General features: G+C 63.9%; 110 protein-coding genes and 3 tRNA genes (2 of these 113 cut by a window edge). 56 read left to right on the top strand and 57 right to left on the bottom strand.

The window, feature by feature from the left end:
• The 7 genes from AB7008_RS43440 to AB7008_RS43410 form a co-directional block, all read left to right on the top strand.
• Positions 1 to 433, top strand: partial view of an outer membrane protein gene (locus AB7008_RS43440; RefSeq protein ID WP_028158025.1) — the 3' end only. It extends 455 nt beyond the left edge of the window; 433 of the gene's 888 nt are visible here — the last part of the coding sequence; its start codon lies off the left edge, out of view; it ends in the stop codon at positions 431 to 433.
• A gap of 75 nt (positions 434 to 508) precedes the next feature.
• Positions 509 to 1,099 carry a glutathione S-transferase family protein gene (locus AB7008_RS43435; protein ID WP_028151832.1) on the top strand — a complete coding sequence of 197 codons (591 nt, stop codon included), beginning with the start codon at positions 509 to 511 and terminating at the stop codon, positions 1,097 to 1,099.
• A 29-nt stretch (positions 1,100 to 1,128) separates the two neighbouring features.
• Entirely contained in the window at positions 1,129 to 1,593 is a 465-nt protein-coding gene (locus AB7008_RS43430; RefSeq protein WP_248880040.1) for a GNAT family N-acetyltransferase, read from the top strand.
• 173 nt (positions 1,594 to 1,766) lie between these two features.
• Positions 1,767 to 1,958, top strand: a complete 192-nt coding sequence (locus AB7008_RS43425; RefSeq protein WP_014492058.1) for a hypothetical protein — start codon at positions 1,767 to 1,769, stop codon at positions 1,956 to 1,958.
• A 79-nt stretch (positions 1,959 to 2,037) separates the two neighbouring features.
• Positions 2,038 to 3,210, top strand: a complete 1,173-nt coding sequence (locus AB7008_RS43420) for a phosphoserine transaminase (protein WP_028151805.1) — start codon at positions 2,038 to 2,040, stop codon at positions 3,208 to 3,210.
• Between the two features lie 221 nt (positions 3,211 to 3,431).
• Entirely contained in the window at positions 3,432 to 5,021 is a 1,590-nt protein-coding gene (gene serA, locus AB7008_RS43415; protein ID WP_028158028.1) for a phosphoglycerate dehydrogenase, read from the top strand.
• 204 nt (positions 5,022 to 5,225) lie between these two features.
• A complete protein-coding gene (locus AB7008_RS43410; RefSeq protein ID WP_028158029.1) occupies positions 5,226 to 6,398 on the top strand; it encodes an acetyl-CoA C-acyltransferase in 1,173 nt (390 codons plus the stop codon).
• Between the two features lie 191 nt (positions 6,399 to 6,589).
• Here the strand turns inward: AB7008_RS43410 and AB7008_RS43405 are convergent, their stop codons facing one another.
• On the bottom strand, positions 6,590 to 10,027 hold the full coding sequence (locus AB7008_RS43405; protein ID WP_441260857.1) for a PAS domain-containing protein: 3,438 nt from the start codon (positions 10,025 to 10,027) through the stop codon (positions 6,590 to 6,592).
• A 737-nt stretch (positions 10,028 to 10,764) separates the two neighbouring features.
• On the opposite strand from AB7008_RS43405, the gene AB7008_RS43400 reads away from it, so the two are divergent.
• The 6 genes from AB7008_RS43400 to AB7008_RS43375 all read left to right on the top strand — a co-directional run bounded on the left by AB7008_RS43400 (position 10,765) and on the right by AB7008_RS43375 (position 15,799).
• On the top strand, positions 10,765 to 11,199 hold the full coding sequence (locus tag AB7008_RS43400) for a phasin (protein ID WP_014492066.1): 435 nt from the start codon (positions 10,765 to 10,767) through the stop codon (positions 11,197 to 11,199).
• A 191-nt stretch (positions 11,200 to 11,390) separates the two neighbouring features.
• A tRNA-His gene (locus tag AB7008_RS43395) sits at positions 11,391 to 11,467 on the top strand.
• Between the two features lie 247 nt (positions 11,468 to 11,714).
• A complete protein-coding gene (locus AB7008_RS43390) occupies positions 11,715 to 13,256 on the top strand; it encodes a hypothetical protein (RefSeq protein WP_304491505.1) in 1,542 nt (513 codons plus the stop codon).
• Between the two features lie 37 nt (positions 13,257 to 13,293).
• A complete protein-coding gene (locus tag AB7008_RS43385; RefSeq protein ID WP_304491504.1) occupies positions 13,294 to 13,992 on the top strand; it encodes a hypothetical protein in 699 nt (232 codons plus the stop codon).
• Positions 13,993 to 14,365: 373 nt separating this feature from the next.
• A complete protein-coding gene (locus tag AB7008_RS43380; protein ID WP_441260856.1) occupies positions 14,366 to 14,932 on the top strand; it encodes a DUF4126 domain-containing protein in 567 nt (188 codons plus the stop codon).
• A 270-nt stretch (positions 14,933 to 15,202) separates the two neighbouring features.
• A complete protein-coding gene (locus AB7008_RS43375) occupies positions 15,203 to 15,799 on the top strand; it encodes a DUF502 domain-containing protein (RefSeq protein ID WP_441260855.1) in 597 nt (198 codons plus the stop codon).
• A gap of 19 nt (positions 15,800 to 15,818) precedes the next feature.
• Here the strand turns inward: AB7008_RS43375 and AB7008_RS43370 are convergent, their stop codons facing one another.
• The gene (locus AB7008_RS43370; protein WP_441260854.1) at positions 15,819 to 16,763 is read right to left on the bottom strand and encodes an AEC family transporter; all 945 of its coding nucleotides are present in this window, start codon (positions 16,761 to 16,763) and stop codon (positions 15,819 to 15,821) included.
• A 575-nt stretch (positions 16,764 to 17,338) separates the two neighbouring features.
• On the opposite strand from AB7008_RS43370, the gene AB7008_RS43365 reads away from it, so the two are divergent.
• Positions 17,339 to 17,659 (top strand): hypothetical protein, encoded by a 321-nt coding sequence (locus tag AB7008_RS43365; RefSeq protein WP_052435510.1) that lies wholly within the window; start codon positions 17,339 to 17,341, stop codon positions 17,657 to 17,659.
• A gap of 436 nt (positions 17,660 to 18,095) precedes the next feature.
• The gene (locus AB7008_RS43360; protein WP_014492079.1) at positions 18,096 to 18,773 is read left to right on the top strand and encodes a ParA family protein; all 678 of its coding nucleotides are present in this window, start codon (positions 18,096 to 18,098) and stop codon (positions 18,771 to 18,773) included.
• 75 nt (positions 18,774 to 18,848) lie between these two features.
• Here the strand turns inward: AB7008_RS43360 and AB7008_RS43355 are convergent, their stop codons facing one another.
• The 5 genes from AB7008_RS43355 to trxB all read right to left on the bottom strand — a co-directional run bounded on the left by AB7008_RS43355 (position 18,849) and on the right by trxB (position 22,890).
• Complete coding sequence (locus tag AB7008_RS43355) at positions 18,849 to 18,995, bottom strand: hypothetical protein (protein WP_166103352.1); 147 nt, start codon at positions 18,993 to 18,995, stop codon at positions 18,849 to 18,851.
• A gap of 342 nt (positions 18,996 to 19,337) precedes the next feature.
• A complete protein-coding gene (locus AB7008_RS43350; protein ID WP_160300607.1) occupies positions 19,338 to 19,508 on the bottom strand; it encodes a hypothetical protein in 171 nt (56 codons plus the stop codon).
• Between the two features lie 114 nt (positions 19,509 to 19,622).
• Positions 19,623 to 20,531, bottom strand: coding sequence for a 4-hydroxy-tetrahydrodipicolinate synthase family protein (locus tag AB7008_RS43345; RefSeq protein ID WP_441260853.1), 909 nt, complete (start codon positions 20,529 to 20,531; stop codon positions 19,623 to 19,625).
• 464 nt (positions 20,532 to 20,995) lie between these two features.
• Complete coding sequence (locus tag AB7008_RS43340) at positions 20,996 to 21,919, bottom strand: LysR family transcriptional regulator (RefSeq protein ID WP_027534296.1); 924 nt, start codon at positions 21,917 to 21,919, stop codon at positions 20,996 to 20,998.
• Between the two features lie 5 nt (positions 21,920 to 21,924).
• A complete protein-coding gene (gene trxB / locus AB7008_RS43335) occupies positions 21,925 to 22,890 on the bottom strand; it encodes a thioredoxin-disulfide reductase (RefSeq protein ID WP_441260852.1) in 966 nt (321 codons plus the stop codon).
• A 265-nt stretch (positions 22,891 to 23,155) separates the two neighbouring features.
• Between trxB and AB7008_RS43330 the strand changes: the two genes are divergently transcribed.
• Positions 23,156 to 23,635, top strand: a complete 480-nt coding sequence (locus AB7008_RS43330; RefSeq protein ID WP_028150670.1) for an Lrp/AsnC family transcriptional regulator — start codon at positions 23,156 to 23,158, stop codon at positions 23,633 to 23,635.
• 89 nt (positions 23,636 to 23,724) lie between these two features.
• On the opposite strand, the gene greA is transcribed toward AB7008_RS43330, so the two are convergent.
• The 3 genes from greA to AB7008_RS43315 all read right to left on the bottom strand — a co-directional run bounded on the left by greA (position 23,725) and on the right by AB7008_RS43315 (position 29,187).
• Positions 23,725 to 24,198 carry a transcription elongation factor GreA gene (gene greA / locus AB7008_RS43325; protein ID WP_007596674.1) on the bottom strand — a complete coding sequence of 158 codons (474 nt, stop codon included), beginning with the start codon at positions 24,196 to 24,198 and terminating at the stop codon, positions 23,725 to 23,727.
• A gap of 210 nt (positions 24,199 to 24,408) precedes the next feature.
• Positions 24,409 to 27,873 (bottom strand): carbamoyl-phosphate synthase large subunit, encoded by a 3,465-nt coding sequence (gene carB / locus AB7008_RS43320; protein ID WP_028159417.1) that lies wholly within the window; start codon positions 27,871 to 27,873, stop codon positions 24,409 to 24,411.
• 144 nt (positions 27,874 to 28,017) lie between these two features.
• Positions 28,018 to 29,187 (bottom strand): MFS transporter, encoded by a 1,170-nt coding sequence (locus AB7008_RS43315; protein WP_304491500.1) that lies wholly within the window; start codon positions 29,185 to 29,187, stop codon positions 28,018 to 28,020.
• Positions 29,188 to 29,299: 112 nt separating this feature from the next.
• Between AB7008_RS43315 and AB7008_RS43310 the strand changes: the two genes are divergently transcribed.
• Positions 29,300 to 29,671 carry an ArsR/SmtB family transcription factor gene (locus tag AB7008_RS43310; protein WP_028159419.1) on the top strand — a complete coding sequence of 124 codons (372 nt, stop codon included), beginning with the start codon at positions 29,300 to 29,302 and terminating at the stop codon, positions 29,669 to 29,671.
• 135 nt (positions 29,672 to 29,806) lie between these two features.
• Here the strand turns inward: AB7008_RS43310 and AB7008_RS43305 are convergent.
• Both AB7008_RS43305 and AB7008_RS43300 read right to left on the bottom strand, forming a co-directional pair.
• A tRNA-OTHER gene (locus AB7008_RS43305) sits at positions 29,807 to 29,882 on the bottom strand.
• Between the two features lie 54 nt (positions 29,883 to 29,936).
• Positions 29,937 to 30,638 (bottom strand): class I SAM-dependent methyltransferase, encoded by a 702-nt coding sequence (locus AB7008_RS43300; RefSeq protein ID WP_028159420.1) that lies wholly within the window; start codon positions 30,636 to 30,638, stop codon positions 29,937 to 29,939.
• Positions 30,639 to 30,753: 115 nt separating this feature from the next.
• Here AB7008_RS43300 and AB7008_RS43295 point away from each other — a divergent pair, with 115 nt between their 5' ends.
• Complete coding sequence (locus tag AB7008_RS43295) at positions 30,754 to 31,278, top strand: Dps family protein (protein ID WP_014492089.1); 525 nt, start codon at positions 30,754 to 30,756, stop codon at positions 31,276 to 31,278.
• Between the two features lie 116 nt (positions 31,279 to 31,394).
• On the opposite strand, the gene AB7008_RS43290 is transcribed toward AB7008_RS43295, so the two are convergent.
• Both AB7008_RS43290 and carA read right to left on the bottom strand, forming a co-directional pair.
• Positions 31,395 to 31,916, bottom strand: coding sequence for a cupin domain-containing protein (locus tag AB7008_RS43290; protein WP_441260851.1), 522 nt, complete (start codon positions 31,914 to 31,916; stop codon positions 31,395 to 31,397).
• A gap of 155 nt (positions 31,917 to 32,071) precedes the next feature.
• Positions 32,072 to 33,262, bottom strand: coding sequence for a glutamine-hydrolyzing carbamoyl-phosphate synthase small subunit (carA, locus tag AB7008_RS43285; protein ID WP_014492091.1), 1,191 nt, complete (start codon positions 33,260 to 33,262; stop codon positions 32,072 to 32,074).
• Between the two features lie 146 nt (positions 33,263 to 33,408).
• Between carA and AB7008_RS43280 the strand changes: the two genes are divergently transcribed.
• From AB7008_RS43280 to AB7008_RS43250, 7 genes are all read left to right on the top strand, one after another.
• Positions 33,409 to 34,137 carry an alpha/beta fold hydrolase gene (locus AB7008_RS43280; RefSeq protein WP_441260850.1) on the top strand — a complete coding sequence of 243 codons (729 nt, stop codon included), beginning with the start codon at positions 33,409 to 33,411 and terminating at the stop codon, positions 34,135 to 34,137.
• A gap of 33 nt (positions 34,138 to 34,170) precedes the next feature.
• Positions 34,171 to 34,626: a GatB/YqeY domain-containing protein gene (locus tag AB7008_RS43275; RefSeq protein WP_028150679.1), complete on the top strand. Its 456-nt coding sequence runs from the start codon at positions 34,171 to 34,173 to the stop codon at positions 34,624 to 34,626.
• A 227-nt stretch (positions 34,627 to 34,853) separates the two neighbouring features.
• Complete coding sequence (locus tag AB7008_RS43270; RefSeq protein WP_441260849.1) at positions 34,854 to 35,996, top strand: epoxide hydrolase family protein; 1,143 nt, start codon at positions 34,854 to 34,856, stop codon at positions 35,994 to 35,996.
• Between the two features lie 124 nt (positions 35,997 to 36,120).
• Positions 36,121 to 37,731, top strand: a complete 1,611-nt coding sequence (locus tag AB7008_RS43265) for an acyl-CoA synthetase (RefSeq protein ID WP_441260848.1) — start codon at positions 36,121 to 36,123, stop codon at positions 37,729 to 37,731.
• A gap of 13 nt (positions 37,732 to 37,744) precedes the next feature.
• Positions 37,745 to 38,212: a MarR family winged helix-turn-helix transcriptional regulator gene (locus AB7008_RS43260; RefSeq protein ID WP_028159428.1), complete on the top strand. Its 468-nt coding sequence runs from the start codon at positions 37,745 to 37,747 to the stop codon at positions 38,210 to 38,212.
• Between the two features lie 80 nt (positions 38,213 to 38,292).
• Positions 38,293 to 38,661, top strand: a complete 369-nt coding sequence (locus tag AB7008_RS43255) for a YybH family protein (RefSeq protein WP_051664828.1) — start codon at positions 38,293 to 38,295, stop codon at positions 38,659 to 38,661.
• 2 nt (positions 38,662 to 38,663) lie between these two features.
• Positions 38,664 to 39,107 (top strand): hypothetical protein, encoded by a 444-nt coding sequence (locus tag AB7008_RS43250; protein WP_028159430.1) that lies wholly within the window; start codon positions 38,664 to 38,666, stop codon positions 39,105 to 39,107.
• 2 nt (positions 39,108 to 39,109) lie between these two features.
• Here the strand turns inward: AB7008_RS43250 and AB7008_RS43245 are convergent, their stop codons facing one another.
• A complete protein-coding gene (locus tag AB7008_RS43245) occupies positions 39,110 to 41,341 on the bottom strand; it encodes an ATP-binding protein (RefSeq protein WP_304491493.1) in 2,232 nt (743 codons plus the stop codon).
• Positions 41,342 to 41,641: 300 nt separating this feature from the next.
• Between AB7008_RS43245 and AB7008_RS43240 the strand changes: the two genes are divergently transcribed.
• A complete protein-coding gene (locus AB7008_RS43240) occupies positions 41,642 to 42,412 on the top strand; it encodes a DUF2189 domain-containing protein (protein WP_028159432.1) in 771 nt (256 codons plus the stop codon).
• A 150-nt stretch (positions 42,413 to 42,562) separates the two neighbouring features.
• Here the strand turns inward: AB7008_RS43240 and AB7008_RS43235 are convergent, their stop codons facing one another.
• From AB7008_RS43235 to AB7008_RS43225, 3 genes are read right to left on the bottom strand one after another with little or no spacing between them, the layout of a single operon-like run.
• Positions 42,563 to 43,075 carry an SRPBCC family protein gene (locus AB7008_RS43235; RefSeq protein ID WP_304491492.1) on the bottom strand — a complete coding sequence of 171 codons (513 nt, stop codon included), beginning with the start codon at positions 43,073 to 43,075 and terminating at the stop codon, positions 42,563 to 42,565.
• Complete coding sequence (locus AB7008_RS43230; protein WP_304491491.1) at positions 43,072 to 43,542, bottom strand: SRPBCC family protein; 471 nt, start codon at positions 43,540 to 43,542, stop codon at positions 43,072 to 43,074. Before AB7008_RS43230 ends, AB7008_RS43235 begins: the two co-directional genes overlap by 4 nt.
• Entirely contained in the window at positions 43,535 to 43,849 is a 315-nt protein-coding gene (locus tag AB7008_RS43225; protein WP_008544842.1) for an ArsR/SmtB family transcription factor, read from the bottom strand. Before AB7008_RS43225 ends, AB7008_RS43230 begins: the two co-directional genes overlap by 8 nt.
• Before the next feature lie 116 nt (positions 43,850 to 43,965).
• On the opposite strand from AB7008_RS43225, the gene AB7008_RS43220 reads away from it, so the two are divergent.
• From AB7008_RS43220 to AB7008_RS43205, 4 genes are all read left to right on the top strand, one after another.
• Positions 43,966 to 45,414, top strand: a complete 1,449-nt coding sequence (locus AB7008_RS43220) for an LVIVD repeat-containing protein (protein WP_441260847.1) — start codon at positions 43,966 to 43,968, stop codon at positions 45,412 to 45,414.
• A gap of 2 nt (positions 45,415 to 45,416) precedes the next feature.
• Positions 45,417 to 45,959 carry a hypothetical protein gene (locus tag AB7008_RS43215; protein WP_304491488.1) on the top strand — a complete coding sequence of 181 codons (543 nt, stop codon included), beginning with the start codon at positions 45,417 to 45,419 and terminating at the stop codon, positions 45,957 to 45,959.
• A 45-nt stretch (positions 45,960 to 46,004) separates the two neighbouring features.
• The gene (locus tag AB7008_RS43210; RefSeq protein WP_248880017.1) at positions 46,005 to 46,625 is read left to right on the top strand and encodes a LysE family translocator; all 621 of its coding nucleotides are present in this window, start codon (positions 46,005 to 46,007) and stop codon (positions 46,623 to 46,625) included.
• 84 nt (positions 46,626 to 46,709) lie between these two features.
• Positions 46,710 to 47,693: a DUF3592 domain-containing protein gene (locus AB7008_RS43205; RefSeq protein WP_304491487.1), complete on the top strand. Its 984-nt coding sequence runs from the start codon at positions 46,710 to 46,712 to the stop codon at positions 47,691 to 47,693.
• Here the strand turns inward: AB7008_RS43205 and AB7008_RS43200 are convergent.
• Positions 47,690 to 48,496, bottom strand: coding sequence for an N-formylglutamate amidohydrolase (locus AB7008_RS43200; RefSeq protein ID WP_304491486.1), 807 nt, complete (start codon positions 48,494 to 48,496; stop codon positions 47,690 to 47,692). The two genes, AB7008_RS43205 and AB7008_RS43200, sit on opposite strands and share 4 nt — an antisense overlap.
• Positions 48,497 to 48,701: 205 nt before the next feature.
• Here AB7008_RS43200 and AB7008_RS43195 point away from each other — a divergent pair, with 205 nt between their 5' ends.
• On the top strand, positions 48,702 to 49,100 hold the full coding sequence (locus AB7008_RS43195; RefSeq protein ID WP_248880014.1) for a gamma-glutamylcyclotransferase family protein: 399 nt from the start codon (positions 48,702 to 48,704) through the stop codon (positions 49,098 to 49,100).
• Here AB7008_RS43195 and AB7008_RS43190 read toward each other — a convergent pair.
• Positions 49,097 to 49,660: a chlorite dismutase family protein gene (locus tag AB7008_RS43190; RefSeq protein WP_304491485.1), complete on the bottom strand. Its 564-nt coding sequence runs from the start codon at positions 49,658 to 49,660 to the stop codon at positions 49,097 to 49,099. The genes AB7008_RS43195 and AB7008_RS43190 overlap by 4 nt on opposite strands.
• A gap of 251 nt (positions 49,661 to 49,911) precedes the next feature.
• On the opposite strand from AB7008_RS43190, the gene dnaG reads away from it, so the two are divergent.
• Positions 49,912 to 51,930, top strand: coding sequence for a DNA primase (gene dnaG / locus AB7008_RS43185; RefSeq protein WP_441260846.1), 2,019 nt, complete (start codon positions 49,912 to 49,914; stop codon positions 51,928 to 51,930).
• Between the two features lie 379 nt (positions 51,931 to 52,309).
• Positions 52,310 to 54,469 carry an RNA polymerase sigma factor RpoD gene (gene rpoD, locus AB7008_RS43180; protein ID WP_028159443.1) on the top strand — a complete coding sequence of 720 codons (2,160 nt, stop codon included), beginning with the start codon at positions 52,310 to 52,312 and terminating at the stop codon, positions 54,467 to 54,469.
• Positions 54,470 to 54,581: 112 nt separating this feature from the next.
• Here the strand turns inward: rpoD and AB7008_RS43175 are convergent, their stop codons facing one another.
• Both AB7008_RS43175 and AB7008_RS43170 read right to left on the bottom strand, forming a co-directional pair.
• Positions 54,582 to 54,818, bottom strand: a complete 237-nt coding sequence (locus tag AB7008_RS43175; RefSeq protein WP_014492112.1) for a hypothetical protein — start codon at positions 54,816 to 54,818, stop codon at positions 54,582 to 54,584.
• Between the two features lie 619 nt (positions 54,819 to 55,437).
• Positions 55,438 to 56,370 (bottom strand): OmpA family protein, encoded by a 933-nt coding sequence (locus AB7008_RS43170; RefSeq protein WP_441260845.1) that lies wholly within the window; start codon positions 56,368 to 56,370, stop codon positions 55,438 to 55,440.
• Positions 56,371 to 56,524: 154 nt separating this feature from the next.
• Between AB7008_RS43170 and AB7008_RS43165 the strand changes: the two genes are divergently transcribed.
• The gene (locus tag AB7008_RS43165; protein ID WP_441260844.1) at positions 56,525 to 57,331 is read left to right on the top strand and encodes a lytic murein transglycosylase; all 807 of its coding nucleotides are present in this window, start codon (positions 56,525 to 56,527) and stop codon (positions 57,329 to 57,331) included.
• A gap of 42 nt (positions 57,332 to 57,373) precedes the next feature.
• Here the strand turns inward: AB7008_RS43165 and AB7008_RS43160 are convergent, their stop codons facing one another.
• Positions 57,374 to 58,204, bottom strand: a complete 831-nt coding sequence (locus AB7008_RS43160; RefSeq protein ID WP_441260843.1) for an SDR family NAD(P)-dependent oxidoreductase — start codon at positions 58,202 to 58,204, stop codon at positions 57,374 to 57,376.
• 120 nt (positions 58,205 to 58,324) lie between these two features.
• Between AB7008_RS43160 and AB7008_RS43155 the strand changes: the two genes are divergently transcribed.
• The 4 genes from AB7008_RS43155 to AB7008_RS43140 all read left to right on the top strand — a co-directional run bounded on the left by AB7008_RS43155 (position 58,325) and on the right by AB7008_RS43140 (position 61,882).
• Positions 58,325 to 58,699, top strand: a complete 375-nt coding sequence (locus AB7008_RS43155) for a response regulator (protein ID WP_441260842.1) — start codon at positions 58,325 to 58,327, stop codon at positions 58,697 to 58,699.
• 55 nt (positions 58,700 to 58,754) lie between these two features.
• Positions 58,755 to 59,366 (top strand): LysE family translocator, encoded by a 612-nt coding sequence (locus tag AB7008_RS43150; RefSeq protein ID WP_441260841.1) that lies wholly within the window; start codon positions 58,755 to 58,757, stop codon positions 59,364 to 59,366.
• 643 nt (positions 59,367 to 60,009) lie between these two features.
• A complete protein-coding gene (locus tag AB7008_RS43145) occupies positions 60,010 to 61,221 on the top strand; it encodes a GGDEF domain-containing protein (RefSeq protein WP_441260840.1) in 1,212 nt (403 codons plus the stop codon).
• A 34-nt stretch (positions 61,222 to 61,255) separates the two neighbouring features.
• Positions 61,256 to 61,882 (top strand): peptidoglycan recognition protein family protein, encoded by a 627-nt coding sequence (locus tag AB7008_RS43140; RefSeq protein ID WP_441260839.1) that lies wholly within the window; start codon positions 61,256 to 61,258, stop codon positions 61,880 to 61,882.
• Between the two features lie 7 nt (positions 61,883 to 61,889).
• On the opposite strand, the gene AB7008_RS43135 is transcribed toward AB7008_RS43140, so the two are convergent.
• The 3 genes from AB7008_RS43135 to AB7008_RS43125 all read right to left on the bottom strand — a co-directional run bounded on the left by AB7008_RS43135 (position 61,890) and on the right by AB7008_RS43125 (position 64,772).
• Complete coding sequence (locus tag AB7008_RS43135; RefSeq protein ID WP_028159452.1) at positions 61,890 to 62,231, bottom strand: hypothetical protein; 342 nt, start codon at positions 62,229 to 62,231, stop codon at positions 61,890 to 61,892.
• Positions 62,232 to 62,648: 417 nt separating this feature from the next.
• Complete coding sequence (gene rpoH, locus AB7008_RS43130) at positions 62,649 to 63,548, bottom strand: RNA polymerase sigma factor RpoH (protein WP_014492123.1); 900 nt, start codon at positions 63,546 to 63,548, stop codon at positions 62,649 to 62,651.
• A gap of 216 nt (positions 63,549 to 63,764) precedes the next feature.
• Entirely contained in the window at positions 63,765 to 64,772 is a 1,008-nt protein-coding gene (locus AB7008_RS43125; RefSeq protein ID WP_028159454.1) for an RluA family pseudouridine synthase, read from the bottom strand.
• On the opposite strand from AB7008_RS43125, the gene AB7008_RS43120 reads away from it, so the two are divergent.
• The 3 genes from AB7008_RS43120 (at position 64,771) to AB7008_RS43110 (ending at position 66,018) form a co-directional block, all read left to right on the top strand.
• Positions 64,771 to 65,115, top strand: coding sequence for a hypothetical protein (locus AB7008_RS43120; protein WP_063985478.1), 345 nt, complete (start codon positions 64,771 to 64,773; stop codon positions 65,113 to 65,115). The two genes, AB7008_RS43125 and AB7008_RS43120, sit on opposite strands and share 2 nt — an antisense overlap.
• A gap of 98 nt (positions 65,116 to 65,213) precedes the next feature.
• Positions 65,214 to 65,804, top strand: coding sequence for a DUF2846 domain-containing protein (locus AB7008_RS43115; RefSeq protein ID WP_441260838.1), 591 nt, complete (start codon positions 65,214 to 65,216; stop codon positions 65,802 to 65,804).
• A gap of 139 nt (positions 65,805 to 65,943) precedes the next feature.
• Positions 65,944 to 66,018, top strand: a tRNA-Glu gene (locus AB7008_RS43110).
• Between the two features lie 9 nt (positions 66,019 to 66,027).
• Here the strand turns inward: AB7008_RS43110 and AB7008_RS43105 are convergent.
• The 4 genes from AB7008_RS43105 to AB7008_RS43090 all read right to left on the bottom strand — a co-directional run bounded on the left by AB7008_RS43105 (position 66,028) and on the right by AB7008_RS43090 (position 68,310).
• A complete protein-coding gene (locus tag AB7008_RS43105) occupies positions 66,028 to 67,107 on the bottom strand; it encodes a tyrosine-type recombinase/integrase (protein ID WP_441260837.1) in 1,080 nt (359 codons plus the stop codon).
• 253 nt (positions 67,108 to 67,360) lie between these two features.
• Positions 67,361 to 67,639, bottom strand: a complete 279-nt coding sequence (locus tag AB7008_RS43100; RefSeq protein ID WP_441260836.1) for a hypothetical protein — start codon at positions 67,637 to 67,639, stop codon at positions 67,361 to 67,363.
• Positions 67,639 to 67,812, bottom strand: coding sequence for an Arc family DNA-binding protein (locus AB7008_RS43095; protein ID WP_212451944.1), 174 nt, complete (start codon positions 67,810 to 67,812; stop codon positions 67,639 to 67,641). The genes AB7008_RS43100 and AB7008_RS43095 overlap by 1 nt, the downstream gene beginning before the upstream one ends.
• A gap of 255 nt (positions 67,813 to 68,067) precedes the next feature.
• On the bottom strand, positions 68,068 to 68,310 hold the full coding sequence (locus tag AB7008_RS43090) for a hypothetical protein (protein WP_441260835.1): 243 nt from the start codon (positions 68,308 to 68,310) through the stop codon (positions 68,068 to 68,070).
• Between the two features lie 300 nt (positions 68,311 to 68,610).
• On the opposite strand from AB7008_RS43090, the gene AB7008_RS43085 reads away from it, so the two are divergent.
• Positions 68,611 to 69,492: a ComEC/Rec2 family competence protein gene (locus AB7008_RS43085; protein ID WP_441260834.1), complete on the top strand. Its 882-nt coding sequence runs from the start codon at positions 68,611 to 68,613 to the stop codon at positions 69,490 to 69,492.
• Entirely contained in the window at positions 69,489 to 70,136 is a 648-nt protein-coding gene (locus tag AB7008_RS43080) for a hypothetical protein (RefSeq protein WP_212451938.1), read from the top strand. The genes AB7008_RS43085 and AB7008_RS43080 overlap by 4 nt, the downstream gene beginning before the upstream one ends.
• 377 nt (positions 70,137 to 70,513) lie before the next feature.
• Here AB7008_RS43080 and AB7008_RS43075 read toward each other — a convergent pair whose 3' ends face one another.
• The 16 genes from AB7008_RS43075 to AB7008_RS43000 all read right to left on the bottom strand — a co-directional run bounded on the left by AB7008_RS43075 (position 70,514) and on the right by AB7008_RS43000 (position 82,412).
• A complete protein-coding gene (locus AB7008_RS43075) occupies positions 70,514 to 71,269 on the bottom strand; it encodes a hypothetical protein (RefSeq protein WP_441260833.1) in 756 nt (251 codons plus the stop codon).
• A gap of 569 nt (positions 71,270 to 71,838) precedes the next feature.
• Complete coding sequence (locus tag AB7008_RS43070) at positions 71,839 to 72,201, bottom strand: hypothetical protein (RefSeq protein ID WP_441260832.1); 363 nt, start codon at positions 72,199 to 72,201, stop codon at positions 71,839 to 71,841.
• Between the two features lie 20 nt (positions 72,202 to 72,221).
• On the bottom strand, positions 72,222 to 72,662 hold the full coding sequence (locus AB7008_RS43065) for a hypothetical protein (protein ID WP_441260831.1): 441 nt from the start codon (positions 72,660 to 72,662) through the stop codon (positions 72,222 to 72,224).
• Between the two features lie 2 nt (positions 72,663 to 72,664).
• The gene (locus AB7008_RS43060; protein WP_441260830.1) at positions 72,665 to 73,309 is read right to left on the bottom strand and encodes a hypothetical protein; all 645 of its coding nucleotides are present in this window, start codon (positions 73,307 to 73,309) and stop codon (positions 72,665 to 72,667) included.
• 10 nt (positions 73,310 to 73,319) lie between these two features.
• A complete protein-coding gene (locus AB7008_RS43055; protein ID WP_441260829.1) occupies positions 73,320 to 73,673 on the bottom strand; it encodes a hypothetical protein in 354 nt (117 codons plus the stop codon).
• Positions 73,670 to 75,190 carry a hypothetical protein gene (locus AB7008_RS43050; RefSeq protein WP_441260828.1) on the bottom strand — a complete coding sequence of 507 codons (1,521 nt, stop codon included), beginning with the start codon at positions 75,188 to 75,190 and terminating at the stop codon, positions 73,670 to 73,672. Before AB7008_RS43050 ends, AB7008_RS43055 begins: the two co-directional genes overlap by 4 nt.
• A complete protein-coding gene (locus AB7008_RS43045; RefSeq protein ID WP_212504665.1) occupies positions 75,187 to 75,501 on the bottom strand; it encodes a hypothetical protein in 315 nt (104 codons plus the stop codon). The genes AB7008_RS43050 and AB7008_RS43045 overlap by 4 nt, the downstream gene beginning before the upstream one ends.
• Complete coding sequence (locus AB7008_RS43040) at positions 75,498 to 75,872, bottom strand: hypothetical protein (protein ID WP_441260827.1); 375 nt, start codon at positions 75,870 to 75,872, stop codon at positions 75,498 to 75,500. The genes AB7008_RS43045 and AB7008_RS43040 overlap by 4 nt, the downstream gene beginning before the upstream one ends.
• Before the next feature lie 331 nt (positions 75,873 to 76,203).
• Positions 76,204 to 76,662, bottom strand: a complete 459-nt coding sequence (locus AB7008_RS43035; protein ID WP_441260826.1) for a hypothetical protein — start codon at positions 76,660 to 76,662, stop codon at positions 76,204 to 76,206.
• 42 nt (positions 76,663 to 76,704) lie between these two features.
• Positions 76,705 to 77,166, bottom strand: a complete 462-nt coding sequence (locus AB7008_RS43030; RefSeq protein WP_441260825.1) for a hypothetical protein — start codon at positions 77,164 to 77,166, stop codon at positions 76,705 to 76,707.
• Between the two features lie 889 nt (positions 77,167 to 78,055).
• The gene (locus AB7008_RS43025) at positions 78,056 to 78,370 is read right to left on the bottom strand and encodes a hypothetical protein (protein WP_441260824.1); all 315 of its coding nucleotides are present in this window, start codon (positions 78,368 to 78,370) and stop codon (positions 78,056 to 78,058) included.
• A 70-nt stretch (positions 78,371 to 78,440) separates the two neighbouring features.
• Positions 78,441 to 78,683 (bottom strand): DUF2934 domain-containing protein, encoded by a 243-nt coding sequence (locus tag AB7008_RS43020; protein ID WP_441260823.1) that lies wholly within the window; start codon positions 78,681 to 78,683, stop codon positions 78,441 to 78,443.
• A gap of 128 nt (positions 78,684 to 78,811) precedes the next feature.
• On the bottom strand, positions 78,812 to 79,432 hold the full coding sequence (locus AB7008_RS43015) for a recombinase family protein (protein WP_441260822.1): 621 nt from the start codon (positions 79,430 to 79,432) through the stop codon (positions 78,812 to 78,814).
• Positions 79,433 to 79,804: 372 nt separating this feature from the next.
• Complete coding sequence (locus tag AB7008_RS43010) at positions 79,805 to 80,785, bottom strand: hypothetical protein (protein ID WP_441260821.1); 981 nt, start codon at positions 80,783 to 80,785, stop codon at positions 79,805 to 79,807.
• Between the two features lie 15 nt (positions 80,786 to 80,800).
• Positions 80,801 to 81,493 (bottom strand): hypothetical protein, encoded by a 693-nt coding sequence (locus tag AB7008_RS43005; RefSeq protein WP_441260820.1) that lies wholly within the window; start codon positions 81,491 to 81,493, stop codon positions 80,801 to 80,803.
• Positions 81,486 to 82,412 (bottom strand): helix-turn-helix transcriptional regulator, encoded by a 927-nt coding sequence (locus tag AB7008_RS43000; RefSeq protein ID WP_441260819.1) that lies wholly within the window; start codon positions 82,410 to 82,412, stop codon positions 81,486 to 81,488. The genes AB7008_RS43005 and AB7008_RS43000 overlap by 8 nt, the downstream gene beginning before the upstream one ends.
• A 496-nt stretch (positions 82,413 to 82,908) precedes the next feature.
• On the opposite strand from AB7008_RS43000, the gene AB7008_RS42995 reads away from it, so the two are divergent.
• The gene (locus AB7008_RS42995; protein WP_441260818.1) at positions 82,909 to 83,442 is read left to right on the top strand and encodes a 2'-5' RNA ligase family protein; all 534 of its coding nucleotides are present in this window, start codon (positions 82,909 to 82,911) and stop codon (positions 83,440 to 83,442) included.
• A gap of 131 nt (positions 83,443 to 83,573) precedes the next feature.
• Here the strand turns inward: AB7008_RS42995 and AB7008_RS42990 are convergent, their stop codons facing one another.
• Positions 83,574 to 84,578 carry a tetratricopeptide repeat protein gene (locus AB7008_RS42990; RefSeq protein ID WP_441260817.1) on the bottom strand — a complete coding sequence of 335 codons (1,005 nt, stop codon included), beginning with the start codon at positions 84,576 to 84,578 and terminating at the stop codon, positions 83,574 to 83,576.
• A 275-nt stretch (positions 84,579 to 84,853) separates the two neighbouring features.
• Here AB7008_RS42990 and AB7008_RS42985 point away from each other — a divergent pair, with 275 nt between their 5' ends.
• On the top strand, positions 84,854 to 86,344 hold the full coding sequence (locus AB7008_RS42985; RefSeq protein WP_028159458.1) for an amidohydrolase family protein: 1,491 nt from the start codon (positions 84,854 to 84,856) through the stop codon (positions 86,342 to 86,344).
• Positions 86,345 to 86,347: 3 nt separating this feature from the next.
• A complete protein-coding gene (locus AB7008_RS42980) occupies positions 86,348 to 87,277 on the top strand; it encodes a CobW family GTP-binding protein (RefSeq protein WP_441260816.1) in 930 nt (309 codons plus the stop codon).
• A gap of 48 nt (positions 87,278 to 87,325) precedes the next feature.
• On the opposite strand, the gene AB7008_RS42975 is transcribed toward AB7008_RS42980, so the two are convergent.
• The gene (locus tag AB7008_RS42975) at positions 87,326 to 87,721 is read right to left on the bottom strand and encodes a GFA family protein (protein ID WP_441260815.1); all 396 of its coding nucleotides are present in this window, start codon (positions 87,719 to 87,721) and stop codon (positions 87,326 to 87,328) included.
• 121 nt (positions 87,722 to 87,842) lie between these two features.
• Positions 87,843 to 88,220, bottom strand: a complete 378-nt coding sequence (locus AB7008_RS42970) for a tautomerase family protein (protein ID WP_441260814.1) — start codon at positions 88,218 to 88,220, stop codon at positions 87,843 to 87,845.
• Between the two features lie 170 nt (positions 88,221 to 88,390).
• Here AB7008_RS42970 and AB7008_RS42965 point away from each other — a divergent pair, with 170 nt between their 5' ends.
• Positions 88,391 to 88,990 (top strand): TetR/AcrR family transcriptional regulator, encoded by a 600-nt coding sequence (locus tag AB7008_RS42965; protein ID WP_441260813.1) that lies wholly within the window; start codon positions 88,391 to 88,393, stop codon positions 88,988 to 88,990.
• A gap of 141 nt (positions 88,991 to 89,131) precedes the next feature.
• Here the strand turns inward: AB7008_RS42965 and AB7008_RS42960 are convergent, their stop codons facing one another.
• Positions 89,132 to 89,605, bottom strand: a complete 474-nt coding sequence (locus tag AB7008_RS42960; protein WP_441260812.1) for a hypothetical protein — start codon at positions 89,603 to 89,605, stop codon at positions 89,132 to 89,134.
• Between the two features lie 11 nt (positions 89,606 to 89,616).
• Entirely contained in the window at positions 89,617 to 90,117 is a 501-nt protein-coding gene (locus tag AB7008_RS42955; RefSeq protein ID WP_248879997.1) for a hypothetical protein, read from the bottom strand.
• A 299-nt stretch (positions 90,118 to 90,416) separates the two neighbouring features.
• Here AB7008_RS42955 and AB7008_RS42950 point away from each other — a divergent pair, with 299 nt between their 5' ends.
• The 3 genes from AB7008_RS42950 to AB7008_RS42940 all read left to right on the top strand — a co-directional run bounded on the left by AB7008_RS42950 (position 90,417) and on the right by AB7008_RS42940 (position 97,686).
• Positions 90,417 to 92,099 carry a methyl-accepting chemotaxis protein gene (locus AB7008_RS42950; RefSeq protein WP_441260811.1) on the top strand — a complete coding sequence of 561 codons (1,683 nt, stop codon included), beginning with the start codon at positions 90,417 to 90,419 and terminating at the stop codon, positions 92,097 to 92,099.
• A 192-nt stretch (positions 92,100 to 92,291) separates the two neighbouring features.
• On the top strand, positions 92,292 to 95,594 hold the full coding sequence (locus AB7008_RS42945) for a carboxyl transferase domain-containing protein (RefSeq protein ID WP_441260810.1): 3,303 nt from the start codon (positions 92,292 to 92,294) through the stop codon (positions 95,592 to 95,594).
• A gap of 235 nt (positions 95,595 to 95,829) precedes the next feature.
• Positions 95,830 to 97,686 carry a sigma-54-dependent Fis family transcriptional regulator gene (locus AB7008_RS42940; protein ID WP_441260809.1) on the top strand — a complete coding sequence of 619 codons (1,857 nt, stop codon included), beginning with the start codon at positions 95,830 to 95,832 and terminating at the stop codon, positions 97,684 to 97,686.
• Between the two features lie 247 nt (positions 97,687 to 97,933).
• Here the strand turns inward: AB7008_RS42940 and AB7008_RS42935 are convergent, their stop codons facing one another.
• Entirely contained in the window at positions 97,934 to 98,488 is a 555-nt protein-coding gene (locus AB7008_RS42935; protein WP_441260808.1) for a flavin reductase family protein, read from the bottom strand.
• 57 nt (positions 98,489 to 98,545) lie between these two features.
• Positions 98,546 to 99,643, bottom strand: a complete 1,098-nt coding sequence (locus tag AB7008_RS42930) for an LLM class flavin-dependent oxidoreductase (protein WP_028151542.1) — start codon at positions 99,641 to 99,643, stop codon at positions 98,546 to 98,548.
• Positions 99,644 to 99,883: 240 nt separating this feature from the next.
• On the opposite strand from AB7008_RS42930, the gene AB7008_RS42925 reads away from it, so the two are divergent.
• From AB7008_RS42925 to poxB, 3 genes are read left to right on the top strand one after another with little or no spacing between them, the layout of a single operon-like run.
• Positions 99,884 to 100,798 carry a 2-dehydro-3-deoxygalactonokinase gene (locus AB7008_RS42925; RefSeq protein ID WP_441260807.1) on the top strand — a complete coding sequence of 305 codons (915 nt, stop codon included), beginning with the start codon at positions 99,884 to 99,886 and terminating at the stop codon, positions 100,796 to 100,798.
• Positions 100,799 to 100,811: 13 nt separating this feature from the next.
• On the top strand, positions 100,812 to 101,465 hold the full coding sequence (locus AB7008_RS42920; protein ID WP_441260806.1) for a 2-dehydro-3-deoxy-6-phosphogalactonate aldolase: 654 nt from the start codon (positions 100,812 to 100,814) through the stop codon (positions 101,463 to 101,465).
• A 58-nt stretch (positions 101,466 to 101,523) separates the two neighbouring features.
• Positions 101,524 to 103,260 carry a ubiquinone-dependent pyruvate dehydrogenase gene (gene poxB, locus AB7008_RS42915; RefSeq protein ID WP_441260805.1) on the top strand — a complete coding sequence of 579 codons (1,737 nt, stop codon included), beginning with the start codon at positions 101,524 to 101,526 and terminating at the stop codon, positions 103,258 to 103,260.
• Here poxB and AB7008_RS42910 read toward each other — a convergent pair.
• Together AB7008_RS42910 and AB7008_RS42905 are read right to left on the bottom strand one after the other, a co-directional pair.
• Positions 103,257 to 103,622, bottom strand: a complete 366-nt coding sequence (locus AB7008_RS42910; protein ID WP_028159473.1) for a hypothetical protein — start codon at positions 103,620 to 103,622, stop codon at positions 103,257 to 103,259. The two genes, poxB and AB7008_RS42910, sit on opposite strands and share 4 nt — an antisense overlap.
• 68 nt (positions 103,623 to 103,690) lie before the next feature.
• Positions 103,691 to 104,599 carry a PaaI family thioesterase gene (locus AB7008_RS42905; protein ID WP_304491462.1) on the bottom strand — a complete coding sequence of 303 codons (909 nt, stop codon included), beginning with the start codon at positions 104,597 to 104,599 and terminating at the stop codon, positions 103,691 to 103,693.
• A 161-nt stretch (positions 104,600 to 104,760) separates the two neighbouring features.
• On the opposite strand from AB7008_RS42905, the gene AB7008_RS42900 reads away from it, so the two are divergent.
• Both AB7008_RS42900 and AB7008_RS42895 read left to right on the top strand, forming a co-directional pair.
• Positions 104,761 to 105,078 (top strand): hypothetical protein, encoded by a 318-nt coding sequence (locus tag AB7008_RS42900; RefSeq protein WP_264621510.1) that lies wholly within the window; start codon positions 104,761 to 104,763, stop codon positions 105,076 to 105,078.
• Positions 105,079 to 105,262: 184 nt separating this feature from the next.
• Positions 105,263 to 106,477 (top strand): LON peptidase substrate-binding domain-containing protein, encoded by a 1,215-nt coding sequence (locus AB7008_RS42895; protein WP_304491461.1) that lies wholly within the window; start codon positions 105,263 to 105,265, stop codon positions 106,475 to 106,477.
• Positions 106,478 to 106,492: 15 nt separating this feature from the next.
• On the opposite strand, the gene AB7008_RS42890 is transcribed toward AB7008_RS42895, so the two are convergent.
• Complete coding sequence (locus tag AB7008_RS42890) at positions 106,493 to 107,962, bottom strand: amidase (RefSeq protein ID WP_041953928.1); 1,470 nt, start codon at positions 107,960 to 107,962, stop codon at positions 106,493 to 106,495.
• Between the two features lie 111 nt (positions 107,963 to 108,073).
• Positions 108,074 to 109,192, bottom strand: a complete 1,119-nt coding sequence (locus AB7008_RS42885) for a ring-opening amidohydrolase (RefSeq protein ID WP_304491460.1) — start codon at positions 109,190 to 109,192, stop codon at positions 108,074 to 108,076.
• A 340-nt stretch (positions 109,193 to 109,532) separates the two neighbouring features.
• Between AB7008_RS42885 and AB7008_RS42880 the strand changes: the two genes are divergently transcribed.
• A protein-coding gene (locus tag AB7008_RS42880; protein WP_441260804.1) for a Tex family protein crosses the window boundary here: on the top strand, positions 109,533 to 111,297 show its 5' portion. 572 nt of this gene lie beyond the right edge of the window; only the first 1,765 of its 2,337 coding nucleotides appear in the window; the start codon lies at positions 109,533 to 109,535; its stop codon lies beyond the right edge, outside the window.

Below are 111,297 nucleotides of genomic sequence, written 5' to 3'. Positions count from 1 at the left end.
CTATCTCACGACATTGACCGGCACCGCCGCGGCGACGGTCAAGGACATGGTCACGCTCCGCGGGCGCGTGGGTTGGGACGGTGGCGATTTCATGCCTTACGCGTTCGCCGGCGCGGCCGTCGGCCGCATGGACGTCTCCCGCACCGTGTCGAGCGATGTGAAGCTGCGTCAGGATGCGACCGTGCAGGACGCATTCGGTAACGTCATCACCATCATCGGAACACCGCAGCCGGTTCCGGCGCAGTCGCAGACGCAGACCCAGCACAGGACCAACAATTTCGTGGTCGGCTGGGTCGCCGGTCTCGGACTGGAATACTGCCTGTGGGAAGGATTGTTCGCACGGGTGGAATATGAATACGTGAAGTTCTCTCCCGTCATGAACACGTCGGTGACGCTGAACAATGCGCGCGTCGGGCTCGGTTACAAGTTCTGACGCTGCTTCGCCGCGCCACGGTTGACAGGTTCCCTCCGTCCTGATGCTCTGTCGCTCCAAAACGGGGCGACGGCGATGAAGATCTACGGCGACACGAATTCCGGCAATTGTCTCAAGGTGAAGTGGGTCTGCGACAAGCTCGCGCTGCCTTACCAATGGATCGAGATCGACACCCGCAAGGGCGAGACGCGCACGCCGCAATTCCTGAAGATGAACGGCGCCGGCCAGGTGCCCACCGTCGCGTTCGACGACGGCCGCACGCTGGCACAGTCCAATGCCATCATCCGCTATCTCGCCCGCGACAGCGCGCTCGTTCCGCGCGATGCCTTCACTGCGGCCAAGATGGACGAATGGCTGTTCTGGGAGCAGTACAGTCACGAGCCCTATATCGCGGTGTGCCGCTTCCAGCTGGTGTATCTCGGCAAGGACGCATCCGAGCTCGACCCTGACAAGGTCAAGCGCGGCTATGCGGCACTCGACCGCATGGAGCAGCATCTTGCGGCAAGCCGCTTCTTCGCCGGCGAGGAAGTTTCGCTCGCCGACGTCTCGCTGCTCGCCTATACCCGCCTCGCGCATGAAGGTGGCTTCGATCTCGGCCGCCATGCTGCCATCCGCCGCTGGATCGGCGAGGCCGAAGCCTGGCTCGGCCTTCCACCGGCGCGCTGAGAGCCACGCTGATTCTTGGAGTTTCCCGCATGAACGAGAAATCCGTCTCCATCCGTCCCGCGTGCCGCGAGGACGTTGCGGCGATCGTCGCCATGCTTGCCGACGATCATCTCGGGCGCGCCCGCGAGCGCGTGGAGGATCCCTTGCCTGAGACCTATTACCAGGCGTTCGAGCGGGTCGCGCGCGATCAAAATCTCACGCTCGTGGTGGCAGAGAGCGAGGGCAGGGTGGTCGGCTGCCTGCAACTCGCGATCTTGCCGGGCATCAGCACGCAAGGCGGCATCCGCGGTCTGCTCGAAGATGTCCGCGTTGCTTCCGATTGTCGCAGCCGCGGCATCGGCGAGCAGCTGGTGCAATGGGCGGTCGCGGAAGCGAAAGCGCGCGGCTGCAATCTGGTCGAACTGCTGACGCATCAGACGCGAACAGATGCGCAGCGCTTCTACAAGCGGCTCGGCTTCGCTGCGAGTCACGTCGGCATGACTGTCCGCTTTTGATGCAGCTCGCCGCGAGCGTTGCGCGATCAGCTAATTCGGATCGCGCATTCGTTCATATTAAGAGCCGGTAAACTACCCAGCCGTCGTTCACGTTGAGCCGGGAACGAACGGTGCTACGGCAGCGTCAGACACCGGGCTCGGTCGGTTCGGGGATTTCGATGACAAGCTATTCCATGATCAAGGTCGGCAACGACTACGTTGTGCAGGCCAATGACAAATGCATTTTGAAAGTCGGCAGCCGCCGTCGTGCCGCGCAATTGATCAGCGATGCCACGGACTTGCTGAACGCGCTTGCCGTGGTCGAATCCCCCAAGATTGCGCCGGAAGCGCCTTCACTCCAGCGTGAGACGCCGGAACTTCCTTGACGACTCTTCCCGTTTCCCGTATCAGCCGCGGCGGGACACCTCCCCCCAACGGGAGGCTTACTATCTGGAAGGGTAGATCATGACTGTAGCGAAGCCCGCTTCGCGGCCGAACGTGCCGCATTTCTCCTCCGGCCCCTGCGCCAAGCGCCCCGGCTGGAACGCCCAAAATCTCAAGGACGCAGCGCTCGGCCGTTCGCATCGTGCGAAGGTCGGCAAGACCAAGCTCAAGCTCGCGATCGATCTGACGCGCGAAGTGCTTGAAGTGCCCGCCGATTATCGCATCGGCATCGTGCCGGCGTCGGACACCGGCGCGGTCGAGATGGCGCTGTGGTCGCTGCTCGGTGCGCGGCCCGTCACCACGCTCGCCTGGGAATCCTTCGGCGAGGGCTGGGTCAGCGACATCGTCAAGGAATTGAAGCTCAAGGACGTCACCAAGCTCAACGCTGCCTACGGTGAAATCCCCGATCTCTCGAAGGTCGATCCCAACAGCGACGTCGTCTTCACCTGGAACGGCACCACGTCAGGCGTACGCGTGCCGAACGCCGACTGGATCAGCGCGACTCGCGAAGGCCTGACCATCTGCGACGCGACGTCTGCCGCGTTCGCGCAGCCGCTCGACTGGGCCAAGCTCGACGTCGTCACCTTCTCCTGGCAGAAGGCGCTCGGCGGTGAAGCCGCGCACGGCATGCTGATCCTGTCGCCCCGCGCGGTGGAGCGGCTCGAGACCTACAAGCCGGCCTGGCCGCTGCCGAAGATCTTCCGCATGACCAAGGGCGGCAAGATCAACGAAGGCATCTTCGTCGGCGAGACCATCAACACGCCGTCGATGCTGTGCGTCGAGGATTATCTCGATGCGCTGAACTGGGCCAAGTCGATCGGCGGCCTGAAGGCGCTGATCGCGCGCGCCGACGCCAACACCAAGGTGCTGGCCGACTGGAAGGCGAAGACGCCCTGGATCGACTTCCTGGCCAAGGACGCCGCGATCCGCTCCAACACCTCGGTGTGCCTGAAGTTCACCGATCCCGCGATCACCTCGCTCTCCGAGGACGCGCAGGCCGACTTCTCCAAGAAGCTGGTCGCGCTGGTCGAGAAGGAAGGCGCGGGCTACGACTTCGCCTACTACCGCGATGCGCCGGCCGGCCTGCGCATCTGGTGCGGCGCCACCGTCGAGGCGAAGGACGTCGAGCTGCTCACACAGTGGATCGACTGGGCCTTCGCCGAGACCAAGGCGCAGCTCGCCAAGGCGGCGTAGGTTTTCGTTCTTCGCCTCTCCCCGTTCTTACGGGGAGAGGCCGGGTCGCGCAGCGATCCGGGTGAGGGGCTCTCTCCACGAGCACTTCGCCTGTGGCTGCCCCTCACCCCAACCCTCTCCCCGTAAGAACGGGGAGAGGGAGAGCAAAAAGCTTCTGAGTCACTCACGCATTTCCGGCCTTCGGGCCGATCCTCCCTTAGGGACGGTGAAGGACAAATCCCATGACCAAACCCAAAGTTCTCATTTCCGACGCGCTCTCGCCCGCTGCCGTGCAGATCTTCAAAGACCGCGGCGTCGAGGTCGACTTCCAGCCCAACCTCGGCAAGGACAAGGACAAGCTCGCCGAGATCATCGGCAATTACGACGGTCTTGCGATCCGCTCCGCGACCAAGGCGACCGCAAAAATCCTCGAGAAGGCGACCAACCTCAAGGTGATCGGCCGCGCCGGCATCGGCGTCGACAATGTCGAGATTCCCGCCGCCACGGCCAAGGGCATCATCGTGATGAACACGCCGTTCGGCAATTCGATCACGACCGCCGAGCATGCCATCACGCTGATGCTGGCGCTCGCCCGCGAGATCCCGCAGGCCGACGCTTCGACCCAGGCCGGCAAGTGGGAGAAGAACCGCTTCATGGGCGTCGAGATCACCGGCAAGGTGCTCGGCGTCGTCGGCTGCGGCAACATCGGCTCGATCGTCGCCGACCGCGCGCTCGGCCTCCGCATGAAGGTCGTCGCCTTCGATCCGTTCCTGTCGCCGGAGCGCGCCAAGGACATCGGTGTCGAGAAGGTCGAGCTCGACGATCTCCTGAAGCGCGCCGATTTCATCACGCTGCACACCCCGCTCACCGAGAAGACCAAGAACATCATCGACGCATCCGCGATCGCCAAGATGAAGAAGGGCGTGCGCCTGATCAACTGCGCCCGCGGCGGCCTCGTCGACGAGCAGGCGGTGGTCGATGCGCTGAATTCCAAGCACATTGCAGGCGCAGCCTTCGACGTCTTCGTCGAGGAGCCGGCGAACGCGAACGTGCTGTTCGGCCATCCCAACGTGATCTGCACGCCGCATCTCGGCGCCTCCACCACGGAAGCGCAGGAGAACGTCGCGCTCCAGGTCGCCGAGCAGATGTCGGATTACCTGCTCACCGGTGCGATCTCGAACGCCGTCAACTTCCCCTCGATCACGGCGGAAGAGGCGCCGAAGCTGAAGCCGTTCATCTCGCTTGCCGAGAAGCTCGGCTCGTTCGCCGGCCAGCTCACCGAGAGCGGCATCCTCAAGGTGCAGATCACCTATGAGGGCCACGTCGCCGAGATGAAGATCAAGGCGATCACCTCGGCCGTGCTGTCGGGCCTGCTGCGGCCGATGCTGGGCGAGGTCAACGTGGTGTCCGCCCCCGTCGTCGCCAAGGAGCGCGGCATGGTGGTGGACGAGATCGTGCGCGCCGCCCAGAGCGACTATGAGAGCCTGATTACCGTCACGGTGGCGACGGAGCGCCAGGAGCGCTCGGTCTCCGGCACCGTCTATCATGACGGCAAGCCGCGCCTCGTCGACGTCAAGGGCATCCGCGTCGACGCGGAGTTCGGCAAGTCGATGATCTACGTGACCAACGAGGACAAGCCGGGCTTCATCGGCAAGTTCGCGAGCCTCTTGGGTGACGCCAAGATCAACATCGCGACCTTCCATCTCGGCCGCGTCGCGCCCGGCGCCGATGCCATCGCGCTGATCGAGGTCGACGGCGTCGTGCCGCCGGAACTGCTTGCCAAGGTGCAGGCCCTGCCGCAGGTCAGGCAGGTCAAGGCACTGACGTTCTGAGGCGCTCGCGCGCCACGGAATGACGGCCATCATATATTCCGACCTGCGGAACAATCACGCCGCCCTCCCGAGAGGGCGGCGTTTTTGTTGATGCTGCGACCCGCTTTATTTCTCCCAAGCCAGTCGAACTTTGTGTACCAATGGCGCCCAAGAACGCCGCGTACCAACGCCTCCGTTCAAAATCGTTCGAAAAGGGAGAAGACAATGCGTGAAGCCGTCATCGTTTCCTATGCACGCACGGGCCTCGCCAAGTCCGGCCGCGGCGGGTTCAACATCACGCCGCCGATGTCGCTCGCGGCCCACGCCATCCAGCACGCTGTGAGCCGCGCCGGCGTCGAGAAGGACTATGTCGAGGACTGCTATCTCGGCAATTGCGCCCATGGCGCGCCGAACATCGGCCGTCAGGCCGCGCTGCTCGCGGGCCTGCCGACGACCACGGCCGGCGTCTCCGTGAACCGCTTCTGCTCCTCGGGCCTGCAGACCATCGCGATGGCCGCCAACTCGATCCGCTCCGACGGCGCCGACTGCATCGTTGCCGGCGGCGTCGAGAGCATCTCGATCCCGGGCGGCGGCTCGCCGAAGGAATCGATCGATCCTGAGCTGCTCAAGGTCGCGCCCGATATCTTCATGGCGATGATCGACACCGCCGACATCGTCGCCGAGCGCTACAAGCTCAGCCGCGAATACCAGGACGAGTTCTCGCTGGAATCGCAGCGCCGCATGGCGGCGGCCCAGCAGGCGAACAAGTTCAAGGACGAGATCGTCCCGATGAAGACCAGGATGAAGGTCGTCGACAAGGCGACCAAGGCCGAGAGCATCGTCGACTACGTCGTCGATCGCGACGAGTGCAATCGCCCTGAAACCACGCTGGAAGGATTGGCAAAACTCGAGCCGGTGAAGGGCCCCGGTAAGTTCGTCACCGCCGGCAATGCCAGCCAGCTCTCGGACGGTGCCGCCGCGGTGGTGCTGATGGAAGCCAAGGATGCCGAGAAGCGCGGCCTCAAGCCGCTCGGCCGGTTCGTCGCCTGGGCGACGGCCGGCTGCGAGCCCGACGAGATGGGCATCGGCCCGGTGTTCGCGATCCCGAAGCTGCTGAAGCGCACCGGCCTGAAGATCGACGACATCGATATCTGGGAGCTCAACGAGGCCTTCGCCAGCCAGTGCCTCTACTCGCGCGACAAGCTCGGCATCGATCCCGCCAAGTACAACGTCAATGGCGGCTCGATCGCGATCGGTCATCCCTTCGGCATGACCGGCGCGCGTCTCACCGGCCACATCCTCCAGGAAGGTGCGCGCCGCAAGGCCAAGTGGGGCGTCGTGACCATGTGCATCGGCGGCGGCCAGGGTGGCGCCGGCCTGTTCGAGATCTACAGCTGAGATAAGGCACGATGAATACGAAAGGGCACGGCGTTAGCCGTGCCCTTTTTATTTGTGCGCTTTACGAAAGCCTCCGCAACGTCAGGGTCGGGCTTGTCCCGACCATCCACGCCTGGCTACCTGGCACGAAGAACGTGGATGCCCGGGACAGGCCCGGGCATGACGGCCTCAGCTGTTAGCGCGCCGTGCCCTCACGCCTTCACCACCACCGGTGCGAACACCACCTCGATCAGCGTGCCGGAATTGCCCGCGCTCTTGATGTTGAACCGGGCGCGGTTGGCTTCGACCAGGGCCTTGGTCAATGACAGGCTCAGCGCCGAACTGTCCGCGGCATCGCCGGGCGGTGGCGTGCGGAACGGCTCCATCGCGGCGGCGACCTCGCGCTCGCTCAGGCCGTGGCCGGTGTCGCGGATGCGCAGGGCAATCTCGCCGCGGTCGGTGAGCGCGGTGGAGACGATGACCTGGCCGCCGGCGCTGGCGAGCCTGATCGAGTTCGAGATCAGGTTCATGGTGATCTGCCGCATCGCGCGCGCGTCCACGCTCACCTGCGGCAACGCATGCCCGAGCGAGGTGCGGATGATGATGCGCTCGCGATTGGCCTGCGGCTGCATCACCGTGACGCAGGCTTCGACGAGATCGTTGAGGTTGAGGTTGGCGAAACTGAGATCGAGCTTGCCGGTCTCGATCCGCGACAGCTCCAGCAGATCGTCGATGATGGTGATGACGCGCTCGCCGGAGGCGCGGATGTCCTTCATGTATTCGCCGTAGCGCTCGTTGCCGAGCGTGCCGAAGCGTTCGGAGATCATCACCTCGGCGAAGCCGATGATGGCGTTGAGCGGCGTGCGGATCTCGTGGCTGATCCGCGCCAGCATGTCGGCCTTGGCATTCGCCGCGCCGTCGGCGAGACGGCGGGCGTTCTTGAGCTCGCTCTCGCCCTTCTTGCTCTGCGAGAGGTCGCGGAACACGGCGAAGAAGTTCGGGCCGTCGGGCCTGGTGCGGCCCATGATCATGGCGAGCGGAATGACGCCGCCCTTCTTCTCGCGTCCCAGCACCTCGCGGCCGTGGTCGAGCAGGCTCGCGATGTCCTGGCTCTTGAGGCTTTCGAGATAGTCGGCCACGATTTGCTGGCTCTCCGGCGCGAACAGCGTCACCAGGTTCCGCTGCATCAGCGCCTCGCCGTCATAGCCGAACAGCGCTTCGGCGCTGCGATTGCAGGCGTGGATGTTGCCTTCGGCATCGAACATGACGATGCCCTCGGCGGTGGTGTCGAGGATCGCGGCGAGATCCTCGGCGTCGGCATCGCCGGCCTCGGGCTCGGGCGCATAGGGGAAGGATTCCGCGACGACGGGTTCGACGACGACAGGCGGCGCGACGGCAGGCGCAGCAATGACGGGCGCCGCTTGCGGCAGCGCGCAGATCAGCGCATGCGCGCTCGCGCCGTCCCAGTCGATCGTGTGCAGATGCGCTTCGGTGGTCGGAAGCGGCTCTTGGCCGTTGGCGAGCGTCGCGCTGATCGTCACCGGCGTGCCGGCTTGCGACGTGCTGCTGGCCGACGACACGCCCGGTTCGACATAGAGCGCATCGAGCCCGCCGGCATCCTCCAACGCGCCCAGGCTGGAATGGCCCATGCGCGCGAGGAAGGCGGGGTTGGCGTAGAGCAGCCGGTCGAGCCGGTAGATCAAAATGCCCGTCGGCAGCAAATCGAGCAGCGCGCGGTCGCGCACGCTGTGGCCCTGCGCGGGCGGCGCGGGTTCGGTCAGCCATTCGGCCGGCGCGTGCGGCGCCTCGGGCTCCGGCATCGGAGGCTCGGGCGCACTCTCTGCGGCCGGCGGTTCGGACGTGCCGGCTGCGATCGTTTCGCGTTCGCGTTCGAGGCGCTCGGACAATTGCCGGGCGAGCTCGTTGAACGCGCTGTTCTCGACCGGAGAGAGCGTCGGCGATCTCTGATCACTGGGTGATCTGACATCGCCGGGCGGGCGGAACGGCACGACATTGGGAGGCGTTTCCACTGGCGTTTCCGGATCGGTTGGGTGTGAATTCGCGTTGGCTACGGGTTCGGGCAGTTCGGGTTCAGGTGTCGGCTCGGGCTCAGGCTCGGGTACGGGCGGCTCGCTCGGCGGAGGCGGCGCCTCCGCCACGGGCTCCGGCTCGGGATCGGCGACGTCGGCGGAGAGGCCGTGCTGTGCGCGCGGCACAGCGAACAGCTCAAAGCGCCGGAGCGCATCGAGCCGGTTCAGTCCGTCGAGATCGCGGCAGACGCCAAAGCCCCTGAAGCCCGCGAAATTGCGCTCGCGGTCGTAGACGGGCAGGCCTGCGAGTTCGACCGGCAGATGCTCGCCGCCATCGGCCGGCCAGTTCACGGTGATCCCGGCCCAGGTGTCGTGGCTTGCAAGCGCCTGCGCGACGCGGCCATCAGGGTCGAGCGCAAACTCGTCGGCGATCTCGCGCCAGGGGCGGCCGAAGCCGGCGGCGGTGTGCGCGCCGATCAGGTGGATGAACTCGTCCGAGCCGAGCACAAAGCGCCCCTCCTTATCCACCTGCCACAGGAAGCGCAGCGGATGTTGACGCGGTGCGGACGGCTCCGCTGATTGCGGTTCGACCATGTGCGAGGTGATCGGCGCGGCCTGCGGCGACACAATGGCCTCTCGCGGGTTTTCAACCGGAGTTTTGGGCGCGGCGTCGCCGATCGTTTCCTGGACAGGCGCTTCGGCCGCCTCCGGGATCGTTACGACCATCGCGTCGCTCGCGGCGTGCGCGTCCGCGATCGTCTCTGATGGCGGGAGGGCCTCTGTCGCAGCCGGCGTTTCGACCGGCTCGGCGAAGGCGTCGAACAGCGCGATTCCGGATGCAGCCTCGCTCGGCCGCGCAGGCTGCGCGTAATCAGGCGCTGCGGCCGGAGGGACCGGCGGAGCGTCGGGCGCGGGTTGAGCGGCTTGTTCGCGCGCGATGGTCTCGTCGACAGCGGGCGCCGCCTGCCGGGCGGCCGGCTCGATCAGCGCGACCAGGCCGACATCGGCGCCGACGCCGACCCGTTGCAGCACCATCTGGCCGATGCCGATCGGCGTCTCGGCGCGGCCTTTCGCCAGCGCATCGCTGCGGGCCTGGTCGAGGCCGGCATCGCCGAGATCGCGAAAGCCGAGCAGGGAGCGGGCGGCTTCGCTGGCGCCGACGAACAGGCCGTCGGGCGCGAACGCCGCCATCGGCACCCTGGCGCCCTCGACGAGACGATGCAGGCGCTCGACCAGCGGCATGGCGCGCTGCGTCGGATCCATCGCGGTGACGAGCACGCCGGAGCTTCCGTCGGCGAAGTCGAGGCGGGCGCAGGCACAGGTCATCAGCATGCCCAGGCGGGCGCCAAAGCCCTGCAGCCGCTCCAGCCTGATCGCCCCGTTCGGCGTCAGCCGGCGCGCGAGCCGGGCGACCTGGCGGCGATGGCTGTCCGCCGGGCCGAAGGTCCTGTCCGCGAGCGCTGTGGTATGGGCCGCGCCGAACAGTTTTGCGCCGACCGGGTTGGCCCAGAGCACGCGCGTGCCGTCGATCGACCAGAGCCAGGCGGGCAGCGGGGAGGTCGCGTGCACGGCCAGCCGGGGATCGCCCACGCCTCGCAACTGGAAATCCGAACTCGTCATCCGACCGGCTTCAAGTCTCGCTTGGTAGCATCAGGGTGCAAGGCTGCCGGAATGACAGCCTTAAGAAAGGGTTACTATCGCGCGCAGGCGCGGGCAGGTCCACGGCTCCGGTCTACACGGCCAAGCCTAAAGCCGCGATAACCTTAATGTAGCCGCCCCCGCAAGCCGCAGCCCGGCGGCATCCGCAGGATTCGCAGGCCAGCCGCGCGGCGATCGATGCGGCCAGGCCGAAGCAGGGAGATCTGGCCGAAAGAGCAGGCTGGCGCGGCATCACAGATGCCCATCCTCCCCTGGAGGGGGAGGATCGGTTCGCATGGAGCGAAGCGGCATGCGAGCCGAGGTGGGGTGACGGTCTCTCCGCAGATGCGGTGCCCGGGTGGAAAGATCACCCGCCCCGCTCGTGCTTCGCGCGATCGACCCCCGAGCGAGCTCCGCTCGTGTCGACCCCTCCATGGGAGGGCAAGAAAGCCGCCCAGCAGGCACCCAATTACCTCAACCCTGAGTTCCCCGGATCAGGAACCTCACCTTCACCGAGATTAATTTTCGCGGCGCAGCCCGGATCACGTTTGCGTTGCACAATGTTGACATCTTAGGCAGCAATAGTGATCGCGCTGGGTGAGCCAACTCATTCGTTCCGCGTTTCCAGTCTTCGTTCCCGCTGAATTTGAGGCCTAGGTTGGGGCCGGCGGGCGCGCCAGAAGGCTCACTCCGTTTTTTCATTAGCGTGAGGGACAACCATGACAGCTGCGACTGATCCGTTTTCTGCCTCGATCATTCCGTTCGAGGTCCCCGAGCAGATGCGTGCGTTCGCCGAAAAGGGCGTGTCGCAGGCCCGCGAGAGCTACGCCAAGTTCAAGGATGCGGCCGAGACCCACAACGGCACCGTCGAGGCCGTGTTCACCTGCGCCAACAAGGGCGCGAGCGAGTACACCGCCAAGCTGGTGGAGTTCATGAAGGCCAACACCAGCGCCCAGCTGGACTTCGCCCAGCAGCTGTTCGGCCTCAAGTCGCCGGCGGAAGCGCTGGAGCTGTGGACCGGCCACACCCGCACCCAGCTTGAGACCTTCCAGTCCCAGGCCAAGGAGCTGGTCGAACTCGCGCAGCGCGTCGCCGCCGAGACCGCCGAGCCGATCAAGGCCTCTGCCTCGAAGTTCTACAAGCCCGCCGCCTGATTGGCCGGCTGGTCTAAATTAAGAAACCCGGGCCTAGAGCCCGGGTTTTGCTTTGGAAATAACCTCGTCCGAAGCGCGATTCTCGGGTTTTGCGGCCTTGCCAAAAACGCCCGTTGCACCTAGTTTCCGCCCCGTCCAGCCCCCCTCGGTGACCGGCCTGTTAAAGGCGCCCCCGGGCGGCTCGCAAGGATGCAGTTGTAGCTCAGTTGGTTAGAGCGCCTGTCTGTGGAACAGGAGGTCGGTGGTTCGAGCCCACCCAACTGTACCAATATAGTCCCTTGGCCGGCTCTACATCGTAACTCAGTGTGGTTCTCGGCCGCGCCCAGTAGGTCGATTTGGCCTCTGGCTCCTTTCGCTACCTTTCCTTGCCAACCAGCCACCCATCAACCAGTATTGCGGTCCTCCTCAATCGAGAGGAAAAAGGCGATCATTCCAAGGTGGCACGACATTCGGCCGCTCTGAATTTGTTCTCTATGGCCTCAAGCCCCTCGATATCGAAGTAGGGCTTCGTATTGATGCAAGTTTACTTTAGCCACAGCTACCGCGACGTTGCGGTCAACGGGTACTTCATCGACAAGTTCGCGAGCGAGGATATTCCGTTACGAGCGGACCAAAAGACTGACATCTGGTGCGTCGCGAAACTTGAACGTTACCTCTCCGAGATGAGGGGCTTCATCTCGGTCATTCCCTGTCGTCCCACCGACGCGGACCTAGGTGGTTACTCACCTTACATCGGTAGGGAGTTGGACCTCGCCCGTCGCGCGCGCGTCCCTCGCCTGCTCTTCGTCGATGAACGGGTCCTTCGTCACCATCAACTCGAATTTCCTGAGGATGCCGTTTCATTCAAGGCTGATGAGCCGGCGGAGGCTGCAGGCCAACATGATGAGGCTATAAGAGCATTTAGGCTTGCGCTTGAAACCACAGTGCGACCTGAGCGGCAATTATCCAAAGAAGCAATTGTCGTGGCGGCGGGCACTGGGACGCTGAGGGACGCGGCTCGAGACGTAGTTGAGATACTCCGGCGACATAATTTCCGCGTTACGCCGTTGATCGGCAAGTTCAATGATCGAGGTCTTGATGACATCCGCCTTCTCGAAGCGATCTGGCGTTCGGAGCTTTGCATATTCCTACTTGGCGAGAGGTTATCCGACACTCACTTGGCGCTGGCACTTGCGCACGCCCATTGCATACCTTCGATTCGCTTGCAGCACTCTCCAACCGCGGATCAATGTGCACCGACCATTTCCGGTACGATTCACTGGCGGGATCGCGGAGAGATGCTGGTAGAGCTTGAGCGTCAGGTATCTAGCTATCGCGAGGGGCTCGTGCGGCCTGTCGAGATCGCCCAAGGATTAGGCGCAACCGATGCCGCTCGTGCCATTGGAACGATGCGCTGGCGCCATCGTCCTGAAAACCTCTGGGATGTCGACGACGGTGGGGCGATCTTGTCACATGTCCGTCCGGATCTAGCCTTCATCCAAGACGAGGTAAACCGCGCTCGCCGTGCATATGGAGCCTCATTTGCCAATGCGCGTGGGCGTGAGGCGATGATGCAAATCTGCCGGCACATATACGATGGAATCCGTCGCCACCGGTTTGGATTTGAACTCGAGCCAAAAGGTCCAGAACCCAGCGTTCAGATCGTGCGAAGTCCTTTGCAGATCGAGACTCACCGCACAGCAAACTGCTTAGACTTGGCATGCCTTTTCGCGAGTTTAATCGAGGCTGCTGGCCAAGCGCCAATCATCGTCATCGTGGACGGTGACGGCTTTGCGCATGCTTTGGTTGGGGCGCGTGGCTTCAGCGAGCCCGCATGGCGCAACTCCCAACTCGGGGATCTCCGCCGTGCGTTGAGCCTTGGAGATGCGTTGTTCTTTGAGCCGACAGGTGCAGTCGAGGCGGACGCTCCTGTGGCAGACGAACTTGAACAAGATCGTTGCGACAAGCTTCTCGACTTTGCAACGGCAAGGCTGGCGGCGGAGCGGACGATTAAGAGAGACGATATCCGCGTTCGGCACGTTGTGGACATTCTGTATCTTAGGCAACGGCAGAGTTAGAAAAATGGCGAGCCCCGTAAGGACGTACCAAACTGAAATGCATACGAATCTCGGGTTCTTCGCGACTTGGTTGCCGGGGGATCCGATTGATATCGGCGATGTAGGCACCATGGTCGACGGACGTTTCCGGCGGCTCTCGTCACTGGCCGAGATCGACGTGGTTTGCGAAGCAAGTGATCCAGGTCCTGCACAAAGCGTGCAATATACCTCGGCAAGAGGCACGAAGGTGGAAACCAAGGCGGCGGCAGACTTGGTAGGCGTTGCCAATGCCGAGGTCGCGATTAATTTCTCGACCGAAGGTGCATTCGTATTTCATGCAAGCGGTTTGCGAGCACGCCAACTCAAGAACTTGCCGGTCATAGAGAGGGGCGTTCTCAAGGCCTACGAGAAGGGCAAGTGGCAAAAGGATTGGTTCATCATAGACGCGGTTCAAGAATCAAGCTGCACCACGATCATTGTCTCTCAAGATACGGCGGCGAGCCTTGTGCTTACAGCGAAGCTTGCGGGGGGCTTAGCCGCGCTTTCTCTGGCTGATCCAAAGCTGGGCCTGCGCGTCTCCGCAAGCAGCGGCAAGTTACTGCACGTTGTCGGCGGGCGATCTCTCAAACCACTCTATTCTTGTCTGAGAGTTCAGAGTCGTCTTTTTGGACCCGCTTCGCTCAAGCCGGTCCTGGGAGGAACAGATCATTCGTCAGGATTTGAACGTGCGAGTCTAGGTGATCTCGTCGAACACTGAAGGTTAGCGTTCCGCTCATCCTTGTCGAAGGCTGGTGACCCCATGTCCTGTAGCAATGATATTTCGCGTCGCAGCAGAGGACTCCGGTCGAACGCAACGCCACCGCCGGCATCGCCAGCAGCTTGAGCGCGCCCATCACTGCGACGGGCCCTCGTCTTTGATCTCGAACCGGAAGAAACGCGCGGAGTGATCGGCTGCGTCAACATTTCTGGCTTGGTTTGCTCATCCTCCGCGATGTAGCCTGATTGCGCATTGCGATCTGCGTCGATGGCCGTTCTCATCCCAATGACCGCGGCCGCATCGCGTCTAGCCTTCTCGAGGAAATCCGAGCGCAACAATCGTTGGGGATCTCATGTCGAACTCCGATCTCGCGTTGTCGATTGCGCTCGGTGTCGGTCTTGCGGCCGCGACGGGCTTCCGGGTGTTCCTGCCGATGCTGGTTGCCAGCGTGGCCGCTTACTCGGGTTCGCTTCCTCTGGGCGACGGTTTCGCGTGGCTTGGAACACCTGCTGCAATGCTGATGCTCGGCGTGGCGGCGCTCCTGGAGATTGGTGCGTATTTCATTCCCGGCGTGGACAATTTGCTCGATGTCATCGCCGCGCCCGTCGCGGTGATCGCCGGAGCCATCGTCTCGGCGGCGACCATGGCAGACCTTCCGCCGATGATGAAATGGACGGCCGCCATCGTCGCGGGCGGCGGCGCAGCCGGCATCGTGCATGGCGTCACCGCGGCCCTGCGGGCCAAATCGACGGTCCTGACGGCTGGCCTCGGCAACTCGACCGTTGCGACCGCCGAACTGGGCGGTGCGCTCCTCGTATCGCTTCTTGCCCTGGCCGCGCCGGTTGCCGCCTTCGTGCTCGTCGCTCTGATGCTCTGGCTGGCGATACGTCTGATCCTGCGCTTGCGGAGGTCAGCTCCTCGCACGGATCAACCGGGATGACCGCGTGACCGCTCGGGCGGCTACCTCGCCCCAGCCACGATCACCACCACCACCGGCAACGTCACCGCCGCCAGCAGCGTCCCCAGCGCCACCGCGCCGCCGGTCGCTCGGCAATTCGTCGCCAAAAGGCCGCGATAGAGCGCATAGTCGCCTTTACCGAAGAACGTGCGTGCCCGGCCATTGCCGCGCTGCGTGATTTGTTGTCCCGCACACCTTCGGCACTCAATTCAATGGACTGTCACCGTCATTCTGAATTGTGGAGATTTGCCCATGAAGGAGTTCATCAAGACCACCATCCTTGGTGGGATAGTCTTCTTGCTGCCGGCGGCTTTGATCGTGGCTGTTTTGAGTCACGCCATGCGAATTGCCGTCAAGGTGGCCCAGCCGATTTCTCATGAGTTCGAGCTCGACAAGATCGGGAAAGTCGCCGGGATCGGCATCGTCACGCTTGTGGCAGTCTTGCTCCTGATCGTCGTTTCCTTCGGCGCCGGTGTCGTGGCACGAACCAGGGTGGGAAAGCGGATAAGCGGATGGTTCGAAAAATCCCTGCTGGGCGGCATGCCTCAGTACCAGATGGTCAAGAGCATGGCCGAGGGCTTGACTCAAATCGAGAGCGCGCAGCTAAAACCTGTTCTTGTCAGTGTTGACGATGGCGCCTGGCAACTCGGATATTCGCTGGAGCAGCTCGATGCAGGAAATCTTGCCGTTTTCATGCCGCAAGCGCCCACACCGATGTCCGGTAACGTGATGTATTACCCGGCAGATCGGGTTCGTCCGCTGGACATCACGATGCTGCAGGCAACCTCACTTGTGAAACATATTGGTGTCGGTTCCGGCGAGGTCCTCCGTGGCGTGAAGCTGGCGTGAAAGTCCGACATGGACCGCACTACCTCACCCCCGCCACGATCACCACCACCACCGGCAACGTCACCGCCGCCAGCAGCGTCCCCAGCGCCACCGCACCCGACACCGGGTTCACCAGCCGCTGATACTGCGCCGCGAAGATGTAGGCGTTGGCGCCGGTCGGCATTGCCGCGAACAGCACGATGACGCCGGCTGCGACCGGAGGCAGACCGAGCAGCTTGGCCAGCACGAACGCGGCCGCCGGCATCGCCAGCAGCTTGAGCGCGCTCATCGCGGCGACGCTCAGCATCTCGCCTTTAACCTCGAACCGAAACAGATTGATGCCGAGCGCAATCAGCGCCGCCGGCGAGCCCGCCTGCGCGAGCAGCTCGATCGTTCTGTCGACCACGGGGTTGAGGCCGAGTCCCGTAAAACGCCAGACCACGCCAAAGCCGATCGCCAGCATCAGCGGGTTGCGCGCGAGATCCGCGAGCACGGGGCGGATGACCGACAGGACCGAGCCTGTCCGCTTGCGGCTGACCAGCTCCATCTGCAGGATGCCGCAGAGCCAGAGCAGCGGCGTGTTCACCGACAGGATCAGCGACATCGGGCCCGCGGCCTCGTTGCCGAGCGCCGAGAGCACGAGCGGAATGCCGAGCATCACGATGTTGCCGTAGACCGAGCCGATCGCGAACACGACGCCGTCCTCGCGGTCCTCGCGCCGTTCGCGCAAGCATGCCGAGATCGCCAGCGCCGCGATCCAGGTGACGGCGAGCGCGCCGTAATAGGCGCCCCACATCCGGTAGGGGCTGACATCGGGGAATTCCGACACGACGATGGTGCGGAACAGCAGGGCAGGGATCGCGATGCTGAAGGCGAATTCGGAGATGCCCTTGTGCGCGGTCTCGGAGACGAAGCGAAACAGCACCGACGCATAGCCGGCCGCGATCAGGGCAAACACCGGCGCGACGATCAACACGGTGGCCATGCAGTCCTCACCTCAAGGGGGAAGCTGACCACCCCACGCTTTTTTCGATGATGGCATTATGCCCCTGTTTTGCCCGACGTGTCAAAGCGACTTCGAAAAATCCGTAGAGGTGGGTTTTACGAGGGATATCAAGACCCGGCCTACTGTGCATGGGGTTGTTTTCGCATTTTTTGTTGGAAGGGGCGGTAGGAGGCTCGGGTTGAGGGCCGGTCTGGCCAGTATCGACAAAGGGGAGAGCGGTGTAGCGCGGAGCCCTTCCCCGACCCACAACTGTCATTCCCCCGCGACCCGGCTACGCCAAGGCTTCGCCGGGGTTGAGGTTCAGGGGCGCCGGAGCTTTAGCGTAGGCGGCAAGCGGGGATCCAGTACGCCGCGGCCTCTCGTGGAACGTTTGGCGTCTCTGGAATACTGGGCCGCCCGGTCAAGCCGGGCGACGACACCTGAGAGTGTAGCCGGCAGCCGGGCCCCCCGCCTGTTGCCGAGACCGCACACGTCTGAGCTTTCGCTTCAGGCCTCGTTGCCAACGAACGGCCGTTCACCCACTATTCCCTCCAACTCGACATTTGGGGGGATCGATGCCCGCGTTCCGTTTCAAAAAATCCTTGGCTGCTGCGATCTCGGGCATTGCGCTCGCCGTCCTGGTCCATCCCGGTGCCGGCTTCGCCTACACGCAGGAGGAGCAGCAGGCCTGCTCGCCGGACGCGATGCGGCTGTGCGGCGAGTTCGTTCCGAACGTCGATGCCATCACCGCCTGCATGATCCAGAAGAAGGCGCAGCTCTCGCCGCAGTGCAAAGTGTTCTTCCGCCAGGGACCCGAGCCCGGCGAGGCCCGCGCCAAGAAGAGCACCAAGCCTTCGCAGAAGACGGCCAAAAAGAAGAAATCCAGCGAAAGCTGAGCGCGGGACCCCGCGTTCTTTCTTTGAAGCTCGTCATGTCAGGTCAACAGCGCGAAGCGCCGTTGCCTCGGCGCGCCCCCTGCATGTGCGTTGCCGGCATCAGCTGCGCGCCAGCCTCCGGACTCCTTTTGTTCGCCTCGCAGTGCGGACGCCTGCGATAATTACCTGCGCGTTCGACGGAAAAGAGTCGCGAGAGGGTTTGCGCGGGGAGGTTGCATTCCGTTTTTTCCCGCGTTGCTGCCGAAAGGGCGCGGGATTGCCGGCGTGAAGGGCGTTTCGTTGCCATTGGTATCCCGGTCGCGCGAAGCAGTGTGACTCAAAAGCCAACACGTCTTGTTATTTCGTGGCTCTGACGCCACTGCCGATAAATTTTTCTTTCCCGAATCAGCGCGGTGATTCATTTTCGTGGCCTGGGGTCAATCTGGAGGCGAAGGGTATGAACGTTATTGTTTTTGCATCGCGTAAAGGCGGCTCGGGCAAGAGTACCCTCGCCGCACATCTTGCCGCACAGATCAAGGCGAGCAAGCAGGTGATGCTCGTGGACGCGGATCCGCAGGGCTCGCTCACGCTGTGGCACAAGCTGCGCGGCACCAACGAGCCGCCGATCAAGCCTGCCGTGAACTCGGTCAGCGGCATCGTCTCCGCTGCCAAGCGCGACGGGTATGAATGGGTGTTGATCGACACGCCGCCGAACCTCTCGGCCGTCGTCGACGACGCGATCAAGAACGCGACCATGGTGGTCATTCCCGCGCGTCCCGGCGTGTTCGACGTCAACGCGGTGCAGGAAACCATCCAGATGTGCCGCGCGGCGCGCAAGCCCTACGCGGTCGTGCTCAACGGTGCCCCGGCGCGCCGTGACGAGTCCGAAAGCCCGATCGTCACCATCGCCCGCGAGGCGCTGGCGAAATTCCGCGCGCCGGTGTGGGGCGGCCAGATCACCAACCGTTCGGATTTGCTGATGGCGCTCAGCCACGGCGAAGGCGCGCGCGAGTATCAGGCCGAGAGCCGCGCGGCCCAGGAAATCGCAAGGCTGTGGGCGGCGATCGAGCGTTCAGTGAAGGCTATTCGCGGCACGGCGTCGGCATCCGGCGCAATGCACAAGCAGGCGGCATAATTTTCATTAATCATTCCCCGGACGGAAAGCGCGCGGAAGTCCGCGCGTTTTGCGTTTTGGCCCGGTGGAGATGCGTTACGCCACCATCAGCATGTAGAACACGATGACCGGCGACAGCGTCAGGATCACCGACCAGATGCCGGCGGCCCAGAGAATGTCCTCGGTGGTAAAGCTCTGCTGTCCGGCGTCGTAATGCGACGCCACTTCATTCCGGATATTCACAAAACGCCCCCGCGATTTCTTCGCTTATGGGCGCCAGTGATAGCCGCGATGTTTTAAGAATCCGGATCGCAATTTCGGGCGCATTCGAACACAGGTGCTACCACGGATTAACCATGCCGGCGCGGTGCGCGCATTCGCGCGGGGTTAATTACGGGGCACGTTCTTACCCTCCCCTGGAGGGGGAGGGTCGCTACGCATTGCGCGAAGCGAAATGCGTAGCGGGACGGGGTGACGGTCCCTCCGCATCGAACGGTGCCCGAGTGGAGAGATCACCCCACCCCGCTCGCGCTTCGCGCGATCGACCCTCCCCCTCCAGGGGAGGGTGAAGGACTCGCGCCGCCGCTAAACCCAGCCGCTGTATTTCCTTCTGATCTCGTCGATGTAGTCCGCACGCGATTTCACCTCATCCGCGGTCAATCCAATGTCGCGCCGCAGCCAGTCGGATAACTCGCTCGCATATGAAACGCGTTCCCATGCCGTCTTCAGCGCATCGCGCCACTGACGAATGTCCATAGGTCGATCTCTTTTCCGGATTGAGATGGTGCCGAGCGGACACGACGCTGCCTTCCCTCTCCCGCACGGGGAGAAGGGGGGGCAGCATGCGTGTGAGGAGAGGAAGCGGAAGCGCTACGCGGCGACTTTCATCCGCCGCTCGATTTCGCGGTCGAGCGCGGCGGCGAGCTCGCTGCTCACTTCGACCATCGGCAGGCGCACTTCGGGGCTGTCGATCAGGCCGCACCGCCACAGCCAGTACTTCGCCGGCGCCGGGCTCGGTTCGGCGAACAACAGGCGCGTCAGCTCGGCGACCTCGTGCCAGCGCGCCTGCGCCGTGTCGTGGTTGCCTCGCTTCATCTCGGCATGCACGGCCGCAAACGTAGCGGTCTCGACATGGGCGGACAGCACGATGCCGCCGTCGGCGCCGTCGGTGAGCGCCTCAAAATAGTTCGCGTCCTCGCCGGTGAGCACGCGAAAGCCCTTCGGCCTGTCGCGCAGGAGCGCGATGGATTGCTCGCGGTTCGCGCCGCAATCCTTCAGGCCGACGATGTTCCGATGCTCGGCAAGACGCAGCAGCGTCTGGTTGGTGATGTTGACCGAGGTGCGATAGGGGATGTTGTAGAGCGCGATCGGCCACGCCGCGTGATCGGCAAGGGCTTCGAAATGAGCCAGCAGCCCGCGCTGCGAGGGCCGCACATAATAGGGGCTCGCGATCAGATAACCGTCGATCGGCCAGTCCGCGGTCTCGTCGAGGTGTTCCTTCAGCCGCGAAGTGTCCGCGCCTGACAGTCCGAGGCAGATCGGCAGCGTGCGGCGCCCCGCCGCCATCTCGTCGCGCACGATGGCAACGAGGCGTTCGAGTTCGGCCGCGCGCAGCGTCATGCCCTCGCCGGAGGTCGCCCCCAGGATGAAGCCGTCGACGGCCTGTCCGCTGTAATGTCGCGTCAGCCGCCGCAACGACCTCTCGTCGAGAGCGCCGTCGCGAAACGGCGTCACCAGCGGCAGCCAGAGTCCGTGCAAATGATCTTGTAGACCGGTCATGTTCCATCTCCTTCTCGGGAAAAAAACCTGAGACGGAGGGCACATGAAAAAACCCCGTCCAGGTGGCGGGGTTTCGGGATTTGCTTGCGATGACGAAGCCGTGTTAGCGCGCGCAAAAATCCGAGGTCCCCGGATGGGGGCCTTTTTTCGAGGCGACTGCCTTAAACGAGATTGCGCACGACTTCGTGATCATTCGCAAATGATGCGGGGTGTGCGTGGAACTGTCAATACACGCGGAGCGCGATACCCGAATAGGACAGAAAAAAAGCCGGGCTCTGGTGAGCCCGGCTTAAGGCATTGGCCACGTGAGGCCGACACAATCACCTTCCAAGAGGGATTACTGAACTCCCGCGCCACTGGAGGAGGGGGACAAATGCGCAACGCGAAGGCTCAGCGTGCAAGCAGTATGAGCTTGGCGAGCGCCATGCAGCAACAGCCGAGGCCGCATGTCAGACATGCGGAAATCAGGAAGGCCAGCGCTGCGCCTTGCTCACCACGAAGTCGCGGAACACCTGCACGCGCGCGACCGTCTTCAACTCCTCGGGATAGACAAAATAAGTGTCGAGCTGAATCGAATCCGATTCTCCGAACAGTTGCACCAGGCGGCTCTGTTCCTCGATCAGATAGTCCGGCAGCGCCGCGATGCCGAGGCCCTGCTGGCAGGCGCGGACGAGGCCGAGGATGTTGTTCACTCTGAAATAGGCCTCGCGCGGACCAGAGCCGTTGCGGCCGGCTTCGACCAGCCAGTTGCGGTTCTGAAGATGCGGCGCGAAGTTGCCGTCGGAGAGCGTGATGATGCGGTGGGAGTCGAGCTCCTCGAGCGTGCGCGGCGTGCCGAAGCGCTTGATGTAATCCGGCGAGCAGTAGGCGTGGAAGCCCATCGCGAACAGCTTGCGCTGGATGAGATCCGGCTGCGTCGGTTTGCGGGTGCGGATCGCGACGTCCGCCTCGCGCATCGACAGGTCGAGCTCCTCGTCGGTGACGATCAGCGAGATCCGGATCTCCGGATAGAGCGCGGTGAATTCGCCGAGCCGCGGGATCAGCCAGTTGATGCCGACGCCGGGCGTGGTGGTGATCTTGAGATCGCCGCTCGGCCGCTCGCGGCTGTCGGTCAGTTTGGCGCGCGCCGCCTGCAGCTGCATGAACACGTCATGCGCGGTGCGGAAGAGCAGGTCGCCCTGCTCGGTGAGGATCAGGCCGCGGGCGTGGCGGTGGAACAGCGAGACCGAGAGCTCCTGCTCCAGCGCCGAGACCTGGCGTGACACCGCCGATTGCGACAGGCCGAGCTGCTCGCCCGCATGCGTGAAGCTGCCCGCTTCCGCCGCCGCGTGAAACACCTTCAGCTTGTCCCAATCCATATCCGTAAATCCGTCGCGTGTTCGAGGCATGATCTTTATTCCGCTGCAGCGCGCTCGCTGGCGCGCAGGGCCAGGAAACGTTCGGCTTCGAGAGCCGCCATGCAGCCGAGGCCGGCGGCCGTCACGGCCTGGCGATAGGTCTCGTCGGCGACGTCGCCGGCGGCGAACAGGCCGGGCACCGATGTGGCGGTCGAGTTCGGGGCGACCTCGACATAGCCCGACCGTTTCAGCTTGACCTGGTCCTTCACGAGCTCGGTCGCCGGCGCATGGCCGATGGCGATGAACACGCCGTCGGTCTTCACGTTCGTGAGCGCGCCGGTCTTGACGTTCTTCAGTCGCACATGGGTGACCTTGTTCGGGTTCTCGGTGCCGCAGATCTCGTCGACAGCCGAGTCCCAGACCACCTTGATCTTCGGGTGCTTGAACAGACGCTCCTGCAGGATGCGTTCGGCGCGGAAGTGATCGCGACGATGCACGATGGTGACCTGCGAGGCATGGTTGGTGAGATACAGGGCTTCCTCGACCGCGGTATTGCCGCCGCCGACCACCACGACTTCCTTGTTGCGGTAGAAGAAGCCGTCGCAGGTGGCGCAGGCCGACACGCCGCCGCCCTGGAATTTCGTTTCCGACGGCAGCCCGAGCCAGCGCGCTTGCGCGCCGGTGGCGAGGATGACGGTGTCGGCGAGATAGACGTCGCCGCTGTCGCAGGTGAGGCGGAACGGCCGCTGCGTCGTCTCCAGCTTAGTGACCAGGTCGGAGACGATCTTGGTGCCGACATGGAGCGCCTGCTTCTCCATCTGCTCCATCAGCCAGGGGCCCTGGATCACGTCGGCGAAGCCCGGATAGTTCTCGACGTCGGTGGTGATGGTGAGTTGGCCGCCCGCCTGGATTCCCTGGATCAGGATCGGCTCGAGCATTGCGCGCGCGGCGTAGATCGCCGCCGTGTAGCCGGCGGGGCCGGAGCCAATAATGACGACCTTTGCATGAACAGTGGCAGACATTTTGACGGACGCCTTTCACGGGGGATCTGCAGCGCGGGTGCGGAACGTGCCGGGAGGCCTCGCGGAAGCGCTGAAATATCAGAGCTAATCTAAGCCTTCTGGTGAGCTATGCAAGAATTGCATTCCCTGTCGGCGGATTTTTCCAACAGGGAACAAAAGTCGATTGCGCTGCACGCGCAATAAAATTGCGCAATTGCTGCGGACTGGCTATGAGGATTGCGTCAAATCCACCAATACAGCCGCAAAGGCCAGGAGTTCCAATCACGTGTCGCGGAACCTAGACGAGATCGACCTGAAAATTCTCACCGAGGTCCAGGCCGACGGTCGAATCACGAATGTCGAGCTGGCCAAGCGCGTCGGCATCTCGCCGCCGCCTTGCCTCCGCCGCGTCCGCGCGCTGGAGGAGGAGGGGTATATCCACGGCTATCGTGGCCTGCTCGATGCCCGCAAGCTCGGCTTCGACGTCACTGTGTTCGCCGCGGTGCACTTGTCCAGTCAGGCCGAGGCGGATTTACGCGCCTTCGAGGAGTTCGTCCGTGCCGAACCCCTGGTGCGGGAATGCTGGATGCTGTCGGGCGAGGTCGATTTCATCCTGAAATGCGTCGCGCCCGACATGGCCACCTTCCAGGATTTCGTGACGCACCTCACCGCCGCACCCCATGTGCGTAACGTGCGGACGTCGCTGGTGCTGCACAATTCGAAATACGAGGCGGCCGTGCCGCTTGATGTGAAGGGAAGAAGGTAACTTGCGCAAGCACTCGGCATTACCCCGAAACAAAAAGGCCGCGCAGGGCGCGGCCTTTTCGAAACATCATCACGCCTAGCGGCAAATCCTTACCGCCACTCCACCTTGGTGATCTCATACGCCTTGGCGCCGCCGGGGGCGTTGACCTCGACGGTCGAACCCTTCTTCTTGCCGATCAGCGCGCGCGCGAGCGGTGAGGTGATGGAGATGCGGCCCTTCTTGGCGTCGGCCTCGACCTCGCCGACGATCTGCCACACCGTCTTCTTCTCGGTATCCTCGTCGACCAGCGTCACGGTGGCGCCGAACTTGATGGTGTCGCCGGACAGCTTGGAAATATCGATGATGTCGGCGCGCGCGAGCTTGTCCTCGAGCTCGGCGATGCGGCCCTCATTGTGAGATTGCTCTTCCTTCGCGGCATGATATTCCGCGTTCTCCGACAGGTCGCCGTGTGAGCGCGCTTCCGCGATATGCTCGATGATGCGCGGACGGTCCTCGGACTGGCGCTTCTTCAATTCTTCCCCGAGCGCGGCAAAGCCGCCCGCTGTCATCGGAACCTTTTCCATCTCTTCTCTCGTCCTTCGATCGCGCGCCCACGAAAACAGAGGGCGCGGCAACCTTGATTCGTCAGTATGTCCGGGGGGCTGAACACGCCGCCGCCGAAGCGTTATGTGGGTCTGGCGCCGGAACAGAACAACCACAATGCCCGGACAGTTCCTCCGGCCATTGTGGCTTCATTGCCAATTACTTACCGGCAGCCTAGCCGCCACTCGCGATCAGGTGTCCGAAAAGTAGCTCTGCAGGGTCCGAACCTCAAGGTCCCCGCCCAGATAGGCGCGGATGCCCTGCGCGGCCGCCACGGCCCCGGAAAGAGTGGTGTAATACGGCACTTTATGCAAGAGGGCCGCGCGCCGCAGCGAGCGGCTGTCGGCGAGCGCCTGCGGGCCTTCGGTGGTGTTGAGGACGAGCTGGACGTCGCCATTGGTGATGGCATCGACGATGTGCGGCCGTCCCTCAAGCACCTTGTTGACCCTCTCGGTCGGGATGCCCTGATCGGTCAGGAAGCGCGCCGTGCCCGATGTCGCCAGCACCTTGAAGCCGAGCGAATGCAATTCGCGAACGGCCTCGGCGATGCGCGTCTTGTCGCTCTCGCGAACCGAGACGAACACCGTGCCCTTGCGCGGCACCCGCGTGCCGCCGCCGAGCTGACTCTTGGCAAATGCCACCGCGAAGGAGCTGTCGATGCCCATGACCTCGCCGGTCGAGCGCATTTCGGGGCCGAGCACCGTGTCGACGCCGGGGAAGCGGGCGAACGGAAACACCGATTCCTTCACGCCGACATGCTTGAAGTCCGCCTTCTTCAGCTTGAAGTCGGCGAGCTTCTCGCCGGCCATGATGCGCGCCGCGATCTTGGCGACCGGCGTGCCGACCACCTTGGCGACGAAGGGCACCGTGCGCGAGGCGCGCGGGTTGACTTCGAGCACGTAGATCTCGCCGTCCTTGATTGCGTATTGCACATTCATCAGGCCGACGACGTCGAGGCCGAGCGCCAGCTCACGCGTCTGCCGCTCCAGCTCCTCGATCATCTCCGGCTCGAGCGAGTGCGGCGGCAGCGAGCAGGCGCTGTCGCCGGAATGGATGCCGGCTTCCTCGATGTGCTCCATGATGCCGACGATGAAGGTGTCCTTGCCGTCGCAGAGGCAGTCGACGTCGATCTCGGTGGCGTCGGACAGATAGCGGTCGAACAGCAGCGGGTTCTTGCCGAGCACGGTGTTGATCTGCCCGGTCTTGTCGTTCGGGTAGCGTGCCTTGACGTCGGCCGGCACCAGCTCCGGCAGCGTGCCGAGCAGATAGTCGCTGAGCTGGTTCTCCTCGCGAATGATCTGCATCGCGCGGCCGCCGAGCACGTAGGACGGGCGCACCACCAGCGGCAGGCCGAGATCGGTTGCGACCAGGCGCGCCTGCTCGACCGAATAGGCGATGCCGTTCTTCGGCTGCTTCAGCCGGAGCTTGTCGAGCACGCGCTTGAAGCGGTCGCGGTCTTCGGCAAGGTCGATGGCGTCGGGCGAGGTGCCGAGGATCGGCACTTCGGCAGCTTCCAGCGCGCGCGCCAGCTTCAGCGGGGTCTGGCCGCCGAACTGCACGATCACGCCGTGCAGCGTGCCGTTGGTGCGCTCCTTCGCGATGATCTCCAGCACGTCCTCGGCGGTGAGCGGCTCGAAATAGAGCCGGTCGGCGGTGTCGTAGTCGGTCGACACTGTCTCGGGATTGCAGTTGACCATGATGGATTCGTAGCCGGCGTCATGCAGTGCGAAGCAGGCGTGACAGCAGCAATAGTCGAACTCGATGCCCTGGCCGATCCGATTGGGCCCGCCGCCGAGAATGATGACCTTCTTCTTGTCCGACGGCGAGCTCTCGTCGGCGGGCGCGCCCGCAAACAGCGCCTCATAGGTCGAATACATGTAGGCGGTCGGCGACGCGAACTCGGCCGCGCAGGTGTCGATGCGCTTGTAGACAGGGCGGACACCGAGCGCGTGGCGCTTCGCCGTCACGTCAGCTTCCGTCGTCTCGGCGAGCACGGCGAGCCGCGCATCGGAGAAGCCCATGGCCTTGAGCGTGCGCATGCCGAAGGCGTTGCCCGGCAGGCCGTTCTTCCGGACCTTCTCCTCCATGTCGACGATGCCGCGCATCTCGCTGAGGAACCACGGATCGATCTTGCAGGAGTTGAAGATGTCCTCGTTCGACCAGCCGAGCCGCATCGCCTGGGCGACCTGGAGCAGCCGGTTCGGCGTCGGCGTGCCGAGCGCGGCGCGGATCGCGTTCTTGTCGTCGTGCTGGCCTAGCCCCTCGATCTCGATCTCGTCGAGCCCGGTCAGGCCGGTCTCGAGTCCGCGCAGCGCCTTCTGCAGGCTCTCCTGGAAGGTACGGCCGATCGCCATGACTTCGCCGACCGACTTCATCGACGTGGTCAGCGTGGTCGATGCGCCCGGGAATTTCTCGAAGGCGAAGCGCGGAATCTTGGTGACGACGTAGTCGATGGTCGGCTCGAACGAGGCCGGCGTCGCGCCGCCGGTGATGTCGTTGGCGATCTCGTCCAGCGTGTAGCCGACCGCGAGCTTGGCTGCGACCTTGGCGATCGGGAAGCCGGTGGCCTTGGAGGCCAGTGCGGACGACCGCGACACGCGCGGGTTCATCTCGATCACGACCATGCGGCCGTCCTGGGGATTGACGCCGAACTGCACGTTGGAGCCGCCGGTCTCGACGCCGATCTCGCGCAGCACCGCCAGCGAGGCGTCGCGCATGATCTGGTATTCCTTGTCGGTCAGCGTCAGCGCCGGCGCGACCGTGATGGAGTCGCCCGTGTGCACGCCCATCGGATCGAGGTTCTCGATCGAGCAGACGATGATGCAATTGTCTTTCTTGTCGCGCACGACCTCCATCTCGTACTCTTTCCAGCCGAGCACGGATTCTTCGATCAGCACTTCGTTGGTCGGAGACGCATCGAGGCCGCGCTCGATGATGTCGAGGAATTCTTCCTTGTTGTAGGCAATGCCGCCGCCGGTGCCGCCCATCGTGAAGGAGGGGCGGATGATTGCGGGCAGGCCGATCTCGGACAGTGCCATCAACGCCTGGCCGAGCGCATGTTCCTGGTAGCGCTTGCGGCGGTCGCTTTCGCCGAGCACCCATTGCCGTTCGTGTTCCTCAAGGGCGGCACCCGACAGCTTCTCGCGTTCGGCCCGGTGCTTGTCGCGGAAGGACTTCTTCAACTCGGACGCGTTGGCGAGCCGCGACTTTGGCGTCTCAAGCCCGATCTTGGTCATGGCCTCGCGGAACAGCTGACGGTCTTCCGCCTTGTCGATCGCGTCCGCGGTCGCGCCGATCATCTCGACGTCGAACTTTTCCAGCGTGCCCTGCCGGCGCAGCGACAGCGCGCAGTTCAGCGCGGTCTGTCCGCCCATGGTCGGCAGCAGCGCGAAGCCGCCGGGAATGACGTGACGTTCCTTCTCGATGATCTTGGCGACGATCTCGGGCGTGATCGGCTCGATATAGGTCGCGTCGGCCAATTCCGGGTCGGTCATGATGGTGGCCGGGTTGGAATTGACGAGGACGATGCGATAGCCCTCTTCCTTCAACGTCTTCACCGCTTGCGTGCCCGAATAGTCGAACTCGCAGGCCTGGCCGATCACGATGGGACCGGCGCCGATGATCAGGATGGTGGTGATGTCTGTACGTTTGGGCATCAACTCTCGCCGAAGTGGAATTTGGGCACAAAAAAAGGGCGCGCTTGCCGCGCGTCCCCTTGAGCCGAGAGCGCGGGGTCTCCCCTCGCGCGCGGGTGGGTCTTAGACCAGTTTTCGGGGCGGCGAAACCCCGAAAAACGCCCATCAACCGGCAATTTTGACGGGTTTTGGCCGCGCCTGCCAGCCACGGGCGAGATGCACCAGCAGCGAGGCCGCAACGCTCGATCCGCCGATCCAGCCAAGGTCGGTCGGCGAGAGGGTGGCCAGCACCGCGCCACCCAGGGCCCCGCCGATGGCGAAGCCGAGATACATGGCGGAGGCGTTGAGCGAGAGTGCGATCATCGAGGCCTGCGGCTCGATCCGGATGATGCTGGCGACCTGAGCCGGATAGAACGCCCAGCCCGAGATGCCCCAGAGGAAGATCGCGCCGAGCACCGCATAATGCGCCTGTCCGGGCATCAGCTTCAGGACCAGCGAATGCAGGATCAGGGCGCTCGCCATGCCGGCGAGCCCGAGGCCTGCGGTGGCGAGCGTCCCGAGCCGGTCGGCCAGGACGCCGCCCAACATGTTCCCGACGGCGGCGGCGCCGCCGAACACCAGCAGCGCGAGGCTGATCTGCGCGGCGTCGAAGCCGAGGCCGCGCAGCGGGACCGCGAAATAGGTGAACACGGTGAAGCCGCCGAGCGCCCATAGGATCGTGATCAGAAGCGCGATCACGACATTGCTGTGACGCGCCACCGCCAGCCGTTCGCTGAGCGAAGCGGTGCTGCGCGGCAGGCCGCGGGGCAGGCCAAGCAGCAGGCCGGCAAGCGCAACCGCGCCGATCAGGGCCACCATGGCAAAGGTCGCGCGCCAGCCGAGCAGGCTGCCGACGAGATTGCCGAGCGGGACGCCGATCACGGTCGCAACCGTGAGGCCCGAGGTGACCAGCGCCACCGCGCGGCCGCGCCGTTCGGGCCTGGCGACGGCCACCGATACGGCGAGCGCCGTCGGCATGCACAGTCCGGAGCCCAGCGCCATCAGCATGCGGGAGGCCAGCAGCAGGGCGTAGCTGGAAGCCACCGTCGCGACGAGATTTCCGGCGATGAAGGTCGATAGCGCCAGGGCCAGCACGGTGCGGCGGTCGATATTGTTCAGCGTCACCGCCAGGATCGGCGAACCCACCGCGTAGGTGAGGGCGTAGGCGGTGACCAATTGGCCGGCGGCCGGGACGGAAATCGAAAGATCGGCGGCGATCGACGGCAAAAGCCCTGCGATGACAAAGCCTTCGGTGCCAATCGCGAAGGCCGCGAGAGCCAGCCAGAACACGCTCATTGGATGATATCCCTATGTTCAACGTTTATTGAACTATTGAATGCGATGGCTGGGATGTCAATTGGTTCAAGAACTATTGAACATCGCGGCCAGTTTGCTATGATTCCGGACCATGAGCCGCACACCCCTTCATCCCACCCGCGAGCAGATCGAGCTGCCGATGGTTCTGGATTGCCTCAGCGATCCGATCCGGTTGGCCATCGTCTATCAGCTTGCCCAGCAGGAAGGTGTCAGCAGCGAGCTCTGCTGTGGCGACTTCAGCGGGCTTTCCGGCAAATCCAACCTCGCCTACCATTTCGCCAAGCTGCGCGAATGCGGCCTGATGCAGACGCGCGTGGCGGGCACCAACCGCTTCATGCGGCTCCGCCGCGAGGATCTGGACGCGCGCTTTCCCGGGCTGCTCGATGCTGTCCTCAGCTCCGCAGCCAAGGATGCCGACCGGCTACAGCTGCTGCCAGAGTGCGAAACGGTCGAAGTGGATTGAATTTGAGAGGGTTGCGCGCGGACGGCTGAGATGCCGTCCGTCTTCGCTTTCGCTTCGCTACAGCTACGCCGGACACGCTACGCCCCTTCGGGCCTTGTGTGACTGCGCCACGTGTAGCCCCGCAGGGGCGAAGCGTGGAGACCCGGCCTGGATTTGAACCAGGATGAAGAGCGTTGCACCGCCCTCGCGTAGACGCTTCCGCCACCGGGCCACGACGATCTTTACCTATCGGCGTGTGACAAGCCACCGCGGGCAGTCATTATGCTTAACGGACCAGCGGCGGCCGCGCGATGAAGGTCATGCGCCAGCGATTATGGCCGACATTGGTGTGGGCGCGCTGGACAGCGAAGCCGGCTGCGGTCAGCTTGGCGACGATCTCGTCCTCGCCATAGCGCTGAAGCCCGATGCGCGTGCGCAGATGACGGTAATCTGACAGCGCGGTGCTGATCAGCCCGATCAGCGCGTCCTTCAGGAAGCCGTGACGCAGGCCGAAGCTGAGCAGCGCCATCACATCCCTGAACATGCCGACATTGGGCTGCAGGATATCTCCGAGCACGAGCTTGCCGGACGGGGTCAGCAATCGCCGGATGTTGACAAGCGCGGCATCGAGCTCGTCCGGCGTCATGTATTGCGCGACCGAGTTCATCACCGCGAGGTCGATCGACTGGTCCTGCATTTTGCGGACGTCGTCGAGTGAGCGGACGCGGATCTTGGTGTTCGGGGCAAATCGCGCGATCAGCCGGCCACGCACGCCGGGGGCGGGCTCGGCGAGAATCAGCTTGCCGCAGGCCGCGGCCACCTGGCTCGCCGACAGCGCCTCGCCGCAGGCATAGTCGAGCACGGTCGCCTCGGGCGATGAGATGTAGCCGATGATGTCCCGCGCGATGATCTGGAAGTGCAAGTCGCGATGCAGCTTGCTGACATAGATCGTATGCGTGGAGTCGTAGTAATCGATCCAATCGTCCATGGTATTTCGTAGGTCCCGGCCAAACGGTTCCTGTCAAGGAACCGGCGCTGCCCGCCTTGCGTTAGGGGTGCGACGGCGCGCCGTCAATGTCCGCGTCCTAACAGGAAGGTTTCCCGTGAGCAAAGCCCCCACCAAGGTCTCGCCCGATCTCGATACCCCCACCGATCTGTCGCCCGATGGGGTCAAGAAGGTCTCTGAGGCGCTCAACGTGCTTCTGGCCGATGCGTTCGCGCTCTATCTGAAGACCAAGAATTTCCACTGGCACATCAGCGGCCGGCATTTCCGCGACTATCATCTGCTGCTCGACGAGCAGTCCGACCAGATCTTCGCCACCACCGACCAGCTCGCCGAACGCGTCCGCAAGATCGGCGGTACCACGCTGAAGTCGATCGGCCAGGTCGCCAAGCTCCAGACCATCAAGGACAACAACGAGGACTACGTCCCGCCACGCGAGATGCTGCGCGAGCTGATGCAGGACAACAAGCACGTCACAGCCGCGATGCGTAAGGCGCACGAGGTCTGCGACGACGCCGGCGATGTCGCCAGCGCCAGCATCCTCGAAAACTTCATCGACGAGACCGAGCGCCGGACGTGGTTCCTGTTCGAGGCCACCCGCCAGGAAGGCGGCAACGAGGCGTAAGGGTACACTGCCGTAGGGTGGGCAAAGGCGCGCAAGCGCCGTGCCCACCATCTATCCTTGCGGCTAATATTGGTGGCACGCTTCGCTTTGCCCACCCTACGGCGCGGCGCTTGCGGCTACCGCCACAGCCTCATCAACGCTCCGTCCTTACCCGTCACGGGATCGGCCGGCGGCAGCGAGACTTTCGGAATCGTCTGCAGCGCCCTGGCGTGGTTCTCTGCCGTTGCCCGCGCGATCTCCATCCTGCTGCCGGGCGGATAGGCGCCGATGATGCAGAAATCACTGCTCGCGCTGATGCACTGATGCCCCGTGCCGGCCGGCAGGATCGCGACGTCGCCCGCCCTGATCTCCAGCTCCTGGCCATGATCGCCGCCGAAGCGCACGCGGGCACTTCCACGCGCGACGCCGAGCACCTCATGCACCGTCGCGTGATAGTGCAGATAGTCGTAGACGCCGTTGCGCCACGTGCCGCCCCAGCCATTCGCTTCGAACAGGTTTTCGACGGTCTCCTCGGGACGCCTGGAATCGAGCTTCACCGCACCCTGATAGACCAGGAAGGGAAGGATGTTGTTCGGCACGAGCCCGTCATCTTCGAACACGATGGCGCGTGGCTCGGCATTTTCGCGGACAACGGACATGGCAGGGCTCCTGCGTCAGCGTAGCAGGAATCAACGAGGGGCGTGAGACGACGTTCCTCGCGTCCAGGCGAACCGCAGCGTCGAGCCCGGAATGACAAGAGCCCGGGTCAAGGCCCGGGCTCGATGTCGTCAAGGCAATTGCAGGAGAGCCGGCGTTACGCGCTCTTCTTCTGCCGCATCAGGTCCGCGAAGCGCTGGAACAGATAGTGCGAGTCGCGCGGGCCGGGCGAGGCCTCGGGGTGGTACTGCACCGAGAACACCGGCTTGCCGTCGAGCTGGATGCCGCAATTGGATCCGTCGAACAGCGAGATGTGGGTCTGCGTCGCGCCCTTCGGCAGCGTCGCCTCGTCCACCGCAAAACCATGGTTCATCGAGGTGATCTCGACCTTGCCGGTGGTCTCGTCCTTCACGGGATGATTGGCGCCGTGATGGCCCTGATGCATCTTCTTGGTCTTGGCGCCGACCGCGAGGCCGAGCATCTGGTGGCCGAGGCAGATGCCGAAGGTCGGCGTGCCCGACTTGATCACGTCCCGGATCACCGGCACCGCGTATTTGCCGGTCGCGGCCGGATCGCCGGGGCCGTTGGACAGGAACACGCCGTCGGGCTTCATCGCCAGAATGTCTTCCGATGAGGTCGTCGCCGGCACCACCGTCACCTTGCAGCCGACGCCGGCGAGCAGGCGCAGGATGTTGCGCTTGATGCCGTAGTCGATGGCGACGACGTTGAACTCGGGCTTGTCCTGGCGGCCAAAGCCCTTGTCCCACAGCCAGGGCGTCTCGTCCCAGGTGAAGCGCTGGCCCGAGGTGACCATCGGCACGAGGTCCATGCCCTCGAGGCCCGGCCATTCGCGCGCTTCTTCCTTCAGGCCATGCAGGTCGAACTCGCCGTTCCTGGCGTGCGCGATCACCGCATTGGGCATGCCCTTGCTGCGGATCAGCGCGGTCAGTGCGCGGGTGTCGATGCCGGAGAGGCCGATGATGCCGCGCGCCTTGAGCCAGGCGTCGAGGTGCTTGGTGGCGCGGTAGTTCGAGGGATCGGTGATCGCGGTGCGCAGGATCACGCCGCGCGCGCCGGGCGTCGCGGCCATGTTCACCGTCTCGATGTCTTCCTCGTTGGTACCGACATTGCCGATATGCGGGAAGGTGAAGGTGATGAGCTGGCCGGCATAGGAGGGATCGGTGAGGATCTCTTCATAGCCGGTCATCGCGGTGTTGAAGCAGACCTCACCGACGGCATGGCCTTCGGCGCCGAGACCGAAGCCTTCGAGCACCGTGCCATCGGCGAGCACGAGGAGCGCGGTCGGTTTATGGTCCGGCCAGGCGGTATCGTTGTCATGTTGTGTCATGAGCCCGGTTCATAGTCCGGGCCGGCGCCGCCGTCAAAGCGGACGAGCGTCGATTCACATGCGTTTTTGCATATTTGACAGGTCCCCTCGGGCACTTAAGCTTGGCAGGATAATTTCCGCCAATTTCCCGGGCTCGCGAGGCAATAATGGACCAGACCACCCCGCTTCTGCTGGTTCCGGGGTTGGCCTCCTCGGCCCGGATTTACGCCCCGGTGGTCCCGGCACTCTGGCGGTTCGGCCCGGTGATGATTGCCAACCATATCCGCGACGACAGCATGGCAGCGATTGCCCGGCGCGTGCTGAGCGAGGCCCCGCCGCGCTTCGCGCTCGCCGGCCACTCCATGGGCGGCTATATCGCGCTCGAGATCATGCGCCAGGCGCCCGAGCGGGTTTTGAAGCTCGCGCTGATCAACACCCAGGCCCGGCCCGATACACCAGAAGCGACCGCGCGCCGTCGCGGCTTGATGGAACGGGCGAGGCGCGGCGAGCTGAGCGTGGCGCGCGAGGAGACGTTTCCCGAGCTGGTGCATCCCTCGCGCCGCGACGATGCCGGCATTCGAAAGCTCGTGCACGAGCAGGGCGAGGACGTCGGCGTCGAGGGCTATCTGCGACAGCAGACCGCGATCATCGCGCGGGTGGATTCACGGCCGACGCTGGCGACGATCAAATGCCCGACCCTGGTGCTGACAGGCGATCAGGACAACACGATTCCGAACGCGTTCTCGAGGGAGATGGCGGAGGGCATAGCGGGCGCTAGGCTGGTGATCCTCGAGCGTTGCGGGCACCTGCCGCAGCCGGAGCAGCCCGAGGCGACGACGCGGGCGCTGGTCGAATGGCTGGGCGCCCCGGTTGTCTCAGGGCCGCGAACGGCCTAGATCAGGCGTCGGATATTCGAAGGGATCACGATCATGCTGCGCGACGACATCAACAACGCGGTCAAGGAGGCCATGAAGGCCAAGGACGAGCGCAAGCTGTCCACCCTGCGCATGGTCAACTCGACCATCAAGAACGCCGACATCGAGGCGCGCGGCAACGGCAAGCCGCCTCTGTCGGACGCCGACCTGCTCGGCGTCTTTCAGAAGATGATCAAGCAGCGGCAGGAGTCGGTCGAGCTCTACGACAAGGGCGGCCGTGCCGAGCTCGCGGCACAGGAGCGCGAGGAGATCGCGGTGATCTCGGCCTATCTGCCGAAGCAGATGTCGGACGATGAGGTGAAGAAGGCGATCGCGGATGCGATCGCCGAGACCGGCGCTGCCGGCATGAAGGACATGGGCAAGGTGATCGCGGTGTTGCGCGCGAAGTACGCCGGCCAGATGGATTTCGGCAAGGCCAGTGGCCTCGTGAAGGCCGCGCTGACGGGCTGAGCTCTTACCCTCCCCTGGCGGGGGAGGGTCGATCGCGCGAAGCGCGAGCGGGGTGGGGTGATCTCTCCACTCGGGCACTGCTTGTGTGGAGAGACTGTCACCCCATCTCGGTTCGCATGTCGCTTTGCTCCATGCAAACCGATCCTCCCCCTCCAGGGGAGGATGGGCACCTTTGTTGCCGCGTTCATTCGATCTAGTCTCTGGACACAAACAATCGGAGGCAACCGATGACCGGCGCCATCAAACCGTTTCGCATCGCCATCAGCGACGACATTCTCACCGACCTCAAATCGCGCCTCGCCCGGACGCGCTGGCCGGAGGCGGAGCTGGTCGACGACTGGAGCCAGGGCGCGCCGCTGAAATGGATCCAGGAGATATGCGCCTACTGGGCCAACAGCTATGACTGGCGCGCCCGCGAGGCAAAGCTCAACCGCTTCGAGCAATTCACCACCGAGATCGGCGGGCTCGACATCCACTTCCTGCATGCGCGCTCGAAGGAGCCGTCGGCGCTACCACTGATCGTCACCCATGGCTGGCCAGGGTCGATTGTCGAATTCCAGAAGGTGATCGCGCCGCTGGTCGATCCTGCCGCGCATGGCGGTAACCCCGCGGATGCCTTTCACGTGGTGTGTCCATCGCTGCCGGGATTTGGCTTCTCCGCCAAGCCAAGGACCACCGGCTGGGGCGTCGACCGCATCGCCGCGACCTGGGCGAAGCTGATGGATCGGCTCGGCTATGCGCGTTACGGCGCGCAGGGCGGCGACTGGGGCTCGGCGGTGACGACATCGCTGGGCGCGCAGGACGCCGAGCATTGCGCCGGCATCCACATCACGCTCGCCTTCAACGCGGCGCCGAAGGTCGAGGGCGAGCCGACGGCAGAAGAGAAGCGCGCGCTCGCCGGCCTCAAGCATTATGTCGATCTCGATTCCGGCTATTCCAAACAGCAATCGACGCGGCCGCAGACGCTCGGCTATGGCCTGACGGATTCGCCGAGCGGGCAGGCGGCCTGGATTCTGGAAAAATTCTGGGCCTGGACCGATTGCGACGGCCATCCCGAAAACATTTTTGACAAGGACGAGCTGCTCGACAACGTCATGCTCTATTGGGTAACGGAGACGGCGACCTCCTCGGCACGGCTCTACTGGGAGAGTTTTGGCAAGCGCCGCACCACGCCCAAGGTCAACGTGCCGACCGGCGTCGCCGTGTTCCCGAAGGAGATCATCACGCCGGTCAGGCGCTGGATGGAGCCGAACTTTCCTAACATCACGCACTGGAGCGAGATGGAGAAGGGCGGGCATTTCGCCGCATTCGAGCAGCCGGAGCTGTATGTTGGTGACGTCAGGAAATTCTTCCAGACGGTGCGCCGTTAGGGGATGGCTCCGCATCGTCATGCCCGGGCTTGTCCCCGGCACTCACGCGCTTAAACTCAGGTCCAATCAAGAACGTGGATGGCCGGGACAAGCCCGGCCATGACGACGCTGCCGGGAAACGACCATGCTCACCGAAGCCGCAACCTACGACGAGCTCTATCGCAACTTCCGCTGGGACGTCCCGGCACGCTTCAACATGGCGGAGGCGTGTTGCGACCGCCATGCCGACGGCACGGGCCGCCTCGCGCTGCTCTATGTCGACGAGAACGGCGCAACCACGCGCACCTCCTTCGACGAGGTCGCGGAGATGTCGCGCCGCTTCGCCAATGTGCTGAAGGCCGACGGGCTCGTGCGCGGCGACCGCGTCGCGGTGTTCCTGTCGCAGTCGCTGGAGCTGCCGATCGCGCATATGGCCGCGTTCCGATCCGGGCTGATCTCGATCCCGCTGTTCGCGCTGTTCGGCGAGGACGCCCTGGAATTCCGCCTGTCGAATTCGCAAGCAAGAGCCATCATCACTGATGAAGCGGGCTGGGAGAAGCTCACGAAGGTCCGCGATCGGCTGCCCTATCTGCAGGACATCTATGTCACGAGCGGCGCGGTCCATGCCGGGGCAAAACCCTTCTGGTCGGCGATCGAAACCGCGTCCGAGGACTTTGCGACCGTCGACACCTCCGCCGATGACCCCGCCCTGATCATCTACACGTCTGGCACGACGGGCAATCCGAAGGGCGCGCTGCATGCGCATCGCGTCGTGCTCGGCCATTTGCCGAATGTCGAGATGTGCCACAACTTCCTGCCGCGCCCCGGCGACCTGATGTGGACGCCGGCGGACTGGGCGTGGATCGGCGGCCTCGTCAACGGCTTGTTCGCGTTCTGGTATCACGGCATCCCCCTGGTCGGTCACCGCGCGCGAAAGTTCGAGCCGCAGGCGGCGATGGAGATGATGGCCGACCTTGGTGTCCGCAACGTCTTCCTGCCGCCGACGGCGCTGAAGCTGATGCGGCAGGCCGGCGTGAAGCACTCCGGCGTCAAGCTGCGCAGCATTTTCACCGGCGGTGAATCGCTCGGCGGCGAGCTGCTCGGCTGGGTGCGCGAGACGTTCGGCATCGACGCGCATGAGGTGTTCGGCCAGACCGAATGCAACCTCGTGATCGGCAGCAATTCCAACCTGTTTCCGATCCGCCCGGGTTCGATGGGCAAGGCGACGCCGGGCTTCGACGTCCGCATCGTCAACGACAAGGGCGAGGAGCTGCCCACGGGGCAGCGCGGCATCATCGGCGTGCGTCAGCCATGCCCGTGCACGATGCTCGAATACTGGCGCAATCCGGACGCGACGGCGAAGAAATATGCCGGCGAATTCCTCCTCACCGGCGATCTCGGCATCCGGGATGAGGACGGCTATTTCTGGTATGTCAGCCGCGAGGACGACGTCATCACCACCGCCGGCTATCGCGTCGGCCCGTCCGAGATCGAGCACACGCTGATGAAGCATCCGTCGGTGGCGATGGCGGCGGTGGTCGGCATCCCCGATCCGATCCGCACCGAATCGATCAAGGCCTGGATCGTGCTGCGTCCCGGCTTCGCGGCAACCGACACGCTCGCGCGCGAGATCCAGGAGTTCGTGAAGGTGCAACTCGCCGCGCACGAATATCCGCGTTTCGTCGCGTTCGCGGAGACACTGCCGATGACGGCGACGGGCAAGGTGCTGCGGCGCGAGCTGCGGGCGCGGGGGTAGGCTCTTTCAGACAATGGCAAAGACGTCTCAAGCTGCGGGGCTTCACCGCGCCTCACTTCCGAAGCTGCACGATCTCGATGCGGCGCTGGAGCTCATGTATTACGGCTGGCGCGGGATGACGCTGGAGGCCGACGAATATCTTGCTAAGCAGGGCCTGTCGCGTCCACACCACCGCATCCTCTACGTGGTGGCGCGCCGGCCCGATATCGCGATCGGCTCGCTGATCGAGATCCTCGGCATCTCCAAGCAGGCCCTGAACCGGCCGCTCAATTTGCTGCTGGAGCGCAAGCTGCTGACGTCGAAGCGGGCGCCCGAGCAGCATCGCTCCAAGCTGCTGCGCCTGACGGAGGCCGGGCGACGCATCGAGCAAAAGGCATCGGACCACGAGCGCAAGGTCCTGCGCGAAGCGTTCGATCGCGCCGGGGCGTCGGGTGCGGCGGCATGGATGGCCGTCATGGGGGCGATCGCCGACAACAACTAACGATTCCTGAAGTCAACATGGTTGACATGAGGCGCGAGCTTTGCCACTTTCCCGGCAACGAGCCAGGGGAGGGCTCTGCCATGAGCGGACGGACAATGGATCGCGCAGCCGCCGAGCGCTTCGTCGCGGCATGGTGTGCGAGCTGGTGCCGGGTCGATATCGACGCGGTCGTCGCGCATTTCGCCGACGACGCGCAGATGCGCAGCCCTCTGGCTCTGTCGCTGACCGGTTCTCCGGTCGTCACCGGCGCCGAGAACATCCGCGCCTATTGGCGCGAGGCCTATGGCCACATCGAAAGCGCCGACCTGAAGATCCTGCGCTGGAGCTGGGACGAGGCGATCGCGCGCCTGACGGTGTGGTGGCAGCTCGGCGACACGCGCGCCAGCGAGTTCATGGATTTCGACGATGCGGGCCGTGTGGTGCGCAGCGAAGCCTTCTACGGAAAATGATCATGCACCTTTCGGATTTCGTCCTGCTCCTCAACACGCTCTGGTTCGGCGGCGCCTTCATCCAGTTCAGCGTCGCCCAGGGCAACACCCTGAAGATACTCCTGCCGCGCGAAGAGCGCAGCAATCCGATCGCGCCGACGCTTGCCGCCAGCGTGGCGTTCCTGGGCGGGATGAATCTGCCGATCGGGCTTTTGTCGTTCTATCTTCTGGCCGCTCGTCCGGCTTTCTTCCAGCCGATCGAGGCGCAGCTCGCGCTGTTCCTGTTCTTTGCAGCCTGCCACTTCAGCCAGTTCGCCTATAACCTTCCGGTCCTGATGCGCGGAGGGCGCGTCGGGGTGGCCTACTGGCCCGTGCTGAAAGGTCCGATGCTCAGGATCTTCGTCATCGACGCGGCTCTGTTCGTAGCCAATCTCGGCGTAGCGCTCCGGCTGGCGTTCTCCTCCTGATTTCAGCGCGGCGGCGCCGACAGGGCGGACCGCAGCATCGCGGCAAGATCCTTCCGCCGGAACGGTTTTGTCAGGATGCGGGCGTCGGCGACCCCGTCGGGCATCTTGACGGGATTTTGGGTGTAGCCGGAGGTGAAGAGCACCTTGAGCCCGGGCCGCAAGCCGGTCGCTTGCCTGGCGAGCTCCGGCCCGAACATGCCGCCGGGCATCACGACGTCGGTGAGCAGCAGGTCGATGTCGCCGGGGCGGCGCAACAATTCGAGTGCCGCCGGACCGTTCGACGCCGCGATGACGCGATAGCCCAGCGTCTTCAGCTCGCTCTCGACATAGGCCCGAACCATGTCGTCGTCCTCGACGACAAGAATGGTCTCGCTTCCGTCGGGGGCGACGATCCGTTCCGCGGGGGACGGCTGCTCGTTTGGTGGCGTCGCAAGGCGGGGAAAGAACAGCTTGACGACGCTGCCTTGCCCCGGTTCGGACTGCATCTGCACGACCCCGCCGGATTGCCGCACAAAGCCGTAGACCATGCTCAGGCCGAGGCCGGTGCCCTTGCCGACCTCCTTGGTGGTGAAGAACGGCTCGAACGCCCGGCTCGCCACCTCGGCAGTCATGCCGCTGCCGGTGTCGGTCACGGCCACCATGACGTAGTCGCCCGGCCGCGGCTCGCCGTTGACGTCAAGGTCGGATTCACCGAGCGAGGTGTTGCGCGCCTCGATCGTCAGCTTGCCGCCGAGCGGCATGACGTCGCGCGCGTTGAGCACGAGATTGAGCAGCGCCGTCGTCAGCTGGCCGGGATCGACGCTGGTCAGCCACAGATCCGGTTCGAGCGCGAAGGTGCATTCGATGTGCTCGCCCAGGGGTCGGCGCAGCAGCTGCTCCATTTCGTGAATCTTCACGGCGATATCGATGTCTCGCGGCCTCAGGGGCTGCTTGCGCGCGAAGGCGAGCAGGCTTCGCGTCAGGTCGGAGCCGCGCTCGGCGGCGGTCGCGATGTCGTTGGCGATCCGGTGCAATTCCTTGTTGCCGGCCAGCCTGTCGGCAAGATGCTCGGAGTTGCCGAGAATGACGGTCAAGAGATTGTTGAAATCGTGCGCCACGCCGCCGGTGAGCTGGCCCATGGCTTCCATCTTCTGGGATTGGCTGAGCTTGTGGCTGAGGTCGGCAATGGCGGCGCGTTGCTGCTCGAGCGACTCGGCGGTGCCGTTGAGCAGGGTCATCAATCCGCCCAGCTCGCCGCCCGGGTGGGGAGGCGGAATTCGCGCGCTGAGATCTCCGAGCCCAAGTTTCTTCGCCATGGTGGCGAGACGTCCGACCTGACGCCCGACGCTCACGGTTGCAAGGATCCAGACGGCCGCGAGCAGCAGCAGCGAGGCCACCGCGAGGATCGCCACATCCTCGTAGAGCCGGCGATTAGCCGCCGCGACAAGTCCATCCTCGGACCGTCCGACCATGATGTAGAGGCCGGCATCGCGGGTCGAAGGTGAGCGCGCGGCGACAGCCCAGACATGCGTCCGGCCGTCGCGATCGGTCACCTCCTGATACGCTTTTCGGTCGGGCGTTGCGGCGAAGCGGAGCAGGTCGGATCCCGCGATCGACGTGCCGACCGGCTCGGTCCAGCCTCCGCGGGAGGGGGCGACCAGAACCGTTCCCTTGCTGTCCAGGAGCAGGATCTCCTTCTGGCCCAGCAGCCGCTTGTCGTGAAACTCAGCGAATTTGCGCAGGTTGAAGGAGGCGAGCAGGACCAGCTTCAGGGCGCCCGTCTCCGATCGCACCGGATAGGCGATCTGGAGCACCGATAGGCCGGTCAGCCGGCCGAATACCGGCTCGAGCGCGATGCCGCGCGACGCCAGGGCCTGTTTGAAATAGGCGCGATCCCGGAGGTCGAGGGTGCGGTTGGTCCGCAGCGAATCGCAAAACAGGCTGCCGTCGGGATCGATGGTCAATATCCCGGTGAACTGTGGGTATTCCTCGCGCACTTCCGACAGGAACGCCGAGCACGCCGCCTTGTCGCGCGTGTCGAGATCGCGCGCGCGGGCGAGACCATAGTGAAGCTGGGCGGTGCCCTGGATCTTCTCGTCCAGGTCGCTTGCAATGTCGTCGGCTGTCGCGGTCAGATTGGCCAGGGCTGCGTTGATTTCGCTGCTGCGATTTTGCACGAAACGTAAGCCGACGAGGATGGCCGGCACCAGCATGGCCGCAATGACGAGTATCAGTAGCCGGGTACGCAAGCTCATCGGTCGGGCAGTCCAATTTGGTCGTCGCGCGTGCTGGTTCGAAGATGCAATCTGCGGCACCACCCTCCGCCCAGTCCATAGGCATCGCGCCGAAAAGGCCCTCGCGCGGAAAATTTCGGCCGCGCACGTCACGGATGAGTCCCCGGAAAGTTTGCCCGCGAGGCTCTGTCGGGCGGGTGTCGGGCCTCCCGGGATACCGTCATCCCGCAATCAACGCGCGCGTGCGCGCAGGTCGCGAGGGCGCTAATATAGGGATTGCGCGCGACGGAGATCGTGCCGGTGACGAGGAGAGGGAGCCGCATGTCGATTTCGGGCAAAGTCGATCCGGTGGTGCGTCCCGTGGCGGCGACCGACATCGCCGAGGCGCTGGTCGAGGGTTTGCGCGATTTTCAGGCGCTGCCGCTCTACGGGCTCTGCTTCGGCGCGCTCTACGCAGGCGGCGGCATCGCAATCATGCTCTGTCTCACCGCCTTCGGCATGGTCTATCTCGTCTATCCCCTTGCGGCCGGCTTTGCATTGATCGGGCCGTTCGTGGCGATCGGCCTCTACGAGGTCAGCCGCCGCCGCGAGCGCGGCGAGCCGGTCTCCTTCGGCGCCATCTGGTCGGCGATACGCGCGCGCAGCGAGATCGGCTGGATGGCCTTCGTCACGCTGTTCGTGTTCGTGATCTGGATGTACCAGGTGCGGCTGCTTATCGCGCTGCTGCTCGGCCTCCACGCTTCGTTCTCGAGCTTGCAGGAATTCATGACGGTGGTGCTGACCACGAACGAGGGCCTGCTGTTCCTCGCCATCGGCAACGCGGTCGGTGCCGCGCTGTCGCTGATTTTGTTTTCGCTGACGGTGGTGTCGTTTCCGCTGCTGCTCGACCGCGAGGTCGATTTCGTCACCGCCATGGTGACGAGCGTGCGCGCGGTGGTGACCAGCCCGCTGCCGATGATCTCGTGGGCCGCGGTGATCGTGATGCTGCTGATCGTCTCGGCGCTGCCATACTTTCTCGGACTGGTCGTGACGCTGCCTGTGCTCGGGCATGCGACGTGGCATCTCTATCGGCGGCTGGTGGTGCCGGTGTAAGATCGTCGCCCCCGCTGCTTACGCTCTCCCCTTGGGGATGTCGTAGGGTGGGCAAAGCGAAGCGTGCCCACCCTACAGAAAGATGGTGGGCACGGCGCAAGTGCGCCTTTGCCCCTACGATTCCGAGTTCGCGGAGACAGACCCGTCTCGCTACGGCGTCTTGATCCCCATCGCCTTCAACGCCGCCAGCATCTGCGCCGGCGGCGCCATCTTGATTTGCGGCGCCTTGCCGGTTTCCAGCAGGCTCTTCAGCCCCGACAGGATCGCGGGCCAGCCGGTGCGGCCGCCGGAGAGGATGTCGTCGCTGAGCTCGCGGTCGTGGCGTTCGCTCATGGTGAGGCGGACGGCCTCGCCGGCTTGCTCGATCTCGTAGGTGACGAGCGTGGTGCCGAGCTTTGCGACGAGGTCGGGCCAGTTGACGTTCCATGTCACCGTCAGCTTGTTCGGCGGATCGTATTCGAAGACTTCACCCGAGATGTGCTCCGAACCGTCAGGCGCGCGCACGGTGAAACTGCCCCCGAGCCTCCGTTCCATCTCCACCGCAAAGCCGGAAAAGTACTTCTTGCTGAACTCGGCCGAGGTCAGCGCTTCCCACACCTTCTCCGGCGTGGAGACGATGTAGATGGTGTAGACCGTCAGCGGTTTGAATTGATCGAGGTTCATCTTGCGTCGAATCCCTTGTTGAGGGCTGCGCGTGGAATGCCGAGCAGCTTGCCGGTCTCGATCAGGCTCTTGAGCTGGGACAGGATCGCCGGCCAGCCATTGGAGACGGCGCCGAGATATTTGCCACCCTCGACGAAGCCGTCATGCAGCACGGTCAAACGCACGAGCGAGCCGAACGGTTCGATCGTGAAGACGACGCGCGATATCGGCTCGCTGCGCAGCTCTTCGAACTTCTGGTGCTTGAAGCTGTAGGACAGGCGGCGCGGCGGATCGGCCTCCAGAATCTCGCCGGAATCGGTAACCTCGCCGTCGAGCGTGAGCGCGAAGGGTGAGCCGACCTTCCAGTCCGACCGGACCTCGGCGCCGAACCAGTATTGCCTGGTGAACTCGCTCGCCGTCAGCGCCTCCCACAGCTTCTCCGGCGTGGTCTCGATATAGCTCACATAGACGAATTGGGGCTTACTCATCGCGCTTCTCCAACTGACGTTTCAACTCGCTGAGCGCGGCGAGCTTGCCGCGCTCGAATTTCCTGATCCAGCGTTCGCCGATCTGATGGATCGGCACCGGATTGAGGTAATGCAGCTTCTCGCGGCCGTGCCTGATGGTCGTGACCAGGTTGGCCTCTTCGAGGATGACAAGGTGCTTGGTTACGGCCTGGCGCGTCATCGCGAGGCCTTCGCAGAGTTCGTTCAGCGTCTGGCCGTTCCTGGCGTGAAGCCTGTCCAGCAGCGACCGTCGTGACGCATCGGCGAGCGCTTTGAAGACCTCATCCATGGCGGCGATAATAGGCAACCAAATGGTTGCATGTCAAGATGGTGTCTTTGGCGCCCGGAAATGGCTGTGCTAGCCTTCAAGCTCAGCCAACGCAGATTGGTTCCGGGAGAGCTTTGATGTTCCGTTGCTTCTCACTCGCTGCAGGCCTTGTCCTTTTCGCCTGCAGCACCACGGCCCAGGCACAACAAAAGCAGACCATCGGCGCGCCGCCGGAAGCGTCCAATATGAAGCTGGTCGGCACCAACGACCTGCAGGCGCGCAGCGCGTACCAGCCGACCATCCATCACCAGGGTGCTCGCTGGATCGCCTATATCGGCCATCACGGCGGCACCGACGACGTGCCCGCGCCCGTCAATCCGATGACGGGGCAGGCCGAACCGAACGGAACGTCCATCGTCGACGTCACCGATCCCGCGCGCCCAAAATATCTGCGACATCTGCCGGGACAGGAAGGCAAGTACGAATCCGGCGGTGCGCAGATGGTACGGGTTTGCGACGGCAAGTCGCTGCCGAAGGGCGATCCCAATGCGGTCTACATGCTCCGCACCTTCGGCAGCGAGGCGCATGAGATCTGGAACGTCGCCGATCCCGCAAATCCCGTGCTCGTTACGCGCATCGGCGGCCTGAAGGACACCCACAAGAGCTGGTGGGAGTGCGACACCGGCATCGCCTTTCTCGTCTCCGGCGCGCCGGACTGGCGCACGCGGCGCATGACGCAGGTCTACGACCTCGGCGATCCCGCGCATCCGCAGAAAATCCGCGACTTTGGCCTGCCCGGCCAGGAGCCCGGCTCGACCGGCGCCGTGCCGACCGAATTGCACGGGCCGATCTCGACCGGACCCGACGGCAATCGCGTGTTCTTCGGCTATGGCACCAACAAGGGCGGCCTCCTGCAGATCGTCGATCGCGAAAAGTTGCTGAACGGGCCGAAGGAGCCGACGCCGGAGAATCTGCGCTATCCCGAGATCTCGCGCATGCCGATGTCCGCCTTTAACGGCGCGCATACGACGTTCCCGATGCTCGACATGCCGGTCACCGAATTCGCTGAGGACAAGGACGGCAAGACTCGCGACATCGTCATGATCGTCGACGAGGCGATCTTGAACGAATGCGGCGAGGCGCGGCAGATGGTGTGGTTCGCCGACGTCACCACCGAGACGCGGCCGATGATGATCTCGAGCTACACCGTGCCGGAGGCGGGCGGACAGTTCTGCCAGCGCGGCGGCCGCTTCGGCTCGCACTCCTCGAACGAGAGCATGGCGCCGGTCTATTACAAGAAGATGGCCTTCATCGCCTTCTTCAATGCGGGCGTGCGCGCGCTCGACATCCGCGATCCCTACCACCCGAAGGAGGTCGGCTATTTCATCCCGGCGATCACGCCGGCCACCGACAAGCGCTGCATTCCCGTCGAGGGCGGCGAGCGCTGCAAGGTCGCTATCCAGACCAACAATGTCGAGACCGATGATCGCGGCTACATCTACATCGTCGACCGCGCCAACACCGGTCTGCATATCCTCGAGCTGACCGGGCCGGCGCGCGCCGCCGCCGGCCTGCCGAGGAACTGACGATGCGGCGCGGGGCGGCGATCGCGGCCGTGGCCATCGCGCTCGGTGTGTCCGGCGTCGGGGCCTATCGGCTTGCGCCGGCGCCGGCGGCGGAATCGGCGGGCTGGCGCGAAATCGCATGGCCGTTCCCGCGCGACGGCTGGCCCGCCGGCCGCGCGTTCCGCTGCGACGGCGCCTGCGCGGGCACCGAGCTCTACGTGCGCGCCAAGCGCGGCTTCTGCAATTGCGACCGCGGCGTCGCCGACGATGATGAGGTCGATCGCGTTGCCGACGTCGATCTGATCAGCCCGCGTTTTGCCGCCGTCGCACCGGGCGAGGAGGTGGGACTTGGCGAGATGCGCGGCCGTGCCAGGCGCTATGATCTCGATATGGCCGACGGTGTCCGTCATGCCGCGATCGGCATCGCCGTCTCGCGCCGCTGCGATCTCTTCGTCGCTGCGGCCCAGGGGCATGGCGAAGCCGGCGTCGTGCAGCGTGCGGCGCTGGCGTTCCTGGAGAGGCCGGAGATGAAGCTATGGGCGACCGCAGCGCTGGACGGACAGTGAGTGTCATGCATTAATGCGCCAAACCGCTCTCAGCGAGTCCTCCCCATGATGTCCATGCAAGCCTATTTCGCCTTCGTCGCCGCCTGCGTTGCGCTGGCCCTGCTGCCGGGGCCGATCGTCACCCTCGTCATCGCCAACGGCCTGCGCCATGGCACACGCGCGGCGCTGACCAACATTCTCGGCGTGCAGATGGGGCTGTTGATCGTGATCGGCATCCTTGCGGTCGGTCTCACCTCGCTCATGGCGACAATGGGCTATTGGTTCGACTGGGTGCGCTTTGCAGGCGCGGCCTATCTGGTCTGGCTCGGCATCAAGCTGATCCGCGCTCCGGTTGAAGGCGTCGACACCGACGCGCCTCCGCCTCCCCCGCGCGGTGGCTTTCTCTTGCAGGGCTTCGTCGTGGCGTTGTCGAACCCGAAGCTGCTGGTGTTCTTCGGCGCGTTCATTCCGCAATTTATGGACATGAGCAAGGATCACCTGTCGCAGGTCCTGGTGCTCGGAATCACCTTCATGGTGCTTGCCGGCCTGACGGACGGAATCTACGCGCTGCTTGCCGGTCAGGTCCGCGGCTTTTTCTCGGCGCGCCGCACCCGCTTGGTGTCGCGCGTCTCCGGCGGTTTCATGATCGGCGGCGGCATCTGGCTGGCGCTTATCCGGGCCAAATAACCCTTTCTCAAGCCGGTTCGGCTTGAACCGTTCGTGGCGGCGATGCGTCCAATCGGGCATTGCCGCTGACGAAGGAATTTGGCCGTGCCCAATCTGCCCTGGTTCGTCTATGCGATGCTGTTCACACCGCTCGGGCTGTTATTGGTCGCCGCCGTTGTGAAGACCTGGCAGGTGCGCGAGGCGCGAAGCTGGCCGCAGGCATCGGGCAAGGTCGTCCGTTCGGTCGCGGAAGTGCGCGAGGTCAGGGTGTCCGACAGCGACCGCGAGGAAGGCTATCGGCTCGAGAGCCGCAATTTTGCGAACGTGACTTACGAATACTCGGTCGGCAGCCGCAAGCTGAGCTGTAACCGCATCTCGATCGGCGAGGACCTCGGCAATTTCGAGGTCGCCGAGAAGCTCGCAAAATATCCCGCCGGCAGCATCGTCACCGTCTATTACAATCCGCGCCATCCCGACCAGGCCGTGCTCGAGCGCGACCTGCCCAAGGGGCTGTGGGGCTGCCTCGGCGTAGGCACGGCGATCGCGCTCGGCATCGTGTTCGGCTCGGCGTTCGGGCTCAACCAGACTTATGCCTACCTTGCGCACCACATCGGGCGGCCCGATCTCGCGGGCCTCGTCGTCGGCTTCGGCGCGTTCGGCCTCGTCATCGCGCTGATGGGGTATGGCGTGCGGCGGCAGGCGTTGAAGGCGGCGCGCTGGCCGGTGGTGCCGGGCACGATCAAGCTGTCGGGGATTGAGCAATATCACGAGGCCAGCGAGCCGGGCGAGCGCCGCGGCACCGAGATGTTCGGCAAGCGCGTGACCTACACCTATCGCTATCAGAATATCAGCTACACCAATGAATGCGCGCGCGTCGCGGCCGGGACGCAGTCCGGGTCCGACGAGATGTTGAAGAAGCTGATGTCGCGCTACAAGCAGGGCGCGACCGTCGAGGTGCGCGTCAATCCCGACAACCCGGCCGAGGCAACGCTGGATACAAGCGGTCCCGTCCGCATCGCCTGGCTGCTGTGGGGTATCGCTGCGATTTTCGCTGCGCTCGCGGTGTTCGTCGCGACGCGGGGCAGCTAGTCGACCAGCCTCTCCCTGCGCAATTCCAGCTCGATCTCCGCAAAAATCCTTCCCAGCCGCTCCGCCCATTGCTGCTGGCCGGACTGATCTGCGATCAGATCCTGGCGAATCTCGATGCCGGTGTTGACGAGGCCGCGGGCTTCGCCGTGGACGGGGATGGTGTAGTCGCTGAGGTCGCTCACCGCGTAGGGCTCGTTGTCGCCGACGACGAGATCGCCTTCAGCGCGCAAATGCTTCAGCAACAGCTGCGGCAGCACGGTGTCGCGGTTATACAACGCGGCGATGTGCCAGGGCCGGGCAACGCCGGCATAAACCGGCGTGAAGCTGTGCAGCGACACCAGCACCGTCGGCCGCCTGTTGTGCAGGCGGCGGTCGATCACGGCATCGATGCGGCGGTGATAGGGCTCGAAGATCTCGCGCCGCCGCGCCGCGCGCTCGCCCTCGGTGATGCCCTCGTTGCGCGGGATCGCGGTCGCCTCGGATATCACGGGGATCGAGCTCGCAACGCCGGGTGAGCGGTTGCAGTCGATCACGAGCCGCGAATAGCGCTGCGCGATCAGATGTGCATCGAGCATTTCTGCCAGCCGCTCGGCGACGCCGGCAATGCCGATGTCCCACGCGATGTGCCGCGTCAGCTCGCTTTCCGCGACGCCGAGGTCGCCGAGCGCGCGCGGCAGAATCCGTCCGTAATGATCCGAGGTGAGCAGGAAAGGCGATGCCCCATCCGCATTGACCTCATGCACCGGCGAAATGTCCCCCGCGCCGAGCAGTTGATCGGTCGCGTCGGCCGTGTTCAAGTCCATCCTGATTGCCTATGGAAAAAGCAGCTACCGTCTAAATTGGGCAGCAATCGCTTGCAGGTCGGTCCACCCAAATCATCATGATCGCCAGACGATGCCGTTGCCGGCGATTCATCACAAGACCAAATCTCGCTTGCCCCCCGGGACTTCGCTGGACGAAGGAAACGTGCGGCTGTCGTTTCGCTTGATTGACGGCTATAGACAACCCATGACCTCCGATCGTCTTTTCGTCTACGGCACCCTGATGCGCGGCTTCGACCATCCGATGGCGCGGCTGCTTGCAGGACATGCGGACTTTTTGGGTGAAGCGACGTGTCGCGGCCGGCTTGTTCTCGTGAAGCACTATCCCGGATTGCTGCTGTCGAACGCGGCTTCCGATGTCGTCCATGGTGAGCTTTTTCAATTGCGCGTGCCCGACGAGCTGCTGCGCGAGCTCGACATGTACGAAGCCTGCGGCGAGGGCTTTCCGGAGCCGACCGAATATCTGCGCGAGCTGATTGACGTGACGTTGCCTGACGGCACGACGGAGAAGGCCTGGACCTATGTCTACAACTGGCCCGTCAGCGGTTTGCCCGTCATCGGGACCGGACGCTTCCTGGATCATTAAGCCGAGAGCACTTCCTTCACCACGCGCACATCCACTTCGCGCTCGACGTAGGTCCACTCCTCGGTCTGCCTGAGCATCGCCACCAACTCTTCGAACAGCGAGGCATCCGTGGGTGCGAACTCGAACCAGGTGAGGAAGTCGAAGGGGCCGCCGAGGTCGCGGCTGTGGTAGAGCTGCCGGGCGATCGCTGGCAGGAAGCGCAGGCTGCTTGCGATGTGGTGCGACTGGTCTTCGAAGATCTTGCGGCGCTCTTCCTGCGTCAGGTCCCACCAGGCTTGCGACTTGCGGATCGGGATCAGCGCCGCGGAGGTGGCCTCGAGCCGGCCGAGCTCGGCCTGCACCGCGGCGAGCTGCTGCTGCTCGGCGCGCTCGGTATAGCGCAAGCTGCTCGCAACGCCCGCCAGCCGCCACGCATTGCGCGAGGGCACCAGCGGCAATGCGACGGCCTCGCTGTCGACGACCGACAGCGCCGGCATGAAGGGCAGGGGCTCGCCCGTCACGGGCGAAATCGAGGTGACGCGCCAACCCCCGCTATGGCCGCCTCGAAACGTCCTGAACATGGCCTATGGAAGCGTGGAAGCGGGCCGGTTTCAAGCTTTTCCCGTCATTCCGGGCCACCCGTTCCGCCATCCTTCGAGGCTCGCGGAAGAGGCGAGTACCTCAGGGTGACGGGACGCCAGCCCGGGAATGACGGCCTGTGTATAGGTCGAATAACCCGGATAACCCGCCTAAACCTGACTTTTGGCCGGGCCGCACCTATATCCCTGATCCTTCGCCCGACTCACCCGGATTCGCGTTACACACACACGCCATGCGCTTCACGCCCCAGTTCCTCGACGAGCTTCGTGCCCGGCTTTCGGTCTCCGAAGTCGTGGGCAAGCACGTGAAGCTGAAGAAGGCGGGGCGGGAATGGAAGGGGCTGTCGCCGTTCCAGCAGGAGAAGACGCCGTCCTTCTACGTCAACGACCAGAAGGGATTTTACCACGACTTCTCCTCCGGCAAGCACGGCGACATCATCACCTTCGTGATGGAGACCGACGGCCTGCCGTTCGCGGAGGCCGTCGAGCGGCTCGCCAACATGGCGGGACTGGCGCTGCCGGCGGTGACGCCGGATGCGGCGCGGCACGAGCAGCGGCGCCGCACGCTGCATGACGTGATGGAACTCGCCGCAAAATTCTTCGCCGAGACGCTGGCCTCGCGCGTTGGCGCCAAGGCGCGCGGCTATCTCGCCGATCGCGCGATCTCGCCGGCGACGCAAGTACAGTTCCGCCTCGGCTATGCGCCGCCGCCACCCGAGCGTTTCGCGCTGAAGGAGCATCTCGGCAAGCTCGGCGTCTCCGTCGAGGACATGATCGAAACCGGTCTGCTCGTCGCCGGCAACGATATTCCTGTGCCCTACGATCGCTTCCGCGATCGCGTGATGTTTCCGATCACGGATCTGCGTGGCCGCGTCATCGCCTTCGGCGGGCGCGCGCTGGAGAAGGACGTTCCGGCAAAATACCTGAACTCGCCGGAGACCCCGCTCTTTCACAAGGGCGACAATCTCTACAATCACCAGACCGCGCGCAAAGCCACCCATGATGGCAGCGCGCTGATCGTGGTCGAAGGCTATGTCGACGTCATCGCCATGGTGACGGCAGGCTTTGCAGGTGCCGTGGCGCCACTCGGCACCGCGCTGACCGAAAACCAGCTCGCGCTGCTCTGGAAGATGGCGGACGAGCCGATCCTTTGCTTCGACGGCGACAGGGCCGGACAGAAGGCGGCTTACCGTGCCGCCGACCTTGCCTTGCCATTTCTTGCGCCGGGCAAGAGCTTGCGCTTTGCGCTGCTGCCGGAAGGGCAGGACCCCGACGATCTCGTCCGCTCGGGCGGCCGCGGTGCGATCGAGGATGTCATCGCGGCGGCGAAGCCGCTCGCCGAGATGATCTGGTCGCGCGAGCTCGAAGGCGGCAACTTTGCTACGCCCGAACGCCGTGCCGCGCTGGAAGCGCGCGTCAAGGAGCTGTCCAACGGCATCCGCGACGAGGTGGTGCGGCGCTATTATCGCGACGATTTTGCCGAACGGCTTCGACGCACCTTCGCGCCCGAGGGCGGACGCGGCGGCTTTGCCGGCCGGGGCAATTTCCAGGGCAATTCCGGCCGCTCCTTCCAGCCCCGCAGCGGGGGACAGGCGAATCGATTCGGGGGCCAGGGATTCGGTAGCCAAGGGCGGCGTGGAGCCCCGGGGCCTGCCATGATTCCCTCAGGCCCCTATCAGGCGGCGAGCCCCCAGCTGGCGGCAAGTCCGATCATGAAGGGCCAGCGCAGCGCCATATCCCGGCGCGAAGCCCTGATCCTGCAAATCCTGATCAACCACCCCTGGCTGCTGCACGACCACCTTGAGGAGGTCGCCGCCCTGGAGCTGGCCCATCCCGAGGCCCATAAGCTCCGGGCCGGCATCATCGCCGCCTTCGCCAACGACCACCACCACTCGCCGGACCCCGGCGAGCAGGCTGAGAAGATGCGAGCCGACATCGAGAAGGGCGGATTTTCACAACTTCTTCAAAGGGTTGAGAACGGCATCACCACCGCGGCGGTGTGGGGTGCGCGCGAGGGCGCTGCCCGAGACGATGTTCTCTCCACCTGGCACCAGCTCGTTGCCTTGCATCGGCAATACCATTCACTACTTAGAGAACTGAAGGACGCCGAGCTGGCCTTGGGGGAGGACCCCAGCGAGGCCAATTTGGCGTGGCTGCGTGACGTCAAGGCTCGGATAGGAGAAGTCGACGGTACCGAGGCCCTGATCGAGGGTTTTGGCGAGCTGTCGGGCCGGTTCCAGAAGAGCGTGTGATGAAAGAATCATGCGGACGGCCGGGACCGGAACCGCTAAAAGACTCGCCAAATCCAAGGTTTGGCGGCAAAAACAGGGTTAATCGAGGCTTAACGGTCTTGTAGCACTTTGGCCACCAGGCGGCCGCAGGCAGAACAGACGCGTCAGGAATGAATCCGCGCAATCGCTGTTGGCACTACACCTGCATCCGCTGCGACAAAGGGGCTCACGAAGCGTTAGGCAAATCCGGCGAGAGAAAAGGTCGGGGTGGCGAGAGATATCCGCGCCGCCCTTTCCGTGTCGCGATCTGGCGAAGCGAGAGCGTCGAACAACAGGTTCAAGTGAATTCAGGCGGGCGGGCCGTTCGGCCTTCTGCATGAAGCGCGTTTAGGAGCAATGGATGGCCACCAAGGCAAAGACGCTGCAGGCGAAGGACAAAGAGAAAGACGACAAGGCAGCGGACGCGCCGGAGAAGGACTCCCAGGACGCGCCGTCGCCGTTGCTCGATCTGTCCGACGCGGCCGTGAAGAAGATGATCAAGCAGGCCAAGAAGCGCGGCTTCGTGACCTTCGATCAGCTCAACGAAGTTTTGCCGTCCGACCAGACCTCCCCGGAGCAGATCGAGGACATCATGTCCATGCTCTCGGACATGGGCATCAACGTCACCGAAGCCGACGATAGTGACGGCGAGGAGGACAAGGACGAGGGCGGCGAGGACGAGACCGACAACGAGCTCGTTGAGGTCACCCAGAAGGCCGTCACCGAGGTCAAGAAGAGCGAGCCGGGCGAGCGCACCGACGATCCCGTGCGCATGTATCTGCGCGAGATGGGCACGGTCGAGCTCCTGTCCCGCGAAGGCGAAATCGCGATTGCGAAGCGCATCGAGGCCGGCCGCGAGGCGATGATCGCAGGCCTCTGCGAAAGCCCGCTGACCTTCCAGGCCATCATCATCTGGCGTGACGAGCTCAACGAAGGCAAGATCTTCCTTCGCGACATCATCGATCTCGAAGCGACCTATGCCGGGCCCGACGCCAAGGGCGGCATGAACACCGCGATGATCGGCGGTCCGACCGGCGAGAACGGCGAAGCGTCCGCCGAAGGCGGCGAGGCCGCAGCCGTGAACGGAGCTGCGCCGGCGCATGTCGCGCCGCCCGCCGCGCCGCCGTCGCCGACCCCGTTCCGCGCCGCGCCTGCGCCCGGCAATGCCGGCGAAGGCGAGAAGGATCCGGGCGAAGCCGCCGCCGAAGCGGACATGGACGAGGACGACGAGTTCGAGAACCAGATGTCGCTCGCGGCCATCGAGGCCGAGCTCAAGCCGAAGGTCGTCGAGATCTTCGACAAGATTGCCGATAGCTACAAGAAGCTGCGCAAGCTTCAGGAGCAGGACATCCAGAATCAGCTCGAGAGCACCTCGCACGGGCCCTCGCTCTCGCCGCACCAGGAACGCAAATATCGCAAGCTGAAGGACGAGATCATCGTCGAGGTGAAGTCGCTGCGCCTGAACCAGGCGCGTATCGACTCACTGGTCGAGCAGCTCTACGACATCAACAAGCGCCTCGTGTCGCACGAGGGCCGCCTGATGCGCCTTGCCGACAGCCACGGTGTCGCGCGTGAAGACTTCCTGCGCAACTACACCGGCTCGGAGCTCGATCCGCGCTGGCTCAACCGCGTCTCGAAGCTCTCGGCCAAGGGCTGGAAGAACTTCGTCCATATCGAGAAGGACCGCATCAAGGACCTCCGTCACGAGGTGCACCAGCTCGCCGCGCTCACCGGCCTCGAGATCGTCGAGTTCCGCAAGATCGTGCACTCCGTGCAGAAGGGCGAGCGCGAGGCACGCCAGGCCAAGAAGGAGATGGTGGAAGCCAACCTCCGTCTCGTGATCTCGATCGCCAAGAAGTACACCAACCGCGGCCTGCAGTTCCTCGACCTGATCCAGGAAGGCAACATCGGCCTGATGAAGGCCGTCGACAAGTTCGAGTACCGCCGCGGCTACAAGTTCTCGACCTACGCCACGTGGTGGATCCGGCAGGCGATCACCCGCTCGATCGCCGACCAGGCGCGCACCATCCGCATCCCCGTGCACATGATCGAGACGATCAACAAGATCGTGCGCACCTCGCGCCAGATGCTCAACGAGATCGGCCGCGAGCCGACCCCGGAGGAGCTCGCCGAGAAGCTCGGCATGCCCCTGGAGAAGGTCCGCAAGGTCCTCAAGATCGCCAAGGAGCCGCTGTCGCTTGAAACCCCGGTCGGTGACGAAGAGGATTCACACCTCGGCGATTTCATCGAGGACAAGAACGCGATCCTGCCGATCGACGCCGCGATCCAGTCGAACCTGCGCGAGACCACCACGCGCGTGCTGGCGTCGCTGACTCCGCGCGAAGAGCGCGTGCTGCGCATGCGCTTCGGCATCGGCATGAACACCGACCACACGCTGGAAGAAGTCGGCCAGCAGTTCTCGGTGACCCGCGAACGTATCCGCCAGATCGAAGCGAAGGCGCTGCGCAAGCTGAAGCATCCGTCGCGGAGCCGGAAGCTGCGGTCGTTCCTGGACAACTAGTTCGAATCGTCTTGCCCGGGCCTGACCCGGGCGTTCATCCAAACGATAACGGCGGGCCGAAAGCCCGCCGTTATTGTTTGTGCTGACGCTTCGCGCTTCTCGCGGGCCGCGCCTATTTCTTCTTCACCCCGACCCGCTCGATCCGCTTGATCTCGAGCGCCGGGCGGCCGGACTTTTCGGCGATCTCGCGGTCCTGCTCCATGATGAAGCCACGCGCGGGTTCGTCGCCGTCGAGGCCGCCGAGCAATTCGCTAGGAACGCGGCGGTTGGAGCGTTGGGAATCGTCTTCATAGAAGACGTTGAAGAAGGCGAATTCGCCTTTGGGATTGGTTCCAGGTTTTTTGGCCATGGCGGCTTGTCGTCGATCAGGGGCCCGCAGTCAAATGACTTCGGCGGTTTGTCGACACCGGCATCGTGCCGGGGCGCCAACCAGCAGTGGGGCTGTCTTGATTGCTAGAGCACATCGAGGGAGCGGCGCCAGGCGCCTGCTGCGACCCTTCGCTCAATAAACGGCGGGCCGCAAAGCCCGCCGTTTATTTTTGGTCTTCAGCGTCGCCCGGGGCTGGCGGGGCGACAACCTAGAATAGAAGACTATAACTTGCGCCATAGCGTGGCAAGGCAAATCGTTGACGCTGTGATGTCGCATCGAGCGCGTCAGATATGCGCTGGTCGCGATGTCTGGTTTCGATGCGCATCAAAGCAATTGTTTGGATGGCTAAATCACTTTGTTCATATTTCCCGCTGTCGCAACGCAACTAGAGGTGCGCGCTTTGTAAAAAAGAGCGTTCGCCTGCACGTCTTCCGTCTGCGTGCACAGGTTGTGTTCCATTTTGCGAACGAGTTCCATGCCTTGGGGGTGCACACCTCACCGCGTGCGCGTGCCGAGTTCCGCTACGACGAGCCACTTCTCCACAACAATGCCATTCAATAGATGCCCAGAGCGCAGATGGGAAAGATGAGTGAGGCCGTCACGGCGCCACCAGTTCCACGCGCCGGTTCAGCGCGCGGCCGGCGTCCGTGGCGTTGGATCCGACCGGTGCCAGCAAGCCGACGCCGGCGGTACGCAGCCGCGTCTGCGCGATCCGAAAGCTCTTCACGAGCTCGGCTGCGACCGCTTCGGCGCGGCGCTTCGAGAGATCGAGATTGTATTCGTAGGCGCCCTGGCCGTCGGTGTGGCCGACGATGAAGACGTTGAGCTGCGGCTGACCCGTCAGCAGCTTTGCGATCTGCTCCAGCGTCGGGCGGCTCTCCGGCTTCAGCACCGCCTTGTCGGTGTCGAAGTAGATGCCGTAGAGCGCGATGTGGCCGGTCTCGCCAAGGCCCTTCGCCATCGCGGCAGCATCGACCATCTTGTTCGCGATGGCGCCGAGCTCGGCGACCGTGACCTGCGCATAAATGTCCTGGTTGTTCTGGCTGACGATGACGCTGGCATAGGTCTCACGTCCGCCCTCGCTCTTGCGGCCGGAAAAATATCGGTAGTTGAAGCCGTCGACCCACATCTGCGGCACCGGCAGCGTGTCGATCGCCTCGGTGAAGGGAATCGCACCGCAGGCGTCGGTGTCGCAGGCGAGCAGGGTCTCGAAGCCGGCTTTCGCAAGCTGCGTCTCGAAATTGCGCGACACTTCCAGGATCGAGGGGCCGGGATTGGTGCGATAGGCGATGCGGAAGATGCGGCCTTCGAGCCGCCGCGCATCGGCCGGCTGGCCGTCCCTGAAGGCGGCCGCCTGCATCCGTGCGGCGTCAAAATCCTTCATCACGTAGCCGGTGATGACGCTGCCGGTGAAGCGGCCGATGCCGGGATAGTCGCGGCTGCCTGCGACATCACGGGTCTGCGCGGAGGCGGCGGTGGCGGTGAAGGAGAGCAGGGCGAGGACAGCGAGCATCCGGTGCGGAATGGGCATGGTCATCTCGATCGGTTGGGGACGGGGCGAGCGCAATTCATTTGTCGCGGCCAAGATACGATCGGTTCTGGCGAAGATCTGCCGCTTTGACGCGAATCCGGTTCCCGGGCATGATCGCGCGCTTCCGCGTTCATTCTTCAAAGGATTTTCCCGCATGTCGAGACTCGCCCTGGCCACCACCTTCATCCTCTGTCTGGCCGGCGGATCGGCGCAGGCCGCGCGCTGCGGCGGCGACTTCAACAGCTTCGTCGCCAGCATGAGCTCGGAGGCGCAAGGAGCCGGCGTCTCGGCGAGCATGACCAGCGCGGCCTTCAGCGGCATCGCCCAGGACGGCGCCGTGCTCGCCTTCGACCGGCGCCAGCGCTACACCTTCAACAAGAGCTTCGAGCAGTATGTCTCGACCCGCGTCGGCCCCGGCCGCATCAATGGCGGCAGGGCGCTGTTGCAGCGCCACGCGGCACTGCTCTCGCGCATCGAGCAGCAGTTCGGCGTGCCCCGCTACATCCTGGTCGCGATCTGGGGGCTGGAGAGCGATTTCGGCAAGGGCGACATCGGCAAGCTGCCGGTGATCCGCACGCTCGCCACGCTCGCGCATGATTGCCGCCGCACCGAGCTGTTCCAGGGCGAGCTGCTCGCCGCGCTCAAGATCGTGCAGCGCGGCGACCTGCCGCTGCGCGACCTGATCGGCGCCTATGCCGGCGAGATCGGCCAGACTCAGTTCCTGCCGTCGTCCTACATCAAATACGGCGTCGATTTCGACGGCGACGGCCACGTCGATCTGCGCCACAGCGTGCCCGACGTGCTCGCCTCGACCGCGAACCTGCTCCACACCAGCGGCTTCAAGATGGGCCAGCCCTACGGCGAAGGCACCGCCAATTTCGAGGCGATGCGGGAGTGGAACAGGGCGGTGATCTACCGCAAGACGATCGGCTATTTTGCGGATCGGCTGGCGGGGCAGTGACTTCACCGTCCCCCTCCAGGGGAGGGTGGGAGTAAACAACGCTCACGTCCCCTTCGCCATCTTCTCCAGCTTGCGCTGCAACGGCGCCCAATAGGTGCCGGGGCGGAAGCGCTGCAGAATGTCCATGAAGCGGGCGTCGTTGCCGATCAGGATGCGGGGCTGGTTCTTCTCGATGCCCTTGATGATGCGCAGCGCGGCGTCTTTCGGCGTGGTCTTTGCCGCGTTCTCGAACCGCTCGATCGATTGCGCGCGGCGCGCATTGTCGGTGACGCCGACCCCGGTGCGCGAATTGCGCGCGATGGCGGTGGCAACGCCGCCGGGATGTACCACCGACAATCTTACGGGGCTGCCTGCCACCGCAAGCTCGTGCCGCACGCTCTCTGAAAAGCCGCGCACCGCGAACTTGGCGGCGGCATAGGCCGACTGTCCGGGCGGCGCGATGATGCCGAAGATCGAGGAGACGTTGACGATGTGCGCCTCCGCCAGCGTCTTCAGATGCGGCAGGAAGGCGCGCGTACCGTGCACCACGCCCCAGAAATTGATGTCGAACAGCCACTCCATCTGCGCCTGGTCGATCTCCTCGAACGTCCCCATCAACGCCACGCCGGCATTGTTGATGACGATGCCGAGCGCGGGATGCGCCGCGATCGCGTTACGCGCGAACTCGGCGATGTCGCCGGGCTCGCTGACATCGACGCGATGCACGCTGACCTTGCGTGCGGCACCGATCTCGGCGGCGAGCGTCTTCAATCCGGCCTCGTCGCGATCGGCGAGCGCGAGATCGCAGCCGCGGTTGCCGAGCTCGATCGCCAGCGCGCGGCCGATTCCGCTTGCCGCTCCCGTGATGGCGGCCGCGCCGCGAATTGCAGTCATGATGTCCCCCTATCAAGCCCGTCATGTGGAACCATGTTTTACATTTTTCCATGACGGAACTGAACCAGGGACGAACTGGCTCCTTAATATAGGTCACGCAAGCAAGCATCGGAGCGGCCCATGGGACAGGCAGAACCATTTCGCGCAACGGCGCTGATCGTCGAAGACGACGTCATGCAGCGGGAGATGCTCAGTCTTCTGCTGGAGGAGAGCGGCTACCAGGTCATCCAGTGCGACAGCGCCGAGGCTGCCCAGCGGGTGCTTGACAAGGGCGCTGGCGCGCTCTGTCTGATGCTGACGGACGTCCAGCTTGCGGGGCGCATGAACGGGGTCGAGCTTGCGCACGTCGCCAGGGACCGCAATCCAAAGCTCGATATCGTCGTCACCTCCGGCCGCCCCTTGGCGCAGCCGTTGCCCGACGGCGCGAAATTCTGGGCCAAGCCATGGGCGCCGCTCGACGTGCTCCGCGAGGCCGAGCTCGCGCAGCTGTCCTGACGGTCGATCCGGGAGCTCGCTTTCTTGCCGCGAGGCGCGGTGATAAGGTCTGCCCATGACCTTGTCCTTCCTGCTCACCTCGCTCATCGTCGTCGCCTCGCCCGGCACCGGCGTGCTTTACACCCTGGCTGCGGCGCTGACCCGCGGCTCGCGCGCGAGCATCGCTGCCGCCTTCGGCTGCACGCTCGGGATCGTGCCGCACATGATGGCTGCGATGCTCGGGCTTGCTGCGGTGCTGCACACCAGCGCGCTCGCCTTCGCCGCGCTGAAATGGGGCGGCGTCGCCTATCTGCTCTACATGTCCTGGCAGGCGCTGCGTGAGACCGGAGCGCTGGCGGTCGATGGCGAGATCAAGGAGCGGTCGAGCCGCCGTGTCATCGTCACCGGCTTCCTGATCAACATCCTCAATCCGAAACTGTCGATCTTCTTCCTGGCCTTCCTGCCGCAGTTCATCGCGGTGGATGAAGCCCATGTGCTGGCGCGGATGCTGGAATTGAGCGGCGCCTTCATGGCGACGACCTTTGCGGTGTTCGTCCTCTACGGTCTCTGTGCGGCGTCGGTGCGCGAGCGCGTCATCTCCCGCCCGCGTGTCATGGCCTGGCTGCGCCGCAGCTTCGCCGCCGGCTTTGCCGCGCTTGGCGCCAAGCTGGCGTTTGCGGAGCGGTAGGCTTCGCCTTCATCTCTCCCCGCCTGCGGGGAGAAGCCGCAGCTGAGCGTGGAGCAATAAAAAAGCGGGCCTTGCGCCCGCCATCATCAAACTCTCTCGACCCTTACCCGACGCCCGGGCGGAGCGAGGCTCCACCCGGGCAAAGAACATGCTGGCTACTTCTTCTTCGCGGCCTTCTTGGCCTTTTTCTTCGTCGCCTTCTTCGCCTTCTTCGCTTTCTTAGCCATAGTATCCTCTCAAGGGTTCATGGTTAAACGCGACACGAGGGATGCTCGGCGGAGGGCCAGCCTCGCAACATCCTCGACCACAAACTCAGCAGATTCGCAGGTCTCTGCCCCGTGCTGTCACATCTGTGTCATTACGTTATCCACAGCTCAGATGCATTTTCGGGTGATTTTTGCCCGCGAATCCGCATCGCGACGCGCATCGGCGTGGCCGCGCAGGGAGGCCGCGACATGCCTAACGATCCGATAATCGCGGCGCTCTGTTCATGAATCCAAAACCAAGGGCGAGGTTTCGCGGATCGCGGTGAGGGTCCGTTAAGTGCAATCCGCGCATTCTTCTGCGCAAGAACGCGGGGAAGGGTCATGGACGAGCGGCTGCCAGAGACGGGGGGTGCGACGCTGCGCGTGCCGCACGCGCCATGCTGAACGTACCGACACTCTGGACGGTCTTCGTCGTTAACTTCCTGGCGCTTGGCCTGATCTGGGCCTACGTGACGCGCTCCTATCCGAAATTTGCGGCCGCGCGGTTCTGGATGGCATCGTCGTTCGTCGGCGCCACCGGCGCGATGACAGCCCTGGTCCGTCTGTTCGTCGACTCTCCCCTGCCGCTTCTTGTTGGCGCTGCCGGTATCATCGCGGCGAGCTGCCTCGCCGCCATGGGCATTCAGCGTTTCTATGACCGGCCGGTCTCGTGGCGCGTCATGACCGCAACGGGGGTGCTAAGCCTCGCCGGCGTCGTGTTCTTCATGGTCGGCTTCGAGCACATGCAGCTGCGCATGCTCAGCTACACGCTCGGCCAGGCCTTGCCGCTGGTGCTGGCGCTGCGTCTGCTCCTGGCGCCGCCGGAAGGCCGCGTCAGCCCGGGCGCGCGGCTGTCCGGCATCGTCATCCTCACCATCATCGGGATCTTTGCGGTTCGCACGCTGGGCAATCTGCTAGGCCACGATTTCTCGGCGCGCGCCGGCGGTCAGGCTCATGGCGTCATGGTGCTGGGCCTCCTGTTCCTGTCGATGACGCTCAATTTCGGCTTCCTGCTGATGGCGATGGATCGCCTGCGCAACGAGGTCGCCGACCTCGCGCTGCTCGACGATCTCACCGGCGTCGCCAACCGGCGGCATTTGTTGCAGCGCCTGTCCGAGGAATGCGCCCGGTCTGAGCGCAGCGGCGAGCCGTTCTCGCTGCTGGTGATCGATCTCGACGGCTTCAAGGCCATCAACGACACCCATGGTCATGCCGCGGGCGATGCCTGCCTGCAGCACTTCACCCTGATGGCGCAAACGCGGCTGCGGCCCGGCGACATGCTGGCCCGCACCGGCGGCGACGAGTTCTGCGTCGTGCTGCCGTCCTCGTCCCTGCGCGAAGCTGCCGCGATCGCCCGCCGCGTGCTCGAGGTCTGCCGCCAGGACGCCGCGGGATGTACAACCAGGGACATCCCGATCGCGATCTCGATCGGCGTTGCCGAATGGGACCGCGGCATCGGCCAGTTTCCGGACCGCCTCATCGCCCATGCCGATCACGCCCTCTATGACGCCAAGAAAAACGGCAAGAACGACTTTGCCGTCTACGATCCGGCCCCGCCGCTCTCGCCCGAGCGGCCCGGGCTCGGCGAGGCCACGCGCAAATTCGCATAAAGCCTGCTAGGATTTGGGTCCGTCTTGGACCCGCATGATGATCCTCCGCCTGCTCGCGGCTTTTCTCGCCGCCCTTGTTCTGCTCACCCCAGCCGCTGCAACGGACGCCGAACTCGCGAAGATCGCGCGCGTCTCCGGCACGCCTGACATTCCCGGCCTGAAAATGGTCTGGCTCGCACCATGGGGCGATGTCCGCGACGCTCATCCCTGGCGCAACATCATCGTGCACCAGACCGAGGGGCCGACAGGCTCGGCGCGCGGCGGCGCGGCGGAGCAGTCGAAGAACCCGACGCGCCGCGGCGTCACCGTGTGGGTCGAGACCGACGGCACGGTCTATTGGGCAGTCGCCGAGAACCTGGTGCCGACCCATGGCGACGGCGCCAATCGCAACGACAACAAATACATCGATAACAGATCGACCTATCGCCAGGTGGTGCGTGACAACTCGATCGGCGTCGAGTTCGCGGGCAACTATCCGGATGTCACCGCGGGCCCGACCGAGGCGCAGGTCGCGGCCTGGAAGATCCTCGTGAAGGTGCTGCGCGCGCGCTACGGCATCCCGCTCGACCACGTCTATGCGCACAACTGGATCGACTACAAGGACGCCCGCTATTGCGAAGGCTGCTGGCTCGCGACGCTGGCGCGGACATGGGGGGAGTGACGAGCAGCTAAACCGGCTGCGCCATCCATCCGAACAGCCGTCGCATCAATCCCGGCCGCCGTGGCAATTCCGGCGGGCCGTCCGACGCCAGCACGCGTTTGAAGAAGTAGTCGAGGAACACCATGTCGTTCGGCTCGGTGACGGTGAATTTCTCATCGCCGAAGAACACGCTGTAATTATAGAAGAACGGGCCCATGAGCGGGATCGTCGCTGTCGAGGCATAGTCCTTGGAGATGACGAACTCCGCGGGATCGAGCCCGTGCTCGCGCATCGCCTGCTCGACCAGCGGCAGCTTGCGCATGAACTGGGCGGAGAAGCCGCCGACGGTGGATTGCAGGATGATCGACACGGTTGGTGTCCGTTCGCTTGAGGCCGTCGGCCCGATCATTCTGGGTCGGTTGACCGGACGCGCGGGTTCAAGGCAAGCCCGGTTCTATGTCGGCTAGGAGCAGGAGACTGCGATGGCGATCTCACAGGCTTCTCTGCCGACCCCAGCCACAGCTGTCATCGCCCGGTTTACGGGCGATCCAGTAGTCCAGAAGCCTTCGTTGGAGATATCGCTCTCGCGATTGGCGCTGCGGCGTACTGGATGCCCCAAGCCGGGGCATGACACCGAGTGTGGAGGCCGCACGTCGCATCACTTGGACGAAGCATGGCGCATGGCGCTCCTCTCGAACAGCGCATCGCCGCAAACAAAAAAGCCGGCGTTGCCGCCGGCTTTCTGTCTGTTGTCGATCCGCCAATATCTATTGCGAAAAAAGCCCGCTTAATGCGCGGCTTCCAGCGCGGCCTGTTCCGCCCGCGCAATTGTGCCCTTGACCGCGGCCTGCACCTTTTCAAAGGCGCGGACTTCGATCTGGCGGACGCGCTCGCGCGACACGCCGAACTCGGCGGCAAGGTCTTCCAACGTCATCGGCTCATCGGCGAGGCGGCGAGCCTCGAAGATGCGGCGTTCGCGCGGGTTGAGCACGCCCATGGCGCCGTTCAGCGCGTCACGGCGTTCGTCATACTCCTCGTGCTCGGCCAGCATCGCTTCCTGGTTGGGCGTGTTGTCGACCAGCCAGTCTTGCCACTCGCCGGCTTCGCCGTCATCGCGGATCGGAGCGTTGAGCGACGCGTCGCCACCGAGGCGGCGGTTCATGTCGATCACGTCCTGATCGGTGACGCCGAGGCGCTTGGCAATGATCTTCACCTGGTCGGGGCGGAGATCGCCCTCGTCCAGCGCGTTGATCTTGCTCTTGGCCTTGCGCAGGTTGAAGAACAGCTTCTTCTGGTTCGCGGTGGTGCCCATCTTCACGAGCGACCAGGAACGCAGGATGTACTCTTGAATCGACGCCTTGATCCACCACATCGCGTAGGTGGCGAGACGGAACCCCTTTTCGGGTTCGAAACGCTTCACCGCCTGCATGAGGCCGACATTGCCTTCCGAGACCACCTCGGAGATCGGCAGGCCGTAGCCGCGATAGCCCATGGCGATCTTGGCCACGAGGCGGAGATGGCTGGTGACGAGTTGGTGTGCCGCGTCGCGATCGTCATGCTCGCGCCAACGCTTGGCGAGCATGTATTCCTGCTGGGGTTCCAGCATCGGAAACTTGCGGATCTCGGCGAGGTAGCGAGAAAGGCCGGATTCTCCATTGAGGACCGGCAAAGCAGCGGTACGGGCCATGATGAAGCCCTCCAAGGTTCAGGCCCCCGATAGCGGCGGGCCAGGCAGACGACCGCTGTGTTAAAGCCGGCCGTAGCTGCGATGTTCCGTTGGTCATTTCCAACGCAGGCGCAATATACCCCATGGGGGGTCAAAAAGGGAAGGATTGCTGACGTCACGTCCCCGTGTGGCAGCTATAACTTTTTGTAATGTAACGCTTTTCCAAGGCGGCCTGCGTCATAGCGCCGCTTTCAGGGCGCCCTGAAGGAGAAGCAAATCCTCCGGCAGGGGCGCTTCCCAGTGGAGTAATTCTCCGGTTCTCGGGTGCTCCAATACCAGCAAATAGGCATGCAGGGCCTGCCGCCCAAGCGTAGCCAGAGTCGCCTGCGACTCGGGGCCGAGGTGGTTTGCCTTGGTCTTGAAATGTGGGCCGTAGACGGCGTCGCCCATCAGGGGATGGCCGATATGGGCAAGATGGACGCGGATCTGGTGGGTGCGTCCGGTCTCGAGCTCGCAGGCGAGCAGGGAGGCGATCGGCTTGCCGTCACGCCCCGCGAAACTCTCCAGAAGCTCCCAATGCGTCACCGCCTCGCGGCCGCCCTGGCGCACCGCCATCTTCTCGCGCGCATAGGGGTGGCGGTCGATCGGCGCATCGACGGTGCCGCGATGGCGTCCCGGCAGCCCCCAAGCGAAGGCCATGTAGCCGCGGCGCATCGCACCTGTCCGGCCGTGGTCGGCGAATTGCGCGGTGAGCGAGGCATGGGCAAGGTCGTTCTTGGCGACCACCATCAGCCCGGTCGTGTCCTTGTCGAGCCGGTGCACGATGCCGGGCCGGCGTACCCCGCCGATGCCGGAGAGCGAGCCTCCGCAATGGGCGATCAGCGCATTCACCAGCGTGCCGGTCTCGTGGCCGGCCGCGGGGTGGACGACCAGCCCCTTCGGCTTGTTGAGGACGACGATGTCGTCGTCCTCGAACACGATATCCAGCGCAATGTCCTCGCCCTTGGGCTCCGGCGGGGCCGCCTCCGGCACGTCGATTGTGATCGTATCGCCGGATGTGACGTGATAAGCGGGGTCCCGGATCGGGGCGTCCTTGAGGCTCACCGCGCCCGCCAAAATCAGGGCTTTCAGCCTCGATCGCGATAGGTCGGTGAGGTGCACCGCCAGCACGCGGTCGAGGCGGGCCGAGCCCTCGTCGCCGGCGACGACAACTTCCAACCTTTGCGCAGAGCCTGAGCTATCCATGACGACGTCTGATACCGCTGTTCCCGAACCGAGCCCCGAGCAGGCCGCGCTGTTCGCGCGGGTGCGGCGGATGATGCTGATCGCGGGGTTGACCACGGCGCTGGCAATCTGCGCCGTCCTGATCGCGGTGGGCTACCGCCTTTTCAAGTCGGAGGGAAGGGCGTCCGAAATGGCCGGCGACGTCACCGCCGCCCTGCCCAAGGGCGCCAGGATCGTCTCGACCGGGGTCGCCGGCGACCGCCTCGTGGTCACGCTGGACGTGGGCGGCGTCATCGAGATCCGCACCTTCGACGCCCACACCCTGAAGCCGGCAGGAAAGCTGAAATTTGCCAATGAGCCGTAAGGCCGGCCGCGGCTGTTGATCGTTCTCCGGTCCAGTTTGTCTTGCCGCGCAACTTCTGATTTAGCTCTTGGGCTTGGGAAGTTGGGCTGGGACTGGGAATGGGACGTATCAAGTCGCGCGTCGTTGCAATTGCGCTCGTTGTCGGATCGTGCGGATGCGCTGGATTTGCGGCGCTCGCAGAGCCGGCCAAGCAGCCCACAGCGCCTGCCAGGCAGGCTGGACTAGCCGCGCCGGCCAAACAACCCGCGGTGCAGGCCAAGCCAACGGGCTCGCGCAACGCACGGCTCTATTTCCTGCGCGAGAAGGGCATTTTCGGCGCGATGGGCGGAATGGCAGCCTCGCCGGAAATCCTGATCGACGGCAAGTCCGTCGGAAAGGTCGACATGGGGACGTTCTTCTTCGTCGACCGGCCGCCGGGCGTCCACAAGATCGCCTCCCACATGAAGCTGTCCATGACGGATTACGAGGTTGAAGTCCCTGTCGAGGCCGGCAAGACCTACTATTTCGGCGTCGGGACGCAGCGGACGGGCGCCATCGGCCAGGATCTGCTCAATCAGGCCGTCGCCGGCAGCAGCGGCCAGCAGATCCGCTCCTCTTCGCCGTTCAAATCCGCCTTTGCGGGCGCAGGCCTGTTCCGCCTCGAGCCAGCCGCCGGCGCTGCGGCGATCGAGAAACTGAAGCATCCGTGAGTGTTCCCGGCAGTTTCGCGGGGTGCGGTGGCCCGCCCCGCAATTAAGCTTGAGCCGCATTGACCGTGCATATCCGGGACTTTCGCCCCCGATCGAGGCTTGCCGCCGACAAAATTCGCGGCTATGTCCTGTCCCTCACGCTCCCTTCGTCTAGCGGTTAGGACGCGGCCCTCTCAAGGCTGAAACAGGGGTTCGATTCCCCTAGGGAGCGCCAGCCGGGCAATCATGGCGTTGTTTTCCCATCGCTTTTTGCCGCTTTTCCCAAACTTCCCGGTGTGGTTTGGGAAGGTTTGTTCTTCCGATGTTCATTAAGCTGCGTGACCGCGCGCTTGCCGCCGCGCTTCCGATCGGCGTCGCGGGTGTAGCGTTCGGCCTCGGCCAAGGTCGTATGGCCCAGCGCGGCCATTATGTCGTGAGCGCTGCAGCCGGCGTCGGCGAGCAGGCGGCCGAGCGTCTTGCGCAGGCCATGCGGTTGGCACGATAGGGTTAAGCCGGCGGCGGTGATCGCATCGCGCATGAATCGGCTGAACCCGTCGACCGTGAACGGCTTGCCATAGGCCGTGGTGATGACCACGACATGCTTGCGCGGCATCGCTGCCAGCGCCTTTTCCAGATCCTCACTCACGTCCATGTCGACCTGTACGCCGGTCTTATGCCGGCGGTAGCAGGCGCCATCGTCGACCTGATGCCACGTCAACAGATGCGTGTCGACGCGGGCGGTACCCATGTTGAGCATCAGCGCATAAGCGGTGCGTTGCTTGGTACCGAGTGGCCAGCGCCGTTCATAGGCGGCAAGCTCACGATCGGTCCAGGCCCGGATCTCGCCTCCCTTCGGCCGCTTGATTCCGGCGGTCGGGTCTGGCGTCAGCTTGAAATGGTTGATGAGGATGCGAAGTTTCTTCAGCGTATCGAGCGCGGCCCCCGGCTTGTTGGCGAGCGGTGCCAGAATGAAGGTTTCAATGCGTTCCTTGGTGAGACCGGAGAACGCACGGTGGCCGTGGTCGGTCCTGATCTGCTCGAGCCGAGAGCTGTAACCATCCTTTGAGGAGCCGCTAAGCCCGGTATAGGCCGCACTCCTCATGTAGGAGTCGATCTTCGCGGAGATGCTGTCGGGCGAGTCCTTCTTCGTGGCGGGCTTCTGTGTGCCGCCCATCGCCGCGGCGTAGGCAAGGCGAAACTCTTCCGATGTCGGATCGTCGGGCAGGCGGATGCGTGGCCCGTTCTGACTGCGTATCCTGAATGACAGGTACGTGTTGCCTTTGACGGTGTTGCGTTCGACATGCAGCGGGAGCTTGCGGGGCATCAGGTCCATCCCACGTCGCTGGCGACCAAGGCCTCACCCTCATGGGGCAACGCCTCAACGGCCAAGTCAAGCTCTCTCACGTCCCACGCCTTGCGTTTGTCCCCTAGAACACGGGCGCGTGGCATGCGCCCGTCCAACACCATGCGGTCGAATGTGTTAGGGCAAACCGAGACATATGCCGCCGCCGCCTCGCGCCCGATCAAGCGCGGCGGAAGTGTAGGGGGCAGGGCGGCTTGTTTGGCCATGGATCAAGTCATTGCCGCGCCGCAGGCGTGAACGTAACGCGCGTCAGTCCATGATCTGTCTCGCTGATGTCAACCTTCGCGCCGATCGCTTGGGCCAGGGCCAGGACTCGGTCTCGGTCGAAGTTGGCGGGCGCAGCGACTTCATACGTCTGACCGACCAGTAATTTCCTTGCGATAATAACGAGCCCCTGGTCGCGGTCTGGCAGTCGCTCCAGATCGCGCACATATTCCTCAAGCGCGTCTAGAGCAGCGATGCGAGTAATCTCGTTGAGATCAGTCGCCATCATCAGCGCACCGCCTGCTCGCGCTCCGCGCGCTCGCGGGCCATGCGCTCGCGGACGCTACGGACCAATTCGGCCGTCATGCTGGTGACGTTATGCGTAGCCCAGGCCTTCAGCTTTTCGCGCACGTCGCCTGGGACCTTCAGCGTCAAAGTCGTCATGTCATGGGATTGATTCACATCGTGCTCCTGGTCAAAAAACTAGATTAGCGATGCGTAAAATATTGCACGGATGCAGCTAATTTCCAGCAAATGTCATGTCGCCGCAACAAGGGTCCCCACGCACAGCCAACGTTGATGTTGCTCATGAATTTAAATCGATTGTCTTGGGGAGGCGCTGGCGCGGTATTGGTAACGGATTATACGGAAACGTGATTGAAAAACGGAAAAAGCCCGCCGGGTGATCGGCGGGCCTTGTCGGTGATGCTGGCGCGATCAGAGCACGGCGACGCGCTCGGCGATGTTGTCGCCGCTGATCGCATTCAGGGACGCCGAGAGGTTTTCGTTCATCGCTCTAGTCGCAAGATCGACAGACCGGAAAAAGCTACCCATCGACATCACGTATGAGATGCGATCACCCGCGCGTGTCTTGAGGACGGCTCGAACCTTGCCATCAGACAGGTATTGGTAACACTCCGGCTCCACTTCGATGTAGTCGGCATTTGCCTTGATCATCATGGCTTGCTCCACGGTGCTTAAGGAAGGGCTGGTCAGGCGTGCCCGCGCCTGGCTGGCCCGCCGCTCGGGATGAGCGACGCGCGAAAGTCTGTACTGTTTCGGGAGCGCGCAGTGCACCACTCTGGTGCATTCTGATCACATGCGGTTGACCTTTGCTGGGGCCTCCGCAGCTCACCAACTAGCGCTCAGATGCTCCCCGCCTTCCTGTGAATAAGCGGGATAAACGGGCATTTACTCATCGATGCTCGCATAACGTGCCATTCTCTGCCTTCAGCGAATCACCTTGCAACTGGGGGTAAAATGCCTGGGGTAATGCGGCTCCGCGTCTGGGACGTGGAGCATGGGGCGTGCGCGATGGTTCAGCACGTGACACCGACACTTGGGGGCGATCTCGGCGGAAGGCTGGCGATGATCGACAGCGGCGATACACACGACTGGACTCCAGCGGAGTACATCACGCGAACGCTTGGCCGATACGAGCTCGATTATCTATTCATCACGAACGCCGACCAGGACCACATGAGCGGCCTTCAGAGCCTGTGGGACGCTGGAATCAACGTGACCGTCATGCATCACAACCCGACCTTTGGGCCTCAAGCGTTCGAGGCGGTGAAGCGCCAGAGTGGTCCCCTGACAAGCGACGCGAAGCGCTACATGCAAAACCTCGGCACGTTTACCGCGCCGATCCAGAACCCGTTCAACACCAGCATGGGGGGCATCACGGCCACCATGTTCTACAACTCTTGGCCGCAGTTCCAGACGACGAATGACCTGAGCCTTGTCGTGTTTATCAAGTTTGGCCCATTCGTCATTCTATTTCCTGGCGATCTAGAGGGACCAGGCTGGCGAAACCAGCTGCTTAACCCCTTATTTCGCGCGATGCTCACTAAAGTTGATATCCTCATCGCCTCGCACCACGGCCGAGACAATGGGTACTGCGAAGAAATCTTCACCTATTGCCGCCCACGGGCAGTCGTGATGTCGGACAAGGCCATCGTGCATGATACCCAGAACATGGCCCAGGCGTACCGTAACCAGGTGACCAAGCACTACCCCAACGGCGTTTCCGTGCGCAGCTCGGGGCGCAACAGGCACGTGCTCACCACGCGTCGCGACGGTTGGATTCAGTTCGAAGTGGATGATGGCGGCACCTTCTACATCGATACCGAGTACCGGAGATGAAAAGCCGCTCCGATGCCCTGAAGGCCGCGAACATCAAATGGCTGGTCATGCTGGCCGTGTTCGATGCCGCCGTGGTGTTGTTCTTCGTCGCGCCCGAGTTGGTGAGCGCCAGCACGATGGCCATCCTGCGAGCAAGCTCGACGGCTGTTTTGCCGGTTGTGGTCCTTCTGCTTACTGGCCCGCTCTCGCACGATGCCAAGGCGAGGCTGGTCTACTGGAGGATCGCCAACCCGCTCCCAGGCAGCCGGGCATTTTCGGAATACGCGCCGGCGGATGCCCGCATTGACATGAAGGCGCTGGCCAAGAACGTCGGCGCGCTACCGACAGATCCAGGCGAGCAAAACGCGAAGTGGTACAAGCTTTACAGGCTGGTGGGCGCTGATCCTGCAGTGGCGGACGCGCACAAGATGTACCTGATGTATAGGGACATGGCGGCAATGTCGTTGCTGTTGATTCCGCTGGTGCCAGCCGCGCTTTGGTACGCCGGGGCACCGCCGGCAAGTCGATGGATCGCTGGCGGCCTGTTCGCCCTGCAGTACGTGGTGTGCGCCATCAGCGCGCGTCACAGCGGCACGCGCTTTGTGTGTAATGTTTTGGCCGTCCACTCGACGACGAGGGTGAAGCCCAATCCTGTGCAGCGCTAGTACGCCTTACGCGCATAGCGACGACGAAGGCGCGCTTTCGAATGATCGCGGTAGCCCGGCGCAAGCGCGATGACGACGGCAGCTTCCTCCATTCGGCGCAAATCGCGACGCGACGGTGCACGGACGTACCGGATGCCCCTCGAAGAGCCTCAAGCCACCTTCTCCCTTGAGGAAAGCAGCGGCACGCCTCATTGAGGTCCGCTCGTTGGGGCACAGCGGACTAGATTTGCTCACACTGAGTTCTTCGCATTTTGACCCGGTGCAGACATTGGCGATCGCGAGGCTCGCGCCGGGTCTCTCGCCACCTTCGGCTCTCGGTTGCGGAAGACTGCCGACCACGTGTTCTGGCATCTTGCGTCCTGCGCGTGCTTGGAAATTCAGCGATCGCGAAGTGCTACAGCCTCTTGCTCCTCGGCAGGAGCGGCTTCGTTGGTCCGCACAAATACAAAACGGGACGCCACGGGGATCTGTGCGTCGGCGCTGCCATCTTGGCCGATGAGAATTAGTCCCGCTCCGCCATTAGCTACATTTAAGATGACAGGAGCGCCCTTCCACGTCCTGATTGGCTCCATTCCGATGATAAGAAATTCACCCATCGGCTGGTCAAAATATTGAAGCCTCAGCTGTGGCCCGACTTCTGCCGCCGCAAGGCCAAAACCCAACTGTTTGGCGCGCGCATAGATGTCCGTCAGCGACGCAGTATCGGTCTGAAACCCCAGTTCGGCTGCCGACACCGCAAAAAGCTCTACGTTTGTTTTCGTGACGCTAAGGGTAAAGGTCGGTCGCGCGAGAATTTCGCCAGCCGAGTTTCCGATGCCGCAACCTGCCGCATCCATTGCGTTGCTAAGGGCAAAGAAATTTGCAAACGTCCCGATTGTGATCTTCTTCCACATGGGGACATCGACGGCGGATTTGATTAGAAGTTGCGGCCTATCAGCTGGGGGAGCTTTCTTGAGCTTCAGTTGGTTCTGCAGGACATCTCGCGCCGTGCATTGAGCTCTGGCTTCGCTCGCGAATAGGAGAGTGCATGCGGTACAGAGCGTCGCAACGATGAGGATGCCACCATGGCGCCATCCTGGCGAATGACACTGTATGGCATGGCAACTGATTTTCTTGCCAGCTGTTCGGTCCATAACGGACCTCTTTTGCGCAAATGCGCGCTAAAAACTTTAGACTATCACTTCACTATGGTCGGCCCGTTCACATCGGGAAGCCGTCGTTCTCGCAGCCTGTAGAAGTTAGTCCCGGAAATCTCGCAAAGGTTCAGGGACGATAGCGCCGGATGACGAGCTCACTATAGGTCAGCGTGGGTGCACTTTTGGCGGCAAATCTGCCGGGTCCGCTGCTGGCCCTTCGCGGACCTCGTGCAATGTCCGCTTGCGCGCCGCTGTCGGGAGCATTGCGGACATCAAACGCGCCTTGGACGGCACGTAGGATCAGTGTCGCGACGAAGCCAACGAGATCAAATAGTTTGGTCATCGCATGCCCTTGTGAAAAGGTCGCCAAGCGAAGCCGCCGCTACATCCACGGTCGACCTCGCCGGCTCCCCCGAGCGCTCGCAGTTGGATGGGCTGCACGCGCTTGAAGGAAAGAAGTTAGCGGCGGGGGCGCCAAAGGGAGATCAAAACGCCCCCCGCCGCCGGGCGCGACCACCGGCTCCCCAATGGAGAGAAGCCGCCGATGCGGGTCGCGAGCCGTGTGTTCACACCACCGCGCCCGTCAAAGGATTTCGCCAACTCGCACCATCGAACACGACCACCGCGCTCAACGTCGTGTCGACGTGCAGGTCGCGAAGGCTAGGATTTCCCGGTCTCGAAGAGGTCGCGCCGCTGCTGCCGACCGTGAAGAGTCCGGTCACCGACAATGACCCAGGAGTGTCGCCGCTGGTTCTGGTTGCGCTCGAGCTTATCTGCGCGGCGTCGCCGGTAGCGAAGCCCGGGACGTCGACAAACGCACCGGCGGCACAGGAATAGTACCTGCGGGCTTGCGCCGTGCCGATGTCAGTCGGCCCTGCGGCTGCGTTGACGACGGCGTTATTGTTGATATTCAGCATGCGCATTGTCATTGGTTCTCTCCTTTGAAACTTCACTTCACGCGGCGAGTGCCCGCGACGATGATCCTGTCCAAAAATGCCCTGTCGCTCATAACCGCTTGAACGGCGGCGATGATCTGTTCTCGCGCTGCGCGGACGGCGAGGAGGTCGGACTCTGCGGCGAGCGCGGCGCCGTCGAGTTTCCCGGTGGCGATCTCGAACTGACGCTGAACCTCAGGGGCAAGCTGCCCCAGGCCGATTTCAACCCCGGCCACGACAATCGCATTATCGACGCGCCTTACCCGCACGGGCTTGTTGTTGATCGGCACCGTGAACTCGGTCCACTGCGCGTCATTGTGGTGCCGATTGACCCCGAACGTGCCGGATCCTGGTCGACCACGATCGGCTGCTTTTGTCAGCGCGGCGCGCTCGATATCCGCAATAGTTACATCCTTCTTTAGTGCGCCAGTCTCGACCAGTTTATTCATCCTCATGATCAGAAGCTCCTTGTGTCAGGGCGATGCCGCAACACTGCGTCGCCGACCGCGGATGACGGGTCGACCTCTTTGGTGGGTTTCGACAATGGTGCCAGGCCGCGATCGCCTTTGCTGCCGTCGGTGGACTTGTCCGCGACGCCGAATGAAGGCGGAGCCGGCATCGGTCCGCAATGCTGGGCCATCCACCACATCCGAAATTCAGGAAAGGCCGCGTCTCGGCGGTCCAAGGCTTTTTTTAGTTCGCCCTGCGTGGCAATCATCTCACCCTGGATCGAACTGATCGAGCAGATGTGCTTTGAAATCGTCTTCGAAAGCTCTGAGAGCTCAGTAAAATCGCGGGTGAGACCGTCGAAGCTGCTCGCGAAGGCGCTGGTTGTTAAGCTCTGCCGGCTTTCGCGCGATAAGCGCTTCATCAGGGAGGTTGCGCTTTTGTCGAGCCCGTCGCAGCTGCTCGAGAATTTTTGGAGCTGTCGCTGACGTCGTTGTAGCTGCTCCTGCAATCGTTCGATCGCTGTTTGACGCTGATTTTCCAGGTCGCAGAGTTTCCTAGACAGTTCGACGGCTACGTCCGTCTCAACCTCATAGGTCGTTTTGTAGGCCATTATGGCAACTCCAATCCCTCCGACTCGTTCGACGATGTTCATCACGGCGTCCTCAGATCTGCCCCAGCAAGGCCTCGTTAGCCTTCTGCCAGGCGAGACTGTTGCGGCCGCCCATGATCAGGTCTCTGAACTCAGCCGGAAACAATCGAACCACACGTTTGCCGTCGACCTCTTCGGCGTTGATGAGCCGGCCACGTCTGGTCTGGATCTGCGACGTGTCGTCGGGGACGACGACTAGAATATTGCCAGTCAATTCTTTCGGCCGCGACGCTGCCGCGCGTGCCTCACTTTCGAGCTCGCTCCGTCGCCATACGAGCCGCGCGCGCTCGGCAATATCCGCGTCGCTCGTCGGCGACACTGGCAACCGCATTAACGCGGCGTCGATCTGTGCGATAGTTTGCATCATCTAATCTCCTGATCGAAACTCCACCCATACTTTGGGGCCTGGATGTCGTCATAGTCGGTGTTAAACCGGTTAGGCTCTTCGGTGAGGCGTCGATAAAACTCGATCCAGCCGGCGGCACCGGATAGCGGCGTCGCGAGTGCGACCAGACAACCCGCCACAACCAAGGCGACGTCGTCGTGGTGGCCGCCACGTTGCGGGTGGTCGATAACCTCGCGACCGCCGCTAAGGCAGCGCCTTTCGAGGTTGGCAAATTGGCCTATCATCCTTTCGTTATCGATCAGCCGAGCGCGTTTGGACGTCAAAAGCGGCAGGCTCTCGCGGTAGATATCGGAGCGGTTCTTGTCGCTGTATTCGAGGGTGATGCCGTGCCGCTGAAACTCGGCTGCAACAAAGTTGAGACCCCAGCGATCTCCCATGGTGCGAGTAATGCCATAGCTGAGCAGTGTGCTCGAAATTCGAGAACATGCATCCGGCGGCGAGAATGGTGGAGCAATCTCGACAATGCAGTCGATGACGAAGGTGTTGTCGTCGACGCGGTGCCCGACACACGCGCACATCGAATCCTTGCCGGCGCCGCTTGATGCATCGATCCATGACTGATACTGGACACCGGCCTGATGGGGCCGCACGGCGATGCCTCGATCGACACAGGCCTCGATCTCTTGCCGTGTAATGTAGCTGGCGAGATCGTCGCGCCACTGACTGAACCATTCCGCCTTGGCGGCCTCGGGATCATCAGCAAGCGCCGCATCAATCGTCGCCTGCGAGATCAGCGGATTGAGCTGGGGGGCCGTGGCCCTGACCACCAACACGTTAGGATCGTCGGTTCCGTAGTACTTCTTCCAGCGCTGGTACAACAAACCGTCGCGCTTATAAGCCGATGAGATCATGACAATCATGGCCTCGTCACCCAGCGTCGCCATCGCAGGCTGAATTGCGCGGTGAACCTCGACGTCCGGACTGGCTGAGTTTTCCGAAGGCCAGAAGGCGGTTTCGTTGAAGATGGCGAGCAACACGGTGCGGCCGCGGACCAGTTTGAAGTCGGCGGTTGCGACGACGATGTCGACGCCGGACGTCAACTCAAGGCCGTCGAGCGTTTCTCTTCCGACCATTGCCGCCAGCGGCGGGATCTCGGCGAAGTAGCCCTTGACGTAATTCAGTAATGATCGCGCCTGCGAGCGATCGGCGCCGAGCAGCATCACAATCGGCCGTTCGCCCGGCCTCACCTTGCCGTTCGACCGAAAGGTCGTCGCCATGTAGGCGCCAAGGAATGATGCCACCGAATCCTTGCCGGTGCGGCGAGCGGAAATGATGTCCAATTCCTTCACGCGCCTGCCGGGCGGTTCGCGGCCCGTGACGGAGCGAAAGAATTCGACTTCGGAGGGCGACATCGACAAAGCGAAGGCGCCGCGCAACACGGCGCGCCAGCCATCCCAGGATGCGCCCGCAAACATCGCCCCGAACAACCTCGGGTCGGACATCGCGGTTACGATATCGGGGAAGCCGGTGCGCTTCATGGCGTGCACCGCCTCCTGGCGAGGCCGAGCAAATCGCGCAAGGTGACCGCTTCATCGGCGCGAGGCAGGCGGCTGATCCTCAGTTCGCCATTCGAGCCGACGCCGAGCACGCCGCTGTCAAGCAGCCGGCGGGCTGACATGGCTGAGGTCCTCTGCTGGATCGAGACCTGAAGAACTCCGTGAAATGGCCGGATCTGTCCCAGCGATCCGACGATCGCGATCAGGTGGCCATCGAGCATCCGACGATGCTGCTCGTGAGCGTCGAGAACATCGCAGACGGCCTGCAGGCGGCGTGTCGGTGATGCGCTCACGGCTGACCGCCTTCCGCGCTGGTCTGGTTCCACCAGTCCTCTAAAGACGGAGGGGCGGACTTTGCCGGTCCCGGTGGTGCCGGCTTAAAGCCGGACTGCCTCAACAGCTGCGCAACAATGCGGCGCTGCTCGAGCGCGGACTTGCCAAGGGTCTCGAGGCGCTCCGCCTCCACCTGCATCGCCGCAATGGTTTTCGCCGCAACCCTGTCGGCTTCGCCAGGCTCTCGGCCGAGACCGGCGAGGAGACCGGCGGCGATCTGCTCGCGCTGCGCGGCTCGCATGGCCTGCAATTCTTTCCAGCGCGACCAGCCCCGAAGAGGTGCTGGTTTCGTCGGATGGTCGGTTGGGGCGTTCGGCATGACGTTCGGCATAGTGCGAACGTAACGCGAACTTCCTATTTTCCAAAATTACATCTTCGTAATTATTGTTAAAAATCAACGACTTATGCACGAGTTGCGTGCAGCCGGGTCCCCATCGAGCCCAGCGTAAGGGATGCTGGAATCGACTAGCCTGCTGCGCAGGCTGGGCGGCAACACAGGGGGACACTTGTTGCTGTACGAAACCTACGCAATCGCAATTGATGTCGCGGGGATCGTCGTCTTCGCGGCGTTAGTCGCTGAAAAGCGAACGAGTCGGCATCGACGCCGGTGGCCGCCCGGCTAACGCAACAAACGGGCGGTCGCTGGTCGAATTGCGCAGATCCTACTGAGCGCGCCTGAGGCCAGGATGCATCCAGTAATGCTCGCCAAGCTTGGGGACGTCGTCGTAGTTGATCCGGTCCCAGCGGATGTCATTTGAGGCTGCCCTCATGAACGAGATCCGCAGCATCTCCTGCGTCGATTCATTGCCGCGGACGTCGCGAAATGGCCCGCTCTCCCGAAAAACGATCGAATCGACTTGCGGAAATTTGGCGAAGACCGCCGGGATCAATCGCGCGGTGTTGATGTTGAAGCCGCTAACAGCAGTGCCAGCCGTCAAAACGGAATCGACCGTGCGGTTGATCGCCAGCACCCCTTTTTCAAAGGTCACCTGCAACTTGCCACTATCGATGAGGGCCGCCGCGAGTTGCTCGGGCGTCGTGGCCTTCTCGATCTGCGCGCGACGCTCGCTGTCTCCAATGACGCCATTGAGCGCGGCCAGCCCGACGAGTGCCACGAACAAGATCAAGAGGACTTTTTTCATTGCAGTCCATATCGGCGGGATTCAGTGCGCGAAGGCGTCAATCAGAAGCTTGCAGGGTTCGCTGAGGTTTCCAAGCTTCTTGTTGACCGTCAGCAGATTACAAACGCCTTTGAGAGCGCCTTGAGCTACCGGATCGCTTGCCTCGGCCAACGTTTTCTCGGCCTCCTCCGGGTTGAGCGCCATGGGGCAGTACATGCGGGACAACCGGTAGAACTCTGGCCTGGTCGTCAATCCGGTCATCTCGACGCATAGGGAGGCGGTGTCGACCCAAGAACCGTCTTTGGCACAGCTCAACCGCCGGCTGGTCAAGAGGCCCTTTTCGCCCGTCGAATCGATGTTGTCGATCTTAATGCTGGGACACTCGCATCGCGTCGATCCGACGCTGAACTTCTGATTGGCATACATGCAGCCGTCGTCTGCGAACGCAGAGAAGGGAAATGCACCCAGGGCTAGCGCGACGATGATTCTCTTCATGCCGGGCATGTGGCCTAGCCGTGATGGGGAATGCAACGGATCTCGGCGGATAACTCGCTGAAATCGTCGCCAAGCCACTGGAGAGGCCCTGCAGTTTACCGGGCTCGAAAGGCCCGGCCGAGGCGCGCGCCAACGCGCCAGCGGCCACGCTCGCGATGTGCGGTGGTGATATGGTTGCCGAATTTTCCCGATTCAGTTACGAGACTCGAAGCAAACAAGAAGACCAGCCGCCCGATGACACAAGAAAAGCAAGAAGACGTATTCGGAATAATTGAGTTCCCGGGCCGTGCATTCAGCTGCACGGTACACGACCGATCGGAGACCTTGGCGGTTCTGATAGTCCCTTCCTCCGCCGGTCTGCCTCGTGACTTCGACTTGCTCACCAATGGGGAGCGCTTATGGTGCCGCGCGCTATGGCGCGAGGAACAGCGGATCGGCGTCAGGTTCGTGTGAGCCTCGTCGAGCAGCGTCACACACCTGTCATAGACCGTGTGGCTAACTGGCCTGTATGGAGCGATTTACGATTGCCACGGACCTAGGCGCGATCGTCGGTTTCGCGGTGGCGCTGCTGGTCAGCAAGGGCGGCGCCCGGAGGCGGCCCCGCGGAGAGTGACGGTTCTCGAGGACCTACGGCCGCGCTTGGCGAGGCCGCAACGTCGCTGATCGGGTTTGCAGAGAAGACGCCACGCGCTGGGGGCGCCGCGCTCGCGGGTTGCTCCGGCGATCAGCGGAAGGTCGTCGACGCCAGCCATTAGGCGAGTGCACCGAATCGGAATAGCAACACGCCAGGGAATAGATCGGTGCTTTGTGTGATCCTGTTCACATGCGGCGCGGCGAAGGTGTGGTACCGCGACGCTATTCAACGGAGGGCTCGATATTGCCCGCCCTGTTCGATTTTCTATACCGCGAATATTGCCGCGCGCGCCTCGTCGAGATGCGCAAACAGCTTCTGCTGAGTCGGACGAACAGCCCCGAGTCCACGGAAGCGGATGGCAACATCAGCTCTGACGGCGCGAATGACCGGGATAGCAACGTAGGCGACTCGCAGCTCGAAGACGACAAAGCCGGGCCAAGTTAACCGCGCTTCCAAATGCAACGGGTCGCGATGAGCAACCCACCGAAAATCAGCCCGCCAGTCGAACATCGCCGATGCCAATAGCGGCCCTGTCGCGCCTTCTGAGCAGCCCTTTTTGAGACCGAACTTCCGGGCCAACGGAGGCGCACCAACGCACGGGCGTGGCGCGCTGGCGGGTAGAGTATGGGTTTCGAGTATCTAGCTTTGGCTATCGCGCATCGATCTCTCGCTCTGCCGCCAGCCAAAAATCTAGGTCGCGCCCCGTCATAGGCCGGCCGCCTTGCTCCCAGAGCTCGTAAGCGCGGTCACTGATCCGTCTTTGCCGCAAGCGGTTAAATAGTCTCCTCCTAATTTCTTTCGCAAACTCCAATGGAGTTGCGGTGATCTCACCGCGGATGTAGCCAGCTGCCCGGGTAGGCAAGATCTGATCTGCTTTTCGAAGTTTTTCCATCGCAGTTGGGTCCGTCCAAACTATCCAGGAAATTATGCCTGTCGTCGTCCGATCATCGCAATAGATTTTGCGAGTTTTCCTCCAGCGGTTGGGGCTAACCTATCGGCTGGGGGCCAGGCGGTATGGCCTCACGCGGCCTTCTGAGCGCGCTTGGCGATCTTGGCGACGGTGGCGCGGCTGCAGCCGGTAGCTGCCTGTATCGTGCTCCAGGATTGGCCCGCGGATATCATGCGGCCGATAGCGGCATTGCGCTCAGTGTCTTCCGGGCGGCCCTTGTACTTGCCCTCAGCCTTCGCCTTGGCTTGCCCCTGGGACTGACGACGACGGCGGTCGTCGTAGTCCTTACGGGCCACCGCGGCGAGCATGTCCAAAAGCATGTCGTTGATCGCCGAGAACATCCGGCCGGTGAAGTCGTCGGCCTTAGCGGCCATCATCCATGAAGTCGGCAGGTCTAGCGCCACCACGCGGATCTTCTTGGCGGCTAGCTTGGCCTTCAGCCCTTCCCAGTCGGAAGCGGTGAGGCGCGACAAGCGGTCAACCTGTTCGATGAGGAGGATATCGCCTTCGCAGGCATCGGCCAGCAATCGGAACAATTCAGGTCGGGCCAGTTTGGCGCCGCTCTCGTTCTCGACGTACCAGGCGACGATCGTCAAGCCGCGTTCGACGGCGAAGGTCTCGACCTGGGCGCGCGCCCTGGTCGCGTCCTGCTCATCGGTGGAGGCTCGCAGGTAGGCTCGGACGAAGCACATGAAACGCTCCTTAGTTCAATTTGGATGGTTCATATGGTATCGGTTCATTTTGAATTGTCAAACTGAATTATTGAACCGCAGGAAAGATGGTTCGATTGAGGCATACCCAAACTGAACCGTGAAACCTCCGCCCCCTCGTCAGTGTTGTAGGTCCATGGGGCGATCCGAAGGTTGGTCGCCATGGAGATGGATCTGACGGAGCGGCTTTTGATCGGATTGGCAGTCCTGTCCGGACTATTCCTATGCGGGGCCGTGGCCGCCCTGTGGTCCGTCGGCAGTTAGGAACGTCGGGCCGGCGCCGGCCGAACAGGCTGCCGGCATTCTCGCCGGAAAAAAATCAGAGGCGGCGCGTGCCGCCGGAGGCGTGGGGCGCTATTCGCCGCTATCGATCACCTTATGAACGTGGCTGATGCGGTAGCCCTTTGGTTCGCCATCGACCAATTGAACGTCTACGTCGACAATGAAGGTGGTGTCCTTGAGCGGATTTGTGTGACCCTGAACCATCTGCTCTTTAAGATCCGCATCCTTAAGGAAATATACGGGCAGCGGCCTATCTGAGACGGCCGGAATGATGGCCTTATCGGCTGTCCGGCCGGAACTCTTGCCGGCGGCCCGGCTAGCTTGTTGGAAGAATAGCATTGCCTCGTGGATCGTTCTCACGGACGGATGCTCTTCCTCCGGAGGCGGAAGGATCGGCTTTGCGAGTTCGGCGTCGATGGTCAAGGCAGCGCGATTCAGCTCGTTTTCATCGAACCTATATTCCAAAACAGTCGTCTTTTCGCCGTCACGACGTTCAAAGCGAGCGTGCTGGATTTTCAGATCGGCGCCCCGGCGGCCGGTTAGCGGGCGTACGAATTCACGAATGTCTCGAGCATCATCTTTCGACGGTATGTCGCCTGAGGGCGGTAGCTCATCGCCCGAAAAAGCGCGGATCGCTTTGGCGACTTTCTTCGTGAAGTCCGCGACCACCACCGCCTGGTGCATGAATGGCACGGCCTGCCCGAGCATCACGACATAAGGAACTATTTCGGCGACAATGCTTCCGTTCTCCAGTTTGGAGATAAAGAGTCGGGGCGTGTCGCTGTCGTCTTTCGTTGGACCATGGTGGCGTGCATAGAAGCGTGCCAATGCCGCAAAACTGGCGCCGAGGCCTTCAAGATCTATCGGCCCTCCAGGATCCAGCCGGATAATCATCCGATCTTCGGTCTCTTCGATGGAAGTGGGGGCTGGCGCAACCATAACGTGATAATACACACCACCTTCGTTAAGGAAATCCCCACCTGCTGGCATGGCCAGCTTCGGTGCCTCAGGCGGGCCGAGCAATCGAACCGTCAGCTTGTTCTCGGGGCCCATATGACCGGAGCTAACCTAAAGATCCTCCGGGTAGCTATCCTCAGTCGCCTGAACGATCTTAACGAGACGCTGGCGGGTGCTGCCGAGGTTGGCGATACGCCCGCGGAGATTGATCAGCTGATTGCTGTGCCTGCCGCATTCGTCCAGTACGTCGCAACTCGGGATCGGTTTGCCGTAGTCCGAGGAACGCGTTAGCCAGATCTGCCGGATTGCGGCGGCTACTGCTGGAAGAGGCATCCAGCGCTTACGTGGGTGGGTCTGCTCTTCGTACTGCCGTGGAGGGCAGTCACTCAACAACCAAGCCAACGATTCCACATAGGCGGCGGTGTTGTCGTCGGCCTTCAGACCGAGACCATCAAGCATTACCGCAGCGAGCATTTTATATTCGCGGAAGGTCGGCTTGGTGGTGGTGATGGAGCCGTGGACGGCGTTGAACGCGGTGGTGATGAGGTCATCCTGGGGCAACTCATCGATAAATCCGTGCGCCTCGCAATGGAGAGCCCAGCGCTGAGGCCGGTCTACTGCCTGTTTCAGGGCGATCAGGTCACCGTCGCCGTCGCGCTGGACTAGGCTGCGAGCCTGATAGGCAATCAGTATGGCCTCTTCCATTTCCTCGCCGAGGCGGAAAGGCGCCATCGCCTGGTCCATCACGCGCGCGACGCTGAGCGAATGCTCTGGCAAATCGGATGTGCGAACGATCTTATTCATCGCCCCCCTCCATTGCCCGCTGCAGGTTTGACGGGCGGCCGTGCCATGGCGGCCGGTTCGGCGGAGGCATCTGTATCGAGTCGCCGTTCTGGTCGATCGTGCCGGCGATCGGCGCGGCCGGTTCGTCGGACCACCTGCCCTGCGACAGCCAAGTGCTGGGATGGGCGATGTAGCGTTGCTCGCGGTTCGCGACCTCAGCGGCGTATCTGAGCATGCCGGCCATCAGCTGGCCCGGTGTTGCCTCGCCCTTGTCGACAATGTGCCGGTACAGCATGGCCGCGGCGCCCTTCGCGACCTTGCGTGGGACCTGTGCCCACCATTTCTCGAAGTCGCTGTCGGTGTAGGAAGGACTCTCTGGATCACGGCGCCTGGAATCTTCGTCGACGAGATCGAGCTGGAGAGAGTTTCTCAATTCAATGGGTTCTTCTAAGGGTTCATTCAGAGGGTTTGGCGGCAATGGGTTGCCGGTCACTCGTGCAGATTCTTGCCGGTCACTCTGCTGATTCTTGCCGGTCACTCCTGGGTGAGTGGCAGTGGGTTGCCGGTCACGCGGCTCGTGATCGGCAACAGCTTGCCGGTCACTCTCGCTGTTTTTCAGCTGGAGATGATAGAGGTTCGTTTCCTTCTTGCCGCGCCGCTTCGTGACGAGATGACCGTCGTCGACCAGTGCCGAGAGAGCGTAGCGCACCGTCCGCTCTGGCATGCCGAGATCGCGCGCCAAGGTGGCCTGCGACATCCAGGCCCAGCCATCGTGCTCTCTGCTGAAGTACTTGGTGAGCGCGGTTGCGACGCGCGATGCAGCTGGAGGCAGCTCGCTATCGAAGGCGACCTGCCTGAGCCAATCGAATTGTTTGCGGGTGAAGTCGTCGCCGGAAGCTTGACGGCGCGGGGACGGATTACTAACTTGATCTGTGTTCACTGTCTTCTCCAGTGAATGTGTTGGTGCCGAGCTGGAGTGGTGTCCGGCTCTTATTTTTTAGGCAGCCCCGCGGTTCGCAGCCGTGGGGTTTTGCTTACTGACTTTCAGGATTGCGACCCCTGCGTTTGCCCGTCCCCGGATGCGTCGCGGTCGCTATGTGAGCGGCCCCGTCTACATCGGAAGACCGATTTATGGGTCGCTCGGCTCGAATTTCATTCCATCATGTAAGCTCTGATGCGCTTTCTGCTACTCCCACATTGCGATGGATGCAGCTAGATCGACCGTCACATCACCAGACCGGGTGAGGTTTGGGAAGCGATCCTGAAACGCCTTGCAGATCAATGCAGCGCCAGATTCCCAAAATTTGCAGTTCAGGCCTTTGTTTATAGGCTTTCCTCGCTCCCCTAGGGAGCGCCATTGCCTTGAAGCTAGCTTCGCCTTGAAGCTACCCTCCCTTGTTCTCGATTTGATAGTTCGACCCGCTGGGTGAGCGCTTGTGGCATTGGCGATCAACGTTCGAGCCGATAACAATTCAGCAAGTGAGATCGAGCGGCTGTGGGATCAGGTCGTAGCGTTCGAAGTCGAGCCCTCGATGCGCGCCCTTGGCTACCGGCCACATTTTACATTTGCGATCTACGACTCGCCTGCGATCGACGAAAAGATCGCATGGGCCGCCATGCTGGCGGCCGTTGCTGGCGAAGCGCAATTTCGCATCGAGTTCAAACGGATCCGTTGGTTCGCAGGCTCGCCTCTCGTTCTTTGGGCGGAGCCGAGCTCCAATGAGGCGCTAACCCGTATCCACAGCTCCGTCAGCGCCGCAATCGACCCGGCGCATTGCCATCCTCATTACCGGCCCGGGGCATGGACGCCGCATTGTACGCTCGGCTTGCGCATCGCCGATGAGCGGCGTGATGATGCGATTGCTTTTGCGCGATCGTTTGATCGAAGCATGGAAGTGCTGTTCGACGTGGCAGATTGTGTTGCCTTTCCGCCGGTTCAGGTAATCGCTGAGCAGCGATTGCTCCCGTAGTTGGTTATCGATTCGGAGAGGATGGGTTTCGCGAGTGCTCAACTCATCCTACGTACTACTCAACGCAACCGGCCCGTCATATCCCGAACCCTATCCGCGGCAATAGATCGTCGCTTTATCCGCCTCTGCGATCACTGCGATTGTAATCGCTTCAGGTCGGCAATGGCGGCACGATACTCTCGAAACGAGGTCGGGCATCCGTCTCGCGCGGCTGTAAACTCGTTCCGGGCCGCGACTGTATCTCTGCTCTTGAGCTGAACAATCCCAGCGTAATAGTGGGCCTCGCAGGTTTGATCTGCATTCCTGGCCGAAGCCAGGGCTGCGGCGGGAGTGATCCGACCGACAAGCAATTCGCCAACGGTTCTCGGCCAATCCCTGAGCCGGCCCTTGTCGAGCGCAGTGGACAGCGCGATGTCCGCATCGGCAGATCGTCCCTGCACCCGCGCCACCGATCCCCAAATGACGCCGTAGCCATCGGGATCGGAAAACCGCGCCTCCCGGTCGTAGTCCGAAGCGGCATCCCTGAAATCGCCTCTCCGATAGTACGCATCTCCCCGGGCCGCGTAGTAGTCAGTCGCGACGCGATCGGCCTCCGGGCGACTCACCTCCTGGTCTTTGGCAAAGGTGGTGTTCTTGTCGGGCCCAAGCCTGATGGCATCGGTGAAATCCCGGATCGCCTCGTCCAACCTGTCCTCGGACATATGAATCTGCCCGCGAATGAACCGGCTTGCGGCACCTGAGGGATCAAGATTGATAGCCTCGGTGAGAGAAGCGATTGCGCGTGTGGTGTCGCCCTTTTTGGCCAAGGTCAGTCCCAGCTCGTGATGGGCGTAGTTGTTCTTCGGGTTGAGCCTGACCGCCTCGGTGAAGTCGGCTTGAGCGGCATCCATGTTGCCGAGTGCAAAATTTCCGAAGCCACGCTTGAGCAGCGCCATGGATCTTGCACCAGCAGGCAATCTGGCGTCCTGGGAGAGGCTGCTGCACGCTGCCATCATGCGCGGGACATCAGTGCTGTCCTGACAATCGTCCAGGTCTTGTGGGGTGGCCGCAAACGCGCTCGCTGCCGAGGCGACGATGGAGACGATCAAAGCTGCCCTGCAGCCGATGCGCAGGCCCTGATTTGACATTGCAGACATTTCGCCCCCTTGCACGACACACTTGGCCGATGATCCCGACGCAGGCAGCGCGACCGGCCGTGACGGCAACCTTATAGCGATCTTTTCCATCGTTCTACCGGAAGCTTTTTGGGCCGTTGCCCGTCGGGCAAGGCATGCCGCGAGGTCGCGAGCGCATGCAGCATCGGCATCAGCGGCGGTAGTCGTTCTCCCCAAAATCTGCACTATGCGCTCCGCGCCTCCGGAGCTGCTGCCGGGTCTTCGGAGGTTCTGGCAATAGCATGCGGAGTGACAAAATGAGCGGCTTGGTGATCTCTGGCGGCCGGGTGGTGGATCCCGCGAGCGGCATGGACGCCGTTGGCGATGTGGCGGTGGTGGACGGCAAGATCGCCGCGGTCGGCACCGGCCTCGGCGGCGCCGAGCGGGTGATCGACGCGACCGGGCTCGTGGTCGCGCCGGGCTTCATCGATCTGCACGCGCACGGCCAGTCGATTCCGGCCGACCGCATGCAGGCGTTCGACGGCGTGACGACGACGCTCGATCTCGAGGCCGGCGTGCTGCCGGTCGCCTCATGGTATGAGCGCCAGGCGCGAAAGGGACGCGTGCTGAACTACGGCGCCGCCACCAACTGGGCCTTTGCGCGCATCGGCGCGATGACCGGCTCGAATGCGGAGAGCTCGCTGGAGGCGTTCGGCAACGCCATGCGCGATCGCCGCTGGATGGACAACGTGGCGAGCGATGCGGAGGTCGCCGGCATCCTCGAGCGTCTTTCGCGCGGCCTCAACGAGGGCGGCATCGGCATCGGCATCTTGAACGCCTATGCGCCGGGCGCCGGTGTGCAGGAGTTGACCGCGGTCTGCCAGCTCGCGGCCAGGCAGGACGTGCCGACCTTCACCCACGTCGCCTACATGTCGCGCGTCGACCCCGAAAGTGCGGCGGAAGCCTATATCCGCCTGATCGGCTATGCCGGCGCCACCGGCGCACACATGCACATCTGCCATTTCAACTCGTCGAGCAAGACCGACATCGAGCGCTGCCGCGTGCTGGTCGAAAAGGCACAGGCGCAGGGCCTGCCGATCACGGTCGAGGCCTATCCCTACGGCACCGGCTCGACCGTGCTGGCCGCGGCCTTCTTCAGTGATCCCCAGTTCGTTGAGCGCAACGGCACCGGCTACGACTCGGTGCAGCGCGTGACCGACGGTCACCGCTTCCGCGATCGCGAGGAACTGCTGAAGGCGCAGGCCGAAGAACCGTCCTCGCTGGTGCTCTGGCACATCCTCGATACCGACAACAACGCGCATCATCGCGATCTGCTCGATATGTCGGTGCTGTATCCCGGCGGCGCGATCGCGTCCGATGCGATGCCGTGGACGACGTCGGACGGCAAGACCTACACCGGCGATGCCTGGCCGCTGCCGGATGATGCCACCTCGCATCCGCGCTCGGCCGGCTGCTTCACGAAATTCATCCGCGAATGGGTGCGCGAGCGCAAGGCCGTGTCGCTGCTGGAGGGCGTGCGCAAATGCGCGCTGATCCCGGCGGAGATCCTGTCGCAGAGCACGCCGGCGATGCGCGCCAAGGGCCGGCTCGCAAAGGACGCCGATGCCGATATCGTCGTGTTCGACTACGAGAAGCTCTCGGACCGCGCGACATTCACGGCGATGAACCGCCCCTCGGAAGGCGTGCGGCATCTCGTGGTCAGTGGCCAGCCGCTGATCAGCGATGGCGTGCTGGATGTGACCGCGCGGCCCGGAAAGCCCGTCCGCCGTCCCGTCGTCGAGAGCTGATCCATGCCGGTCCCCATTCTCCTGGTCACGGGCTTTCTGGGGGCGGGCAAGACCACGGTCGTCAACCATCTGCTGGCGAATGCGGAGGGACGGCGTATCGCGGCAATCGTCAACGATTTCGGCGCGATCAACATCGACGCGGAGTTGATCGCGGGTGCGAGCGATGGCGTGGTCAGCCTCGCCAATGGCTGCATCTGCTGCTCGCTCGAGGGCGATCTCCTGCGCACGCTCTCGACGCTGCTTCGGCGCGATCCGAAGCCCGAATATATCGTCATCGAGACCAGCGGCGTTGCCGATCCCGCCGACATCGTCCGCAACCTGATGGACCCCGTGATCCTGCGCGAGGCGCCGCTCGAGACGGTGCTCTGCGTAATGGATGCGGCGACGCTACCGGCGGCCCTGGACGATGCGCTCCATCGTTCGCAATTGCGCGCCGCCGATATCGTGGCGCTGAGCAAGCTCGATCTGGCGGAGGAGAGCGCAGGCGCCCGCATGCGCGAAGCCATCCGCGCGCAGCGCGTCCCCGCCGTGGTGGTCGATGCCAGGCGCGGCGCGATTCCGTCCGCGCTGCTGTTTCCCGCGGCTGTTGATCGTGCGCCCGCGCCGCGCGACCCTGGACCACGACGGCCTTCCGAGGAGCGCTTCGAGACGCTGAGCTGGACCTCGGATCAGCCGCTGTCGCTGCCGCGCCTGCAACAGGCGATCGGCCGTCTTGCGCCAAAGCTTGCGCGCGCAAAAGGCCTGTTCGAGACCGTCGAGCAACCCGGGCGCCAGATGGTGTTTCAGTTCGCCGCCGGCCGCGCGACGCTCGCGCCGGGTGATGCACCGGCGGAAGGCGTGCCGCGATCGCGGATCGTCTTCATCGCCGAGCTCGGCGTGCTCTCGAAGGCCGAGCTCGACGGGATCATGGCGGCGTGTGTTGCCTGCGGGTAGCGTGGTCTGCAGCGCGCATAGGCGCACCCGATCAAATCAGGGGGCGCGTCAATCCTCCACCTGCAGTCCATCCCCGTGCACATACCACTCCGCGCGCGACTTCCAATGCGCATGCCGGTCCGGTGTCATCCCCAGCGGCTCGTCGAATGCGCCGGCATGGATGATCGCCTCGCGCCCGCTGCGCGTGAGGTGTGGCATCGGGCTGCCGCAAATCTTGCAAAACGCGGTCGCAAAGCTTCGCGCGTTGGGCAGGTCGAAGCGCACGACGGATGCTTCACCGCGCAACCATCGCAGCGCTGCTGCCTTCACGATCACCTCGCAGGCATGGGCGGTCCCGGTCGCCTTGCGGCAGCGCGAGCAATGGCAGTTGAGGAAGCGATCGAACGGACCCTCGACCTCGAACGCGACCTCGCCGCACAGGCAGCTTCCCTGGAATGCGGCCATCTCCCTCTCCATTCGGCTCGTCCGGCGTCGCGATCGCTTCGTTCAGCGGAGGTTTGCTCCGGACGTCATCAGACCCTCCGGGCCGGGAATTCTCAAGAGGATATCTGCAGGTCTGGCAGGGTCAGGCAAATTGCGCGATGCCGTTTCCGACGGACCAGTTCTCCGCGGGGGCATCGAGCACGTTGACGAACACGTCCTCGGAGCGGATGCCCGGGTTTTCGCCGAGCAGCTCCGCGATCCGGCGGTACAGCGCCTTTTTCTGCTCCGGAGTGCGCGATGCGAACACGGTGATCTGGATCAGCACGGCGTCGTCGCTGCGTTTGACGCCATAGGCATTGCCGCAGCGGAAGTTTGAGGCGTCATGCTCGCTGATGGTCATGAACTCGTCGCCCTCGGGCACGTTCAGCGCCTCGCGCATGGCGCGGTACAAACCATCGAGGATCGCCTGCCGGTAGGCTTCCGGTTTGCCGGCGCGCATCGAGATGTGAAGGAGAGGCATGGGCGGGTCCCTTTTGGCATGCGGGCCCGATCGGCCAGGGCGCACGCAAGCGCCGGCCGTCGGGCCCATTGACGGAACGGGCTGTCAATCCCAATTAGTTTTTGACACGATGTCGAGAAAACACGTTCTTGACATCATGTCAAATACTTTGCCATGCGGAGGAGCAGGATTTGAGGCCGCGCGAGTTCGACCACGACGACGTCCTGCGCATCGCGTTCGACCAGTTCTGGCGCAAGGGCGTGCGCGGCACGTCGCTGTCGGACATCGCGCGCGATGCCGGTGTTCAGCGCGGCAGCCTCTACAATGCCTTCGGCAGCAAGGAGGCGCTGTTTCTCCAGGCCTATGAGCGTTATGCGGGCGATTATCTCCTCGCCCTGCAAAAGGCGCTCGGCGCGGGCTCATTGCGAAAGCGCCTCACCGCGTTCTTCGAGTTGACCATCACCAACTTCCGCTCGGGCTCGCCGCCGCGGGGATGTCCGACCACGCGCGGATTGATGGAGCTCGGCGCGGCCGAGGGGGAGGGCTTGGACGAAGACGCGCGTCAGGCTTTTGCGGGCCTCATCTCGCGCATCACCATGCTGGTTCAAGAGGCGTTGGCGGCGGGCGCAGAGCGCGGCGAGTTCAATGGCAATCCTGCGGCCGCAGCGCTGCACATCATCACGGTGACGCGCGGCCTTGGTGTGCTCGAACGTGCCTTCGGCGACGAGCCGCAGCTGCGCAAGATCGCGGCTCACACCATCGATCTCGTGCTCGGCAAGAAGGGCGGTTAGGTCAGGCCGCAAAACGACGACCCCAGCGGTGGTGATCTCTGGGGCCGCCTGGAGGTTTTATGGAGGGCATCGAGCACTGCGTCTCCATGCGATGTTGATAGCGCAAGGTCGCTTGAGATGCGACTAGAACCCATCAAAGCGTCAGCACAAGGCAAGCGCGTTGACGGCCCGCGTTGTCGCGATCTCGTTCTCATTCCCTACGAACTGGCCAACGATGGATTCGAGTTCGCCCGGCTGGTTGCGGCGCGCGACCGCCAGCAGTCGCATCAATTCCGCCTCGTCCTGCGACAGGCGCCGGCACGAGGGTGGCATGAAGCACAGTTCGCACGGCCGGCCGCTGCGCAGGATCCTGACGAGCGCAGCTGCGCGCGCCACCAGCAGCGGACTGTCGGCGATGCCCGGCGCCTCGTCGGCGAAGCGATAGGCCGCTTCCCAGCAATCGGAGGCACCGGTCGCATAGGCTGCTCCGATGAATCGGAACAGCGACAGCGCGACGCGGGAAAATTCATCATAGCTCTCGACGCAGGGACGCGCCGCAAGCGCGGCCTGGAGCGGACAGAGCCGCGGCTGGCCGGCTGTCTCGACTGGCGCAGAACCGCACGTATCGTGGAGCATGAACGATCCCGTCAGTGCAGCGTGGGACTTCCGACCAGCCAGCTCTTCATCGCCATCGTCCGATCATGGTCGAAAGACCGAACGTGTCGGTCGGGCAGGATGAGGCCAGCCATGCGGAAGATCGTTGCAAGCCCCCGCACGGGCGCGAGAGCCCAATCGGCGCCGACCGGCGGCAACCAGCTCTCGAACTGCTCGCGTGCGACGTCGATGCGATCCTGCTGTGCCGCGGCGATCGCCCGCAAGATTCCGTGCTCGCTGTCGGACATCTTCGGACAGGTCGGGCAATGAACTTCGATGGCCGTATGCGCCGTGCACGCGAAGATCTCGATGATGGATTCCAGCGAGGGCACGGCGTCGCCGACGCGAAAGTGGTCGTACACTTGCTGGATATCGGCCGCGGTCGGAACGGCGCTTCCGCTGCGCGCCTTGGCCCGAAATCCCCAGATGAAGAGCCGTTCGGCCGCGCACAGCGCGGGAAGGTCGAGGGACTTGCCATATGTCGATTGATGCATTGAGCCTCTGGCCTTCCATGCAGCTCACGCCACAGCTGGCGCTGATGATCTGCGCCGATCGTTCCGCCAGAGCCGACCGCAAGTCAACGCTCGGAGCGCCAATATCGAGGTCTTCTAGATCTAAAGAGCCGGGCATCCCGGATGCAGCCAAAGCCTCGCCAGCCTGCCAAGCCGCACGCAGCGCGCCGGCGGCCACCGACGCAATTTTGCGGAGGTTTGGGGAACCCGAATGCTTAAAGCTTCGCTAAGGGGTGCGGGATAAACTCGCATATCAGCCCTTCCAATTCTTGCGAGCACCGATGTTTTTCTCCCGCATCAGTTTCAAGCTGGTCCTGATTGTCGGCATCAGCCTTCTCGGCATGATCGCCCTAGCGCCGATCGCGCTCTCGACCCTGCGCGCGCAGATGATCGCCGACCGCCAGGCCAAGACGCAGCACATGGTCGATGTCGGCTACGGCATCCTGGCGCACTATCAGAAGCTCGAGAGCGAGGGGAAGCTGCCGCGCGAGCAGGCGCAGGCCGCCGCGATCGCAACGATCAAGAACCTGCGTTATGACAAGGTCGAGTATTTCTGGATCAACGACATGGCCCCCAAAATGGTCATGCACCCGATCAAGCCCGAGCTCGACGGCAAGGATCTCTCCGGCATGAAGGACCCTGCCGGCAACGCGCTGTTCATGGGCTTCGTTGACGTCGTCAACAAGCAGGGCGCCGGCTTCTACGGCTATCTCTGGCCGAAGCCGGGCTTCGAGCAGCCGGTCGGAAAAATCTCCTATGTGAAGGGCTTCGCGCCCTGGGGATGGATCATCGGCACCGGCATTTATCTCGACGACGTCGACGCCGTTTTCCGCCAGAACGCGATGACATTCGCCTACATTTGTCTGGCCGTCCTGGTCCTGGTGTTGGCCTGCTCCTTCGTAATCGGCCGCAGCGTGACCCGGCCGCTCGCGAACATCACCGCGCTGACCGAGCGGCTCGCCGCCGGCGACAGCGCGTTCGAGGTGCCCTACACCGGCCGCAGCGACGAGGTCGGCGGGCTCGCCAAGGCGCTTGCCGTGTTCAAGGACAATGCGTCGGCGGTGAGCCGCCTGCATGCCGAGCAGCAGGAGACAAAGCAGAGGGCCGACGACGAGAAACGCAAGACGATGGCCGATCTCGCCGGTAGGTTCGAGGCGAGCGTTCAGGCCGTCGTCCGCGACGTCTTCACCGAGGCGCGCGCGATGCAGCAGGCCGCGCAAGGCATGTCGGAGACCGCGAACAAGGCGACCGACCGCGCAAGCTTCGTCGCGACCGCCTGCCAGCAGGCGTCGAGCAATGTGCAGACGGTGGCGTCCGCCGCCGGTCAGCTGTCATCCTCCATCACCGAGATCAGCCAGCGTGTGGCGCAGGCTGCAAGCGTGGCCGACAAGGCGGCTGCCGACGGTCAGCGCACCAACGACACCGTGCAGGGGCTGGCCGCCGCCGCGCACAAGATCGGCGAGGTCATCGACCTCATCAACCAGATTGCCTCGCAGACCAACCTGCTCGCGCTCAACGCCACCATCGAGGCGGCGCGCGCCGGCGAGGCCGGCAAGGGATTTGCCGTGGTCGCGAGCGAGGTGAAATCGCTGGCGAGTCAGACCGCGAAGGCGACCGACGAGATTGGCGCGCAGATCGCCGCGATCCAGGCCGAGACCAACCAGGTCGTCGGCAACATCGAGAGCATCCGCAAGACCATCATGGAGGTCAACGAGATCTCCTCGTCGATCGCGGCCGCGGTCGAGGAGCAGGGCGCAGCGACACAGGCGATCGCTCACAGCGTGCAGGAAGCGGCTTCCGGCACCGACCAGGTCTCGCAGAACATCTCCGGCGTCACCGACGCCACGGCGGAAACGGGCCAGGCCGCAGGCCTCGTGCTGCAATCGAGCGGCCGGCTGTCGCAGAAGCTGCAATCGCTGGAGAACGAGGTCAGCACCTTCGTTGCGGGCGTGCGGGCCGCCTGACATCGCGCTCATACTATCTGCCGTGGCGCGGATTATTCGTCTCATCGCGGCGGGCGCGGACAACTGATATTCCGGCCGACGGGAGCGGTCATCGCGTCCGCTTCCTCGCCCTTGACGATCGCGGTTAAAGTGCCGAAGCAGGGCCATCGAACCTGCCGATCCGCGCTTCGCTCGCGGGCATGGAGACGCCGCATGTCGTTCAAGAAACTCCTGATCGCCAACCGTGGCGAGATCGCCATTCGCATCGCGCGTGCGGCGGCCGACGCCGGCATCGCGACGGTCGCGATCCATTCCGCGGATGATGCACTCTCGCTGCATGTGCGTGTTGCCGACGAGGCGGTCGAAATTCCCGGTCGCGGAGCACGGGCCTATCTCGATATCGAAGCGGTGGTGAAGGCGGCGAAGAGCGCTGGCTGCGATGCCGTGCATCCCGGTTATGGCTTCCTCAGCGAGAACGCCGCGTTCGCCAAGGCCTGCGCTGACGCAGGCATCGCCTTCGTCGGGCCGAAGCCGGCCGCGCTTGAACTGTTCGGCGACAAGGTTGCGGCCCGGCAACTGGCGAAGCGTTGCGGCGTGCCGATCATCGCCGGCACCAGCGGGCCCTCGTCGCTGGAGGAGATCACGGCATTCTTCGAATCCCTCGGCAAGGGCGCGGCGATCGTCATCAAGGCGATGGCCGGCGGCGGCGGCCGCGGCATGCGCGTCGTGGAGAATGCCGCCGATCTCGCGGAAGCTTATGCGCGCTGCCAATCCGAGGCCAGCGCGGCGTTCGGCTTCGACGGTGTCTATGCCGAGCGGCTGATCCGCCAGGCCCGCCACATCGAGGTGCAGATCATCGGCGATCGCCATGGCGCGATCTCCCATCTCTGGGAGCGCGAATGCACCATCCAGCGGCGGCACCAGAAGCTGATCGAGGTGGCGCCGAGCCCGTCGCTCAGCGACGCCTTGCGCGGCCGCATCATCGAAGCTGCAAAGCAACTCGCGACCGCGGCGGCTTACGACAATCTCGGCACCTTCGAGTTCCTGGTCGACGGCACGGCCGAGGACGGCTTTGCCTTCATCGAGGCCAATCCGCGGCTTCAGGTCGAGCACACCGTGACGGAGGAAGTGCTCGGCCTCGACCTCGTCCGCGCCCAGCTCGCGGTCGCCGCCGGCGCAACATTGGCCGCCCTTGATCTGGCACAGGGCTCGATCCCGAAGCCGCGTGGCTATGCGATGCAGCTCCGCATCAACATGGAGACGCTGGACGAGCTGGGGGCGACACATCCGACCGGCGGCGTGCTCGCCGTGTTCGAGCCGCCGTCGGGGCCCGGCGTCCGCGTCGATAGTTTTGGTTACGCCGGCTACAAGACCAGCGCGGCGTTCGATTCCCTGCTGGCCAAGGTCATCGTGCATACGCCGGGCGAAGCCTGGCACGACGTTGTGGCAAAAGCCTCGCGCGCCTTGCGCGAGTTCAGGATCGACGGTGTCGTCACCAACATCGCCTTCCTCCAGGCCGTGCTCGCACATCCCGATTTCAGGACCAATCGCATTGCGACCGATTTCATCGATCGCAACATCGCAAAGCTGGTCGAGGCGGCCAATGGCGCGGCAAAGCCGCTCTATTTTGCCGCGACCGAGCGAAGCGGCCATGGCGCGGACACGCACGTCGCGCAGATCGTGCCCGAAGGCGCGGTGATGGTCGCAGCACCCCTGCAGGGAACCATCGTCACCATCCAGGTGAAGGAAGACGAGATCGTGCGCCCGGGCCAGCAGCTCGCCGTGATCGAGTCCATGAAGATGGAGCATCTGGTCATGGCCGAGCAGGGCGGCCGCGTCATGAAGCTCGTCGCCGGCGATGGCGTTACCCTGATGCATGGCGAACCGATCATGTATCTGGAGCCGCTCGACGTCGCGGCCGATGCGTCGGCCGCGGAAGCCGATGTCGATCTCGACCACATTCGTCCCGATCTTGCCGAGCTTATCGCGCGCCAGGCCAATACGCTCGATGCGAACCGGCCGGCCTCGGTCGAGCGCCGCCGCAACACCAACCAGCGCACCGCGCGCGAGAACGTCGCGCAGCTCGTCGACGACGGCTCGTTCATGGAATATGGCAGCCTTGCGATTGCCGCGCAGCGGCGCCGCCGCAAGCTCGACGATCTCATCAAGAGCACACCGGCCGATGGCCTCGTGATGGGTGTTGCGACGGTGAATGCCGAGAAGTTCGGCCCTGAGGGCGCGCGCTGCATCGTCGTGGCCTATGACTACACCGTGCTTGCGGGCACGCAGGGCCACATGAACCACAAGAAGATCGACCGCATGCTGACGCTGGCGGAAGACTGGCGCGTGCCGCTGGTGTTCTATGCCGAAGGCGGCGGCGGCCGGCCCGGCGACACCGATCGGCTCGGCATGACCGGCCTCGACGGCCCGTCGTTCGTCCAGTTCGCAAAGCTCTCCGGCCTCGTGCCGGTCATCGGCGTGGTCTCCGGCTATTGCTTTGCCGGCAACGCAGCGATGCTCGGCTGCTGCGACGTCATCATTGCCACCAGGAACGCTTCGATCGGCATGGGCGGTCCGGCGATGATCGAAGGCGGCGGTCTCGGCGTCTATCACCCGGCGGAGGTCGGCCCTGTTACGTTCCAGTCACCGAACGGCGTGATCGACATCCTCGTCGAGGACGAGGAGGAGGCGACACGCGTGGCACAAAAATACCTGTCCTATTTCCAGGGCGCGGTGTCGGAGTGGCAGGCGGCCGACCAGCGCCTGCTCCGTCGTGCGATCCCGGAGAACCGCCTGCGGGTCTACGACATCCGCAGCGTCATCGATCTCGTCGCCGACAAGGATTCCGTGCTCGAGCTGCGCCGCGACTACGGCGTCGGCATGATCACCGCGCTGATCCGCATCGAGGGCAAGCCGTTCGGCCTGATCGCCAATAATCCGCGCCATCTCGGCGGCGCCATCGATGCCGACGCCGGCGACAAGGCCGCGCGCTTCCTCCAGCTCTGCGACGCCTTCGACCTGCCGATCGTATCGCTCTGCGATACGCCCGGCTTCATGGTCGGCCCGGAGGCCGAGAAGACGGCGATCGTGCGCCACGTCTCGCGCATGTTCGTGACAGGCGCGAGCCTCACCGTGCCGCTGTTCGGCATCGTGCTGCGCAAGGGTTATGGGCTCGGCGCGCAGTCGATGATCGGCGGCGGCTTCCACGCCTCGTTCTTCACCGCGGCCTGGCCGACCGGCGAATTCGGCGGCATGGGTCTGGAGGGCTATGTCCGCCTCGGCTTCCGCAAGGAGATGGAGGCGATCGCCGATCCCGAGGAACGCGAGACCTACTATCGGAACAAGGTCGCCGAACTCTATGCCAACGGCAAGGCGGTCTCGATCGCCTCGGTGTTCGAAATCGACAACGTCATCGACCCCGCCGACACGCGGCGCTGGATCATGGCGGGCGTGCGCTCGGTGCCGAAGCCGCCCGCGAGGACGGAGAAGAAGCGGCCGTGCATCGATACGTGGTGAGGGCGGTGCAGCAAATCTGAGTCGCTTGAGGCAATCTGCATCCACACGTCATGCCCGGGCCTTGTCCCGGGCATCCACGTTCTTTCGCACGCGCGGCAATGCGTGGATGGCCGGGACAAGCCCGGCCATGACCGCGCCGAGGTATCGCGACCTACAACTGCGTCCCGGTTCCCGATTGACATCCCCGCCTGTGCTGCCAGACTTTGCACAATAATACAGGGTGGAGACGTCCGCGATGGCCAGCCTTTCGGCCTCGAACCATGTCGCCCGTGTCTTGTCCGTCGCCAATCACGTGGCCGACGTCGATGCCTCTTCGCGCATCGCCAATTCCTGGCGGCGCTGCCTGGTGAGCCACAAGCTGGACCCCGCCCGCCAGGGCCCGCCGCAGACGCTCACCGAAGCCGAGATTCGCCATGTCGCCGAGCCCATGGAGGAGACGATCCGGCTGGCAACGCCCGAGCTCGACGATCTCGCCCGCGTGCTGCGTGACGCCGGCTACTGCGTCAATCTCGCTGACGTGAACGCGACCATGCTGTTCAGCCGACTGCCGGCCGAAGCCGACGCCAAGATGTTTCTGGACTGGAAGATCTACACCGGCTCGAATTTCGCCGAGACCTTCGAGGGAACCAACGGGCTCGGCACTGCGCTTGCCGAAGAGAAGCCCATCCTGGTGCATCGCGACGAGCATTTTCGCGCGCAATGGCATATGTTCTCCTGCGCCGTGGCGCCGTTGTTCGATCAGGCCGGCCGGCTCGCCGGTGCCGTGAACATCACTTCCTGCCGCGAGGATCTCGAACGCGCCGCGCATCAGCTTGCGCTCGCGGTGACGATGGAGGCGACGCGGCGGATGGAGGGCGCGATCTTCCGCGGCCATTTCCGCAACGCCTGGATCGCCACCGTGCCGGGCGACGGCGGCAGCGGCCTGCTCGCCTATGACGACGATCGCCGCATCGTCGGCGCCTGCCGCTCGGCGCGCGCGCTGCTGGGCCTCACCGACGGCTTGATCGCATCGGGCATCGATCTGTCGCGCTATATCAGGTTCGATCACCATGCTGCGCGTGGTGCGGACGAGGTCGTCGAGCTGCGCCGCGCCGACGGCAGCGTGCTCGGGCAGGGACATGTCGCGCCGCCGCTGCGGGCGAGGCCGTCCACTCCGCGTCGTGACGTTCCCGTCGATCGTTTCGATTCGCTGCATCGGCTCGCAGGTCGCGATCCCGGCCTGATCAAAAGCGTCAAACGGCTGCGGAGCATCGGCGACCACAATCTGCCGGTGCTGCTGTACGGCGAGACCGGCGTCGGTAAGGACGTGTTCGCGCGCGCCATTCACGCGGCGAGCAACCGCGCCCGCAACCATTATGTCGCGCTGAACTGCGCGGCGATGCCGGAGAGCCTGATCGACGCCGAGTTGTTCGGCTACGAGGCCGGCGCCTTCACCGGCGCGCGCCGCGACGGCTCGAAGGGTCTGATCGTGCAAGCCGACGGCGGCACGCTGTTTCTCGACGAGATCGGCGACATGCCGATCGCGCTCCAGACCCGCCTCTTGCGCGTGCTCGAAAACCGCGAGGTCTGGCCGCTCGGCGCGCTCAAGCCGGTGCCGGTCGACATCCGCCTGATCAGCGCGACCCATCGCGACCTCGGCCGCATGGCGGAGGAGGGCGCCTTCCGCGCCGATCTCTACTTCCGCCTGCGCGGCATGGAGGTGCGACTGCCGGCGCTGCGCGAGCGCGCCGATAGGGACGATATCATCCGCCAGATCGCGCGCGAGGAGGCGCCGGATTGCCGCCTGTCGGACGAGGCCTGGGCGTTGCTCTCGGCCTATCCCTATCCCGGCAACATGCGCCAGCTCCGCCACGTGCTGCGGCTTGCCGGCTGCACGGCGGAGGACGGCGTCATCATGGATGCCGATCTCGATCTGCCTCCGTTCGGAGGCCGCGCCGCGGAGCCTGACCTTGCCGCGGCCGAACGCGCGACGATCATCGAAGCGTTGCACAAGCACGGTGGGCGGGTGACGGAAGCGGCGCGTACGCTGAAGCTCAGCCGCGCGACGCTCTATCGCAAAATCAAGCAGCTGAAGATCGAGACGGCGCAGTAGCGCCCAGTCGCATGCGGCGAGGGTTCTTTCCCTCTCCCCTTGTGGGAGAGGGTGGCTCGCCGCGCAGCGGCGAGACGGGTGAGGGGTCTGCCTCCGCGATTACTCCTTTTCGAGCTCGCGGAGACATACTCCTCATCCGGCGCCGTAGCCGAAGCTTCGCTTCGGCGTCCTCTTTAGAACGGCGCCCGAAGGGCGCCTATGCCACCTTCTCCCACAAGGGGAGAAGGGAAAGCAGCAAGCGAGAAGCTTACGAAAAATCCGTCCAGCTCAGATGCCGCGAATCGAGATCGCCGACTGTCACCGTGTCGCGCATTTCGCGCGGGACGTGGAAGCTGCTGCGCAGATACACCAGCGGCGCGACCTCGTCGGAATGCGAGACGCCACGCACCTCGCCGACGAAGATCGAATGCGTCTTGGTTTCGAATTCCTGCGCCAGCACGCAGTCGAACGCGGCGACCGCATCCGTCAGCACCGGCGCGCCTGTCACCCCGCGCGTCCACTGTCCAAACGCAAAGCGATCGTCGCCGTTGACGCCCTTCTGGCCGCTGAAGGTCAACGCGAGCGCGGCGTGATCCTCGTGCAAAAAGTTGATCGCGAAGGCGCCTTCCTCGCGGATGCGGGCATGCGCGCTGGCGTTGCGGTTGACGCAGACGATCAGGGACGGCGGATTGTCCGACAGCGAGCAGGCGGAGGTGACCGTCAGCCCGGTGCGCTTGCCGTGCTCGGCGCCAACCGTGACCAGTGCAACCGCGCCGGCACATTGGCGCATTGCAAGTTTGAAATCCTTTGCGTCGACGCTCACGCCGAAATCTCCGAAACGGGGGCGGGTGCGACACGATTGCGCCGCACCCGCCGCGCGTCAAGCGGCCTTCTTCGCGGAGCCGAGATGCTTCAGGCGCGGCATCACCTCTTTGCTGAGCAGCGAGAGCGAATGACGCCAGGCCTCCGGCTTGTGCTTGTAGTCGAAGCCGAACACCAGCAGCACGCCGAAGCCGCCGACCTCGTCGTAGATCTTCTCGATCTTCTCGGCGACGGTTGCGGGCGAGCCGACGATCCAGTTCCGCTTGGCGCAATATTCGACCGTGACGTCGCTGTCGGGCACGTCGGGCGCGTGCTTCAGATAGTCCTTGAAGCCGAAATGGCCGAGCAGGGGCAGGAAGTACTCGTGCATCATCCGGCCCATCATGTCACCGGTCGAGAGCTTCCACGCCTCTTCGTCGGTGTCGGCGACGAACACCTCGCGCACGAGGCGCCAGTCCGCGCGGTTCGGCTTGCGTCCGGTTTTGGCGGCGCCGATCTCGACCGAGTCCCAATGGCTGCCGACATAGGCCGGGTTGAGGTTGAGGCTCATCGGAATGAAGCCGCGCTCGCCGGCGAGCTTCAGCGTGTCCGAGTTCTTCGAGAGCCCGGCAACGCCGATCGGCGGATGCGGGGCCTGGAGCGGTTTGATGTGGGGCTTGAGGAAATCGAACATCGTGTCCGGCTTGGTCACGGTCCAGAACTTGCCCTTGTAGGTGAAGGGCGCGGGATCGGACCACAGCTTCAGGATGATCTCCAGTGCCTCGCGGGTCATGTCGCGGTTCTGTCCGCTCATGCCGTCGACGTTGAACATCGCCCAGTCGCTCGGCAGGCCCGAAGCTGCGACACCGAAATTGAGCCGACCCTCGGAGAGATGGTCGAGCATTGCGACGCGGTTGGCGAGCTCGGCCGGGTGGTGATAGGGCAGCAGGAAGCCGCCCGGCCCGATGCGGATATTCTTTGTCTGCATCAGCGCCTGTGCGATCAGAAGGTCCGGCGTGGGATTGGGTTCCCAGGGCGCGGTGTGGTGCTCGCCGACCCAGGCCTCCTGATAGCCGAGCTCGTCGAGCCAGCGCATGACTTGCAGGTCCCAGTCGTTTCCTTCCTTCAGGCCGCACTCCGGCGGATGCGAAGGCATCGTGAAATAGCCGATCTCCATGGGTTTCCTCATCTGATGTTGACGCGTCTTGTTGCGCGTTCCTGGACTTGAACAGGACAGCTTTAGCAAGCGGTGTGCCACCGCATCGCAAGCCGTGTGCCAGCGCGACGAGCGCCTCAGACCTGCGAAAAATCGCTGGTTTGAGGCGGCAATAGCCGATATCCCGGGGCGGGTTTGCTGGCGTCCGTCTCATTGTCGCGAGACGGCGTCTTAGCCGTGAGACCAAGGATACTCGTTGAGATGACCGAACCCGCCTATGTCGCGGTGGACTGGGGCACCAGTAGCTTCCGCCTCTGGCTGATCGACCGTGCCGGCCAGGTGCTGGCTGAACGTCGCAGCGATGAGGGCATGCTGGCCGCGACCAAGGCCGGCTTTGCCGGTGTGCTGCAGTCGCATCTCAAGGCAGTCGAGGCCCCGGGCCAGCTGCCGGTGCTTGTCTGCGGCATGGCCGGCGCCAAGACCGGCTGGGTCGAGGCCGGCTATGTTGACACACCTGCGCCGCTCTCTGCCGTGCTGAAGCAGGCCGCGCTCGTGCCAGGCGAGACACGCGATATTCGCATCCTGCCCGGCATCGCGCAGCGCGATATCAGGGCGCCGGACGTGATGCGCGGCGAGGAGACGCAGCTGCTCGGTGCACTCGGTCTCGAGGCCGCAGGCGAAGCGCTGATCTGCATGCCCGGCACCCATTCGAAATGGGTGCGCGTGAAGGACGGCACGGTCGCGCACTTCTCCACCTTCATGACCGGCGAGCTCTTCAGCGTGGTCTCGCGCGAGACGATCTTGTCGCTCGCGGTTGCCGGTGCCGATGATGCCGAGGATGTCGCGAGCTTCAAGGCGGCCGTGAAAGCCGCGTATGAAGCGCCGGCCTTCGCGGCCAACCTTCTGTTCACGGCGCGGTCGCGGCAGCTCCTGTTCGGCGGCACGCCGGCCGCCGCGCGCGAGACGCTGTCGGGCACGTTGATCGGCGTCGAGCTGGCGGCAGGGCTCTCCGGCATGGTGCCGAACGCGGGCATCACGCTGATTGCCTCGGGGCGGCTCGCGACGCTGTACCGGCTCGCCTTCGATGCGCTGTCGGTCGCCGTGCGGCCGATCGATGCCGATGAAGCCGTTCGCCGCGGCCTGTCGATGGCGGCTGCCGCGATCTGGACGAAATGAGAGGAATCCTGAGATGAGCGTTCCCTTTCCGCCGATGAAGCGTCCGCTGGTCGCGATCCTGCGCGGCGTGAAGCCCGAGGAGACCGAGGCGATCGTCGGCGTACTGATCGAGGCCGGCATGAGCGCGATCGAGATCCCCCTGAATTCGCCGGAGCCGTTCCGCTCGATCGCGACTGCCGCGAAGCTCGCGCCGCCCGGCGTTCTGATCGGTGCTGGCACGGTGCTGACCGCCGCAGATGTCGATCGTCTCAACGATGTCGGCGGCAAGTTGATGGTCTCGCCGAATGTGGATACGCAGGTGCTCACGCGTGCACATCAGTACGCCATGGTGACGTTGCCGGGCGTGTTCTCGCCGACCGAGGCGCTGCTCGCTGCGCGCTCCGGCGCATCGGGCCTGAAGTTCTTTCCCGCCAGCGTGCTCGGCGCGTCCGGCATTGCCGCGATCCGCGCCGTGCTGCCGGCGGGCGTGATGATCGCCGCCGTCGGCGGCGTCTCCGACCAGAATTTTGCCGAGTACATGAAGGGCGGCGTGACCGCGTTCGGGCTCGGCTCCAGCCTCTACAAGCCCGGCATGAATGCGGCCGATGTCGCGGCCCGCGCGAAGGCGACGATCACGGCTTACGATCGGGCGATTGCGAAAGACTCCGTGGTAATAAACAAGCCGTGATCCCGGCGTCGCGGATTTGTATCCTATCCTGCCGCGTCAGCGAGATCAGGAGACCGACATGGCGATCAACAACATTGCCGATCTGTTCGTGGCAACGCTCGAGCAGGCCGGCGTCAAGCGCATCTACGGCATCGTCGGCGACAGTCTGAACGGTCTCACCGAGGCGCTGCGCCGCCGCGGCACCATCGAATGGATCCATGTCCGGCACGAGGAGGTCGCGGCCTTCGCCGCCGCCGGCGAAGCCGAGATGACGGGAAGCCTCGCTGTGTGCGCGGGCTCCTGCGGCCCGGGCAATCTGCACCTGATCAACGGCCTGTTCGATGCGCATCGCAGCCGTGTTCCCGTGCTTGCGATCGCGGCACAGATCCCTTCGGCCGAGATCGGCGGTGGTTATTTCCAGGAGACCCATCCGCAAAACCTGTTCAGGGAGTGCAGCCATTATTGCGAGCTGGTGTCGGATGCGAGCCAGCTGCCTTACGTGATCGAGAACGCCATCCGCGCAGCCGTAGGCCTGCGTGGCGTCGCGGTTATCGCGATGCCCGGCGACGTCGCGTTCCGCAGCCCGCCCAAGCGCGCGCTGTCGACGACGCGCGGCCTTGCGCTGTCGGCGCCGAAGGTCGTGCCGCAGGCCGACGAGCTGAAGGCACTCGCGGACCTCCTGAACGGTGCCGAGCGCATCACCCTGTTCTGCGGCCGCGGCTGCGCCGGCGCGCATGCGCCGCTGATGCAGCTGGCCGAAGCGCTGAAGAGCCCGATCGTGCATGCGCTCGGCGGCAAGGAGCACGTCGAGTACGATAACCCCTACGACGTCGGCATGACCGGCTTCATCGGCTTCTCCTCGGGCTATGCCGCCATGCACGCTTGCGACGCGCTGGTGATGCTCGGCACTGATTTTCCCTACAAGCAATTCTTCCCCACCGATGCGCAGATCGCGCAGATCGACATCCGCCCGGAAAATCTGGGACGGCGCTGCAGGATCGATCTCGGCATTGTCGGCGACGTCAAGCTGACCATCGAGGCGCTGCTGCCGCTGCTCAAGACCAAGACGCAGCGGAGGCATCTCGACGACGCCATCGCGCACTACAAGAAGGCGCGCGAAGGGCTCGACTCGCTTGCGAAGGGGACACCGGGCAGCAAGCCGATCCATCCGCAATATCTGGCAAAAGTCATCAGCGACCATGCCTCCGACGACGCCGTCTTCACCGCCGATGTCGGCACGCCCACGGTTTGGGCCGCGCGCTATCTCGACATGAATGGCCGCCGCCGGCTGATCGGCTCGTTCGTGCACGGCTCGATGGCCAACGCGATGCCGCAGGCGATCGGCGCGCAGGCCGCCCAGCCCGGCCGCCAGATCGTCTCGCTGTCGGGCGACGGTGGCTTCACCATGCTGATGGGTGACCTGATCACGCTGACCCAGATGAAGCTGCCGGTGAAGGTCGTGGTCTTCAACAACGGCGTGCTTGGCTTCGTTGCGCTGGAGATGAAGGCGGCCGGGTTCGTCGACACCAATGTCGATCTCGAGAATCCCGATTTCGCAGCGATGGCGCGCGCCATGGGCATTTTCGCCAAACGCGTCGAGGACCCCGGCGAGCTTCCGGGGGCAGTGAAGGAGATGCTGGCCCATGACGGACCCGCGCTGCTCGATGTCGTCACGGCGAAGCAGGAGCTGTCGATGCCGCCGACCATCACGCCCGAGCAGATCAAGGGCTTCAGCCTCTGGGTGCTGCGCGCGGTGATGAACGGGCGCGGAGACGAGGTGCTGGATCTCGCTAAAACAAATCTGCTACCGCGCTAGCCGCGCTTCACCGAAGGGGCGGGCAGGCGCTCGTGGCGGTGCTGGAAGCGCTGCCAGTGCAGCACGATGCCGATCAGCAGGGCCGGCACGAAGCCGAGTGCGATCAGAAAATACGGCAGCTGCGTCGGCGACATGAACGCAATGGCGATATCGGAGATCAGCCAGAGCGCTGCGAACATCACCGCGAAATCGGTGCGCGGGCAGCGCAAATAATAGAACACGGCGGTGATGACGATGGCGGGCCCGATCGCGATGCCGATCATCACCGCGGTCAGCTCCTTCGGCGTCAGCGCGTCGAGCACCATCGACGCCAGCAGCCAGAGCGCGGCGAACATGGCGATGATGTCGAGCGGATGCCGCAACCCAATACCTCTCGCAGGAAACGCGCTATCGTTGTGGCCGGAACTCCGGTCGTCAAGGGAAAATACGCCTATTCCTCGTCACTTCCGGGCGTTGGCCGCAGCATGAAATGGCCGAAAGCGGTGGCGATCGGCTTGCTCGCATCGTCCTGCCAGGCCCGCGCCTCGAAGGCGACGATGCGCCGGCCCTGTTTCACGATCGAGACATTGGCGACGGTATCGAGGGCACGTCCGGAACGCAGATAGTTGACGGTGAGCCCGATCGGCTTGGGCAGCGCGGCGATACCGAGCTCGCGCCTCACGCCGAGGATCGCGGAGGTCTCGAGGAAGGCACCGGTCATGCCGCCATGGATCGCGGGCAGGATCGGGTTGCCGATGATCTGCGGCGAGAACGGCATCGTCAGCGTGCCGTCGTCATTGACGCGAATGCCGAGGCATCGCGCGAACGGGCTATTGGCGAACGGGCCGTCCGGATCGTCGGGCGCCTCCAGCGTCGGGATGCTGCGCGAATCCATCCTGCGGTCCGCGAGCATGTTGGTGCGGTTGGCGCCGATCATGAAGCAGGCGGTCGCGGTTGCGACCGGATCGTCCTCGGAATCCTGATAGGCGGTGGAGCGCACGAAGGCGATCGAGCGCGTGGTGCGGTAGCAGACCGAATGCGCCTTGATGTCGAGGCCCGGCGTTGCCGGTTTCTGATAATCGATGCGCAGATCCAGGGTTGCGATCGCGCGCGTGCCGTCGAGCGCAAGTTGCACGGCCATGCCGCAGCTCTCGTCCAGCATCGCGGTGACGACGCCGCCATGCAGCACGCCGGTCTCGGTGTCGCCGACGAAGACCGGACGATAGGGCAGGCTGGACCAGGCCTCGGCGGGGGCGAAGCGGTCGAGCTGGAGCCCGCTGATATGGCCGTAGTCGGAACGGCGGCCCTTGATCGCCTCGGCGAGTTCCTGGAACGGAAGTGTGGTGGCTGAAGTGGACATGACGACGTTCTAGACCAGTGTCGGGTGCCGCGCAAAATCCCGAAAGGGCCTCATCAGGCAGGTCTGCAGTCAGGTCTGCCTGGGTCGGTTTGGCCTCGACACGGCGTGCCGAAGCAACGATGGTGGGCGCTTCGTCCGCTGACTAGCCCCAAGGAGTGCCCATGGCCGACCCCGAAACACCCTCCGCCAATCAGGGGCCCGTGACCATTTCGAGCTCCAGCTCGGAACGGGCACCGATCATCTATTTCGACGGCGCATCCTGCTTCGGACACCACAACGGCGCGATCCAGATCGAGCTCGCCGCGAACCTGCTGATGCCGGTCGGTGCCGCCGTCAGGGTCGACGTGGTCCAGACCGCGCACTTGCGTTGCAGCGTGGCCGCAGCGCTAGCGCTGCGCGAAGCGCTCGACAAGGCGCTGGCGATGTACAGGCAGGGCCAGCAGCAGCCGGCGGAGGTGATCCCGACCGTGAAGAACTGAGATCGCAATTGACAGCCTCCGGTCTTTGCGCCACCTTCCGCGCAGGTTGATACGACCTGCCGGTTGCACCCTCTGTGGAATGGTGAACGTATCGAGCCCTCGTCGGTCTCCCCTTTGCCCGAGCGTCCGGGTCAGCAACGCAACCGCCTGATACATCTGGATCGCTCATGCAGAGGACGAACCGATGCGCGATTTTCGCGATGCCAAGGCTATGGCGCAGACCCTGCGCGAATCCCTGACCACCAAAGCCGTCACCATCAGTCATAGCGAGAGCCTCGAACTTGTGTCGAGGATGCTCGGCGTTGCCGACTGGAATACGTTGTCGGCGCTGCTTCACGCCGAGCGGCGTGACCCCATCGCGCCGGCTGCGCGGCTCAAGGCGACGACGGCGCTTTATCCAGCCATTCCGCTGCGCGATCTCGTTCCGTTTCCGAACGCGACCTATCCGATGTTTGTGGGACGGGAGAAAACGATGCACGCCTTGAACCAGGCGTTCGAAGGTGGACGGGAGGTCGTGGTGGTGATCCAGCGGGAGGCGGCCGTTGATGATCCCCGATTTTCGGATGTCTATGAGATCGGCATCCTGGCTCAGCTGCTCGAGCTCGAAACGCTCCGTGATGGCACGCTCAGGGTGTTGACGCGAGGTCTCCGGCGTGTCGCGCTACGCAGCTTCGCTGCCGAGTCGGCCGCCTATCAGGCCGAGGTCGCTGAAGTCGGCGAGGGAGTGGCCCGCGATGCGCGGGATCTGATCCGAAGAATCTATCAGCGCTTTCAGGATTACACGGCGGCGCACGGAATTCTCGTGCCGGACATCTGGCTGTTCTTCGATCAAACCCGGGATGCCGGACAGATTGCCGACACGGTCGCGACGCGGATGAAGTTGCCTATCAAAGACAAGTACGAGTTATTGGCAACGCTCGATCCCACAACACGGCTCGAGCGCATCGAGGCGCTACTCGACCTGTCGCAACGGCCGGTCTCGGCAGACTACGCGGCCACGAAACGGCGGGCGCTTGATCATGCTGACCGGCGCCGCCATCAATACGCGACGCTTGAGCATCTGCTACTTGCTTTGACCGAGGATGCGAACGCGTCCGTCGTCATGCGCGCCTGCGACGCCGATCTCGGCAAGCTGACGCAAAGCCTCGTGCAATATCTCGACAACGAACTCAAGCACAGGGTGATCGAGACCGGAAGTGCCGAGCCCACAGCGGCGTTTAAGCGCGTCGATCAGCGCGCCGCGTTCCTTGCCCAGGAGGTTGGATATCCCGAAGTCACCGGCGTCAACGCGCTTGTTGCCTTGTTTGCAGAAACACGAAGTCCCGCGGCGGGTCTGCTCGCAGAGCATGGTGTTTCGCGCGGGCGTGCTGACAAAGCGATCGTGCGAGGCCTCGGCTAGGACGCATCGCCAATCCTAGCCCACATGCACCTTCGGCTTCTTGCCGCGGTTCCACTTGCCGTCGAGCGCGCGCTCGATCTGGGCGGCGAGTTGCAGCAGCAGGCCGTCATTGGCTTGCTTGGCGATGGCCTGGATGCCGAGCGGCAGGCCGTGGTCTTGCTCTGCCATCGGCATCGAGATCGCCGGCATGCCGCAGAGATTGGCGAGCGGCGTGAAGGCGAAGAAGCGCCAGAGATTGCCGAACCAGTCGAGGACGTCAGGGTTGTCGGAGATGGTGAGATATTCCCTGGTGCCGACCTTCGGCGTCGGCAACGCGGTGATCGGCGTCAGGATCACGTCCCACTGCTCGAAGAACGCGCCGAAGCCGCGCGAGGTCGTGTTGAACACGCCTTGCATCTTCGCCCGCTCGGCGAAGCTCGTGTGCCGACCGGCTTCCCAGATCCTGATGTTCATGGGCTCGATCAGATCTTCCGGTGGCTTTTCCAGCCCGCGCGCGGCGAGCATGTTGGAGATCACCACGGCAAAATTGCTGATATAGCAGGTGGTCTGCGCCGCGAACGCGGCGCGGAAGTCTAGCTCGGGCAGCGCGTATTCGACGTGATGGCCGAGGCCTTCGAGGAAGCGGCCGGTCTTCTCCAGCTCGGCGGCGATCTCCGGCGTTGCGGTGTAGTCGCCCCAGGTGTGCGATAGCGCGATGCGAAGCTTTGACGGGTCGCGCTTGATCATCTCGGAATAGGGCTGCGCCGTGGTCCAGAACGGCATGAACTCGCCGGGCGCAGGCCCGCGCGCGTGATCGACGAAGGCAGCGGTGTCGCGCACGGAGCGCGACTGGCAGCCCTGGATCGAGACGAGGCCGGTGAGGTCGGACATGTGCGGTGCCAGCGAGAACACGCCGCGCGACACTTTCAAACCGATATTGCCGTTGACGCCGGCGGGAATGCGGATCGAGCCGCCGCCGTCGGTCGCATGCGCGATCGGGACGACGCCGGCCGCGACCATCGCCGCGCTCCCGGCGGACGAACCGCAGGTGGTGTAGTCGGTATTCCAGGGATTGCGCGTCACGTAGACGGCGGGATTGTCGGCCGAGCTGCACACGCCGAATTCCGGCGTCGTCGTGCGTCCGATCAGGTTGAGGCCTGCCTGGCGGAATTTACCGGTGAGGAACGTATCGGCCGCGGCGCGATTGCCGCGCATCAGCAGCGAGCCCATCTCCTGCAGCCGGCCCTTCATGGTCGGTCCGAGGTCTTTCATCAGGAAGGGCAGGCCGGCGAACGGGCCGGCGAGATTGGCGCCGTCCTTGGCCGGATCGGCGATTACGTCCTCGAACAGCTCGACCACGCCGGATAGTGTCGGATTGACCTTGGCCACGCCCGCGGCGGCCTGGCGCGCCAGTTCCTTCGCCGTCAGTTCGCCCTTGCGGACGCGCGCCGCGAGGCCAACGCCATCGTGCTGCGCCCATTCATTCCAGCTCATCGGCAAAGTCATGAAGTCAAAATCCCCTTGATAGCGGCGCCACCTTTTTCGCAAGGGCCCGCGTGAATCAACTGAGCCGGCGCGAAGGGCAGGGTTGCGCCGGGCGGAGAGGTCACAGCGTCATTAAGACAGCCGCGCGATCACCGCAACCGGGCCGCCGCCCGCAGGCCCCTGATGCTCGGCACCGCCGGAGACGTAGACCGCGCCGGTGCCGGCGAGGCCGGCAATCAGGCCGCCGACGGCTGCGCGGGCGTGGCGCGTCGAGCTGATGTCGGTGTCTTCCAGCATAGTGTGGCGGAAGCCGCGCACGCTGCCATCAGGCGAGGCCTCGGCCTTGGCGAAGATGTTGACGAACTCGCGGCCCTCGGTGGCTAGCGGCGCGACGCCAAGGCCAACACCAAGCCCGACGCTGTTCAACGCCGACACCACCGCCGGGGCATCGATGGCATCGTTCATCACGGCGTGGCCGATCTCGAACTCGCTCGCTGAAGACGCCGAGTTGCCGAGCACGATGATGACATTGTGCATCAGTTCGATCCCTGACGAGGTGGACGCAACCGACGAGAACAGATCGTAGCGCCGCAGCACGTCGTCGTCGCGAACGTCGGAATCGATCTCGCCGAGCGCGACCGCGACCCCAAGCGCGGAGGCGCCGCGCGAATAGGCCATCGAGCTGTAGGCGCTGGTCGTGGCCGTCTTGTTGCCGCGCGCGTTTGCTGCTTCGATGCGGTCGCTGGTGAGCAGCGGGCATTTGATCTGCACGAAATGGACGTCGGCGGGATCGATGATGCCGGCATCCGCCATCGCGGCAGTGACCGCCCTGGCCGTTTCCATGATCTGTGCCGAGCGGCCGATCTCTTCCGGGAGGAAGTCCCGGGTGTGCGCCATGCCGATGCTCAAGCGCTTGCCGGACATGCCTGCCGGGCGCTCAGCCTCGCGCCGCGTGAACACCGTGATGTGCGGGCTGAGCACGCCTTCGGTGCCACCCGACATCACGAAGGCGATCCGCTGCTCGACTGCCTCTGGCGAAAGGCCGAGTTCTGGCGCCAGCGCCGTGCACAACGCAGCAACGGCATATTCCCGGGTGAAATCGTTGACGCCGCCATTGCCCTCGGTCTTGCCGAGGATGGCCAAAATCGTTGTCGGGTCGATCGCGCCGGAGCCGATCATGGCCATGAGGCCGGAAACGTCGCCGGGGCCGGTGGTGGCGACCTTGAAGACGCCGACCGATGCTGTCCGCATTGCAGTCCTCGTGTGGAGTTCGGTGGTCCGGCGGGTCAACCAGCCGTGGAACGGAGGCGCATGTCAAGGTGCACGCGATGTCCCCCCACCGTCACCCTGAGGTGCGAGCGAAGCGAGCCTCGAAGGGCGACGGACCCGCCATTTTTGGTTTCCCGCGACGCAAGAGAGAAGCAGCCGGCATCCCCACGAATGTGGCGAGATCGCATCGGTTCAACAAAAAAATCCTCTGTCGACGGTTGCGCGCCGCACCTTGATGAATCAACCTCGGTTGGTCCATAAGCGGCGTCCCGCTGCCGGTGGTTCGCCCCCGCGTCGCGTGCTTGGATAGAGGGATTCTCGCGTGGCAAATATCAACCAGAAAATTGCGCAGGAGCTTGGGGTACGGGCGGAGCAGGTCGAGGCGACAGTGACGCTGCTCGACGGCGGCGCCACGGTTCCCTTCATCGCCCGCTACCGCAAGGAAGCGACCGGTGCGCTCGACGACGCGCAATTGCGCACCCTGGAGGAGCGACTGGGCTATTTGCGCGAGCTCGAAGACCGCCGCAAGGCCATCCTCGAATCGGTCCGCGAGCAGGGCAAGCTCGATGCCGCGCTCGAAGCCTCCATTCTCGCTGCCGACAGCAAGGCGCGCCTCGAAGACATCTATTTGCCGTTCAAGCCGAAGCGCCGTACCAAGGCCGAGATCGCCAAGGAAGCCGGGCTCGAGCCGCTCGCCAATCAGCTGATGGCTGAGCCGGGCAACGATCCGAAGGTCGTGGCCGAAACCTTCATCAACGCCGAGAAGGGCGTGGCCGATGCGGCCGCCGCGCTCGATGGCGCCCGCGCCATCCTGGTCGAGCGTTTCGACGAGGACGCCGACCTGATCGGTGCGTTGCGCGAGGAGATGTGGACCAACGCGCGCATGGCCTCCAAGGTGCGCGACGGCAAGAAGACCGAGGGCGAGAAGTTCGCCGACTATTTCGAGTTCTCCGAGCCGCTGACCAAGCTCCCGTCGCACCGCATCCTCGCGATGTTCCGCGGCGAGAAGGAAGAGATCCTCGATCTCCAGATCCAGGCCGAAGCCGAAGCGCCGCCGCCGGGCGTGCCGAGCGCTTATGAATTGAAGATCATGAAGCGGTTCGGCATCGCCGACCTCAAGCGTGCCGGCGACCGCTGGCTGATCGACACCGTGCGCTGGGCCTGGCGGACCAAGATCCAGGTGCATCTCAACATCGACCTGCGCATGCGGCTGTGGAACGCGGCCGAGACCGAGGCCGTGCGCGTGTTCGCTTCCAATCTGCGCGACCTGCTGCTCGCGGCACCCGCCGGCACCCGCGTCACCATGGGCCTCGATCCCGGCTACCGCACCGGCGTCAAGGTCGCCGTCACCGACGCGACCGGCAAGGTGGTCGATACCGCCGTGATCTATCCGCACGAGCCGCAGCGGCAGTGGAACGAGGCGCTTGCGATCCTCGGCAAGCTTGCGCTGAAGCATCGTGTCGAGCTGATCGCGATCGGCAACGGCACCGCCTCGCGCGAAACCGACAAGCTCGCAGGCGATCTCGTCAAGGGCCTGGCCGAGCTGAAGATGACCAAGATCGTAGTGTCGGAAGCCGGCGCGTCGGTGTATTCGGCCTCGGCCTTCGCCTCGGAGGAGTTGCCGGGTCTCGACGTCACCCTGCGCGGCGCGGTTTCGATCGCCCGCCGCCTGCAGGACCCGCTCGCCGAGCTCGTCAAGATCGAGCCCAAGGCGATCGGCGTCGGACAGTACCAGCACGACCTCGGCCAGGCCAAGCTCGCCAAGTCGCTCGATGCCGTGGTCGAGGACTGCGTGAACGCGGTCGGCGTCGACGTCAACACCGCCTCGGCACCGCTGCTGGCCCGCGTGTCGGGTGTCGGCTCCGGTCTGGCCTCGAGCATCGTGGCACACCGCGACGCCAACGGCCCGTTCAAGTCGCGCAAGGCGCTCAAGGACGTGCCGCGCCTCGGCCCGAAGGCGTTCGAACAGTGTGCCGGCTTCCTGCGCATCCTCGGCGGCGAGGACCCGCTCGACGCCTCCGGCGTACATCCTGAAGCCTATCCCGTGGTGCGCCGCATTCTCGCGGCCACCAAGAGCGACATCAAGG

Source organism: Bradyrhizobium sp. 521_C7_N1_3, from assembly GCF_052075975.1.
In the GTDB taxonomy this organism is placed as follows: Bacteria; Pseudomonadota; Alphaproteobacteria; order Rhizobiales; family Xanthobacteraceae; genus Bradyrhizobium; species Bradyrhizobium japonicum.
Note: the sequence above shows the minus strand (reverse complement) of the source record. Positions and strands in the feature narration are given on the sequence as shown.

Bases quoted from the DNA above. Each gene is read 5' to 3' on its own strand.
- AB7008_RS43210 (WP_248880017.1), top strand. From the start codon at position 46,005: ATGATGTCCATGCAAGCCTATTTCGCCTTCGTCGCCGCCTGCGTTGCG.
- AB7008_RS43020 (WP_441260823.1), bottom strand. From the start codon at position 78,683: ATGGAAAAACTTCGAAAAGCAGATCAGATCTTGCCTACCCGGGCAGCT.
- rpoD (WP_028159443.1), top strand. From the start codon at position 52,310: ATGGCCACCAAGGCAAAGACGCTGCAGGCGAAGGACAAAGAGAAAGAC.
- AB7008_RS43245 (WP_304491493.1), bottom strand. From the start codon at position 41,341: ATGAGCTTGCGTACCCGGCTACTGATACTCGTCATTGCGGCCATGCTG.
- AB7008_RS43190 (WP_304491485.1), bottom strand. From the start codon at position 49,660: ATGTTCAGGACGTTTCGAGGCGGCCATAGCGGGGGTTGGCGCGTCACC.
- AB7008_RS43220 (WP_441260847.1), top strand. From the start codon at position 43,966: ATGTTCCGTTGCTTCTCACTCGCTGCAGGCCTTGTCCTTTTCGCCTGC.
- AB7008_RS43410 (WP_028158029.1), top strand. From the start codon at position 5,226: ATGCGTGAAGCCGTCATCGTTTCCTATGCACGCACGGGCCTCGCCAAG.
- AB7008_RS43005 (WP_441260820.1), bottom strand. From the start codon at position 81,493: ATGAATAAGATCGTTCGCACATCCGATTTGCCAGAGCATTCGCTCAGC.
- AB7008_RS43165 (WP_441260844.1), top strand. From the start codon at position 56,525: ATGTCGAGACTCGCCCTGGCCACCACCTTCATCCTCTGTCTGGCCGGC.
- greA (WP_007596674.1), bottom strand. From the start codon at position 24,198: ATGGAAAAGGTTCCGATGACAGCGGGCGGCTTTGCCGCGCTCGGGGAA.
- AB7008_RS43115 (WP_441260838.1), top strand. From the start codon at position 65,214: ATGGGACGTATCAAGTCGCGCGTCGTTGCAATTGCGCTCGTTGTCGGA.
- AB7008_RS43055 (WP_441260829.1), bottom strand. From the start codon at position 73,673: ATGATGCAAACTATCGCACAGATCGACGCCGCGTTAATGCGGTTGCCA.
- AB7008_RS43435 (WP_028151832.1), top strand. From the start codon at position 509: ATGAAGATCTACGGCGACACGAATTCCGGCAATTGTCTCAAGGTGAAG.
- AB7008_RS42990 (WP_441260817.1), bottom strand. From the start codon at position 84,578: ATGTCTGCAATGTCAAATCAGGGCCTGCGCATCGGCTGCAGGGCAGCT.
- trxB (WP_441260852.1), bottom strand. From the start codon at position 22,890: ATGTCTGCCACTGTTCATGCAAAGGTCGTCATTATTGGCTCCGGCCCC.
- AB7008_RS43150 (WP_441260841.1), top strand. From the start codon at position 58,755: ATGACCTTGTCCTTCCTGCTCACCTCGCTCATCGTCGTCGCCTCGCCC.
- rpoH (WP_014492123.1), bottom strand. From the start codon at position 63,548: ATGGCCCGTACCGCTGCTTTGCCGGTCCTCAATGGAGAATCCGGCCTT.
- AB7008_RS43240 (WP_028159432.1), top strand. From the start codon at position 41,642: ATGTCGATTTCGGGCAAAGTCGATCCGGTGGTGCGTCCCGTGGCGGCG.
- AB7008_RS42905 (WP_304491462.1), bottom strand. From the start codon at position 104,599: ATGTCCACTTCAGCCACCACACTTCCGTTCCAGGAACTCGCCGAGGCG.
- AB7008_RS42955 (WP_248879997.1), bottom strand. From the start codon at position 90,117: ATGCATCAATCGACATATGGCAAGTCCCTCGACCTTCCCGCGCTGTGC.
- AB7008_RS42885 (WP_304491460.1), bottom strand. From the start codon at position 109,192: ATGCGGACAGCATCGGTCGGCGTCTTCAAGGTCGCCACCACCGGCCCC.
- AB7008_RS43425 (WP_014492058.1), top strand. From the start codon at position 1,767: ATGATCAAGGTCGGCAACGACTACGTTGTGCAGGCCAATGACAAATGC.
- AB7008_RS42900 (WP_264621510.1), top strand. From the start codon at position 104,761: ATGGCCGACCCCGAAACACCCTCCGCCAATCAGGGGCCCGTGACCATT.
- AB7008_RS42940 (WP_441260809.1), top strand. From the start codon at position 95,830: ATGGCCAGCCTTTCGGCCTCGAACCATGTCGCCCGTGTCTTGTCCGTC.
- AB7008_RS43360 (WP_014492079.1), top strand. From the start codon at position 18,096: ATGAACGTTATTGTTTTTGCATCGCGTAAAGGCGGCTCGGGCAAGAGT.
- AB7008_RS43030 (WP_441260825.1), bottom strand. From the start codon at position 77,166: ATGCCCGGCATGAAGAGAATCATCGTCGCGCTAGCCCTGGGTGCATTT.
- AB7008_RS43310 (WP_028159419.1), top strand. From the start codon at position 29,300: ATGAGCCGCACACCCCTTCATCCCACCCGCGAGCAGATCGAGCTGCCG.
- AB7008_RS43250 (WP_028159430.1), top strand. From the start codon at position 38,664: ATGCACCTTTCGGATTTCGTCCTGCTCCTCAACACGCTCTGGTTCGGC.
- serA (WP_028158028.1), top strand. From the start codon at position 3,432: ATGACCAAACCCAAAGTTCTCATTTCCGACGCGCTCTCGCCCGCTGCC.
- AB7008_RS43040 (WP_441260827.1), bottom strand. From the start codon at position 75,872: ATGCCGAACGTCATGCCGAACGCCCCAACCGACCATCCGACGAAACCA.
- AB7008_RS43080 (WP_212451938.1), top strand. From the start codon at position 69,489: ATGAAAAGCCGCTCCGATGCCCTGAAGGCCGCGAACATCAAATGGCTG.
- AB7008_RS43235 (WP_304491492.1), bottom strand. From the start codon at position 43,075: ATGAACCTCGATCAATTCAAACCGCTGACGGTCTACACCATCTACATC.
- AB7008_RS42890 (WP_041953928.1), bottom strand. From the start codon at position 107,962: ATGACTTTGCCGATGAGCTGGAATGAATGGGCGCAGCACGATGGCGTT.
- AB7008_RS43290 (WP_441260851.1), bottom strand. From the start codon at position 31,916: ATGTCCGTTGTCCGCGAAAATGCCGAGCCACGCGCCATCGTGTTCGAA.
- AB7008_RS43280 (WP_441260850.1), top strand. From the start codon at position 33,409: ATGGACCAGACCACCCCGCTTCTGCTGGTTCCGGGGTTGGCCTCCTCG.
- AB7008_RS43125 (WP_028159454.1), bottom strand. From the start codon at position 64,772: ATGGATAGCTCAGGCTCTGCGCAAAGGTTGGAAGTTGTCGTCGCCGGC.
- AB7008_RS43255 (WP_051664828.1), top strand. From the start codon at position 38,293: ATGAGCGGACGGACAATGGATCGCGCAGCCGCCGAGCGCTTCGTCGCG.
- AB7008_RS42985 (WP_028159458.1), top strand. From the start codon at position 84,854: ATGAGCGGCTTGGTGATCTCTGGCGGCCGGGTGGTGGATCCCGCGAGC.
- AB7008_RS43345 (WP_441260853.1), bottom strand. From the start codon at position 20,531: ATGACCGGTCTACAAGATCATTTGCACGGACTCTGGCTGCCGCTGGTG.
- AB7008_RS43140 (WP_441260839.1), top strand. From the start codon at position 61,256: ATGATGATCCTCCGCCTGCTCGCGGCTTTTCTCGCCGCCCTTGTTCTG.
- AB7008_RS43195 (WP_248880014.1), top strand. From the start codon at position 48,702: ATGACCTCCGATCGTCTTTTCGTCTACGGCACCCTGATGCGCGGCTTC.
- AB7008_RS42895 (WP_304491461.1), top strand. From the start codon at position 105,263: ATGCGCGATTTTCGCGATGCCAAGGCTATGGCGCAGACCCTGCGCGAA.
- AB7008_RS42925 (WP_441260807.1), top strand. From the start codon at position 99,884: ATGACCGAACCCGCCTATGTCGCGGTGGACTGGGGCACCAGTAGCTTC.
- AB7008_RS43340 (WP_027534296.1), bottom strand. From the start codon at position 21,919: ATGCCTCGAACACGCGACGGATTTACGGATATGGATTGGGACAAGCTG.
- AB7008_RS42950 (WP_441260811.1), top strand. From the start codon at position 90,417: ATGTTTTTCTCCCGCATCAGTTTCAAGCTGGTCCTGATTGTCGGCATC.
- AB7008_RS42945 (WP_441260810.1), top strand. From the start codon at position 92,292: ATGTCGTTCAAGAAACTCCTGATCGCCAACCGTGGCGAGATCGCCATT.
- AB7008_RS43085 (WP_441260834.1), top strand. From the start codon at position 68,611: ATGCCTGGGGTAATGCGGCTCCGCGTCTGGGACGTGGAGCATGGGGCG.
- AB7008_RS43200 (WP_304491486.1), bottom strand. From the start codon at position 48,496: ATGGACTTGAACACGGCCGACGCGACCGATCAACTGCTCGGCGCGGGG.
- AB7008_RS43365 (WP_052435510.1), top strand. From the start codon at position 17,339: ATGCCCGCGTTCCGTTTCAAAAAATCCTTGGCTGCTGCGATCTCGGGC.
- AB7008_RS43265 (WP_441260848.1), top strand. From the start codon at position 36,121: ATGCTCACCGAAGCCGCAACCTACGACGAGCTCTATCGCAACTTCCGC.
- AB7008_RS43170 (WP_441260845.1), bottom strand. From the start codon at position 56,370: ATGCCCATTCCGCACCGGATGCTCGCTGTCCTCGCCCTGCTCTCCTTC.
- AB7008_RS43370 (WP_441260854.1), bottom strand. From the start codon at position 16,763: ATGGCCACCGTGTTGATCGTCGCGCCGGTGTTTGCCCTGATCGCGGCC.
- AB7008_RS42970 (WP_441260814.1), bottom strand. From the start codon at position 88,220: ATGCCTCTCCTTCACATCTCGATGCGCGCCGGCAAACCGGAAGCCTAC.
- AB7008_RS43090 (WP_441260835.1), bottom strand. From the start codon at position 68,310: ATGATGATCAAGGCAAATGCCGACTACATCGAAGTGGAGCCGGAGTGT.
- AB7008_RS43105 (WP_441260837.1), bottom strand. From the start codon at position 67,107: ATGCCCCGCAAGCTCCCGCTGCATGTCGAACGCAACACCGTCAAAGGC.
- AB7008_RS43230 (WP_304491491.1), bottom strand. From the start codon at position 43,542: ATGAGTAAGCCCCAATTCGTCTATGTGAGCTATATCGAGACCACGCCG.
- AB7008_RS43155 (WP_441260842.1), top strand. From the start codon at position 58,325: ATGGGACAGGCAGAACCATTTCGCGCAACGGCGCTGATCGTCGAAGAC.
- carA (WP_014492091.1), bottom strand. From the start codon at position 33,262: ATGACACAACATGACAACGATACCGCCTGGCCGGACCATAAACCGACC.
- dnaG (WP_441260846.1), top strand. From the start codon at position 49,912: ATGCGCTTCACGCCCCAGTTCCTCGACGAGCTTCGTGCCCGGCTTTCG.
- AB7008_RS43015 (WP_441260822.1), bottom strand. From the start codon at position 79,432: ATGTGCTTCGTCCGAGCCTACCTGCGAGCCTCCACCGATGAGCAGGAC.
- AB7008_RS42920 (WP_441260806.1), top strand. From the start codon at position 100,812: ATGAGCGTTCCCTTTCCGCCGATGAAGCGTCCGCTGGTCGCGATCCTG.
- AB7008_RS43100 (WP_441260836.1), bottom strand. From the start codon at position 67,639: ATGATGGCGACTGATCTCAACGAGATTACTCGCATCGCTGCTCTAGAC.
- AB7008_RS43070 (WP_441260832.1), bottom strand. From the start codon at position 72,201: ATGACAATGCGCATGCTGAATATCAACAATAACGCCGTCGTCAACGCA.
- AB7008_RS43275 (WP_028150679.1), top strand. From the start codon at position 34,171: ATGCTGCGCGACGACATCAACAACGCGGTCAAGGAGGCCATGAAGGCC.
- AB7008_RS43160 (WP_441260843.1), bottom strand. From the start codon at position 58,204: ATGACTGCAATTCGCGGCGCGGCCGCCATCACGGGAGCGGCAAGCGGA.
- AB7008_RS43215 (WP_304491488.1), top strand. From the start codon at position 45,417: ATGCGGCGCGGGGCGGCGATCGCGGCCGTGGCCATCGCGCTCGGTGTG.
- AB7008_RS42930 (WP_028151542.1), bottom strand. From the start codon at position 99,643: ATGGAGATCGGCTATTTCACGATGCCTTCGCATCCGCCGGAGTGCGGC.
- AB7008_RS43270 (WP_441260849.1), top strand. From the start codon at position 34,854: ATGACCGGCGCCATCAAACCGTTTCGCATCGCCATCAGCGACGACATT.
- AB7008_RS42980 (WP_441260816.1), top strand. From the start codon at position 86,348: ATGCCGGTCCCCATTCTCCTGGTCACGGGCTTTCTGGGGGCGGGCAAG.
- AB7008_RS43050 (WP_441260828.1), bottom strand. From the start codon at position 75,190: ATGAAGCGCACCGGCTTCCCCGATATCGTAACCGCGATGTCCGACCCG.
- AB7008_RS43350 (WP_160300607.1), bottom strand. From the start codon at position 19,508: ATGGACATTCGTCAGTGGCGCGATGCGCTGAAGACGGCATGGGAACGC.
- AB7008_RS43065 (WP_441260831.1), bottom strand. From the start codon at position 72,662: ATGAGGATGAATAAACTGGTCGAGACTGGCGCACTAAAGAAGGATGTA.
- AB7008_RS42960 (WP_441260812.1), bottom strand. From the start codon at position 89,605: ATGCTCCACGATACGTGCGGTTCTGCGCCAGTCGAGACAGCCGGCCAG.
- AB7008_RS43145 (WP_441260840.1), top strand. From the start codon at position 60,010: ATGCTGAACGTACCGACACTCTGGACGGTCTTCGTCGTTAACTTCCTG.
- AB7008_RS43430 (WP_248880040.1), top strand. From the start codon at position 1,129: ATGAACGAGAAATCCGTCTCCATCCGTCCCGCGTGCCGCGAGGACGTT.
- AB7008_RS43400 (WP_014492066.1), top strand. From the start codon at position 10,765: ATGACAGCTGCGACTGATCCGTTTTCTGCCTCGATCATTCCGTTCGAG.
- AB7008_RS43175 (WP_014492112.1), bottom strand. From the start codon at position 54,818: ATGGCCAAAAAACCTGGAACCAATCCCAAAGGCGAATTCGCCTTCTTC.
- AB7008_RS43060 (WP_441260830.1), bottom strand. From the start codon at position 73,309: ATGAACATCGTCGAACGAGTCGGAGGGATTGGAGTTGCCATAATGGCC.
- AB7008_RS43315 (WP_304491500.1), bottom strand. From the start codon at position 29,187: ATGAGCGTGTTCTGGCTGGCTCTCGCGGCCTTCGCGATTGGCACCGAA.
- AB7008_RS43120 (WP_063985478.1), top strand. From the start codon at position 64,771: ATGACGACGTCTGATACCGCTGTTCCCGAACCGAGCCCCGAGCAGGCC.
- AB7008_RS43260 (WP_028159428.1), top strand. From the start codon at position 37,745: ATGGCAAAGACGTCTCAAGCTGCGGGGCTTCACCGCGCCTCACTTCCG.
- AB7008_RS43075 (WP_441260833.1), bottom strand. From the start codon at position 71,269: ATGGACCGAACAGCTGGCAAGAAAATCAGTTGCCATGCCATACAGTGT.
- carB (WP_028159417.1), bottom strand. From the start codon at position 27,873: ATGCCCAAACGTACAGACATCACCACCATCCTGATCATCGGCGCCGGT.
- AB7008_RS43420 (WP_028151805.1), top strand. From the start codon at position 2,038: ATGACTGTAGCGAAGCCCGCTTCGCGGCCGAACGTGCCGCATTTCTCC.
- AB7008_RS43225 (WP_008544842.1), bottom strand. From the start codon at position 43,849: ATGGATGAGGTCTTCAAAGCGCTCGCCGATGCGTCACGACGGTCGCTG.
- AB7008_RS43390 (WP_304491505.1), top strand. From the start codon at position 11,715: ATGCAAGTTTACTTTAGCCACAGCTACCGCGACGTTGCGGTCAACGGG.
- AB7008_RS43010 (WP_441260821.1), bottom strand. From the start codon at position 80,785: ATGGGCCCCGAGAACAAGCTGACGGTTCGATTGCTCGGCCCGCCTGAG.
- AB7008_RS43405 (WP_441260857.1), bottom strand. From the start codon at position 10,027: ATGACGAGTTCGGATTTCCAGTTGCGAGGCGTGGGCGATCCCCGGCTG.
- AB7008_RS43375 (WP_441260855.1), top strand. From the start codon at position 15,203: ATGAAGGAGTTCATCAAGACCACCATCCTTGGTGGGATAGTCTTCTTG.
- AB7008_RS43300 (WP_028159420.1), bottom strand. From the start codon at position 30,638: ATGGACGATTGGATCGATTACTACGACTCCACGCATACGATCTATGTC.
- AB7008_RS42975 (WP_441260815.1), bottom strand. From the start codon at position 87,721: ATGGCCGCATTCCAGGGAAGCTGCCTGTGCGGCGAGGTCGCGTTCGAG.
- AB7008_RS43385 (WP_304491504.1), top strand. From the start codon at position 13,294: ATGCATACGAATCTCGGGTTCTTCGCGACTTGGTTGCCGGGGGATCCG.
- poxB (WP_441260805.1), top strand. From the start codon at position 101,524: ATGGCGATCAACAACATTGCCGATCTGTTCGTGGCAACGCTCGAGCAG.